At 66.5% G+C, this 109,700-nt stretch carries 114 protein-coding genes and 1 tRNA gene (1 of these 115 running past the window's edge); 56 read left to right on the top strand and 59 right to left on the bottom strand.

Annotated features, from left to right (window positions below; translation table 11 throughout):
- Positions 1–260 precede the first annotated feature (260 nt).
- The 3 genes from ACFQ24_RS16785 to ACFQ24_RS16795 form a co-directional block, all read right to left on the bottom strand.
- Complete coding sequence (locus tag ACFQ24_RS16785; RefSeq protein ID WP_066762075.1) at positions 261–815, bottom strand: (2Fe-2S)-binding protein; 555 nt, start codon at positions 813–815, stop codon at positions 261–263.
- Complete coding sequence (locus ACFQ24_RS16790; protein ID WP_380913293.1) at positions 812–1,297, bottom strand: DUF2721 domain-containing protein; 486 nt, start codon at positions 1,295–1,297, stop codon at positions 812–814. The genes ACFQ24_RS16785 and ACFQ24_RS16790 overlap by 4 nt, the downstream gene beginning before the upstream one ends.
- Before the next feature lie 124 nt (positions 1,298–1,421).
- Positions 1,422–2,633: an LL-diaminopimelate aminotransferase gene (locus ACFQ24_RS16795; protein ID WP_380913294.1), complete on the bottom strand. Its 1,212-nt coding sequence runs from the start codon at positions 2,631–2,633 to the stop codon at positions 1,422–1,424.
- Between the two features lie 141 nt (positions 2,634–2,774).
- On the opposite strand from ACFQ24_RS16795, the gene ACFQ24_RS16800 reads away from it, so the two are divergent.
- The 3 genes from ACFQ24_RS16800 (at position 2,775) to clpS (ending at position 5,936) form a co-directional block, all read left to right on the top strand.
- The gene (locus ACFQ24_RS16800) at positions 2,775–4,514 is read left to right on the top strand and encodes a PHA/PHB synthase family protein (protein WP_380913295.1); all 1,740 of its coding nucleotides are present in this window, start codon (positions 2,775–2,777) and stop codon (positions 4,512–4,514) included.
- A gap of 95 nt (positions 4,515–4,609) precedes the next feature.
- Positions 4,610–5,410: a phasin family protein gene (locus tag ACFQ24_RS16805; protein WP_380913296.1), complete on the top strand. Its 801-nt coding sequence runs from the start codon at positions 4,610–4,612 to the stop codon at positions 5,408–5,410.
- Positions 5,411–5,525: 115 nt separating this feature from the next.
- On the top strand, positions 5,526–5,936 hold the full coding sequence (gene clpS / locus ACFQ24_RS16810; protein ID WP_380913698.1) for an ATP-dependent Clp protease adapter ClpS: 411 nt from the start codon (positions 5,526–5,528) through the stop codon (positions 5,934–5,936).
- Between the two features lie 122 nt (positions 5,937–6,058).
- Here clpS and guaA read toward each other — a convergent pair whose 3' ends face one another.
- The 9 genes from guaA to ACFQ24_RS16855 form a co-directional block, all read right to left on the bottom strand.
- The gene (guaA, locus tag ACFQ24_RS16815; RefSeq protein ID WP_380913298.1) at positions 6,059–7,630 is read right to left on the bottom strand and encodes a glutamine-hydrolyzing GMP synthase; all 1,572 of its coding nucleotides are present in this window, start codon (positions 7,628–7,630) and stop codon (positions 6,059–6,061) included.
- Between the two features lie 41 nt (positions 7,631–7,671).
- Positions 7,672–8,922: a TCR/Tet family MFS transporter gene (locus ACFQ24_RS16820; RefSeq protein ID WP_380913300.1), complete on the bottom strand. Its 1,251-nt coding sequence runs from the start codon at positions 8,920–8,922 to the stop codon at positions 7,672–7,674.
- Positions 8,923–9,102: 180 nt separating this feature from the next.
- Positions 9,103–9,759: a hypothetical protein gene (locus tag ACFQ24_RS16825; RefSeq protein WP_380913302.1), complete on the bottom strand. Its 657-nt coding sequence runs from the start codon at positions 9,757–9,759 to the stop codon at positions 9,103–9,105.
- Between the two features lie 61 nt (positions 9,760–9,820).
- A complete protein-coding gene (locus ACFQ24_RS16830; RefSeq protein WP_380913303.1) occupies positions 9,821–12,019 on the bottom strand; it encodes a prolyl oligopeptidase family serine peptidase in 2,199 nt (732 codons plus the stop codon).
- Between the two features lie 104 nt (positions 12,020–12,123).
- Positions 12,124–12,549 carry a 50S ribosomal protein L17 gene (gene rplQ / locus ACFQ24_RS16835; protein WP_380913305.1) on the bottom strand — a complete coding sequence of 142 codons (426 nt, stop codon included), beginning with the start codon at positions 12,547–12,549 and terminating at the stop codon, positions 12,124–12,126.
- 211 nt (positions 12,550–12,760) lie between these two features.
- Positions 12,761–13,825, bottom strand: a complete 1,065-nt coding sequence (locus ACFQ24_RS16840; protein WP_380913307.1) for a DNA-directed RNA polymerase subunit alpha — start codon at positions 13,823–13,825, stop codon at positions 12,761–12,763.
- 120 nt (positions 13,826–13,945) lie between these two features.
- Positions 13,946–14,335, bottom strand: coding sequence for a 30S ribosomal protein S11 (gene rpsK, locus ACFQ24_RS16845; protein ID WP_004208752.1), 390 nt, complete (start codon positions 14,333–14,335; stop codon positions 13,946–13,948).
- 99 nt (positions 14,336–14,434) lie between these two features.
- Complete coding sequence (gene rpsM / locus ACFQ24_RS16850; RefSeq protein ID WP_007707977.1) at positions 14,435–14,803, bottom strand: 30S ribosomal protein S13; 369 nt, start codon at positions 14,801–14,803, stop codon at positions 14,435–14,437.
- Positions 14,804–15,039: 236 nt separating this feature from the next.
- Positions 15,040–15,486, bottom strand: a complete 447-nt coding sequence (locus ACFQ24_RS16855) for a pyridoxamine 5'-phosphate oxidase family protein (RefSeq protein ID WP_380913309.1) — start codon at positions 15,484–15,486, stop codon at positions 15,040–15,042.
- Between the two features lie 128 nt (positions 15,487–15,614).
- Between ACFQ24_RS16855 and ACFQ24_RS16860 the strand changes: the two genes are divergently transcribed.
- Positions 15,615–16,166 carry a 2'-5' RNA ligase family protein gene (locus ACFQ24_RS16860; protein WP_380913311.1) on the top strand — a complete coding sequence of 184 codons (552 nt, stop codon included), beginning with the start codon at positions 15,615–15,617 and terminating at the stop codon, positions 16,164–16,166.
- 4 nt (positions 16,167–16,170) lie between these two features.
- On the opposite strand, the gene ACFQ24_RS16865 is transcribed toward ACFQ24_RS16860, so the two are convergent.
- The 9 genes from ACFQ24_RS16865 to ACFQ24_RS16905 all read right to left on the bottom strand — a co-directional run bounded on the left by ACFQ24_RS16865 (position 16,171) and on the right by ACFQ24_RS16905 (position 24,796).
- Positions 16,171–16,473 (bottom strand): alkylphosphonate utilization protein, encoded by a 303-nt coding sequence (locus ACFQ24_RS16865; RefSeq protein WP_380913313.1) that lies wholly within the window; start codon positions 16,471–16,473, stop codon positions 16,171–16,173.
- Positions 16,474–16,484: 11 nt separating this feature from the next.
- Positions 16,485–17,132 carry a ribosome biogenesis GTP-binding protein YihA/YsxC gene (gene yihA, locus ACFQ24_RS16870; RefSeq protein ID WP_380913315.1) on the bottom strand — a complete coding sequence of 216 codons (648 nt, stop codon included), beginning with the start codon at positions 17,130–17,132 and terminating at the stop codon, positions 16,485–16,487.
- Between the two features lie 26 nt (positions 17,133–17,158).
- A complete protein-coding gene (gene yidC / locus ACFQ24_RS16875; protein WP_380913317.1) occupies positions 17,159–18,862 on the bottom strand; it encodes a membrane protein insertase YidC in 1,704 nt (567 codons plus the stop codon).
- 35 nt (positions 18,863–18,897) lie between these two features.
- Positions 18,898–19,110: a membrane protein insertion efficiency factor YidD gene (gene yidD, locus ACFQ24_RS16880; RefSeq protein ID WP_380913319.1), complete on the bottom strand. Its 213-nt coding sequence runs from the start codon at positions 19,108–19,110 to the stop codon at positions 18,898–18,900.
- Complete coding sequence (gene rnpA, locus ACFQ24_RS16885; RefSeq protein ID WP_380913700.1) at positions 19,107–19,514, bottom strand: ribonuclease P protein component; 408 nt, start codon at positions 19,512–19,514, stop codon at positions 19,107–19,109. The genes yidD and rnpA overlap by 4 nt, the downstream gene beginning before the upstream one ends.
- A gap of 35 nt (positions 19,515–19,549) precedes the next feature.
- Positions 19,550–19,684 (bottom strand): 50S ribosomal protein L34, encoded by a 135-nt coding sequence (gene rpmH / locus ACFQ24_RS16890; protein WP_066769487.1) that lies wholly within the window; start codon positions 19,682–19,684, stop codon positions 19,550–19,552.
- 137 nt (positions 19,685–19,821) lie between these two features.
- Positions 19,822–20,589 (bottom strand): DsbA family protein, encoded by a 768-nt coding sequence (locus ACFQ24_RS16895; protein ID WP_380913321.1) that lies wholly within the window; start codon positions 20,587–20,589, stop codon positions 19,822–19,824.
- Between the two features lie 2 nt (positions 20,590–20,591).
- Positions 20,592–21,941 (bottom strand): M48 family metalloprotease, encoded by a 1,350-nt coding sequence (locus ACFQ24_RS16900; RefSeq protein ID WP_380913323.1) that lies wholly within the window; start codon positions 21,939–21,941, stop codon positions 20,592–20,594.
- Between the two features lie 125 nt (positions 21,942–22,066).
- Complete coding sequence (locus ACFQ24_RS16905; protein ID WP_380913325.1) at positions 22,067–24,796, bottom strand: Rne/Rng family ribonuclease; 2,730 nt, start codon at positions 24,794–24,796, stop codon at positions 22,067–22,069.
- A 517-nt stretch (positions 24,797–25,313) separates the two neighbouring features.
- On the opposite strand from ACFQ24_RS16905, the gene ACFQ24_RS16910 reads away from it, so the two are divergent.
- The 5 genes from ACFQ24_RS16910 to ACFQ24_RS16930 all read left to right on the top strand — a co-directional run bounded on the left by ACFQ24_RS16910 (position 25,314) and on the right by ACFQ24_RS16930 (position 31,135).
- Positions 25,314–26,297, top strand: coding sequence for an N-acetylmuramoyl-L-alanine amidase family protein (locus tag ACFQ24_RS16910; protein WP_380913327.1), 984 nt, complete (start codon positions 25,314–25,316; stop codon positions 26,295–26,297).
- An 87-nt stretch (positions 26,298–26,384) separates the two neighbouring features.
- Positions 26,385–28,928: a penicillin-binding protein 1A gene (locus ACFQ24_RS16915; RefSeq protein WP_380913329.1), complete on the top strand. Its 2,544-nt coding sequence runs from the start codon at positions 26,385–26,387 to the stop codon at positions 28,926–28,928.
- A gap of 87 nt (positions 28,929–29,015) precedes the next feature.
- Positions 29,016–30,143, top strand: coding sequence for a peptide chain release factor 2 (prfB, locus tag ACFQ24_RS16920; RefSeq protein WP_380913331.1), 1,128 nt, complete (start codon positions 29,016–29,018; stop codon positions 30,141–30,143).
- Entirely contained in the window at positions 30,143–30,862 is a 720-nt protein-coding gene (locus tag ACFQ24_RS16925; protein ID WP_380913333.1) for a class I SAM-dependent methyltransferase, read from the top strand. The genes prfB and ACFQ24_RS16925 overlap by 1 nt, the downstream gene beginning before the upstream one ends.
- Before the next feature lie 9 nt (positions 30,863–30,871).
- Positions 30,872–31,135 carry a hypothetical protein gene (locus tag ACFQ24_RS16930; protein WP_380913335.1) on the top strand — a complete coding sequence of 88 codons (264 nt, stop codon included), beginning with the start codon at positions 30,872–30,874 and terminating at the stop codon, positions 31,133–31,135.
- Between the two features lie 59 nt (positions 31,136–31,194).
- Here ACFQ24_RS16930 and ACFQ24_RS16935 read toward each other — a convergent pair whose 3' ends face one another.
- A complete protein-coding gene (locus ACFQ24_RS16935; protein WP_380913337.1) occupies positions 31,195–31,470 on the bottom strand; it encodes a hypothetical protein in 276 nt (91 codons plus the stop codon).
- A 210-nt stretch (positions 31,471–31,680) separates the two neighbouring features.
- On the opposite strand from ACFQ24_RS16935, the gene ACFQ24_RS16940 reads away from it, so the two are divergent.
- Positions 31,681–33,990 (top strand): TonB-dependent receptor, encoded by a 2,310-nt coding sequence (locus ACFQ24_RS16940; protein WP_380913339.1) that lies wholly within the window; start codon positions 31,681–31,683, stop codon positions 33,988–33,990.
- A gap of 1 nt (position 33,991) precedes the next feature.
- Positions 33,992–35,338 (top strand): alkaline phosphatase family protein, encoded by a 1,347-nt coding sequence (locus tag ACFQ24_RS16945; RefSeq protein ID WP_380913341.1) that lies wholly within the window; start codon positions 33,992–33,994, stop codon positions 35,336–35,338.
- Between the two features lie 4 nt (positions 35,339–35,342).
- Here the strand turns inward: ACFQ24_RS16945 and ACFQ24_RS16950 are convergent, their stop codons facing one another.
- A complete protein-coding gene (locus ACFQ24_RS16950) occupies positions 35,343–36,038 on the bottom strand; it encodes an HAD family hydrolase (RefSeq protein ID WP_380913343.1) in 696 nt (231 codons plus the stop codon).
- 203 nt (positions 36,039–36,241) lie between these two features.
- On the opposite strand from ACFQ24_RS16950, the gene ACFQ24_RS16955 reads away from it, so the two are divergent.
- The 6 genes from ACFQ24_RS16955 to ACFQ24_RS16980 all read left to right on the top strand — a co-directional run bounded on the left by ACFQ24_RS16955 (position 36,242) and on the right by ACFQ24_RS16980 (position 40,326).
- Positions 36,242–36,412: a hypothetical protein gene (locus ACFQ24_RS16955; protein WP_380913345.1), complete on the top strand. Its 171-nt coding sequence runs from the start codon at positions 36,242–36,244 to the stop codon at positions 36,410–36,412.
- Positions 36,413–36,487: 75 nt separating this feature from the next.
- Positions 36,488–37,081, top strand: a complete 594-nt coding sequence (locus ACFQ24_RS16960) for a nitroreductase family protein (protein WP_380913347.1) — start codon at positions 36,488–36,490, stop codon at positions 37,079–37,081.
- A gap of 88 nt (positions 37,082–37,169) precedes the next feature.
- Positions 37,170–37,739: a PAS domain-containing protein gene (locus ACFQ24_RS16965; protein ID WP_380913349.1), complete on the top strand. Its 570-nt coding sequence runs from the start codon at positions 37,170–37,172 to the stop codon at positions 37,737–37,739.
- Positions 37,740–37,743: 4 nt separating this feature from the next.
- On the top strand, positions 37,744–38,418 hold the full coding sequence (locus ACFQ24_RS16970; RefSeq protein ID WP_380913351.1) for a DUF969 domain-containing protein: 675 nt from the start codon (positions 37,744–37,746) through the stop codon (positions 38,416–38,418).
- Positions 38,415–39,335 carry a DUF979 domain-containing protein gene (locus ACFQ24_RS16975; protein ID WP_380913353.1) on the top strand — a complete coding sequence of 307 codons (921 nt, stop codon included), beginning with the start codon at positions 38,415–38,417 and terminating at the stop codon, positions 39,333–39,335. Before ACFQ24_RS16970 ends, ACFQ24_RS16975 begins: the two co-directional genes overlap by 4 nt.
- 1 nt (position 39,336) lies before the next feature.
- Positions 39,337–40,326 (top strand): DUF2891 domain-containing protein, encoded by a 990-nt coding sequence (locus ACFQ24_RS16980; protein WP_380913354.1) that lies wholly within the window; start codon positions 39,337–39,339, stop codon positions 40,324–40,326.
- Between the two features lie 29 nt (positions 40,327–40,355).
- On the opposite strand, the gene dapD is transcribed toward ACFQ24_RS16980, so the two are convergent.
- The 4 genes from dapD to ACFQ24_RS17000 form a co-directional block, all read right to left on the bottom strand.
- Positions 40,356–41,195 carry a 2,3,4,5-tetrahydropyridine-2,6-dicarboxylate N-succinyltransferase gene (dapD, locus tag ACFQ24_RS16985; RefSeq protein WP_380913357.1) on the bottom strand — a complete coding sequence of 280 codons (840 nt, stop codon included), beginning with the start codon at positions 41,193–41,195 and terminating at the stop codon, positions 40,356–40,358.
- A gap of 2 nt (positions 41,196–41,197) precedes the next feature.
- Positions 41,198–41,863, bottom strand: coding sequence for a pyrimidine 5'-nucleotidase (locus tag ACFQ24_RS16990; protein WP_380913359.1), 666 nt, complete (start codon positions 41,861–41,863; stop codon positions 41,198–41,200).
- A 213-nt stretch (positions 41,864–42,076) separates the two neighbouring features.
- Positions 42,077–42,952, bottom strand: a complete 876-nt coding sequence (locus ACFQ24_RS16995) for an LOG family protein (protein ID WP_380913361.1) — start codon at positions 42,950–42,952, stop codon at positions 42,077–42,079.
- 110 nt (positions 42,953–43,062) lie between these two features.
- Complete coding sequence (locus ACFQ24_RS17000) at positions 43,063–43,755, bottom strand: extensin family protein (RefSeq protein WP_380913702.1); 693 nt, start codon at positions 43,753–43,755, stop codon at positions 43,063–43,065.
- A 158-nt stretch (positions 43,756–43,913) separates the two neighbouring features.
- Here ACFQ24_RS17000 and ACFQ24_RS17005 point away from each other — a divergent pair, with 158 nt between their 5' ends.
- The 3 genes from ACFQ24_RS17005 to ACFQ24_RS17015 all read left to right on the top strand — a co-directional run bounded on the left by ACFQ24_RS17005 (position 43,914) and on the right by ACFQ24_RS17015 (position 47,954).
- Positions 43,914–45,074, top strand: coding sequence for a phosphoserine transaminase (locus ACFQ24_RS17005; protein WP_380913363.1), 1,161 nt, complete (start codon positions 43,914–43,916; stop codon positions 45,072–45,074).
- Positions 45,075–45,194: 120 nt separating this feature from the next.
- Positions 45,195–46,775, top strand: a complete 1,581-nt coding sequence (gene serA / locus ACFQ24_RS17010; RefSeq protein ID WP_380913364.1) for a phosphoglycerate dehydrogenase — start codon at positions 45,195–45,197, stop codon at positions 46,773–46,775.
- A gap of 48 nt (positions 46,776–46,823) precedes the next feature.
- Entirely contained in the window at positions 46,824–47,954 is a 1,131-nt protein-coding gene (locus ACFQ24_RS17015) for an ATP phosphoribosyltransferase regulatory subunit (protein ID WP_380913366.1), read from the top strand.
- Here the strand turns inward: ACFQ24_RS17015 and ACFQ24_RS17020 are convergent.
- On the bottom strand, positions 47,948–48,844 hold the full coding sequence (locus tag ACFQ24_RS17020; RefSeq protein WP_380913368.1) for an alpha/beta hydrolase: 897 nt from the start codon (positions 48,842–48,844) through the stop codon (positions 47,948–47,950). The two genes, ACFQ24_RS17015 and ACFQ24_RS17020, sit on opposite strands and share 7 nt — an antisense overlap.
- A gap of 221 nt (positions 48,845–49,065) precedes the next feature.
- Between ACFQ24_RS17020 and ACFQ24_RS17025 the strand changes: the two genes are divergently transcribed.
- From ACFQ24_RS17025 to ACFQ24_RS17035, 3 genes are all read left to right on the top strand, one after another.
- Complete coding sequence (locus tag ACFQ24_RS17025; RefSeq protein WP_380913370.1) at positions 49,066–50,355, top strand: adenylosuccinate synthase; 1,290 nt, start codon at positions 49,066–49,068, stop codon at positions 50,353–50,355.
- A gap of 5 nt (positions 50,356–50,360) precedes the next feature.
- On the top strand, positions 50,361–50,543 hold the full coding sequence (locus tag ACFQ24_RS17030) for a hypothetical protein (protein ID WP_380913371.1): 183 nt from the start codon (positions 50,361–50,363) through the stop codon (positions 50,541–50,543).
- A gap of 94 nt (positions 50,544–50,637) precedes the next feature.
- Positions 50,638–51,522 carry a bestrophin family protein gene (locus ACFQ24_RS17035; RefSeq protein WP_380913373.1) on the top strand — a complete coding sequence of 295 codons (885 nt, stop codon included), beginning with the start codon at positions 50,638–50,640 and terminating at the stop codon, positions 51,520–51,522.
- A 25-nt stretch (positions 51,523–51,547) separates the two neighbouring features.
- Here ACFQ24_RS17035 and ACFQ24_RS17040 read toward each other — a convergent pair whose 3' ends face one another.
- Positions 51,548–52,879, bottom strand: a complete 1,332-nt coding sequence (locus tag ACFQ24_RS17040) for a dicarboxylate/amino acid:cation symporter (RefSeq protein WP_380913375.1) — start codon at positions 52,877–52,879, stop codon at positions 51,548–51,550.
- Positions 52,880–53,054: 175 nt separating this feature from the next.
- Positions 53,055–53,630 (bottom strand): pyridoxamine 5'-phosphate oxidase, encoded by a 576-nt coding sequence (gene pdxH, locus ACFQ24_RS17045; protein ID WP_380913377.1) that lies wholly within the window; start codon positions 53,628–53,630, stop codon positions 53,055–53,057.
- Positions 53,631–53,756: 126 nt separating this feature from the next.
- On the opposite strand from pdxH, the gene ACFQ24_RS17050 reads away from it, so the two are divergent.
- The 7 genes from ACFQ24_RS17050 (at position 53,757) to ACFQ24_RS17080 (ending at position 59,237) form a co-directional block, all read left to right on the top strand.
- A complete protein-coding gene (locus ACFQ24_RS17050; RefSeq protein ID WP_380913379.1) occupies positions 53,757–54,683 on the top strand; it encodes a DnaJ C-terminal domain-containing protein in 927 nt (308 codons plus the stop codon).
- Positions 54,684–54,700: 17 nt separating this feature from the next.
- Positions 54,701–55,666 (top strand): YihY/virulence factor BrkB family protein, encoded by a 966-nt coding sequence (locus ACFQ24_RS17055; RefSeq protein WP_380913381.1) that lies wholly within the window; start codon positions 54,701–54,703, stop codon positions 55,664–55,666.
- Positions 55,663–56,469 (top strand): enoyl-ACP reductase FabI, encoded by an 807-nt coding sequence (gene fabI / locus ACFQ24_RS17060; protein ID WP_380913383.1) that lies wholly within the window; start codon positions 55,663–55,665, stop codon positions 56,467–56,469. Before ACFQ24_RS17055 ends, fabI begins: the two co-directional genes overlap by 4 nt.
- A 6-nt stretch (positions 56,470–56,475) precedes the next feature.
- Positions 56,476–56,715 carry a DUF4160 domain-containing protein gene (locus tag ACFQ24_RS17065; RefSeq protein ID WP_380913385.1) on the top strand — a complete coding sequence of 80 codons (240 nt, stop codon included), beginning with the start codon at positions 56,476–56,478 and terminating at the stop codon, positions 56,713–56,715.
- The gene (locus ACFQ24_RS17070) at positions 56,708–57,061 is read left to right on the top strand and encodes a DUF2442 domain-containing protein (protein WP_380913387.1); all 354 of its coding nucleotides are present in this window, start codon (positions 56,708–56,710) and stop codon (positions 57,059–57,061) included. Before ACFQ24_RS17065 ends, ACFQ24_RS17070 begins: the two co-directional genes overlap by 8 nt.
- Positions 57,058–58,128 carry a chorismate synthase gene (aroC, locus tag ACFQ24_RS17075; protein WP_380913389.1) on the top strand — a complete coding sequence of 357 codons (1,071 nt, stop codon included), beginning with the start codon at positions 57,058–57,060 and terminating at the stop codon, positions 58,126–58,128. The genes ACFQ24_RS17070 and aroC overlap by 4 nt, the downstream gene beginning before the upstream one ends.
- Positions 58,129–58,436: 308 nt before the next feature.
- Entirely contained in the window at positions 58,437–59,237 is an 801-nt protein-coding gene (locus ACFQ24_RS17080; protein WP_380913391.1) for a PhzF family phenazine biosynthesis protein, read from the top strand.
- Here the strand turns inward: ACFQ24_RS17080 and ACFQ24_RS17085 are convergent.
- Positions 59,234–60,358: a serine hydrolase domain-containing protein gene (locus ACFQ24_RS17085; RefSeq protein WP_380913393.1), complete on the bottom strand. Its 1,125-nt coding sequence runs from the start codon at positions 60,356–60,358 to the stop codon at positions 59,234–59,236. The two genes, ACFQ24_RS17080 and ACFQ24_RS17085, sit on opposite strands and share 4 nt — an antisense overlap.
- 38 nt (positions 60,359–60,396) lie before the next feature.
- Here ACFQ24_RS17085 and ACFQ24_RS17090 point away from each other — a divergent pair, with 38 nt between their 5' ends.
- The 3 genes from ACFQ24_RS17090 to ACFQ24_RS17100 all read left to right on the top strand — a co-directional run bounded on the left by ACFQ24_RS17090 (position 60,397) and on the right by ACFQ24_RS17100 (position 63,138).
- The gene (locus ACFQ24_RS17090; RefSeq protein ID WP_380913395.1) at positions 60,397–60,717 is read left to right on the top strand and encodes a hypothetical protein; all 321 of its coding nucleotides are present in this window, start codon (positions 60,397–60,399) and stop codon (positions 60,715–60,717) included.
- A 157-nt stretch (positions 60,718–60,874) separates the two neighbouring features.
- Positions 60,875–62,647 (top strand): DNA helicase RecQ, encoded by a 1,773-nt coding sequence (gene recQ, locus ACFQ24_RS17095; RefSeq protein ID WP_380913397.1) that lies wholly within the window; start codon positions 60,875–60,877, stop codon positions 62,645–62,647.
- A 62-nt stretch (positions 62,648–62,709) separates the two neighbouring features.
- Positions 62,710–63,138 (top strand): TIGR01244 family sulfur transferase, encoded by a 429-nt coding sequence (locus ACFQ24_RS17100; RefSeq protein WP_380913399.1) that lies wholly within the window; start codon positions 62,710–62,712, stop codon positions 63,136–63,138.
- Between the two features lie 13 nt (positions 63,139–63,151).
- On the opposite strand, the gene ACFQ24_RS17105 is transcribed toward ACFQ24_RS17100, so the two are convergent.
- Positions 63,152–64,555, bottom strand: a complete 1,404-nt coding sequence (locus tag ACFQ24_RS17105; protein ID WP_380913401.1) for a helix-turn-helix domain-containing protein — start codon at positions 64,553–64,555, stop codon at positions 63,152–63,154.
- A 128-nt stretch (positions 64,556–64,683) separates the two neighbouring features.
- Here ACFQ24_RS17105 and ACFQ24_RS17110 point away from each other — a divergent pair, with 128 nt between their 5' ends.
- Positions 64,684–64,857: a hypothetical protein gene (locus ACFQ24_RS17110; RefSeq protein WP_380913403.1), complete on the top strand. Its 174-nt coding sequence runs from the start codon at positions 64,684–64,686 to the stop codon at positions 64,855–64,857.
- Positions 64,858–64,916: 59 nt separating this feature from the next.
- On the opposite strand, the gene ACFQ24_RS17115 is transcribed toward ACFQ24_RS17110, so the two are convergent.
- From ACFQ24_RS17115 to ACFQ24_RS17140, 6 genes are all read right to left on the bottom strand, one after another.
- Positions 64,917–65,915, bottom strand: a complete 999-nt coding sequence (locus ACFQ24_RS17115; RefSeq protein ID WP_380913405.1) for an inorganic phosphate transporter — start codon at positions 65,913–65,915, stop codon at positions 64,917–64,919.
- Positions 65,916–65,930: 15 nt separating this feature from the next.
- Positions 65,931–67,046: a DUF47 family protein gene (locus ACFQ24_RS17120; RefSeq protein WP_380913407.1), complete on the bottom strand. Its 1,116-nt coding sequence runs from the start codon at positions 67,044–67,046 to the stop codon at positions 65,931–65,933.
- 98 nt (positions 67,047–67,144) lie between these two features.
- Positions 67,145–69,280 carry a TonB-dependent receptor gene (locus tag ACFQ24_RS17125; protein WP_380913408.1) on the bottom strand — a complete coding sequence of 712 codons (2,136 nt, stop codon included), beginning with the start codon at positions 69,278–69,280 and terminating at the stop codon, positions 67,145–67,147.
- 234 nt (positions 69,281–69,514) lie between these two features.
- Positions 69,515–70,732, bottom strand: a complete 1,218-nt coding sequence (locus tag ACFQ24_RS17130; RefSeq protein ID WP_380913410.1) for an argininosuccinate synthase — start codon at positions 70,730–70,732, stop codon at positions 69,515–69,517.
- A gap of 144 nt (positions 70,733–70,876) precedes the next feature.
- Positions 70,877–71,875: a hypothetical protein gene (locus ACFQ24_RS17135; protein ID WP_380913412.1), complete on the bottom strand. Its 999-nt coding sequence runs from the start codon at positions 71,873–71,875 to the stop codon at positions 70,877–70,879.
- A 157-nt stretch (positions 71,876–72,032) separates the two neighbouring features.
- The gene (locus ACFQ24_RS17140) at positions 72,033–72,227 is read right to left on the bottom strand and encodes a DUF4169 family protein (RefSeq protein ID WP_380913414.1); all 195 of its coding nucleotides are present in this window, start codon (positions 72,225–72,227) and stop codon (positions 72,033–72,035) included.
- Positions 72,228–72,335: 108 nt separating this feature from the next.
- Between ACFQ24_RS17140 and ACFQ24_RS17145 the strand changes: the two genes are divergently transcribed.
- Positions 72,336–73,328 carry a LacI family DNA-binding transcriptional regulator gene (locus ACFQ24_RS17145; RefSeq protein WP_380913416.1) on the top strand — a complete coding sequence of 331 codons (993 nt, stop codon included), beginning with the start codon at positions 72,336–72,338 and terminating at the stop codon, positions 73,326–73,328.
- A gap of 6 nt (positions 73,329–73,334) precedes the next feature.
- On the opposite strand, the gene ACFQ24_RS17150 is transcribed toward ACFQ24_RS17145, so the two are convergent.
- Entirely contained in the window at positions 73,335–74,261 is a 927-nt protein-coding gene (locus tag ACFQ24_RS17150; RefSeq protein ID WP_380913704.1) for a LysR substrate-binding domain-containing protein, read from the bottom strand.
- A gap of 110 nt (positions 74,262–74,371) precedes the next feature.
- Between ACFQ24_RS17150 and ACFQ24_RS17155 the strand changes: the two genes are divergently transcribed.
- From ACFQ24_RS17155 to ACFQ24_RS17170, 4 genes are all read left to right on the top strand, one after another.
- Positions 74,372–74,445 (top strand) — tRNA-Gly (locus ACFQ24_RS17155).
- A 203-nt stretch (positions 74,446–74,648) separates the two neighbouring features.
- The gene (locus tag ACFQ24_RS17160) at positions 74,649–75,245 is read left to right on the top strand and encodes an EF-hand domain-containing protein (RefSeq protein ID WP_380913418.1); all 597 of its coding nucleotides are present in this window, start codon (positions 74,649–74,651) and stop codon (positions 75,243–75,245) included.
- A gap of 159 nt (positions 75,246–75,404) precedes the next feature.
- Positions 75,405–76,124 (top strand): response regulator, encoded by a 720-nt coding sequence (locus tag ACFQ24_RS17165; RefSeq protein ID WP_380913420.1) that lies wholly within the window; start codon positions 75,405–75,407, stop codon positions 76,122–76,124.
- 10 nt (positions 76,125–76,134) lie between these two features.
- The gene (locus tag ACFQ24_RS17170) at positions 76,135–77,514 is read left to right on the top strand and encodes an ATP-binding protein (RefSeq protein WP_380913422.1); all 1,380 of its coding nucleotides are present in this window, start codon (positions 76,135–76,137) and stop codon (positions 77,512–77,514) included.
- An 11-nt stretch (positions 77,515–77,525) separates the two neighbouring features.
- On the opposite strand, the gene ACFQ24_RS17175 is transcribed toward ACFQ24_RS17170, so the two are convergent.
- The 3 genes from ACFQ24_RS17175 to ACFQ24_RS17185 form a co-directional block, all read right to left on the bottom strand.
- Positions 77,526–78,896: a class II 3-deoxy-7-phosphoheptulonate synthase gene (locus ACFQ24_RS17175; RefSeq protein WP_380913424.1), complete on the bottom strand. Its 1,371-nt coding sequence runs from the start codon at positions 78,894–78,896 to the stop codon at positions 77,526–77,528.
- A gap of 128 nt (positions 78,897–79,024) precedes the next feature.
- Positions 79,025–79,378: a Rap1a/Tai family immunity protein gene (locus ACFQ24_RS17180; protein WP_380913426.1), complete on the bottom strand. Its 354-nt coding sequence runs from the start codon at positions 79,376–79,378 to the stop codon at positions 79,025–79,027.
- A 68-nt stretch (positions 79,379–79,446) separates the two neighbouring features.
- Complete coding sequence (locus tag ACFQ24_RS17185; protein WP_380913428.1) at positions 79,447–80,685, bottom strand: YceI family protein; 1,239 nt, start codon at positions 80,683–80,685, stop codon at positions 79,447–79,449.
- Positions 80,686–80,883: 198 nt separating this feature from the next.
- Between ACFQ24_RS17185 and ACFQ24_RS17190 the strand changes: the two genes are divergently transcribed.
- A complete protein-coding gene (locus ACFQ24_RS17190) occupies positions 80,884–81,321 on the top strand; it encodes an acyl-CoA thioesterase (protein WP_380913430.1) in 438 nt (145 codons plus the stop codon).
- 2 nt (positions 81,322–81,323) lie between these two features.
- On the opposite strand, the gene ACFQ24_RS17195 is transcribed toward ACFQ24_RS17190, so the two are convergent.
- The gene (locus ACFQ24_RS17195; protein ID WP_380913432.1) at positions 81,324–81,701 is read right to left on the bottom strand and encodes a DUF983 domain-containing protein; all 378 of its coding nucleotides are present in this window, start codon (positions 81,699–81,701) and stop codon (positions 81,324–81,326) included.
- Positions 81,702–81,794: 93 nt separating this feature from the next.
- Here ACFQ24_RS17195 and pabB point away from each other — a divergent pair, with 93 nt between their 5' ends.
- The 6 genes from pabB to ACFQ24_RS17225 all read left to right on the top strand — a co-directional run bounded on the left by pabB (position 81,795) and on the right by ACFQ24_RS17225 (position 87,010).
- A complete protein-coding gene (gene pabB / locus ACFQ24_RS17200) occupies positions 81,795–82,964 on the top strand; it encodes an aminodeoxychorismate synthase component I (protein ID WP_380913434.1) in 1,170 nt (389 codons plus the stop codon).
- A 31-nt stretch (positions 82,965–82,995) separates the two neighbouring features.
- Positions 82,996–83,619 carry an aminotransferase class IV gene (locus ACFQ24_RS17205; protein ID WP_380913436.1) on the top strand — a complete coding sequence of 208 codons (624 nt, stop codon included), beginning with the start codon at positions 82,996–82,998 and terminating at the stop codon, positions 83,617–83,619.
- Between the two features lie 126 nt (positions 83,620–83,745).
- Positions 83,746–84,948, top strand: a complete 1,203-nt coding sequence (locus tag ACFQ24_RS17210; RefSeq protein ID WP_380913438.1) for a pyridoxal phosphate-dependent aminotransferase — start codon at positions 83,746–83,748, stop codon at positions 84,946–84,948.
- Between the two features lie 303 nt (positions 84,949–85,251).
- Positions 85,252–85,404: a hypothetical protein gene (locus ACFQ24_RS17215; RefSeq protein WP_380913440.1), complete on the top strand. Its 153-nt coding sequence runs from the start codon at positions 85,252–85,254 to the stop codon at positions 85,402–85,404.
- Complete coding sequence (msrA, locus tag ACFQ24_RS17220) at positions 85,388–86,062, top strand: peptide-methionine (S)-S-oxide reductase MsrA (protein ID WP_380913442.1); 675 nt, start codon at positions 85,388–85,390, stop codon at positions 86,060–86,062. Before ACFQ24_RS17215 ends, msrA begins: the two co-directional genes overlap by 17 nt.
- A gap of 168 nt (positions 86,063–86,230) precedes the next feature.
- On the top strand, positions 86,231–87,010 hold the full coding sequence (locus tag ACFQ24_RS17225) for an SDR family oxidoreductase (protein WP_380913444.1): 780 nt from the start codon (positions 86,231–86,233) through the stop codon (positions 87,008–87,010).
- Positions 87,011–87,078: 68 nt separating this feature from the next.
- Here the strand turns inward: ACFQ24_RS17225 and infC are convergent, their stop codons facing one another.
- Positions 87,079–87,612: a translation initiation factor IF-3 gene (infC, locus tag ACFQ24_RS17230; RefSeq protein WP_380913446.1), complete on the bottom strand. Its 534-nt coding sequence runs from the start codon at positions 87,610–87,612 to the stop codon at positions 87,079–87,081.
- A 131-nt stretch (positions 87,613–87,743) separates the two neighbouring features.
- Positions 87,744–89,726, bottom strand: coding sequence for a threonine--tRNA ligase (thrS, locus tag ACFQ24_RS17235; RefSeq protein WP_380913706.1), 1,983 nt, complete (start codon positions 89,724–89,726; stop codon positions 87,744–87,746).
- Between the two features lie 178 nt (positions 89,727–89,904).
- Here thrS and ACFQ24_RS17240 point away from each other — a divergent pair, with 178 nt between their 5' ends.
- Positions 89,905–90,342, top strand: a complete 438-nt coding sequence (locus ACFQ24_RS17240; protein ID WP_380913448.1) for an ExbD/TolR family protein — start codon at positions 89,905–89,907, stop codon at positions 90,340–90,342.
- Between the two features lie 115 nt (positions 90,343–90,457).
- Positions 90,458–90,637 carry a hypothetical protein gene (locus ACFQ24_RS17245; RefSeq protein WP_380913450.1) on the top strand — a complete coding sequence of 60 codons (180 nt, stop codon included), beginning with the start codon at positions 90,458–90,460 and terminating at the stop codon, positions 90,635–90,637.
- 18 nt (positions 90,638–90,655) lie between these two features.
- Here the strand turns inward: ACFQ24_RS17245 and ACFQ24_RS17250 are convergent, their stop codons facing one another.
- The 8 genes from ACFQ24_RS17250 to ACFQ24_RS17285 are packed head-to-tail and all read right to left on the bottom strand — an operon-like array spanning position 90,656 to position 96,320.
- Positions 90,656–91,021, bottom strand: a complete 366-nt coding sequence (locus ACFQ24_RS17250) for a DsrE family protein (protein ID WP_380913453.1) — start codon at positions 91,019–91,021, stop codon at positions 90,656–90,658.
- Positions 91,009–91,773, bottom strand: a complete 765-nt coding sequence (locus ACFQ24_RS17255; protein ID WP_380913455.1) for a HesA/MoeB/ThiF family protein — start codon at positions 91,771–91,773, stop codon at positions 91,009–91,011. The genes ACFQ24_RS17250 and ACFQ24_RS17255 overlap by 13 nt, the downstream gene beginning before the upstream one ends.
- Positions 91,773–92,228, bottom strand: coding sequence for a dUTP diphosphatase (gene dut / locus ACFQ24_RS17260; protein WP_380913457.1), 456 nt, complete (start codon positions 92,226–92,228; stop codon positions 91,773–91,775). The genes ACFQ24_RS17255 and dut overlap by 1 nt, the downstream gene beginning before the upstream one ends.
- Positions 92,203–93,447, bottom strand: a complete 1,245-nt coding sequence (gene coaBC / locus ACFQ24_RS17265; protein ID WP_380913459.1) for a bifunctional phosphopantothenoylcysteine decarboxylase/phosphopantothenate--cysteine ligase CoaBC — start codon at positions 93,445–93,447, stop codon at positions 92,203–92,205. Before coaBC ends, dut begins: the two co-directional genes overlap by 26 nt.
- A complete protein-coding gene (locus ACFQ24_RS17270) occupies positions 93,444–93,785 on the bottom strand; it encodes a type II toxin-antitoxin system PemK/MazF family toxin (RefSeq protein ID WP_380913461.1) in 342 nt (113 codons plus the stop codon). The genes coaBC and ACFQ24_RS17270 overlap by 4 nt, the downstream gene beginning before the upstream one ends.
- Positions 93,782–94,006, bottom strand: a complete 225-nt coding sequence (locus ACFQ24_RS17275) for an AbrB/MazE/SpoVT family DNA-binding domain-containing protein (protein ID WP_380913463.1) — start codon at positions 94,004–94,006, stop codon at positions 93,782–93,784. The genes ACFQ24_RS17270 and ACFQ24_RS17275 overlap by 4 nt, the downstream gene beginning before the upstream one ends.
- A gap of 36 nt (positions 94,007–94,042) precedes the next feature.
- Entirely contained in the window at positions 94,043–95,581 is a 1,539-nt protein-coding gene (ubiB, locus tag ACFQ24_RS17280) for a 2-polyprenylphenol 6-hydroxylase (protein ID WP_380913465.1), read from the bottom strand.
- A gap of 7 nt (positions 95,582–95,588) precedes the next feature.
- On the bottom strand, positions 95,589–96,320 hold the full coding sequence (locus ACFQ24_RS17285; protein ID WP_380913467.1) for a class I SAM-dependent methyltransferase: 732 nt from the start codon (positions 96,318–96,320) through the stop codon (positions 95,589–95,591).
- 81 nt (positions 96,321–96,401) lie between these two features.
- Here ACFQ24_RS17285 and mutM point away from each other — a divergent pair, with 81 nt between their 5' ends.
- From mutM to ACFQ24_RS17305, 4 genes are all read left to right on the top strand, one after another.
- Positions 96,402–97,214: a bifunctional DNA-formamidopyrimidine glycosylase/DNA-(apurinic or apyrimidinic site) lyase gene (gene mutM / locus ACFQ24_RS17290; protein WP_380913469.1), complete on the top strand. Its 813-nt coding sequence runs from the start codon at positions 96,402–96,404 to the stop codon at positions 97,212–97,214.
- Positions 97,215–97,334: 120 nt separating this feature from the next.
- Positions 97,335–97,598 carry a 30S ribosomal protein S20 gene (gene rpsT / locus ACFQ24_RS17295; protein WP_380913471.1) on the top strand — a complete coding sequence of 88 codons (264 nt, stop codon included), beginning with the start codon at positions 97,335–97,337 and terminating at the stop codon, positions 97,596–97,598.
- Positions 97,599–98,022: 424 nt separating this feature from the next.
- Positions 98,023–99,429, top strand: coding sequence for a chromosomal replication initiator protein DnaA (gene dnaA / locus ACFQ24_RS17300; RefSeq protein WP_380913473.1), 1,407 nt, complete (start codon positions 98,023–98,025; stop codon positions 99,427–99,429).
- 44 nt (positions 99,430–99,473) lie between these two features.
- Entirely contained in the window at positions 99,474–100,076 is a 603-nt protein-coding gene (locus tag ACFQ24_RS17305; RefSeq protein WP_380913475.1) for a peptidylprolyl isomerase, read from the top strand.
- Here ACFQ24_RS17305 and ACFQ24_RS17310 read toward each other — a convergent pair.
- From ACFQ24_RS17310 to secB, 6 genes are all read right to left on the bottom strand, one after another.
- Positions 100,045–101,295, bottom strand: a complete 1,251-nt coding sequence (locus tag ACFQ24_RS17310; protein WP_380913477.1) for a dicarboxylate/amino acid:cation symporter — start codon at positions 101,293–101,295, stop codon at positions 100,045–100,047. The two genes, ACFQ24_RS17305 and ACFQ24_RS17310, sit on opposite strands and share 32 nt — an antisense overlap.
- 286 nt (positions 101,296–101,581) lie before the next feature.
- Positions 101,582–101,809, bottom strand: coding sequence for a hypothetical protein (locus ACFQ24_RS17315; RefSeq protein WP_380913479.1), 228 nt, complete (start codon positions 101,807–101,809; stop codon positions 101,582–101,584).
- A 331-nt stretch (positions 101,810–102,140) separates the two neighbouring features.
- Positions 102,141–102,809, bottom strand: a complete 669-nt coding sequence (locus ACFQ24_RS17320; protein WP_380913481.1) for a DUF4136 domain-containing protein — start codon at positions 102,807–102,809, stop codon at positions 102,141–102,143.
- 165 nt (positions 102,810–102,974) lie between these two features.
- Positions 102,975–103,979 (bottom strand): tryptophan--tRNA ligase, encoded by a 1,005-nt coding sequence (gene trpS, locus ACFQ24_RS17325; protein WP_380913482.1) that lies wholly within the window; start codon positions 103,977–103,979, stop codon positions 102,975–102,977.
- 16 nt (positions 103,980–103,995) lie between these two features.
- The gene (murJ, locus tag ACFQ24_RS17330) at positions 103,996–105,573 is read right to left on the bottom strand and encodes a murein biosynthesis integral membrane protein MurJ (protein WP_380913484.1); all 1,578 of its coding nucleotides are present in this window, start codon (positions 105,571–105,573) and stop codon (positions 103,996–103,998) included.
- A gap of 112 nt (positions 105,574–105,685) precedes the next feature.
- The gene (gene secB / locus ACFQ24_RS17335) at positions 105,686–106,186 is read right to left on the bottom strand and encodes a protein-export chaperone SecB (RefSeq protein ID WP_380913486.1); all 501 of its coding nucleotides are present in this window, start codon (positions 106,184–106,186) and stop codon (positions 105,686–105,688) included.
- Positions 106,187–106,375: 189 nt separating this feature from the next.
- Here secB and ACFQ24_RS17340 point away from each other — a divergent pair, with 189 nt between their 5' ends.
- The 4 genes from ACFQ24_RS17340 to ACFQ24_RS17355 all read left to right on the top strand — a co-directional run.
- Positions 106,376–107,029: a Tim44/TimA family putative adaptor protein gene (locus ACFQ24_RS17340; RefSeq protein ID WP_380913488.1), complete on the top strand. Its 654-nt coding sequence runs from the start codon at positions 106,376–106,378 to the stop codon at positions 107,027–107,029.
- Between the two features lie 11 nt (positions 107,030–107,040).
- A complete protein-coding gene (locus ACFQ24_RS17345; RefSeq protein WP_380913490.1) occupies positions 107,041–108,291 on the top strand; it encodes a murein transglycosylase A in 1,251 nt (416 codons plus the stop codon).
- A gap of 4 nt (positions 108,292–108,295) precedes the next feature.
- Entirely contained in the window at positions 108,296–108,838 is a 543-nt protein-coding gene (locus ACFQ24_RS17350) for a Smr/MutS family protein (protein ID WP_380913492.1), read from the top strand.
- A gap of 104 nt (positions 108,839–108,942) precedes the next feature.
- On the top strand, positions 108,943–109,700 hold the beginning of the coding sequence (locus ACFQ24_RS17355) for a putative bifunctional diguanylate cyclase/phosphodiesterase (protein WP_380913494.1). The gene runs 928 nt beyond the window's last position; the window shows 758 of its 1,686 coding nt (coding positions 1–758); its start codon is at positions 108,943–108,945; its stop codon lies beyond the right edge, outside the window.

Below are 109,700 nucleotides of genomic sequence, written 5' to 3' on the forward strand. Positions count from 1 at the left end.
CGGCGCCAGAACCATCGATGCCCTATGGCACGCCATCGGCAACATCTGTGACCTCTATACCCCAGAAGAATGCTGGAACTTCATCAAAGCAGCTGGATATGCGTCAGATTAAAGGCTCGATGCTCTAAAATACCAAAATCTGCGGGACATATGCGAAGTTAAGCCCGTGCGATCCTACAGCGATGACGGTGATGATGGGAATGACGGTCCGTCTCGCTTCGCCCGCCGATTGCAGCAGCGTCTTGGAACAGAAATGTTGGTTACCGCTTCGGCTGATCCGCCGGTCGGCCCAATGCAGGCACGGTGCGGGCGGCGTCCTGCGGCGAAATGCCGGGCGGCGGCGCGGCGGCGACCTGCTCCTCCCCGCGCATGATCCGGCCCGCCCGCCGGATCGCGCCGCGCAGCCGGGGATAGATGCCGCAGCGGCAGATGTTGGTGATCGCGGCGTCGATCTGTTCGTCGCTGGGATCGTTGGTCCGGCGCAGCAGCACGGACGCAGCCATGATCATGCCGGGGATGCAGTAGCCGCATTGCGACACATTGTCCGCTGCGAACGCCTGTTGCAGGGGATGGCCGCGATCGGGCGACAAAGCCTCGATCGTCGTCACGAAACGGCCTTCGGTCTTGCCGATCGTCACTTGGCAAGACCGCACCGCTTCCCCGTCGATGTCCACCGTGCACGCGCCGCAATCGCCGGTGCCGCATCCATATTTGGTGCCGGTCAGGTTGGACGCGTCGCGCAAGGCCCAGAGCAGCGGCGTGTCGGGGTCCATGCGATACTGCACGGGCCGGTCGTTGACGGTGAACTTGGTCATGCCGCCACGCTGTCCTCTTCCGCCTCCACCTTGTGGTAAAGCACTTCGTTGCGGATGTGGATGGTGCGCGAGGCCAGCCGGATTTCCTGGATGAAGGTGGCGAAGGCCGCAGCCTGCAACAGCATGGCGAGGCTGAAGAGAATGGCGACCGGCGTGCCCAGATGGGCGTTCAGCAGATTGCCGGCGAACAGCAGGATGACGACCAGACAGACCGCGCAGGCGGACGCGACCGACAGGAAAATCGAGGCGTTGACGACGCTCATGCGCCGGTCGAGCACGCGGATCTCCGCGACCATCCGGTCATGCTCCTTGCCCCGGGTGCTCAGTACCAGCTCTTCAACCACCCGCGCACGGTCGATGATCCGCGCCAGCCGGCTGACGCAGACATTGAGGAACGCGCCGATGCCCGCAAGCAGGAACACCGGCGCAAGCGCCAGCTGGATGGTCTGCGCGACCTGGCTGACCTGGGGGAGAGGGATCATGGTCATGGCTATGCGGCGACGTTTGCCTCTGCTGTTCCCCGGCGCAGGCCGGGGTCCAGTTCATACGCTGGATCTGGACCCCGGCCTGCGCCTGGGAACACAAGGCCAGACCAAGTCCGACAAATCAAGCCGCGCCCTTGGATGACGGCGTGTTGACGCCCATGGATTTCAGATATTGCTTGATGTTGCGCGCAGCCTGCCGCAGCCGCTGCTCATTTTCGACCATGGCGATGCGCACATAGCCTTCGCCATCTTCGCCATAGCCGACGCCCGGCGCGACCGCGACCTTGGCGTGGGTGAGGAGCTGCTTGGAAAATTCCAGGCTGCCCATATCCTTGAGCGCAGGCGGCAGCGGCGCCCAGCAGAACATGGAGGCCCGCGCCGCCGGGATGTCCCAGCCGGCCCGGCCAAAGCTCTCCACCAGCACGTCGCGGCGCTTGTGGTAGAGCTGGCGGTTCTTCTCGACGATATCCTGCGGCCCGTTGAGCGCGGCGCAGGCCGCCGCCTGAATGGGCGTGAACGCGCCATAGTCGAGGTAGGACTTCACCCGCGTCATCGCCGCGATCAGCTTGCGGTTGCCCACCGCAAAGCCCATGCGCCAGCCGGCCATGGAATAGGTTTTGGAGAGCGAGGTGAACTCGATCGCCACATCCTTGGCGCCCGGCACCTGCAGGATCGAGGGCGTCGGATTGCCGTCGTAATAAAGCTCGGAATAGGCAAGGTCGCTCAGCACCCAGACCTTGTTCTCCTTCGCCCAGGCGACCAGCCGCTCGTAGAAGGCGAGATCCACCGTTTCGGCCGTTGGGTTGGACGGATAATTCACGACCAGGATCGACGGGCGCGGCACGGTGAAGGCCATGGCGCGGTCCAGCGAGCGGAAATAATTCTCGTCCGGCGTTGTCGGCACCGACCGGATTGTCGCGCCCGCGATGATGAAGCCGAAGGTATGGATCGGATAGCTGGGGTTGGGGGCCAGCACCACGTCGCCCGGCTCGGTGATCGCGGTGGCGAGGCTGGCGAGCCCCTCCTTCGACCCCATGGTCACGACGACTTCAGTGTCCGGGTCGATGTCCACGCCGAAGCGGCGGCCATAATAACTGGCCTGCGCCTTGCGCAGCCCCGGAATGCCGCGCGACTGGGAATAGCCGTGCGCGCTCGGCTTCTGCGCCACTTCGATCAGCTTCTGGATGACATGGTCGGGCGGCGGCAGGTCGGGATTGCCCATGCCGAGATCGATAATGTCCTCTCCCGCGGCACGGGCGGCTGCGCGCATCGCATTGACTTCAGCGATGACGTAAGGCGGCAGGCGCTTCATGCGGTAGAATTCTTCGGACATTATTGGGGCTTTCCTGAAAGCTCTCTGTAGGGAATAGTGCGTGGCCCGCCCTTGGCGTGTCACAATCTGGCTATAACCCGCCATCCGGTGACGCGCCAGCGAAAGCGGCGACCGCGTGATGCCAGGAGAAGGAAGGTGGCCATGGATCAATCGAACGTCATGGAACCGCATCTCCCCACGCTAGAACAAATGCAGCAATGGACGCAGGTGATCGGCCGCGCGCAGCAGTTGATGTTGGAGCAGGCGGCCGGGATGACGGGACAGGCACCCCCCTTCGATCCCGAGATCGTCGCCCGCATCCAGACGGGCTTTGCCGATGAAGGACTGGCCCTCTGGCAGCGGTTTCTCGATTCCGGCGGACTGCTGCGCGATACGCCGGAGCCGGCCCCGCCCGGCAGTCCGGCGGCGCGGAAGGACCGGCGCTTTTCCGACCCGGCATGGACGGAGCATCCATTCTACGACCTTGTCCGCCAAAGCTATCTGCTGCTCTCGGATTATCTGACGAAAATGGCCGACGCGGTCGACGGCGTCGATCCGAAGGAGAAAGCCCGGCTGCGCTTCGCCACCGCCGGCCTGCTGGACGCCCTTTCGCCGTCCAACTTCCCGCTCACCAATCCGCAGGTGGTGCAGAAGACGATCGAGAGCGGCGGCGAGAATCTGGTGCGCGGCCTCAAGCACATGCTGGCCGACATGGAGAAGGGCCAGCTGACGCATACCGACGGCACCGCCTTCGAACTCGGCCGCAACATCGCCGCGACGCCGGGAAAGGTGATCCACGAAACGCCGCTCTACCAGCTGATCCATTATGCGCCGTCGACCGATACGGTGCTGGAAACGCCGCTCCTCATCTTCCCGCCCTGGATCAACCGCTTCTACATCCTCGACCTTTCGCCGGAAAAGAGCTTCGTCAAATGGGCGGTGGATCAAGGCCTCAGCGTCTTCCTCGTCTCTTGGAAATCGGCCGACGCATCGATGAAGGACATGGTCTGGGACGATTATATCCTTGGTGGCCAGATCGACGCGATCGATACCGTCCGCGACCTGCTGGGCGTCGAAAGCGTCCACACGATCGGATATTGCGTGGCGGGCACCACGCTTGCCGCGACGCTGGCACTGCTGGCGGCGCGCGGAGAAGCGGACAAGGTGGCAAGCGCGACCTTCTTCACCGCGCAGGTCGATTTCAGCAAGGCAGGGGATCTCGCCCTGTTCGTCGACGACGAGCAGATGAAGCTGGTCGATCAGCTTTCGGCCGGGGGCTTCCTGGACGGACGCTACATGGCCGCGACCTTCAACCTGCTGCGCGGTCGTGACCTCATCTGGAACTATGTGGTCAACAATTATCTGTTGGGGCAGGATTATCCGCCCTTCGACCTGCTCCACTGGAACGGCGACACCACTAACCTGCCGGCGCGCTGGCACCGGGATTATCTGACGCAGCTGTATCGCGACAATCTGCTGGTCGTGCCCGGCGCGATCAGCGTCGCGGGCACGCCCATCGACCTCACGCGCGTGACGACGCCCGCCTATGTCCAGGCGGGGCGGGAGGATCATATCGCGCCGCTGGAAAGCGTCTGGAAATTGACCGAACATTTTGCGGGGCCGATCCGATTCCTTTTGGCGGGTTCGGGCCATATCGCAGGCGTGGTGAATCCGCCTTCGGCCATGAAATATCAATATTGGACCTGCGACGCCAAGCAGGCGACCATCGATGATTTCCTGGCTCATGCGACGGAAACAAAAGGTAGCTGGTGGCCTGACTGGCGCGCCTGGATCGGCGGAATCGACGAGAAAAGCGTGGCGGTGACAGGCGCACGAATCCCCGGCGGGGGCAAGCGAAAAGCGATCGAGGACGCCCCTGGACGCTACGTGAAGCAGCGCTGACCGGCCGGATATTGCCATTTTGTTGCAGTGCACAATAGCGCTTGCAATGACTTAGATTCTTCTGTATTGTGCAGTGCAGCAAACGGAGGAAGGTCATGGCCGTAACCCCGAAGACACCGCGGAAGAGCGCCCGTCCCAAGACCGGGTCGAGCACTATGTCGGCAAGCGAAGCGCTGAAGGCGGCGGAGGCCGCTATCGGCGCAACACCTCAACCGGCGAAGCCCACCCGCAAGCCGTCCGCGCCACGGGTCAAGCGTCCGGAGCCGGTCGCCCCGACCACCCCCGATCCCGTTGCCGTGGTGGCCGCCACCACAGCTGTCGATGCCGCGCCGGAGCCCGTTCCGGACATGGCGCCGACGCCCCTGACAGAGAGCCTGACCAAGGCCGAAGCTGAAGTGACAGCGCCGCTGCCCGCCATAGAAGGAACCACCATGATGAACGACGTTATCGAAACCGGAAAGAAGTTCGCGGAAGACGCCAAGGCGAAGATGGAAACCGCCTATGCCGACTTCAACGAGAAGACCAAGGCCCAAGTCGAGAAGTCGACCAAGGCCATCGAAGAGCTGAGCGACCTTGCCAAGGGCAATGTCGAGGCGCTGGTCGAATCGGGCAAGATCGCCGCCAAGGCGATCGAGACGCTGGGCCAGGAAGCCGTCGATTACAGCCGCAAGAGCTTCGAGAAGGCCACCGCTTCGTTCAAGACCTTCTCGACCGTCAAGACCCCGACCGAATTCTTCCAGCTGCAGAGCCAGCTGCTCTCCAGCAGCTTCGACGAATTCACCAAGGAAGCGGCGAAGAACAGCGAGGCGCTGATCAAGATGGCAGGCGAAGTCGCCCAACCGATCACCGCGCGCGTGACGCTGGTCACCGACAAGGTCAAGTCCCTGGCGGCCTGAGCCTGCCGGACTTTCGACTTCGAGCAAAGGGGCGTTCCTTCCAGCGAAGGAGCGCCCCTTTTCCATGGGTCAAACTGAGGCAGCGCGCGGCGAACCGGGGTTCCGCCCCCTTGCCATGGCGAACCGAATCGCCATATTCTCCCTCATCATGGATAACAGCATCAGCGTATCTTCATGGTCCGTCAGCATGGCGGACCGGGATCAGGACGATCAGGGCGAAGGTCCCGGCGGGCCCAATGTCGGCATCGCCACCCGCACCCGCACCCGCACGAAAAAGCCGTCGCTCTACAAGGTGCTGATGCTGAACGACGACTATACGCCCATGGAGTTCGTCGTCCATGTTCTCCAGAGCTTCTTCCGCATGGACATGGAGGAAGCGACGCGCGTGATGCTCCACGTGCACCAGCGCGGCGTCGGCGTCTGCGGCATCTTCAGCTACGAAGTCGCGGAGACGAAGGTGAATCAGGTGATGGACTTCGCCCGCCAGAATCAGCACCCGCTGCAATGCACGCTGGAGAAGGCGTAGGCCTTCATTGTCTGGTCAGGGCGTAGCGTCTGAGATCGGCGCTCGCACCGTCAGCGAAGTATCCGAGACTGGCTCAATTTTCCGATATTCTGGGGTAGTGGCCGCACCGCCTTGCGGCCGGTTCATTCCCACTCGATCGTGCCGGGGGGCTTGCTCGTATAGTCGTAGACGACGCGGTTGATGCCCTTGACCTCGTTGATGATGCGGGTCGCGACGCGGCTCAGGAATGCGGCGTCGAAGGGGTAGATGTCCGCGGTCATTCCGTCGGTCGAGGTGACCGCGCGCACCGCGCACACATTGTCATAGGTGCGGTAGTCGCCCATCACGCCCACGGTCCGCACCGGCAGCAGCACGGCGAACGCCTGCCAGATCGCGTCATACAGGCCGGCGCTGCGGATTTCCTCCAGATAGATGGCGTCGGCCTTGCGCAGGATGTCGCAGCGTTCCTTGGTCACTTCGCCCGGGATGCGGATGGCAAGGCCGGGGCCGGGGAAGGGGTGGCGGCCGACGAAAATGTCGGGCAGGCCCAGTTCCTTGCCGAGCACCCGAACTTCATCCTTGAACAGTTCGCGCAGGGGTTCGACCAGCTTCATGTTCATCCGTTCGGGAAGGCCGCCGACATTATGGTGCGACTTGATCGTCACCGAAGGGCCGCCGGTGAAGCTGACGCTTTCGATCACGTCGGGGTAGAGCGTGCCTTGCGCCAGGAAGTCGGCGCCGCCAATCTTCGCCGCTTCCTCCTCGAACACGGCGATGAATTCGCCGCCGATGAACTTGCGCTTCTTTTCCGGGTCGGTAAGGCCCGCGAGGCCCCCCAGGAACCGGTCCTCGGCATTTACGTGAACCAGTTTGATGCCATAATGTTCGCGGAACAGGCTCACCACCTGCTCCGCTTCGCCCAGCCGCATCAGGCCGTGATCGACGAACACGCAGGTCAGCTGTTCGCCGATCGCCTCGTGGATCAGCACCGCGGCGACCGCGCTGTCGACGCCGCCGGACAGGCCGCAGATCACGCGCCCGTTGCCAACCTGCTCCCGGATCTCGGCGATCTTGACCTGCCGGAACTCCGCCATCGTCCAGTCGCCGGCGAGGCCGCAGACGTGGCGGACGAAATTGGCGATCAGCTTGCCGCCGTCAGGCGTATGGACGACTTCGGGATGGAATTGCGTGCCGTAGAACTTCCGCTCCTCGTCGGCGATGACCGCGAAAGGCGCGCCGTCCGACACGGCGACGATCTTGAAGCCGGGCGCGAACTTCGTGACCTTGTCGCCGTGGCTCATCCAGACCTGATGCCGCTCGCCAACCTCCCACAGGCCGTCGAACAGCGCGCAGGGTTCCGTCACGGTCAGGAAGGCGCGGCCGAACTCGCCGCCTTCGCCGGTCTCATGACCGGGCCGCACTTCGCCGCCCAGCTGGTGGCTCATCACCTGCTGGCCGTAGCAGATGCCGAGGATCGGCACGCCAGCGTCGAACAGCGCCTGCGGGGCGCGGGGGCTGCCTTCCTCCGGCACGCCGGCGGGCGAGCCGGAAAGGATGATGCCCTTGGGCTTCAGTCGCTCAAACGCCTCGGCGGCGGCGGTGAAAGGCGCGATCTCGGAATAGACGCCCGCTTCGCGCACGCGCCGGGCGATGAGCTGGGTCACCTGGCTGCCGAAATCCACGATGAGGATATTATCCTGAAGGGGCAGCGTCATGGGAATCGCCTTTGGCTTGGATGGAAGGGATTCGCGCCCGGTTAGTCGCCCGCCCCCGATATGTCCAGTTGCGGCGTCGCCCCGCTCTCTGCGCGCCAGCCGATCAGCGCCGCGCCTCCCAGGATCGCCGCCGCGATCAGGAAGGCGCTGCCGATGAAGGGGAGGGTGGGATGCGCGCCCACGGATAGGGAATAGACGGTGCCGAAGAAGAGTGGGGAGGCGATGCCGGCGATCGCGCCGACGCTGTTGTTCGCCCCCTGAAGCTGGCCTTGTTCCGATTCGCTGACATGGCGGGTCATCAGCGCCTGGATGGTCGGCATGGCGAGCCCCCAGAGCGCGTTGGGGAACATGGCGGCGACGAACAGGCCCTGGCTCGGGGCAAGGCCCATCGACGCCACGCCGATCGCGCCGAAGGAGAGGCCGATCACCATCGTCGTGCGGTCACCCAGCCGCTTGACCACTGGCCCGGTGAGCAGGCCCTGCACGCCCATGTCCATGATGCCGACCAGCGCCAGCAGCGCGCCGACCTGCCACGCGCCCCAGCCATAACGGTCCCCGGCATAGAGCACGAAGACGGCGGAGAAGAGGTGATGGGCGAAATAGAGCAGGAAGTTCACCACCGCGAGACTGGACAGTTCGGGATGGGAGCGCAGCAGGCGGAGCGCGCCGAACGGATTGGCTCGCGTCCAGCTGAACCCCATCCGCTTGTCCGGAGCGAGCGATTCGGGCAGCACGAAAAGGCCGTAGAGGAAGGCGAGGCCCGACAGCGCCGCCGCCGCCCAGAAGGGAGCGCGCAGGGAGACTTCCCCCAGCACGCCGCCGATCAGCGGGCCGGCGACGAAGCCCGCGCTGAACGCCGCGCCGATCAGGCCATAGCCCTTTGCTCTGCCTTCCGGCGGGGTGATGTCGGCCATATAGGCGAAGGCGGAGGTGAAGCTGGACGAGGTCACGCCCGCGAGGATGCGGCCAAGGGCCAGCCACCAGAGATTGGGGGCGAGCGCCATCAGCACATAATCGAGCGCAAGGCCGGCGACCGACACGAGGATGACCGGACGCCGGCCGTAGCGGTCCGAGAGCGATCCGATGACGGGTGAGCAGAGAAACTGCATCCCGGCCCAGAGCGCGACGAACAGGCCGTTCCACATGCCGGCCGACGCGCTGGAGCCCGACAGGGTTTCGATCAGCTGGGGCAGTACCGGGATGACGATGCCCATCGACATGACGTCGAGCAGCGCCGTCACCAGGATGAAGGCGATCGCGGCGGTGCGGCGGGGGTGCGGCGAGGCGGACATGGGAAAGGAGCTAGCCTGCGGGGCGGCGGAAGGAAAGGATCTAGCCCTGCTTTCCGAAGTTCACACCGACGTTGCCCGGAAAAGCGCCGAATCCGGCACGAAGCGTCCTCAAAGCGCCGCGGACGCCTCACCGAAGCGCTCGCGAAGCCTTCCCGACGCGTCCCATCCTATCGGCCCGCGTCAGCGGGAGGCGACGTCGCGGCTCAGATAGACCTGGGCGACGCGGCCGTCCTTCATCGCGCAGGTGAAGCGATGGGTGGTTCCGCCGGTCGCGCGATAGCTGGTGCGGCTTTCCACTTCGCCGTCGATATTATAGGCGCCCGAGCCTGTGGGGCGAGGAGTGTCGATATGGCGCACCTCGGCATAGCCGGCCTGCTGGCGCTGCGCCTCGTCCCGCGCCGCGAGCGCGCAGGCGTCCGTCAGCGCGTCGTCGCGGCCATTGGCGTCCGCGATGTCGGAAAAGTCTGCGTCGTCGCGCGCCGGGCCTTCGTCATGCGAAGGCGGGTTGCTCTGCACGTCCGCACCATAATCGGTGCCGTCGCGCGGCGGCGGCGCATTATCATCATAGGAGCGGTCGTTCCCCTGCGCTTGCTGCGCCTTCTTGTCCTTCGCCATGGAGGAGGCGGCGATGGCGACCGCGCCAACGAGCGCCGCGACGCCGATCGCGTCGCCCACGCCGAAACCGTCGCCGCGGCGATGATGCCGATCCCAGCCACCACGGCCCCAGCCGCCGCCATAGCCATAGCGGGGCTGTGCCTGCGCCGCGCCGATGCTGCCCATCAACAGACCCGCGCCTACCAGCGCTCCGGTCATCCAGCGTGCCTTGGTCCCGATCATGCGCGTTCCTCCTGCGTCGGCCGTCTGTAGCGCCGCCGGGCTGTCCGGCGGCTGAACGGCGTCAGTCGGGCCTCGCCCCGATGGCAAGGCCGGTGAAGCGCGCGGCGAACGCGTAGCTGTCGGCCATTTCCTCGATCAGCTTGTCGATGGGCTTGCCGGTGCCATGGCCCGCCCGCGTTTCCACCCGCAGCAGCCGGGGCCTGGCGCCAAGGTCCACGGCCTGGAGCGCGGCGGCATATTTGAAGCTGTGCGCCGGTACGACCCGGTCGTCCGTGTCCGCCGTGGTGACGAGGATCGCGGGATAATCCTTGCCCGCCAAAATATTGTGATAAGGCGAATAGGCGTAGAGGAGGGGGAAGTCGCGGGCGTTGTCGGGCGATCCATAATCGTCCACCCAGTAGCGGCCCGCGGTGAAGCGGTCGAAGCGCAGCATGTCCATCACGCCCACCGCCGGCAACGCCGCCTGGAACAGGTCGGGCCGCTGGTTCACCACCGCGCCGACCAGCAGCCCGCCATTGGAGCGCCCCTCGATCGCCAGCCCGTCGCGTGGGGTGAAGCCATTGGCCTTCAGCCACTCGCCCGCCGCGATGAAATCGTCGAACACATTCTGCTTGTTCGCGCCGCGCCCCGCCTCATGCCAGGCCTTGCCGAACTCGCCGCCGCCGCGCAGATTGGCGATGGCATAGACGCCCCCCTGTTCCAGCCACGCCATGCGCGTTGCCGAATAGCCGGGCGTCAGGCTGATATTGAAGCCGCCATAGCCATAGAGAATGGTCGGCGCGGCGATGGCGCGGTCGGCCAGGGTCTTCTTGCGCAGGATGGTGATGGGGATCATCGTCCCGTCCTTCGAAGGGTAGGCGCGCTGCTCCACCCCGTAATTGTCCGGGTCGAAGGGCAGGTCGGGTTCGGCGAAGAGCTGGCTCTGCCGGGTCGCGGTGTCGAAGCGGTAGATGCTGGCGGGCGTGACGAAGCCGGAAAAGCTGAAGAAGGTTTCGGGATCGCCGTCGCGTCCGGCAAATCCTGCCGCCGTACCATAACCGGGCAGCGGCACGTCGCCGACCTTGCGCCCGTCCAGTTCCACCAGTTCCGCGACCGTCTGCGCATCGCTCATATAGGCCAGGATCAGGCGATTGCCGACGAGCGATCCGCCGGCAAGCGTCTCCCTGCGCTCGGCGATCAGCGGCCTCGGGCGGCGGCGCGGGCGGGCCGCATCCAGCGTCACTACGCGCAGGCGCGGCGCTTGGAAGTCGGTGATGAAATAGAGGGTGGTGCCGCGGCTGCCGATCAGCCGCCAGTCGTTCGTCGGCCCCCTGACCAGCAGCCGGGGGCGAACCGCGCCGCCGGTGAGTTCGGCGACATGGACTTCGCGGCGGGGGTCGATCCCTTCGAAACTGTTGATGATGAGCCAGCGGCCATCGCTGGTCACCTGCGCCTGGTGGCTGAGCCCCGGTCGGTCGGGCGTGGCGTAGATCAGCTGGTCCTGCGACTGGGGCGTGCCGATGCGGTGATAGTAAAGCTGCTGGTCGCGGTTGGCGGAGCGATAGGCTTCGCCTTCCTCGGGCGCGGGGAAGCGGGAATAGAAGAAGCCTTCGCTGCGGCCATCCCAGGCGATCTGGGAGAATTTGACCCAGCGCAGTTCGTCGTCGAGCATGTGCCCGCTTTCGACGTCCATCAGCCGCAGCGTGCGCCAGTCGCTGCCAGCTTCCTGCACCGCATAGGCGAGGCGGCGGCCATCGGGGGAGGGCGCCCATTCCGCCAGCGCCAGTCCCCCGTCCTTCGCCCAGTCGTTGGGATCGAGCAGCAGGCGCTGGCCGCCGTCCAGCCCGTCGCGGACATAGAGCGGCGTCTGGTTCTGAAGCCCCTTGTTATAGCCGTAGAAATAGCGCCCGCCCGCCTTCCGGGGCAGCGTGTAGCGGCCATGCGACAGCAGCGCCCGCATCCGCGCCTTGAGCGCGTCGCGGCCGGGCAGCGCATCGACATAGCGGCGGGTGAGCGCATTTTCCCGCGCCACCCAATCGGCCACCGCCGGGTCGGCGCGCAGATCGTTTTCCAGCCAGCGATAGGGATCGGCGACCTTCACGCCGAAATGATCCTCCACCAGATCCTGCCGGGGCGTGGCGGGATAGGCGAGCGCCGCCTTGCGGTCTCCGCCCGCGTCGATGGCCGCATTGTCCGGCGCGGCAAGGGCGCTGGCAGGGCCGGAAAGGGGGAGACAACAGGCCACTGCCAGCAGCAGCGGCAGGAACGGGGCGGCGCGCATCCTCTTGTCTTTTTAACTCTTGTCAAAAGCGAACAGGCCGCAGCTCTAATGAGCCGCGGCCTGTCGGTAAAGCGTCCAGTCCCGTAAGACGGGACCGGTTCGGATCAGGCGTCTTCCAGCTCGTCCGCGTCGGCGCCCTGGACCGGACCGCTGTCCTGACCCTTGGCATCGACGTCGCGATCGACCAGTTCGATGATCGCGATCGGCGCGGCGTCCGACGCGCGGAAGCCCGCCTTGATGACGCGGGTATAGCCGCCGTCGCGGTCCTTGTAGCGCTCGGCCAGGACGTCGAACAGCTTGGTCAGCTGCGCGTCGTCCTGCAGGCGCGACTGGGCCAGGCGACGGTTGGACAGGCCACCCTTCTTGGCGAGGGTGATCAGCTTTTCGACGTAGGGACGCAGTTCCTTCGCCTTGGCGGTGCCGGTCAGGATCTGCTCATGCTTGATGAGCGAGGCCGCCAGGTTGCGGAGCAGGGCGGTGCGATGACCGGCGCTGCGCTGGAGCTTACGATGACCAACCTTGTGACGCATATCTCTTTCCTTCGTTCGTTAAGGGGCCGTGTGAGGTACCCCAGACCAGGCGACCGTTGGAGGTCGTCGCCCATTCACCTTCTTCCCGAACCGCGACGGACCGGCATGGGAGTATATCCCATGCCGTCAGTCGATGCGAAGCACCGCTGGCCGCTCGTTCGCGTTCGCGTTGCGAACCGCCGCGCTGCTGCGCTGCGCCGCTCGCTCCGACTTAGCCCAGCAGCTCCTGTTCGAGCTTCTTGGCCATTTCCTCGATATTTTCCGGCGGCCAGCCGGGGATGTCCATTCCTAAGCGCAGGCCCATGGACGACAGCACTTCCTTGATTTCGTTCAGCGACTTGCGGCCGAAATTGGGGGTGCGCAGCATCTCGGCCTCGGTCTTCTGGACCAGATCGCCGATATAGATGATGTTGTCGTTCTTGAGGCAGTTGGCCGAGCGGACCGACAGTTCCAGTTCGTCCACCTTCTTGAGCAGGTAGCGGTTGATCTGGTTGGTGTCGCTTTCGCCTTCCGACGACGCGGCGGCCGCGGCATGAGTGGCCGAAGGGCCGGCGGCGGGCAGCGCGTCCTCGAAATGAACGAACAGCTGGAGCTGGTCCTGCAGGATGCGCGCGGCATAGGCGACCGCGTCTTCCGGCGTGACGGTGCCATCGGTCTCGACGGTCAGCGACAGCTTGTCATAGTCCAGTTCCTGGCCGACGCGGGTGTTGTCCACCTTGTAGGCGACCTGGCGCACCGGCGAGTAGAGCGCATCGACCGGGATGAGGCCGATCGGCGCATCGGCCGGGCGGTTGGCGACGGCGGGCACATAGCCCTTGCCGACGTCGGCGGTCAGTTCCATGTTGAGCGTCGCGCCCTGGTCCAGGTGGCAGATCACCAGGTCCGGGTTCATCACTTCGATGTCGCCCACGACGCTGATGTCGCCGGCCTTCACCACGGCGGGGCCGGTGGCGGAAAGCTGAAGCCGCTTGGGGCCTTCGCCTTCCATCTTCAGCGCGACCTGCTTGATGTTGAGGACGATGTCGGTCACGTCCTCGCGCACGCCGGCGAGCGACGAGAATTCATGCAGGACGTTCTCGATCTTGATCGAGGTGACCGCCGCGCCCTGAAGCGAGGACAGAAGAACCCGGCGCAGCGCGTTGCCGAGCGTCAGGCCGAAGCCGCGCTCCAGCGGCTCGGCGACGAAGGTGGCCTTGCGCCGACCGTCGCCCGAAGCCTTGATCTCGAGGCTGTTGGGCTTCTTCAATTCCTGCCAGTTCTTCATGTTGACAGTCATGTATTTCCCCTGGGGATGGGCCGGAACGCTTGTATATCCTGCACCCGACAGGACGTTCCGGCGATGCAAACGGGCAAAGGGGCGACGCGTCCGCCGCCCCGAAACACGCGCTGCGCGTCGTTAGACGCGGCGGCGCTTGGACGGACGGACGCCGTTGTGCGGGATCGGCGTCACGTCGCGGATGGAGGTGATGTGGAAGCCCACGGCCTGCAGCGCGCGCAGGGCCGATTCGCGGCCCGAACCCGGGCCCTTCACTTCGACTTCCAGGGTGCGCACGCCATGTTCGGCGGCCTTGCGGCCGGCGTCTTCCGCGCACACCTGCGCGGCATAGGGGGTCGACTTGCGGCTGCCCTTGAAGCCCATCATGCCGGCCGAGGACCAGCTGATCGCATTGCCCTGGGCGTCGGTGATGGTCACCATCGTGTTGTTGAAGCTGGCGTTGACGTGCGCGACGCCGGCCGAGATGTTCTTGCGCTCGCGCCGCTTGATGCGCTGGGGTTCGCGTGCCATTTTGCTCTATCCTACTGAAATCTTGTGATGCTGGAGGCCGCGCCCAAGGAGGGCTGCCTCCGGCGGAGAAGAAGACGAAACAGTCCCCCGGACTGTTTCTTACTTCTTCTTGCCGGCGATCGGCTTCGCCTTGCCCTTGCGGGTGCGCGCATTGGTATGGGTGCGCTGGCCGCGGACCGGCAGGCCCTTGCGATGACGCAGGCCGCGATAGCAGGCCAGGTCCATCAGGCGCTTGATGTTCATCGCGGTCTCGCGACGCAGGTCGCCCTCGACGGTCAGGTCGGCGTCGATGGCTTCGCGGATCTGCAGGACTTCGGCGTCCGACAGGTCCTGAACGCGGCGGCTGTGGTCGATGCCCAGCTTGTCAGCGAGATCGACGGCGGTCTTGCGGCCGATGCCGTGAATGTAGGTGAGCGCGATGATCACGCGCTTGTTGGTCGGGATGTTGACACCCGCGATACGTGCCATGGTAATCTTTTCTCCTGCTCCACAGGGCGGACGGGCCACCCTATCTCAAAGCGTCAGGACCGGGCTTCCTTGGCATGGAAAAACGGCCAAATTCATGTCCCCCAGGACGCAAAAAAGACGGCCGGTGCAGGAAGCACCGCCGCTCGCCAGCGTCTTGGGGAGGGCCGCCAATAGCGAGTCGGCGGAAATGTGTCAATCGCCCTGCGGCGGCCCGTCGGCAGGAGCAGGAGGATGCGTCAGTGCATCACGTCGATCTCCAGTTCGCCTTCGTCCTGTCCGTCCCAATAATGGGCGCGTTCGGCATGGACGTGGATCATCACGAGGCCCGGCGTGTCGGCACCCTGATCGAACCAGGCCTCCAGGTCCGGGTTCCAATGATCGTCGAACCGGCTGCGGTCGCGGATCAGATCGGCCCGGCCTTCCAGCGCGATGAACAGCGGCCGCTGACCGAACAGGCCGCTCTTGCCGTGGAAGGACAGGCTGACGCGGGGGTCGCGCTCTATGTCGCGCACCATCAGCGTGTCTTCGGTCGTGAAATAGAAGGAGTCGCCGCCATGGGCGACATCATGGTTGTTGCTCATCGGCCGGGCGCCGATATGCCCGTCCTCCGTGTGCGTGGACAGCATCGCAAAGTCGATCTGCTGCATCTTTTCCGCCAGGCTGGCGAGGGTGTGCTGCGTCATGCGTCTCTCCTTTCCACTATCTGTCCCTAACGCAGGATAGGGCGAGTCGGGTTCCGTCCAAGAGGATTCGACAGGGGAAGGAGAAGAACATATCATGAACATATCCCGTCGAGTCGGAGCATGCCGCCATGCACAATCGCCTTCAGCCCCTCTACCGGGCCTTCTACGCTATCAAGCCGCCGGAGCGGATCGCACGGCAGATCGATCATTTCGCCGACACGCTTGATCCGATAGCCGATCGCGTTCCTGCGGAGCATCAGCATGTCACGCTTGGCATCACCACGGACGCGCCGGTCTATCCCTATGAGCTTATCAAGGCTCTGCGGCGGGCCGGTGTCGGCATTCGGGCCGAGCCGTTCGATCTGACGCTCGACCGGCTCAGCATCGGCGGGCGATCGGCGGCGTTGCGGCCCGCGCGGGCAGTTCCGGGCCTCAGCGCGCTGCGGCAGGAAATCGTCCGCGCGATGCAGGTGGCTGGGGCGACGGCGCGGCCCGGCTGGACCTTCAGCCCGCACCAGACGCTCTTCTACCGCGACGGCCGCCCGGATCAGCGCGCGGTGCCGGGCTTTGGCTGGCGGGTTGAGGAAGTGGTGCTGATCTGCAGCCATGTCGGGCGGACAAGGCACGAGATCGTGGGGCGATGGCCGCTGATCGGCGCCGCCCAATATCGGCTGCTGTGAAGGGTCAGCGCTTGCGGACGAATTCCGCGCGTAGCACCAGTCCCTTGATGCCGTCATAGCGGCAATCGATTTCCTGAGGATCGCCGGTCAGGCGGATCGCCTTGATGAGCGTGCCGCGCTTCAACGTCTGGTTCGCGCCCTTTACGGTCAGATCCTTGATCAGGGTCACCTGATCGCCGTCGGTCAGCAGATTGCCAACCGCGTCCCGCACCTCGACCATGCCGGCGGATTCGGTGCGCGAGGCGGCCTCCGCCGCGCTGATCCATTCGCCGCTGGCTTCGTCATAGACATAGTCGTCGTCGGCCATCGTCTGCCCCCTCAGCCCTGCGTCACGCTTTGCAGTACGGCGGCGCGCAGTTCGGGGAGGCCCATGCCCTTTTCGCTCGACGTGGCGATGATGTCGGGATGGGCGGCGGGGCGCTTGCGGATGGCGTCGGCGGTGGCGGCGGTGACGGCGGCAAGCTCGCTCGCCTTGATCTTGTCGGTCTTTGTGAGGACGATGCGGTAGCTCACCGCAGCGGCGTCCAGCATGTCGAGCATGTCGTTATCGACATCCTTGATGCCGTGGCGGCTGTCGATCAGCACCAGCGTCCGTTTGAGCGCCGCGCGCCCGCGCAGATAGTCGTTCACCAGGAAGCGCCACTTCTTCACCATGTCGCGCGGCGCCTTCGCATAGCCATAGCCCGGCATGTCGACGAGGCGGAAGCGCAGCGGATCGCCCACATCGAAGAAGTTGAGTTCCTGCGTGCGGCCCGGCGTGTTGGACGTGCGGGCGAGGCCGTTGCGGTTGGTGAGCGCGTTCAGCAGCGAGCTTTTGCCCACATTGGATCGCCCGGCGAACGCCACTTCGTTCACCGCCATGTCGGGCAGGAATTTGAGGTCCGGCGCGGACTTGAGGAAGGCGATGTGCCCGGCAAAGAGCCTGCGCGCTTCCTCGATGAGGTCGGGGTCGGGTTGGTCGGTCACTCAAAAATCCGATCGGAGGGCCTGGGCTACTTCGCCGTCGCCGTCGTGTTCAGCACGGGATGGCGGCGGTAAAGCCACCATTGCTGCGCCATCGACAGGCAGTTGTTGGTGATCCAGTAGACCAGCAGGCCCGCCGCGAAGGGCGCCATGATGAACATCATCATCCACGGCATGATCGAAAAGACCTGCTGCTGCATCGGGTCCATCTGCGCCGGGTTGAGCTTGAACTGGAAATACATGGAGATGCCGAGCAGCAGCGCCAGCACGCCGATCGCCAGGAAGGACGGGGGCGTGAAGGGCAGCAGGCCGAAGAGATTGAGGATATGCAGGGGATCGGGCGCGGACAGATCCTTGATCCACAGCACGAACGGCTGGTGCCGCATCTCGATCGTCAGCTGCAGCACCTTGTACAGGGCGAAGAAGATCGGGATCTGGATGAAGATGGGCAGGCAGCCGGCGAGCGGGTTCACCTTCTCCGCCTTGTACAGCTCCATCATTTTGACCTGCAACTGCTGCTTGTCGTCCTTATATTTCTCCTGCAGCGCCTTCATCTTGGGCTGCACCGCGCGCATCGCCGCCATGCTGGCGAACTGGCGCTGGGCGACGGGGAACATCAGCGCGCGGACCACGAAGGTCAGGCAGATGATGGCGACGCCGAAATTGCCGATATGTTCGAACAGCCAGTGGAGCAGCGCGAAGATCGGCTTTTCGAACCAGTAGAACCAGCCCCAGTCGATCGCCCGGTCGAACAGCGGAACGCCCGCATCCTGATAGGCTTCGAGCGTCTTCACTTCCTTGGCGCCCACGAACAGGCGCAATGTCTGCGTCGCGGCCTTGCCCGGCGCGACCATCGTCTGTGCGAGGGCGGCGTCGGCCTGATATTGCGTGCCCGCGCCCTTGCGGAACTGGCCCGCGAAATCGGCGTCGGCGGCAGGGACGAGGGCGGAGAGCCAATATTTGTCGGTGAAGCCGATCCAGCCGCCCTTGGACTGGAAGCTCTGGGTCGATGGCCCCTTGTCCAGATCCTTGTAGTTTACGTCATAATTGGCCGCGCCGTTGAACACGCCCATCGGCCCGACATGGATGGTCCAAGTGTCGGGATCCTTGGGAACGCCGAGGCGGCTGATATAACCATAGGGCTTCACCCCGACCGCGCCCCTGCCGCTGTTGGACAGCTTCTGCGCGGCGGTGATCATGTAATTCTGATCGACCGTCAGGCGAATCTCGAATAGCTGGCCCGCGCCGTTGTTCCAGCTCAGGGTGACAGGGCTGGTGGGCGTCAATTCCTTGCCGCTGGCGGTCCAGACCGTATCCTTGTTCGGGGTCTTCAATCCTTCGCCCTGCCAGCCGAAGCCGGCGAAATAGGCGTCCTGCGTGCCCGAGGGGCTGTAGAGGCGGACGTCGGGCGAATCCTTGGCAATGGTTTCCTTATAGGTCGGCAGCACGATGTCGTCGATGCGCGCGCCCTTGAGGTTGATCGAGCCGGCCAGCTTGGGCGTGCGGATGGGGATGCGCGGGCTTTCCCGCAGCACCGCCGTGCGGTCGCGGATCACGACCGGGCCGTCGGCCGCATCGGTGCCGGGCGCAGCGACGGGCGTCGTCTTGCCGCCCTCGATCTTCGTCGCGGGCGGATTGGCCGCCGGGAAAACATAGCGCGACACATAGGGCCAGCCGAACAGGATCGCCGCGGTCAGCAGCACCGCCAGGATGATATTCTTCTTGTCGTCCACGTCTGTTCGGCTCCGCCGTCTGGTGATCTTGTCTGTCAGGGAACCGGATCGTAGCCCGAACCGCCCCATGGGTGGCATCGCATTAGCCGCTTGAACCCCAGCCAGCTACCCTTGATCGCGCCATATTTGCGCACCGCCCCAATTGCATATTCCGAACAGGATGGCGCGTAGCGGCAGGTGGGGGGCAGGATGCGCGAGGGACCGAGCTGCCAGCCGCGCGCGAGCAGGATGAGGAGGCGGCCGATCACGGCCTGGGCCCGACAGGGGTTTGGGGTGCCCTGGGTCCGCGTCCGCGGCCATGATGGGGCCGTGCGTCGCGCGGCGGACCCGGCTCGCGGCTCATGACCTTGCCGAGCGCCTTGGCAAGTTCGGCCCGCAACTGGGAAAAGTCGCGCTCGATCCCGCCATCGCGGCCGATCAGCACATGGTCCGCTCCGGCGATGCCGTGAACGGGCAGCAATTCGCGGGCCAGGACGCGAAAACGGCGCTTCATCCGATTGCGGATGACAGCGCCGCCAACTTTCTTGGTCACGGTGATGCCGTATCGCATCGCCGGATCGCCGTCGCCGCGCTCACGCACCAGCAAGACGAAGCCCGGCATGGGGGCGCGGCGTCCGCGATTCGCCGCCAGAAAATCTGCGCGCCGGACCATCATGGCCGGCGCGGCAGGCTTTTCCAGAGATGGAATCAGGCGCTCAGGCTCTTGCGGCCGCGCGCGCGGCGGGCGCGAATCACGTTGCGGCCGCCGGGCGTCGCCATGCGGGCGCGGAAACCGTGACGGCGCTTCCGAACCAGATTGCTCGGCTGAAAGGTGCGCTTCATCGTTCATTCCTCAAGACAAATAACAAGAATCGGGCGTGACGAAAAAGGGCCGCTTGTGCAGCGGCCGCTTGGGTCAGGGGGCGTCCGATAGGGAAAGGGCCGGGGGAAGTCAATGGGCGAGCGGCCCGATCCCCACTCTACTTGCCCCGCGCCGCCGCCACGCCTTCCTTGAGCGCGTCATAGCCGACCGCGCCGTTCAGCACCTGATCGCCGATGACGAAGGTGGGCGTGCCGCTCGCCTGCAATTTCTGCGCGAGCGCGATGTTGGACGCGATTTCGGCGTCATATTTGTTCGATGCGATCGCGGCTTCCGCCTCGGACTTTGTGATGCCGGCGCGTGCGGCGGCGGCGACGATGGTGTCGCGCGTCACCTTGCCCGCGCCATAGAGCGCTTTGTGGTAAGCCATATATTGGCCGCGTTCGGCGGCGAGCAGCGACACCTTGGCCGCCTCGCCGCTTTCGTCCGACAGGATCGGCAGTTCGCGATAGACGATCTTCACCTTCGCGTCGGAGCCGACCAGCTTCGCCAGGTCGGGCAGCGAGGCGCGGCAATAGCCGCAGGCATAGTCGAAAAATTCGACCACGGTAACGTCGGCGTTCGGCGCGCCTTCCCATGCGCCTGCATAGGGCTTCTCGATCGCGCTGCGGCTGCTCTCGATCGTGCTCGACATCCGCTTGGCCTGCAGCTTCTCGACCGCCTGCGGGATGATTTCGGGATGCTCCAATATATAGTCGTGAACGATCTTCTCGATCGCGGCCTTGTCGGTTGGACTCACGGCGGCGGGCGCCTGTACGGCGAGGGCGGCGCCGGCGGCGGCCGCGAGGAAGGCGAAACCGCCAAGGGTCATCTGCATGGTCCTGTTGGAAAGGGCGGCGCGAAAGCTCGGCCGGTTGTCATCGGTCATCTTTATCGTTTCTTCCGCTGCTGCTCGATCGCAGCGCGCGAGACCATGGCGATATCCTGCGCCCGCAGATAGTCAACCGTGCCGGGCTTCAATCCCTGCATCGCCGCGTCCGCGCTGCGCAGCGCCATCTGGTCCTGCCCGATCATCGAATAGCGTTCCGCCGTGGCGAGCGCCGCGCGGGGCGTGTCGCCGCGCCGCTCATAGACGACACCCAGCTGATACCAGGCGAAGGGATTTTCCCGGTCGCGCTGGACCGCGAGGCGCAGCACCTGTTCGGCTTCGGCGAAGTTCGCCTCATCCTCGCTGGCGATGAGGGCGTGGGCGAGCAGGGTGGAAATGAGCGGCTGGTTGGTGAGCTTCACCGCCTCGCGCAGCGGCGCGATCGCCTCCACCGGCTTGCCGCTCTCCAGCAGGATCTGGCCCTTCAACTCCAGGAAATAGGGATCGTGGGGCAGTGCGGCGAGGAGCGCGTCCGCCTCCGCCAGCGCGCGGTCGGGGTAGGCGCTCTTGTGCCAGGCATAGGCGCGCGCATAATGGGCGGGGATCGACTGGTCGCTTTCGGGATATCTTTGTAATGTTTGGGGCGGCTCCGACGCGAAGCCGATCAGCTTCGCCTTGATCCGCTCGAACCGCTTTTCCAGATAGGGGTCGGGGGGCCGGTTCCACGCCGGATCGGGCTCATAGACCTCGCGCAGCACCTGGATGCGCTCGCCCGACAGGGGGTGGGTGCGGCCGTAGCTGTTGTCCTGCGGGATGGCGAGGCGATATTCCTGGTTCTGCAGCTTCTTGAAGAATTCCAGGCTTCCCCGGCCGCTGATGCCGGCGGTGTGGAGATAGCGCGCGCCCGCCAAGTCGGCGGAGCTTTCCTGCGCGCGGGAGAAGGCGAGGAACTTGCTCATCGCCGCCTGCTGGCCAAGTCCCATGAGGCCCATGCCCGCCTCGCCCGCGCCGCCCGCGATCGCCGCCGCGCCGAGAACGAGGCTCAGCAGGGTAATGCCGGTCGCTTCCTTGATCCCTTCGCCCGAGCGGATGACATGCCCGCCCTCGATATGGCCCAGTTCGTGCGCGACGACGCCCTGCAACTGGTTCACATTGTCGGCCTGCGCGATCAGGCCGCTATGCACCCACACATATTGGCCGCCCGCGACGAAGGCGTTGATCTCCGGATCGTTGATGACCAGCACCTGCACATTGCGCGGCTCCATGCCGGCGGCCTTCACCAGCGGACCCGACATATCGGCCATGAAGGCCTCGGTCTCCGCATCGCGCAGGATCTGCTGAGCGAGGGCGGGACGGGCCATCAGCGCCAGCGAGGCCAGCGTGAGGGCGAGAAACTGCAACAGGCGAGCCATCGGGCGAAAGCCATGCCTGCACGCAACTGAACCTGCCGTGAAGGCGGCAGAAACGAAAGGCGCCGCTGCGCGCCGGATCGAACCGGACATGCAGCGGCGCCTGATCATCGCGAGAGTAGCCCGGCTTACTGGCCGAAGGTGCGCTGCCACCAGCCGCGACGCGGGGCTCCGTCGGCCGTCTCGGCTTCGGCGTTGGCGGGGATGTCGTCGTTGACCGCGACATCCGCATTGGCCTGCGGCGCGGGTTCGGCGGACGCGTCTTCCGGCGCGGCCGCGGTGACGGCGTCGGTGCCCTCTACCTCGCTGGCGACGGCCTTCTTGCGGCGCGCGCGCTTGGGCTTGGCGGGGACTTCGGCTTCGGCAGCCGGTTCCGGCGCAGCTTCTGCGACCTGCGCTACCGGCTCCGCATCCGTTCCCTCGGTTTCGGCCGTTGCCTTCTTGCGTCGGCTGCGCTTGGGCTTTGCGGGCGCTTCCTCGGCGGCCGGCGCGGCGGGCGTCGGCTCAGTCACCACTTCTGCCACGACCTCAGTCGGCGCTTCGGCGGCTTCCGCAACCGGGGCCGCGTCCGCCTTGCCCTTGCGGGCACGGGGGCGACGACGGGTCTTGGGCGCGCCCTCGGCGGGGGCTTCCGCTGCGTCATCGACGGGAGCAGCCTCCACCGCTTCGGCGACAGGCTCGGACGGTTCGGCGTCCGTAGCTTCGCCCTGCGCGGTCACGGCATCCTCGCCGCCTTCGCCACCTTCGCGACGGCGACGGCCACCGCGACGGCCACGCCGGCCGCGACGACGCGCGCCGCCTTCTTCCTCGTCCTTGGCTTCGGCCATGGTTTCGACAGCGGTTTCCTCGGCGTCTTCGTCCGCTTCGGCCTCTTCGCCAGCCTCGTCCGTTTCAGCGGACTCGGTCGTTTCATCGGCGCGGTTCTCGTCGCGCTGGCCGCCGCGACGGCGGCGACGACGGCGGCGACGGCGGCCGCCTTCGCGCTCCTCGCCCTGCTCGCCACGCTCCTCGCGCGCGGTTTCGGCCTCGGCCACCTCGGCTTCTTCTTCCTCTTCCTCCTCCTCGATCAGGTCGAGATCATCCTCTTCGACCGGGAGGGGGGTGTAGTCGACGACGCGCTCGGGCCGGGGGCCGCTCGCTTCCACCGACATGCGCGCGCCCTCGATCTCGCCATCGGGCAGGATTTCGATGCGCACGCCATAGCGCTGCTCGATCTCGTCGAGTTCGCGGCGCTTGTTGTTGAGGACGTAGAAGGCCGCTTCCTGGCTGGCGCGCAGCGTGATGATGCTGCCGCGACCCCGCGCCGCCTCTTCCTCCAGCATGCGCAGTGCGCCGAGGCCGGCCGACGATGCGGTGCGGACGAGGCCGGTGCCTTCGCAATGCGGGCACTGGCGGGTCGAGGCTTCCAGCACGCCGGTGCGCAGCCGCTGCCGGCTCATTTCCATGAGGCCGAAGCCGGAGATGCGGCCGACCTGGATGCGGGCGCGATCGTCCTTCAGCGCCTCCTTCATCGCCTTCTCGACCTTACGGATGTTGGAGTTCATCTCCATGTCGATGAAGTCGATGACGACGAGGCCGGCCATGTCGCGCAGTCGGAGCTGACGGGCAATCTCGCGCGCGGCTTCCAAATTGGTGGCGACGGCGGTCTGCTCGATGCCATGTTCGCGCGTGGAGCGGCCCGAGTTGATGTCGATCGACACCAGCGCCTCGGTCGGGTTGATGACGAGATAGCCGCCTGACTTCAGCTGCACGACCGGATTGTACATCGCTGCCAGCTGGTCCTCCACGCTCGCGCGCTGGAACAGGGAAATGGGGTCGGCATATTGCTTCACCCGGCGCACATGGCTGGGCATCAGCAGCTTCATGAAGTCGCGCGCGGCGCGATAGCCCTCCGCGCCCTCCACGATCACTTCCTCGATATCCTTGTTGTAGATATCGCGGATCGCGCGCTTGATGAGGTCGCTGTCATTGTGGATCAGCGCCGGCGCGTCGGACTTCAGCGTCTTTTCTCGGATTTCGTCCCACAGGCGGGCGAGATAGTCGAAGTCGCGCTTGATTTCCGGCTTGGTGCGCTGGAGCCCGGCGGTGCGGACGATGCAGCCCATGGAAGAGGGCAGCGCCATTTCCGCGATGATCGACTTCAAGCGCTTGCGGTCCGCCGCGTTGCTGATCTTCCGGCTGATGCCGCCGCCATGCGACGTGTTGGGCATCAGCACGCAATAGCGACCGGCGAGGCTGAGATAGGTGGTCAGCGCCGCGCCCTTGTTGCCGCGCTCTTCCTTGACGACCTGGACCAGCAGCACCTGGCGGCGCTTGATCACGTCCTGGATCTTGTAGCGGCGGCGCAGCGCCATGCGCTTGCGGCGCAGTTCGTCCGCGGCCTCGTCGCCGCCGCGTCCGCCCTTGCGGCGGCCGGCCTTCTGCGGGGCGTCGCCCTCGGCACTCTCTTCCGCGGCTTCCTCATCGTCATGATGATGGGTGGCTTCGACGACTTCGACGCCGTCCTCGCCATGATGATCCTCGTCATCATCGTCGTCATAATCGGCGCGCAGCGCGGCCTCTTCCTCGGCATGCGCGCGTTCCTCGCGCAGCAGCGCCTCGCGGTCCTCGCGCGGGATCTGGTAATAGTCGGGATGGATTTCGCTGAAGGCCAGGAAGCCGTGGCGGTTGCCGCCATAATCGACGAACGCCGCCTGCAGCGACGGTTCGACCCTGGTTACCTTGGCGAGATAGATATTGCCCTTGAGCTGCTTGTGCTCGGCCGATTCGAAGTCGAACTCCTCGATCCGGTTACCTTTGACGACCGCGACCCGGGTCTCTTCCCGGTGGCGCGCATCGATCAGCATACGCATTGTCATTTATGAGTCTCCGGCGTGATCGGGCTGCGGCGCTGGGCCGCGCCGTCACGCGATAGTGAAGGGACGGCCGCGCGCGCGCCGAGGGGCGCTGGGCTTGCGGGATCGTCCGGTTTGAAAGGAAAAGTGTCGTGTCTGCTGCGTCGGCAGGGCCGGACCATGCGCCGAGCCTCTCCATCCACGCCGCTGCGCCCGGAACCGGGGCAAGCGTGGAATGGAATTCATGCCTCATGCAGCGTCAACCTGTTTGCAGCACCGGGACGGACAGGATCCTGTAAAGTCCGCCGATGCTCGTCTCATCGCCCTGATCGGTCCGCTGTCCATGACGCAAACCTTGCAGGAATATGAATGGGTAGCAGCCAAATGAAGGCGGAGCAACGTCTGGCTGAAATATAATGTCTCGCCCGACCTATTGCACGAAGATGGTGAAGCAGGCGTTAACCGTGCCGATTTACGTGCTTCAAAGCCACGATGCTTAATTCCGAATTCAGCGTAGGGACGTCGGGGGCCGATCATCGTCATGAAATTTGGCTGGACGGCCTCTTGTCGTGCAATGCACAAGCGGCGGATGGTGCAGAGCTTGACCCTGATCGGCGCGATCGTCGCGGCGGCGTCCGGCAGTACGGGCGGCATCGCAGCTCTCGACCTGCGCGATCATCGCGCGGCGGTGCGGTTCGACGGCGCGGCGGACATGGCGGCGCGGCCGAGGAAGCGGCTCCATTCGATCAGCGTCCCCATACCCGCGCCCGCGCGCGGGCTGGTTCTGCCGCCGGTCGAGGGTGCGCAGGACGGGGCGCGGCCGCTGGTGGTGATCGACGCGGGCCATGGCGGGCATGATCCGGGCGCGATCAACAAGGAGAATGGCCGGCGCGAAAAGGATGTGACGCTGGCGATCACGCAGGCGATCCGCGACCAGCTGGTGAAGGATGGCCGCGTGCGTGTTGCCCTGACGCGCGACGACGACAAATTCCTGGTGCTGCAGGAACGCTATGGCATCGCCCGCAAGCTGGGCGCGGACCTTTTCATTTCCGTCCATGCCGATGCGGCGGACGATGCGCAAGCGCATGGCGCGACCGTCTATACCCTGTCCGAAACCGCGTCGGACCGGGAAGCGGCGCGGCTGGCGGCGCGTGAGAACAGGGCCGACATCATCAACGGCGTCAATCTGGGCGGGCAATCGGGCGACGTGTCGTCGATCCTGATCGACCTGACCCAGCGCGAATCGATGAACATCTCCGCCAGCTTCGCCCGGCTGCTCCAGCGCGAAGCCGGTCCCTATGTCCCGTTCCGCAGCGCGGGCCATCGCTTCGCATCGCTGGTGGTGCTCAAAGCCCCGGACATGCCGTCCGTGCTGTTCGAGACGGGCTATCTCAGCAATGCGGCGGACAGCGCCTTCCTGTCCTCGCGGGAGGGGCAGGGGCGCATTGCCCGCGGCGTCGCCCGCGCGATCGAGGTGCATTTCGCCCGCAGATTGGCGATGCGAGACGGTGGGGCCGGCGGTTGACGCGCGGGCGACGCCGCGCCGCCGGCGCGACGGGCCGTCGAAAGCCCACTGGCCTTGGCCGCATTTTGACCCTAGAGCCTCTTCCCCATGGAAGAGGCCCGTTCCGAAACTCCGCAATCGTCCATTGCCTATCGCCTGCGCCGCGATGCTGGAGGCCTGCTCGGCCGCCTGCGCCCGCTCATGCAGCGGCGGCTGTTCCGCTGGGCGGCGATCCTGCTGGGCGGGTTTCTCGCGGCGCTGCTCCTCTTCTGGCTGATCTTCGCGCGCGGGCTGCCCGACGCTGCCACGCTGCTGGAATATGAGCCGCCGCTGCCGACCATCGTGCGCGACATCAACGGCCAGCCGGCGCATAGCTACGCTCGCGAGCGCCGGGTGCAATTGCAATATAGCGACTATCCGCCGCTGCTGATCCGCGCCTATCTGGCGGCGGAGGACAAGACCTTCTTCGAACATCATGGCGTGGACATCCCCGGCTTTGCGGGCGCGGTGGTCGACTATGCCAGCAAGCTGGGATCGGGCCAGCGGGCGCGTGGCGGCTCCACCATCACGCAGCAGGTCGCCAAGAACCTGCTGATCGGCGATGAATATTCGCCCACCCGCAAGGTCAAGGAGATGATCCTGGCCTGGCGCATGGAAAATGTGCTGTCGAAGCAGCAGATCCTCGAACTCTATCTCAACCAGATATTCCTCGGCCGCAACGCCTATGGCGTGCAGGCGGCGGCGCGCGCCTATTTCGACAAGGATGTCGCGGACCTCAAGCTGCACGAGATGGCCTATCTCGCCATCCTGCCCAAGGGACCGGCCAATTACCGGCCCGAAAGCCCGACCGGCCATGAGCGCGCCCTCGACCGGCGCAACTGGGCGCTGGGGGAGATGGAGAAGAATGGCTGGATCACGGCCGCGCAGCGGGCGGAGGCACAGGCGCAGCCGCTGGGCACGGTCGCCGCGCACGGCTCCAGCTTCGATGCGCGCGCGGGCGGCTATTATATGGAGGAGGTGCGCCGTCGCCTCATCCAGCTGTTCGGGGAAAAGGCGGCGGACGGCCCCAACAGCGTTTATGCCGGTGGCCTGTGGGTGCGCAGTCCCTATGATCCGGTGGTGCAGCAACGCACGCAGGATGCGCTGCGCGGCGGGCTGCTACGGTTCGACGGCGGGCGCGGCTGGTCCGGCCCGGTCGGCCATATCAACGCCGGCAATGACTGGGAGCGGGAACTGGCCGCCAGCTATATCAGCGTCGATTATGCGGAGTGGCGGGTGGCCGCGGTCATCAGCCGCTCGTCCGGTGCGGCGCAGATCGGCTTTGCCGACGGCAGCACCGGCGTCCTGCCGGCGGACGCCGCGCAGATGCCCTATCGCCGCACCGGCGGCCCGGCCTTTTCGGCGCTGAAGGACGGCGACCTGATCGTGGTCACGCGCAACGGATCGTCCTGGGCGCTGCGCAACGTGCCCGAAGTGTCGGGCGGCATGCTGGTGGAGGAAGTCCATTCCGGCCGCATCCGTGCGATGCAGGGCGGGTTCGATTCGCGCCTCTCTTCCTACAACCGCGCGACCCAGGCGCTGCGCCAGCCGGGCTCCACCATCAAGCCGTTCGTCTATGCCTCCGCACTGGACAACGGCATGACTCCTGCCTCGATCATCGTCGACGGGCCGCTGTGCGTCTACCAGGGCGCGGGGCTGGGGCAGAAATGCTTCCGCAACTTCTCCGGCGGAAGCGCGGGGCCGCAGACGATGCGCTGGGGCGTCGAACAGTCGCGCAACCTGATGACGGTGCGCGCCGCCAGCCAGACCGGCATGGACCGGGTGGTGCGGACGATCAAGAATATGGGGATCGGCGACTATCAGCCCTATCTCTCCTTCGCGCTGGGCGCGGGCGAGACGACGGTCGAGCGGATGGTGAACGCCTATGCGACGCTGGCCAACCAGGGCAAGCAACAGCCGTCCAAGGTGATGGATTATGTGCAAGACCGGCGCGGCAAGGTGATCTGGCCGCAGCGCTGGCGGCCGTGCGAGGGCTGCAACCTGCCCAACTGGGACGGCAAGCCTATGCCGCGCTTCGGCTTCGAGGGCCGCCAAGTGCTCAATCCCATGACCGCCTATCAGGTCGTCCACATCACCGAAGGCGTGGTCCAGCGCGGCACGGCGACGATCCTCAACGACCTCAATCGCCCTCTGTTCGGCAAGACCGGCACCACCAACGGGCCGACCAATGTGTGGTTCGTGGGCGGATCGCCCGATCTCGTCGCGGGCGTCTATATCGGCTACGACCAGCCGCGCAGCCTGGGCGGCTGGGCGCAGGGCGGGCGGGTCGCCGCGCCGATCTGGAAGGCGGCGATGGCCCCGGTGCTGGAAGCCATGCCCAAGACGCCCTTCGTCGCGCCGGCGGGCATCCGCATGGTCACGATCGACCGCCGGTCGGGCAAGCGCGTCTATGGCGCATGGCCGGGCACCGACCTCAAACCCGCCGTCATCTGGGAAGCGTTCAAGCCCGAAACCGAGCCGCGCCGCTCCATCCGCAAGGAAGAAGCCGAAGCACAGGCCAAGGCAGCCGACGCCCGCGCCGCCTCCGCCATATCGCGCGGCCGCCAGCGCAACGACGCCGACTTCCTGGAAGGCCAGGGCGGGATCTATTGAGGCTGTGCCCTTCCCAAATCCGCCGCCCTCGGATAGGGGCAGGCGCTTGATGCGTTAGACACGCCGACTGATTTTCGGAGACCAGACATGCGCGCCGAAGCGCAGCAATATATCGACCGTATCGACGCCGCGCTGGCGCTGCTTCGCCAGTCGCTCGACTGGGACCGGGCGCTGCGGCGGCTGGACGAGCTGAATGCGCGCGTCGAAGACCCGACGCTCTGGGACAATGCCAAACAGGCGCAGGAGGTGATGCGCGAGCGGACCCGGCTGGACAGCGCGATCGGGGCGACGCGCGCGATCGACGCGGAAAAGAGCGACACCGCCGAACTCATCGAAATGGCCGAGGCCGAGGGCGACGAGGCCATGGTCGACGAAGCCGTCGCGTCCCTGAAGGCGCTGGCCGAACGCGCGGACGAGGACAAGATCAAGGCGCTGCTGGCGGGCGAGGCGGACAGCTACGACACCTATCTCGAAATTCACGCAGGCGCTGGCGGGACCGAAAGCCAGGATTGGGCGGAGATGCTGAGCCGCATGTATCGCCGCTGGGCTGAACGGCGTGGCTACAAGGTGGAACTGGTCGACTATCAGGCGGGGGATCAGGCGGGGATCAAGTCCGCGACCTTCCTGTTCAAGGGCGAGAACGCCTATGGCTATGCCAAGACGGAAAGCGGCGTCCATCGCCTGGTCCGCATCAGCCCCTATGACAGCAGCGCGCGGCGGCACACCAGCTTCTCGTCCGTCTGGGTTTATCCGGTGATCGACGACGATATCGACATCGAGATCAAGGAAAGCGATCTCAAGATCGACACCTATCGCGCGTCGGGCGCGGGCGGGCAGCACGTCAACACGACCGATTCCGCGGTCCGCATCACCCACGTCCCTTCGGGCATCATCGTGGCGTCGCAGAATGACCGGTCGCAGCACAAGAACCGGGCGACCGCGATGAACATGCTGAAAGCCCGTCTTTACGAAGCGGAACTGCGCAAGCGGGAGGAAGCGGCTTCATCCGACTATCAGGCCAAGACGGAGATCGGCTGGGGCCACCAGATTCGCTCCTATGTGCTCCAGCCCTATCAGCTGGTGAAGGATCTTCGCACCGGCGTTACGTCGACCTCGCCCGACGATGTGCTGGACGGCGCGCTCGATCCCTTCATGGCCGCCGCCTTGTCGCAGAAGGTCACGGGCGAAAAGGTCGTCGTGGAGGATGTCGACTGATGATCCGCGCGGTGCTGGCGGGGGCGCTTGTCCTGCTGGCCGCCTGCGACCAGTTGGGGGATACGACCACCAGTGAGCGGCCTGCTGCGGCGCGGGACTTTCCGCGCGCCGACCGGCCGGTCGCGCCGATCGTGTCGACCCGCTGGTCCAGCGAGGAGGCGCGCGATCGCGTCAACGAAGCCGACGACATCATGGACCGCGCCGGCATCCGCCCCGGCATGACGGTGGCGGACATCGGCGCGGGCGAGGGCTATTATACCGTGCGGCTCGCGAAGCGCGTGGGCAAGACTGGGCGTGTGCTGGCCGAGGACATCATGCCGGAGGTGATAGAGGCGCTGTCCCGCCGCATCACGCGCGAGAAATGGGACAATGTCAGCGTGAAGCTGGGCGCGCCGGAAGACCCGAAGCTGCCGGCGAACAGTTTCGACCGCATAATGATGGTCCATATGTATCATGAGATCGCCGAGCCCTATGCGTTCCTCTGGCACCTTTCCCCCGCGCTGAAGAAGGATGGCGAGCTGATCGTGGTGGACGCCGACCGGCCGACCGACCGGCATGGCACGCCGCCCCGGCTGCTGGCCTGCGAACTGGCGGCGATGGGGTTCCGCATGGAACAGCTGGTGCCCAAGCCCACGGCGGGGGGCTATCTCGCGCGGTTCCGCCGCATCGCCGCGCGGCCCGATCCGGCGAGCATCATTCCCTGCGCCTTTCGGGGATAGGAGTAGCCCATGCAGTTCGACGATCAGCTCCGCCGCTATTTCGGCAGCGCCGACCTTGACGCCCTGACGCCCGACGCGCTGGTTGCGGGCATGGAGCGGATGCGCGTGGACCTTGGGCTGGAAAAGGACCGTGGGCGGCGGTTCGCGCTCTGGTCGCTGCTGTTCCTGCTGGGCGACGCGCCGGACCTGGATGCGACGTTCGAGGATGCCGCCGACCGCGACGCCGCGCGCGATTTCATGGAGCTGGCGGAAAAGGGCGGGCAATCCTCATAGGCGGACGAGTTGCCAGCGGGCGCCCCTTCCGACCTGCCCGATCCCTGCCCATAGGGGCGTCAGGCGGCGCGCGGCGATCGGGCGGGTGCGCGCGGGGGGGCGGGATCATCCGCCATCGTGGCGATGCCGCGCCACCATTCCTCCACCTGCGGCGTCAGCACCGCCAGGCTTCCGTGGCGCGGCTCGGCATGCCAGCGGCCCTGACGCCGAACGAAGCGCCATTGCGCGTTGCAGTCGAGCGGCACATGATCGAACCGGCCGGTCGCGTGATCGGCGCGCAGTTCGCTGGGCATGTCGCGCAGGCCGCCGTCCGGGAATTCCACGCTGATCGTCATTGGCCGCTCCATCCTTTTTAAGATGGGTGAACGCGCCGCAAAGGATTGAGTTCATTACGCTTTCATGACATGGGCCGCGTGGGCAGCTCCGATTGTGTGACACGCCTGTCATGCAAGTGACATCGGCACGTCAACCAACCCACATTGCACTGCAACATCCCCCGGATATCCGCCCCGCGACAACAAAGTCCGACTTGGGGGACAATCATCATGCGTATTTCCACTGCCCTGCTGCTGGCGTCGACCGCCTGCGTTTCGCTGCCCGCCTTCGCGCAGGATGCCGCGCCGGCCGATGCCGCCGCCGACGCTGCTCCCGATGCGGGTGCGGAGATCGTCGTCTTCGGCCGGGGCGAAACGCGGCAGGTGCAGGAATTGCAGGGCAAGGAGATCACCGTCCTCACCCCCGGCACCAATCCGCTGAAGGCCATCGAGAAGCTGCCCAGCGTCAACTTCCAGTCCGCCGACCCATTCGGCAATTATGAATGGTCGCAGCGCGTCACCATCCGCAGCTTCAACCAGAACCAGCTCGGCTTCACCTTCGACGGCATTCCGCTGGGCGATATGAGCTATGGCAACCATAACGGCCTGCACATCACCCGCGCGATCAGCAGCGAGAATATCGGCAGCGTGCGCGTCAGCCAGGGCGCGGGATCGCTCGGCACCCAGTCGACCGGCAACCTGGGCGGCACGGTGGAAACCTTTTCCATGGACCCGACCGGCGAGCTGGGCGCGCAGTTCAACGGCACCTATGGCAGCGACGACACGATCCGCGGCTTCGCCCGCCTGACCTTCGGCACGAAGGAGGGCGTGCGCGGCTATGTGTCCTACGGCTATGGCTCGACCGACAAGTGGAAGGGGCAGGGCGTCCAGGACCAGCATATGGGCAACGCCAAGCTCGTGATCCCGGTGGGCGAAGCGAAGATCGACGGCTGGCTCAGCTATTCCGACCGGCGCGAGCAGGATTATCAGGACATGTCGATGTCCATGATCCGCCGCCTCGGCTGGGACTGGGACAACAGCTATCCCGACTATGCCCGCGCCATCGACTATGCCAGCCGCCTCAACGACGCGGACCGGGTGAGCAACAGCGGCGGATCGCCCTTCCCGGACGGCCTGTACGACTATAGCGGCGCGCGCGTCGCGACGGGGCAGGTCTATCCCGGCAACGTCACCAGCGCCGACGACGCCTATTATGACGCGTCGGGCCTGCGCAAGGACTGGCTTGGCGCGATGGGCCTGACGACGCCGATCGGCGAGGCCGCGACCTTCAGGATCAAGGGCTATTATCACAACAACAAGGGCATGGGCCTGTGGGCCACCCCCTATGTCCCCAGCCCCAACGGCGTTCCCATGTCGGTGCGCACGACCGAATATCAGATGGATCGTTATGGCGTGTTCGGCAGCCTGGACTATGTCATCGGCATCCAGACGCTGAACGTCGGCGCATGGTATGAGAATAACAAGTTCGACCAGGCGCGCCGCTTCTACGCCTTCGCCAGCCGCACCGAGCCGGGCCTGAGCTTCCGCGACTATCCCAAGAACCCGTTCTTCACCCAGTGGGCGTTCGATTTCACCACCGACACCTTCCAATATCATGTGCAGGACAAGATCGATCTGGGCATGGTGACGCTGAACCTGGGCTGGAAGGGCTTCAAGGTCACGAACAAGGCGGAGGCGGTCGTCTCGTCGACCTTCCCGCAAGGCAAGATCGACGCGACCGACTGGTTCCAGCCGAGCGCCGGCTTCGTGGTGGAGTTGAGCCCGGAAGCGGAAGTCTACGGCGGTTTCAGCCAGTCGACCCGCGCCTTCGCCTCCGCGACCACGACCGGACCCTTCTCCACCAACCAGGCGGGGTTCGACGCCATTCGCGACACTCTGAAGCCTGAAACCTCCGACACGTTCGAAGGTGGCCTGCGCGTCCACACCCCCGTGTTCAACGGCACGCTCGGCGCCTATCTGGTCAACTTCAAGAACCGCCTGCTCGCGGTTCAGGTGGGATCGGCGATCCAGGGCAATCCGTCCGCGCTTCAGAATGTCGGCGACGTGCGCTCCGTCGGCATCGAGGCGGCGGGCGATGTGAAGCTCGGCAGCGGCTGGGGCCTCTATGGCTCCTACACCTACACCGACGCCACCTATCGCGACGATGTGCGCGACGGCAACGGCGCGCTGGTGGCGGCCATCGACGGCAAGACCGTGGTGGACGCGCCCAAGCATATGGCGCGCGGCGAACTCTATCTGGATGACGGCCAGCGCTTCGCTCGCATCGGCGTCAACTATATGTCGAAGCGCTATTACAGCTACACCAACGATGTGTCGGTGCCGGGCCGGGTGATCGTGGACGCGTCGATCGGCTACCGCTTCAGCGAAGTGTTCGAGATCCAGCTGAACGCCACCAACCTGTTCGACAAGCGCTATATCGGCACGATCGGATCGGGCGGCTTCGGCAACAGCGGCGACGCGCAGACGCTGCTGGTCGGTGCGCCGCAGCAGTTCTTCGCCACGCTGAAGGCCGGTTTCTGACATGAAAGGCAAGGTCGCGCTGATCCCGCTCCTCCTCGCCGCATTGGCCCCTGTGGCGGCGCAGGCGGAGCCTCTGCTCCTCATCTCCATCGACGGGCTGCGCCCCGGCGACGTGATCGAGGCGAAGCAGCGCGGCCTTGCCCTCCCCAACCTCACGCGCTTCCTGAACGAAGGCGCGCATGCGTCGGGCGTCATCGGCGTCGCGCCGACGCTCACCTATCCCAGCCACACGACGCTGATGACCGGCGTGTCGCCCGCGCGCCACGGCATCGTCGCCAACAACAGCTTCGATCCCACCGGCATCAACCAGGGCGGCTGGTACTGGTATGCGCAGGACATTCGCGTGCCGACGCTGTGGGAAGCGGCGAGCAAGGCGGGCCTCACTACCGGCAACGTCCACTGGCCCGTCAGCGTTGCCGCGAAGGGTGTGCGCTGGAACCTGCCGCAGATCTGGCGCACGGGTCACCCCGACGACGCCAAGCTGCTCGACGCGCTGGCGACGCCGGGCCTCAAGGCCGAATTGGAGGCGGCCGCCGGCCAGCCCTACGCCATGGGCATCGACGAAAGCCTGTCGGGCGACCAGAACAGGGGCCGCTTCGCCACCGCGCTGATCGCCGCGCACCGGCCGGATTTCCTGACGGTTTACCTCACCGCGCTCGACCATGAACAGCATGGCTCCGGCCCTGACACCCGCCAGGCGAAGGCGGTGCTGGAGAAGATCGACGCCATCGTAGGTGATCTGATGGCCGCGGAGCGCAAGGCGCACCCTGATGCCGCCATCGCGCTGGTGAGCGACCATGGCTTCGAGGCGACCCAGACCGGCCTCAACCTCTTTCGCGCCTTCATCGACGAAGGGCTGATTACGCTGGACAAGGACGGCAAGGTCGCATCCTGGCAGGCGATGCCCTGGATCATGGGCGGATCGGCGGCGATCATGCTGGCGCGTCCCGACGACACGGCTGTCGCGGCGAAGGCGAAGGCGCTGCTCGACCGGCTGGCCGCCGATCCGGCGAACGGCATCGCGGGGGTGCTGGACAAGGCCGGCATCGCGAGGGTTGGCGCCAATCCGCAGGCGGCCTTCCTGGTGAACCTGCGCCCCGGCTTCGTCACCGACATCTTCCGGGGCGCGTCTGACCCCCTGGTCGCCCCGACGCTGGTCAAGGGCATGCACGGCTATCTGCCGGGGCCGGCGCATCTCGACGCGACCTTCATGGTCATGGGGCCGCGCATCGCGAAGGGCCGCGACCTCGGCCGGATCGACATGCGTGCGGTTGCGCCGACGCTGGCGAAGATCATGGGCGCGGGGCTGCCCGACGCGGAAGGGAAGGCGATCGACCTGCGGCCCTGAGGCCTTAGGGCAGGGACTCGAGCCAGCCCGGCAAGTCCGCCAGCCGCTCCAGCAGCGTGAAGCGCGGGTGATCGTCCGGCACCGCCGCCATTTCATGGCTCCACGCGCCTTCCTGCGGGATATAGGCGGCCCACGCCCCGGCCGACAACGCAGGATGGATGTCGGACCGCAGCGAATCGCCCGCCATCACCGCCTCCTGCGGTGCGACGCCGTAGCGGGCGAAGATGCGGGTGAAGGTGTCGGCGGTCTTGTCGCTCACGATCTCGATACCGCCGAACAGGTCGCCAAGGCCTGACGCGGCGAGCTTGCTTTCCTGGTGCAGCAGGTCGCCCTTCGTCACCAGCACCAGCCGGCCGACATCGCTCAACGCCTCCAGCGTCGCCTGCACATCGTCGAACAGCTCGACCGGATGGGCGAGCAGGGTGCGCCCCGCCGCCAATATGTCGGCCACCAAGGACGTGGGCAGATGGTCGCCCGCCAGTTCGACCGCGGTTTCGACCATCGAGAGGGTGAACCCCTTGGCGCCATAACCGTAGAGCGCAAGATTGCGCGTCTCGCACTCCACCAGCCGCTCGCGCGTCACATCGGCGTCGGCAAAGGGGCGCAGCATCGCCACCAGCGCCTCCTCCGTCGCGTTGAAATGGCGCATATTGTGCCAGAGCGTATCGTCGGCATCGAGGCAGATGAGCTTGACGGTCATGGGTCTTTCACCAGGCATTTTCCGCGTCTGTCGCGGCGCGGATCGCCTTCTGCATCGCGCCGCTTTCGCCTGCAAGGGGTGACGACCGCGCCTGTATCTCCATTGGCGCGGCCAAGTTTTTTCCCACCCGTTCCAAATATTGCTTGGGCGCGGATTCTCTATAGCATCCGTAGATAAGCCGCTCGAGTCGGTCTGGAGGGATCATGCAGGACAGTCAGGATCAGCGCGGTTTGTTCGATCGCTGGCGCACGCGCCTCGCGCAGGCGCTGCTGCGCGAACCCAGCATCGTCCTGATCGACCGCGACGCGGATGTGATCCCGGACACCAGCGCGGCGAACGAGGAACCCGCCCCCGCATGGCAAAAGATGCACTGACATCTTCGCATCGGCGTCTCCCATCCCTATGTCTCCCTTGTCAGACCACCCTTCCGACTTCTGCAAGGAGACAGCATGGCGACCAGCCTTCGTACCGTCACGCGCCCCGTGGAGCCGCTCTTCCTCGACCGCTGGTCGCCCCGCGCGTTCGATTCCTCGGCGGTCCCGCAGGAGGATCTCGACACGATTTTCGACGCGGCGCGCTGGGCGCCGTCCGCCTTCAACTATCAGCCCTGGCGCTTCCTCTATGCCCATCGCGACGGCGCGGATTGGCAGCGGTTCCTGGACGTGCTGCTGCCCTTCAACCAGGCGTGGGTGAAGAATGCCGGCGTCATCCTGTTCGTCCTGTCGGACACGCTGATGGCCGCGCCGGGATCGGAGGATTACAAGCCGTCCCACAGCCATAGTTTCGATGCGGGCGCGGCCTGGGCGCTGTTGGCGCTTCAGGCGACGCGGCTTGGCTACCATACTCACGGCATGACGGGCGTCGATTTCGACAAGGCGCGCGCCGAGCTGGGCGTGCCCGACCGGTTCCGGATCGAGGCGGCGGTCGCGATCGGGCGGCAGGGCGACAAGGCGATCCTGCCCGAATCGCTGCAGGCGCGAGAGGTGCCGAGCGACCGCAAGCCGATCGAGCAATTCGCCTTTGCCGGGAATTTCCCCGCCTGAAGCCGGCGCTTGCGGGTTGATTCTTTATTGGGCAACATGAACGAAGGCGCCGCAGCCGCGGCGCCCTTGTTTCTACGGCGGCAGGTTCATGTCCCTTTCCGAAATGATCGCCGGCAGCGCCGTGGCCGCCGTGCTGACCAACCCGCGCCTGCCCGACAATCCCATCGTCGAATGCAATGACGCCTTCCTGACCTTGACGGGCTATGCGCGGGACGAGATCGTCGGGCGCAACTGCCGCTTCCTGGCTGGCGACGCCGCGGGTGCGGAGCAAAAAGACGCGATCCGCGCTGCCATTCGGGAGCGCCGCCCGCTGCTCATCGAGCTGCGCAACTACCGCAAGGACGGCACCGCGTTCCGCAACGCGCTGATGATCGCGCCGATCTTCGGCATGGACGGGACGGTCGATTATTTCCTGGGCTCGCAGATGGCCGTGGAGGAGGGGCGCGACAACGATGCGGCCCGGCGGATCGCCGCACTCACCGACCGGCAGCGCACAGTGCTGATGGCGATGTCGGAAGGGCGGCTGAACAAGCAGATCGCCTACGACCTTGGGCTCACCGAGCGGACGGTCAAGATGCATCGCGCCGCCATGTTGAAGGCGCTGGGCGTGCGCACGGCGGCGGAGGCGATCCGGCTGGCGATCGAGGCGGGGCACTGACGGCGTGGTCCTGCTTGGGATCGCCGTCATCGTCGCGGGCTTCCTGCTGCGCTTCCATCCTCTGCTGGTCATCCTCTGCGCCGGACTCGTCACCGGTCTCGCCGCCGGACTTGATCCGCTGGCGGTGCTGGCCGCGCTGGGCAAGGCATTCAACGAGGCGCGCTATGTCAGCATCATCTGGATCGTGCTGCCGGTCGTCGGCCTGCTGGAGGCGTATGGGTTGCAGGAGCGGGCGCGCGGGCTGATCGCCCGGATGCGCGGCGCGACCGCCGGGCGGTTCCTGACCTTCTACCTGCTGCTGCGGCAGATGCTGGCGGCGGTGGGCCTGACATCGGTCGCAGGGCACCCGCAGACGGTACGGCCGCTGGTCGCGCCGATTGCCGAAGCCGCGGCGGAGCGGCAATCGGGCGGGCTGGACCCGGCCGAACGCGAGGAGGTGCGCGCCTGGGCTGCCGCCACCGACAATGTCGGCCTCTTCTTCGGGGAGGACATCTTCCTCGCCATCGGATCGATCCTGCTCATCAAGGGGCTGATGGAGCAATATGGCATCGAGCTTGAGCCGTTCCAGCTGTCGGTCTGGGCGATCCCGACCGCCATCGCCGCCTTCCTGATCCACGGTTTTCGCCTGTGGCGGCTCGATCGGCGGCTCGCGCGGCGCAAGAGCGAAGCGCGCTCATGATCACGCTTCACTGGGTCTATGCTCTAGCGGGTGCGATCTTCGCTGCCTTCGCGCTGCTGGGCTTGCGCGACCGGCCGGTGAACGCCGCCTTCTGGGGCCTGCTGGCGGTCAGCATGTGGGCGGGCGACGCGCTGGGCGACATGGGCAACGGCCTGCTGGTGCTGGGCCTGGTAGGTCTGGGCGCATCGGGCCGGATGCGCCGGGGCGAGGGCGATGTGCCACCCGAAGTGCGACAGGCACGGGCCGATGCTCACGGCAACCGGCTGTTCGTCGTCGCGCTCATCATTCCGGCGACCGCGCTGATCGGCACCTTTGCCTTCAAGGCCGTGCCGGACTGGTTCGAGGCGAAGCAGGCGACGTTGATCGCGCTGGCGCTGGGCGTGCTGGTCGCCTGGCTCGCCGGAAGCCTGTGGCTGCGCGCCCGTCCGGGGGTGGCGCTGGAGCAGGGGAGGCGGCTGATCGACAGCGTGGGATGGGCGGCAGTCCTGCCGCAGATGCTCGCCGCGCTGGGCGCGGTCTTCGCCTTGTCAGGCGTCGGCGACGCGGTGGGCGGCGTGGTGCAGCAGGCGATCCCGCAGGGCAGCCTGTTCGGCGCCGTCGTCGCCTATGGCCTTGGCATGGCGCTCTTCACCATCGTCATGGGCAATGCCTTCGCCGCCTTCCCGGTGATGACGGCGGCGATCGGCGTGCCGATCCTGATCCGGGGCTTCCATGGCGATCCGGCCATCGTCTGCGCCATCGGGATGCTGGCGGGCTTCTGCGGCACGCTGCTGACGCCGATGGCGGCCAATTTCAACCTCGTCCCAGCCGCGCTGCTGGACCTCAGCGACAAGCATGGCGTCATCCGGCGGCAGGTCGGCACCGCGCTGCCGCTGCTTGGCGTCAACATCCTCCTCATCTACTGGCTGGCTTTCTGACATGACCGACCTGACGCAGCCGCTCGCCGAAAAATTCGCGGCCCTCACCCTGTCGCATCTTGGCCGCGAATATCCGTTCAAGATGGATCTGGTGCTGAACGGGCCGGAGGATGCGCTGCCGCCGCGCGCGCACCATCCCATCTTCCACGGCAGCTTCGACTGGCACAGCTGCGCCCATGGCTGGTGGCAGGTGATGCGGCTGATGCGGCTCTTTCCCGACATGGCCCAGGCGCCCGACATTCGCGCGCGCGCCAACGCGATGCTGACGCCGGACAAGGTGGCGGGGGAGCGCGCCTATCTCGCCCGGCCGATGAGCGCGGGGTTCGAGCGGCCCTATGGCTGGGCGTGGCTGCTGGCGCTGCACGATGAACTGGCGCGGCACGACGCCCCCTGGGCCGCCGCGCTTGAGCCGCTGGCGCAGGATTTCGCCGCCCGCTTCCATGCCTTCCTGCCGAAGCTGACTTATCCGCTGCGGGTCGGCACCCATTACAATATCGCCTTCGCGCTGACGCTGGCGCTGGAATGGGCAGACGGGCGGGACGCCGCGCTCGTGGCGCTGATCCGGGATCGGGCGCTCGGCTGGTTTGGCGCGGATCGCGCCTGCCAGGCGTGGGAGCCGGGCGGCGACGAGTTCCTGTCGCCCGCGCTGTGCGAAGCGCTGCTGATGAGCCGCCTGCTCGGGTCCACGGACTTTGCGGCTTGGTTCCACGCCTTCCTGCCGGATTTGATGGCGGGCACTCCTGCAACGCTCTTCACGCCCGCCACCGTGTCAGACCGCAGCGACGGCAAGATCGCGCATCTCGACGGCCTCAACCTCAGCCGCGCCTGGTGCTGGCGGGGCATCGCAGGGGTGCTGGGGGAGGGCGATCCGGTCAGCGCGTTGGCGCAGGACGCGGCACGCCGGCATATCGCCGCCAGCCTGCCCCATGTGGCGGGCGACTATATGGGCGAACATTGGCTCGCCACCTTCGCCCTGCTGGCGCTGGAGTGAGGGGAGGGGCTGGCCCTCCCCCCGCGTCATCAGTCGCGCAGCAGTTCGTTGATGCCCGTCTTGGACCGGGTCTGCGCGTCCACCCGCTTCACGATCACCGCGCAATAGAGGCTGGGGCCGGGCGTGCCGTCGGGCAGCGGCTTGCCGGGCAGCGATCCGGGCACGACCACCGAATAGGGCGGCACTTCGCCCATGAACACCTCGCCGGTAGCGCGATCGATGATCTTGGTCGACTGGCCGATGAAGACGCCCATCGACAGCACCGAACCCTTGCCGACGCGCACGCCTTCGACGACTTCGGACCGCGCGCCGATGAAGCAATCATCCTCGATGATCACCGGATCGGCCTGCAACGGCTCCAGCACGCCGCCGATGCCGACGCCGCCCGACAGGTGGACATTCTTGCCGATCTGCGCGCAGCTGCCCACCGTCACCCAAGTGTCGACCATCGTGCCTTCGTCCACGAACGCGCCGATGTTGACGAAGCTGGGCATCAGGATGACGTTCTTCGCGATGTGCGATCCCGCGCGGGCGAAGCTGCCCGGCACGGCGCGGAAGCCCGCAGCGCGGAAGGCGGCCTCGTCCCAGCCTGCGAACTTGCTCGGCACCTTGTCCCACCAATGACCCGCGCCCGGGCCATTGTCGATCATGACATTGTCGTTGAGGCGGAAGGACAGCAGCACCGCCTTCTTCGCCCATTGATTGACCTGCCAGCCTTCGCCCGTAGGCTCCGCGACGCGCAGTTCGCCGCTGTCGAGCAGGGCCAGCGCCTTGTCCACCGCCTGACGCACCTCGCCCTGCGTCTGGAGGGTGATGTTGGCCCGGTCCTCCCAGGCGGCGTCGATGGTGGCGATAAGGTCTTGGCTCATGGTCATTCCCCCAGGATTTGGGCCAGAAACGGCGTCAGATGGTCGGTTTCGAAATCGATGAAATCGGGATGATGGTCGTGCCCGCCGGCTTCGGAGCCGTTGTTGACCCAGATGGTCGTCATGCCGATCGCCTTGGCTGGGCGAAGGTTGCGGGCCATGTCCTCGAAAAAGGCGGCGCGCCCCGGATCGACGGCATGGACGCGGCACAGCTCGGCATAGCCCGACGGGTCGGGCTTGGGCACATATTGGCAGGCATGGATGTCGTGGATCAGCTCGAATGCGCCTGACAGGCCCAGCTTCTCCAGCACCCGTCCGGCATAGGCCGCGTCGCCATTGGTGAAGATCAGCTTGCGGCCGGGCAGTTCGTCGATGGCGGCATTGAGCGCGGGATCGACCTCCAGCCGGTCCATCGAAATGTCGTGGACATAGTCGAGGAAGGCGCGCGGCTCGATGCCGTGATGGTGCATCAGCCCCGACAGGGTGGTGCCATGTTCGATGAAGTAGCGCTTCTGCGTCTGGCGCGCGACGACAGGATCACAGCCCAGCAGGCCCTGGATGAACTCGCCCATCTTCACGTCGATCAGTGCGAACAGGTCCGCCTTCGCCGGATAGAGCGTGTTGTCCAGATCGAAGATCCAGCTGTCGATATGGGCCATGTCCGCGCGCATGGCCGCGCCCTAGTCCGCCAAGGGGGAGAGGGCAAGTCGGGCTTTTCCCTTCTCCCCTCGGGGGAGAAGGACAGGAAGCCTTATGAGCGGAGCGAATTAGGCGGAGCGGGAAGAGGGGGGCGAGTGCGTCAATCCCCCTCTCCCAGCTGCGACTGGCTTCGCTTCGCTCGGCAAGTCTCGCTACCTCTCCCCCAAGGGGCGAGGGAATTTGGGTCAGCAGCCCGGCGCTTCGCCGTCCTCGTAGAAGCGCTGGACCGCGGCCCAGCCTTCCTCCGCCGTCTCGACCCAGGTCAGCAGGTTGAGGTCGGTGGGAGAGATGACGCCTTCGTCCGCCAGCGCCTCGAAATCGACGACCCGGCTCCAGAAGTCGCGGCCGTAGAGCAGGATGGGGATCGGCTTCATCTTGCCGGTCTGGATCAGGGTCAGCAGCTCGAACATCTCGTCGAACGTGCCGAAACCGCCGGGAAAGACCGCCAGCGCGCGGGCGCGCAGCAGGAAATGCATCTTGCGCAGCGCGAAATAGTGGAACTGGAAGCTCAGCTCCGGGGTCACGAAGCGGTTGGGCGCCTGCTCGTGCGGCAGGACGATGTTCATGCCGATCGTCGTCTGGCCGACATCCTGCGCGCCGCGATTGGCCGCCTCCATGATCGACGGGCCTCCGCCCGAACAGACGACGAAGTGGCGGCATCCTTCCGCCGTCACCGGATATTGCGCGGCGATCCGGGCGAGCTTGCGCGCTTCCTCATAATAGACCGCCTTGCGGCCCAGATTTTCGGCGATCCGCTTCTGTTCGGGCGTCTGCGCCGCGTCGATGCGCGCCTGCACCTGATCGGGTTCGGGGATGCGCGCCGACCCGTAAAAGACGAAGGTGGATTCGATCCGCGCCTCGTCCATCAGCAATTGCGGTTTCAGCAGTTCCAGCTGGAAGCGAACCGGGCGCAGATCCTCGCGCAGCAGGAATTCGGTGTCCTGAAAGGCGAGACGATAGGCTGCGCTTTGCGTCTGCGGGGTGTCGATCTGCTTTCTGGCGTCGACGGCCTCTTCTCGGGCCGGGCGGAACTTGCGTTCTTCAATCTCTTTTTTCGTCATTCGCGTCCACTTAATGCGCGGCCGCGACAAAACCAAGGCCGGCCATGAGGCTTAACGCAGAACGGATATCAGGAAGTTAGCGGCAAAAACCTCCACGTCCTTGTTTCCGCTCAGCGGCAAAACCCTCCACGCCCGCCCATGTCGAAATGGAAATGGTCGTGATGGGCGGCGTTATAGTCGGGGCTCAGCACCGTGCTGAACCGCTTGCAGGCGCTGGCGTGGACCAGGGCCAGGAATTGCCGCGTCTGCCGGTCGCCGGTCCATCCATCCTGCACGGTGATCCGCCGCCCGTCGGACAGGACGAAGGCGCTGACGTCGATCGCGTTGCTGTGCGCATGTTCGGACAGCTTGCCGCTGCCCGCGATCGGGCGACAATTATAGGTGCCGAACGTTTCGATCCGCTCGATTTCCGCGCCCAGCACCAGCCGCGCGGCGGGTTGCACGCCATAGCGTGCCCAGGCGGCGAAATTGGCGGCGAGCCCGCAGGTCATCGCGCCCAGATTGGTCGCTGGCACGCCGATGTCGATCAGCTTCACGCTGCCGACCGCGCTGCATCCGCCGCCGAATTGCCGGTCGGGCAGGGGGGTGAAGGCGACGGCCTGCGACTGCAATCGGGCGAAGCATTGCCGCGTTTCCATGGCCGGTTGGGCGGGCGGACGCAGCGCGGGCGCGCGGGCCGCGGGTGCGCGCGCGACGCGGCCACCGGGCACCAGCCCGCCGCTGCACGCGCTCAGGGCCAGCGCCAGCCCCACGGCGAGGCCGGCCTGCACGGCCAGCCTTGTCCTCGTCGCCCACTCGCTCATGCGCGTCACCATAGCGCAAATCTTTTTTCCGAAGGTTAACAGCATGTTCGGTTCGTCCCATTTTCCGGCTGGTCTTGACAGTCGTTCCGAAATCTCTAGGGCGGCCGACGGGCCACGCGGTCCCAACGCCGCGCAGCTCTCTGCAAGGAGATGCATACATGACTGATTTGACTGCCGTTGACGCCACCATTGCGCCCGCGCAAAAGCCGGCGACCCGTCCGGCCCGCCCCTATTTCTCGTCCGGTCCCTGCGCCAAGCCTCCCGGCTGGAGCGCCGACAAGCTGAGCGCCGAATCTCTGGGCCGCTCGCACCGCGCCAAGATCGGCAAGACCCGTCTCGCCTACTGCATCGACCTGATGCGCGAATTGCTGAACCTGCCCGACACGCACCGCATCGGCATCGTGCCGGGCAGCGACACCGGCGCGTTCGAAATGGCGATGTGGACGATGCTGGGCGCGCGCCCGGTGACGACGCTCGCCTGGGAAAGCTTCGGCGAAGGCTGGGTGACGGACGCCGCCAAGCAATTGAAGCTCGACCCCACCGTCATCCGCGCCGACTACGGCCAGCTACCGGACCTGATGCAGGTGGATTTCAGCAACGACGTGCTGTTCACCTGGAACGGCACCACGTCGGGCGTGCGCGTGCCGAACGCCGACTGGATTCCGGCGGACCGCGAAGGGCTGACCTTCGCGGACGCGACCAGCGCGGTCTTCGCCTATGAGATCGACTGGACCAAGATCGACGTCGCCACCTTCTCCTGGCAGAAGGTGCTGGGCGGCGAGGGCGGCCATGGCGTGCTGATCCTCGGCCCCCGCGCGGTCGAGCGGCTGGAAACCTACACGCCCGCATGGCCGCTGCCCAAGGTGTTCCGCCTGATGGCGAAGGGGAAGCTCGCCGAAGGCGTGTTCAAGGGCGAGACGATCAATACCCCTTCCATGCTGGCGGTCGAGGACGCGATCTTCGCGCTGGAATGGGGCAAGTCGCTGGGTGGTCTCTCCGGCCTCATCGCCCGTTCCGACGCCAATGCCGCAGCGCTCGACAAGATCGTGGCGGACCGCGACTGGCTCGGCCATCTCGCCGCCGATCCGGCCTCGCGGTCCAAGACCAGCGTCTGCCTCACCGTCGAGGGTGCTGACGAAGCCTTCATCAAGGCGTTCGCCGCCCTCCTCGAAAAGGAAGGCGCGGCCTATGACGTCGCGGGCTATCGCGACGCACCGGCCGGCCTGCGCATATGGTGCGGCGCGACGGTGGAGACCGCCGACATCGAGGCGCTCGGACCGTGGCTCGACTGGGCCTACGCCCAGACCAAGGCGGCCTGACTTTTAATCGTCGTCATTCCCGCGAAGGCGGGAATCCATCTCCTACCCCATCCTGCTGTGCGACGTCGGGAGATGGATCCCCGCCGTCGCGGGGATGACAGGGAAGCAAGGAATCGAAAAATGCCCAAAGTCCTCATTTCCGACAAAATGGACCCCCGCGCTGCCGCCATCTTCCGCGAACGCGGCGTGGAGGTCGATGAAATCACCGGCAAGACCCCGGACGAACTCAAAGCCATCATCGGCCAGTATGACGGCCTCGCCATCCGGTCCTCGACCAAGGTCACGAAGGATATTCTCGACCACGCGACCAACCTCAAGGTCATCGGCCGTGCCGGCATCGGCGTCGACAATGTCGACATCCCCGCCGCCTCAGCCAAGGGCGTGATCGTCATGAACACGCCGTTCGGCAACTCCATCACCACCGCCGAACATGCTATCGCGCTGATGTTCGCTCTCGCGCGCCAGCTTCCCGAAGCCAACGCCCAGACGCAGCAGGGCCTGTGGCCCAAGAACGGCTTCATGGGCGTCGAAGTCACCGGCAAGACGCTGGGCCTGATCGGCGCGGGCAATATCGGGTCGATCGTCGCTGCCCGAGCGCTCGGCCTCAAGATGAAAGTCGTCGCCTTCGACCCGTTCCTGACGCCCGAGCGCGCGGTGGAGATGGGCGTGGAGAAGGCCGATCTCGACACGCTGCTCGCCAAGGCCGACTTCATCACCCTGCACACGCCGCTGACCGACCAGACGCGCAATATCCTCAGCCGCGAAAACCTTGCCAAGACCAAGAAGGGCGTGCGCATCATCAACTGCGCGCGCGGCGGCTTGATCGACGAGGCGGCGCTCAAGGACGCGCTCGATTCGGGTCAGGTCGCGGGCGCGGCGCTCGACGTGTTCCAGACCGAACCGGCCAAGGAATCGCCGCTGTTCGGTACGCCCAACTTCATCTGCACCCCGCATCTGGGCGCTTCGACCGACGAGGCGCAGGTCAATGTGGCGCTTCAGGTCGCCGAGCAGCTCAGCGACTATCTGCTCGACGGCGGCATCACCAACGCGCTCAACGTCCCCTCGCTCAGCGCCGAGGAAGCGCCCAAGCTCAAGCCCTATATGGCCCTTGCCGAAAAGCTGGGGTCGCTCGTCGGCCAGCTTGAAGGCGATGCCATCTCCGGCGTCGCGGTCGAAGTGGAGGGCCATGCCGCCGAACTCAACCAGAAGCCGATCACGGCGGCGGTGCTTGCGGGGCTGATGCGCGTCTATTCCGACACGGTGAACATGGTGAACGCGCCCTTCCTGGCGAAGGAACGCGGCCTCGACGTGCGCGAAGTGCGCCATGATCGCGAGGGCGATTACCAGACGCTGGTGCGTGTCACAGTCACCACCGAAAATGGCGACAAGTCGGTCGCGGGCACGCTGTTCGGCCACGCACAGCCGCGCCTCGTCGACCTGTTCGGCATCAAGGTGGAGGCCGATCTCGACGGCCACATGCTCTACATCGTCAACCAGGACGCGCCCGGCTTCATCGGTCGCCTGGGTTCGACGCTGGGCGAGGCGTCGGTCAACATCGGCACCTTCCACCTCGGCCGCCGCAACCAGGGGGGGGAGGCTGTGCTGCTGCTGTCGGTCGACGGCACCGTCACCGAACCGCTGCGCTGGGAAATCTGCAACCTCGCCGGCGTGAAGCAGGTCAAGCTGCTAAGGTTCGCCTGATCCGTCTATGGGCTGGCCTTGCGCGCACAAGATGCTAAGGGCCAGCCCATGAGCACCATCCCGCCCGGCCTTCTTCCCGAAGGATTGTCCGACCGCCTGCCGCCGCAGGCCGAAGCCTCCGCGCGGCTGACGCGCCGCGTGCTGGATGCGGTGGCCGCGCATGGCTATGAACGGGTCATGCCGCCGCTTGCGGAGTTCGAGGACACGCTGACCCAGCGTCTCAAATCGATGCGCGCGCAGGATCTGGTCCGCGCGGTCGACCCGGTGTCGCAGCGCACGCTCGCCTTTCGTCCCGACATGACGGCGCAGGTGGGCCGTATCGCCGCCACCCGCCTCGCCGCCGCGCCACGACCGCTGCGCCTCTCCTACGCCGGGCCGGTGATCCGCCAGAAGGCGAGCCAACTCCGCCCGGAGCGCGAGAAGCTGCAAATCGGCGCGGAACTGATCGGCAGCGACAGCAGCGCCGCCGCCGTGGAGATAGTCAATGTCGCGATCGAAGCGCTGCAGGCGGCGGGCGTTACCGGCATCACCGTCGATTTCACGCTGCCAGACCTTGTCGACATGCTCGCCGCCGGGCCGCTGCCGCTTGGCGCGCAGGATGTGGAGGCAGTGCGCAGCGGGCTGGACGCCAAGGATGCCGGCGCGCTCGCCGCGATCGGCCCGGCGGCGGCCGCCTACTTCCCGCTCATCCAGGCGACCGGCCCCTTCCACGCCGCGATGGAACGGCTGGAGGCGTTCAGCGCCCGCGTCGGCGGCGCGATCGACAGCCGCATCGCGGGGCTGCGCGCCATCGCCAAGCCCATCGGCTGGGACATCACGCTGACGCTCGATCCGACCGAGCGGCATGGCTTCGAATTCCAGAACTGGTTCGGCTTCTCCATCTTCGCCGAAGGCTTCATCGGCGAGATCGGCCGGGGCGGCAGCTATGCCATCGCCCGCGCGGATGGCGCGGACGAGCCTGCCATGGGCTTCTCCCTCTATCCCGATCCTCTGATCGACGCGGGCTTCGGCGGGGAAAGCGCCAGGCGGCTGTTCCTGCCGATGGGGCATGATGCGGAACGGGCGGCGGCGCTGCGGGCCGAAGGCTGGGCGACGATCGCCGCGCTTTGCGAAGGCGAGGATGGCGCGGCCCAGCGCTGCTCGCACTGGTTGGATGGCGCACAGGTTCGCGCCTACTGAGTGAAGACCCGCTTCAGCCACGCGTCGACGATGGCCGTTCCTGCGTAATCCGGGTCGCCCATCGACCGGTTGATCTGCATATGGCCGCGCAGCCCGCGTCCCTCCAGCGCGTGAACCTCCACAGGCGTGCCCCCCGCCCTGAGCGCGGCGGCCAGCCCTTCGGACTGCGCCGTGCCGTCCGCCCGGTCGACATGCAGGATCAGAAAGGCCGGCGCATTGGGCCTGGCCGCTTGCAGCGTTGGCGACAGCGCCCTTTGCCGCGCCGGATCGGTGCCGAACGCCTGCTCATAAGTGCCTGCCATGAAACGGCCGCCCTCCTGCATCTGCCGGGGCACGTCATAGGCCGCGCCGTCCAGCGGGATGACGCCTCTGACCGCGTCGGGCGAAAGGCCAGCCTTGGCGAAATAGCGCATGTCGGTGCCGACCAGCGCCGCCAGATGCGCACCCGCGCTATGGCCCATCAGCACGATCCGGTCGGGATCGAAACCCAGCGTCCCGGCCTTGCCGCGCAGGAAGGCGACCGCATCGGCCACATCCTGCGCCTGGTCCTCGACCGTGGCCGCCGGGACCAGCCGGTAATTTATCGACGCGAAGGCATAGCCAAGGCCCGTATAATGATCGACCTTGGCCGCGCCCGTTGCATTGTCCTTGCTGCCGCGCTTCCAACCGCCGCCATGGACGAAGACGAGGAGCGGCGGTTTCGCGCCCTTGCCGCGCCAGTAATCCAGCGTTTGAAGCGTGTCCGCGCCATAGGCGAAGGTCTGCGCGCCTGCGGGGGACTGCTGCCCCTTCGTCATGCGCGCCGCCCATCGTTCGCGCAGGGTCTGGGCATCTGCGCCGCCCGCCATCAGCAGGGCGGGGATCAGCAGCAGGGAAAATCGTCCGCGCATCGGCTCCTCCACGTCACCGGCAGGATCGCCGATCCGCAAGCCCGCGTGAAGCCGCCAACCTGTATCAAAGTGTAAGGCCTCTGCCGCCTTGACGCGCCGGACACAGGCGTCTAACCCGCGCCCCGCATCCGGACGCGTATCGCGTCCCCTCATCCCACCGGCATGTCGAGTCCCGTCGAAGGGCATGGCCGGTCACCGTGGCGGGCGGAAGGACTTTATCCATGGCAAATGTGACCGTGATCGGCGCCCAGTGGGGTGACGAGGGCAAGGGCAAGATCGTCGACTGGCTGTCGGAGCGCGCCGATGTCGTCGCCCGTTTCCAGGGCGGGCACAATGCCGGCCACACGCTGGTCGTGGGCGAGAAGGTCTACAAGCTCTCGCTGCTGCCGTCGGGCATCGTGCGCGGCACATTGAGCGTCATCGGCAATGGCGTGGTGCTCGACCCCTGGCACTTCCGCGATGAGGTCGCCAAGCTGAAGGGGCAGGGGGTAGAGATCACCCCCGACAATCTCCAGATCGCGGAAACCTGCCCGTTGATCCTGCCCTTCCACCGCGACCTGGACGGCCTGCGCGAGGATGCGTCGGGCGCGGGCAAGATCGGCACCACCCGGCGCGGCATCGGCCCGGCTTACGAAGACAAGGTCGGCCGCCGCGCGATCCGTGTCTGCGACCTCGCCCATCTGGACGATCTCGGCCCCCAGCTCGACCGCCTGACCGCTCATCATGACGCGCTGCGCGCCGGCTTCGGCGAGCCGCCGATCGACCGCGAAGCGCTGATGGCGGAGCTGACCGACATCGCAGGCTTCATCCTGCCCTTCGTCAAGCCCGTCTGGCTGACGCTCAACAAGGCGAAGGCGCAGGGCAAGCGCATCCTGTTCGAAGGGGCGCAGGGCACGCTGCTCGACATCGACCACGGCACTTATCCGTTCGTCACCTCCTCCAACACGGTGGCGGGCACGGCGGCGAGCGGCACCGGCCTTGGCCCCAGCGGCGCGGGTTTCGTCCTTGGCATCACCAAAGCCTATACCACCCGCGTCGGCTCCGGCCCGTTCCCGACCGAGCAGGAAAACGAGATCGGCCAGCGGCTGGGCGAGCGCGGGCATGAATTCGGCACCGTCACCGGCCGCAAGCGCCGCTGCGGCTGGTTCGACGCAGTGCTGGTGCGACAGTCGGTCGCCGTATCGGGCGTCACCGGCATCGCGCTGACCAAGCTCGACGTGCTGGACGGGTTCGACGAGCTGAAAATCTGCGTCGGCTATCAGATCGGCGACACGCGCTACGATTATCTGCCCGCCCATGCGCAGGATCAGGCGAAGGCGCAGCCCATCTACGAGACGATCGGCGGCTGGAGCGAAACCACCGCCGGCGCGCGCAGCTGGGCGGACCTGCCGGCGCAGGCGATCAAATATATTCGCCGGATCGAGGAGCTGATCGACTGCCCGGTCACGCTCGTATCCACCAGCCCGGAGCGCGAGGACACGATCCTGGTGCGTGATCCCTTCGCCGACTGATCGCCATGGCCGGAGAAAAATTCGAGCGGCACAAGCAGCCCTGGACCCAGGACGAGATCCAGAAGCTGCACACGCTGGCGAAGAAGGGCATGGCGCTGAAAGCCATCGCCAAGGCGCTCACCCGCAGCGAGGAATCGGTGAAGGCGCGCGCCAAGCAGGATGGGCTGTCGATCGCGAAGCTCCGATAGGAAATAGCGCATGTTATTTTTTGTTGCGGCGCAGCAATAACGGAGAAAAGCGGGCAGTAGAGACGTTGCGTTCGCCGTTTTTCCGGAGAAGCTCATGATCGTCGATCCCGTTCCCAGTTTCCGCCGCATCGCGTCCGAGGTCTGGAAGCCGTTGACCGCGCTGTTCGTCTGGGACTGCGCGGTGACCATCACTTACTATCTGCTGCCCTTCAAGGCGCCCTCGCTGCCGCTCACCATCTTCGGGTCCGCGCTTGCGCTGTTCCTGGGGTTCCGGTCCAACTCCGCCTATCAGCGCTGGTGGGAGGGGCGGACGCTGTGGGGCGCGATGATCAACGCGTCGCGCAGCCTGTCGCGCGCCACCCGCAACTTCCTGCCCGATCCCGACGCGCGCGATTTGAAGCGGGAAATCGTCAAGCGCCAGATCGCCTATGTGAACGCGCTGCGTTGCCAGCTTCGCCGCCGGCCGATCGGCGAGGATGTCACGCGATTCCTGCTGGAGGAGGACAAGGGCAAGGCGCTGGCGCGCACCAATCCCGCCAACGGATTGCTGGACAGCACCGGCCGCCGCATCGACATCGCCCGGCAGAAGGGCTGGATCGACACCATCCAGCAGGCGCAGATGGAAGCGGTGCTGGTCGACATCGCCAATGCGCAGGGCGGCATGGAGCGGCTGAAGAACACGCCGCTGCCCGTGCAATATCGCTATCTGCCCACCATCTTCACGCACGTCTTCTGCGTCGCGCTGCCGATCGGGCTGGTCGAATCGCTGGGCTTCGCCACGCCGCTGGGATCGACGGTGGCGGGCCTCATGTTCATGGCGGTGCTGCGGATCGGCGACGACCTGACCGACCCCTTCGCCAACACCGTCCACGACAATCCGCTGACCGCGATGTGCCGCACGATCGAGATCGACTTGCTCCAGTCGATCGGCGATCCCGCGCCCGAGCCATTGGCTCCGGTAAATGGGGTACTGTGGTAGCCCATTTACAAGAAGGGAGACCGGATCAACCCTTCCGTTCGTCATCCACCATGTCGGACGCGAGTTCCAGACCGCGCCGCCCATCGGCCGGCGTGTGCGCTGGGGCCTTGGGATGGGGAATGTCCACATCCTCCTCGACCTCCAGCATGCCTTCCCACTTGGTGATGACGGACGTGGCGATGGCGTTGCCCAGCACGTTGGTGGCGGTGCGACCCATATCCATGAAATGGTCCACCGCCAGGACGAAGGCCACGCCCTCCACCGGCAGGTCGAACTGGCCCAGCGTCGCGGCGACCACCACCAGCGACGCGCGCGGCACGGCGGCAATGCCCTTGCTGGTGACCATCAGGACCAGGAGGATGGTGATCTGCGTCGCGATCGGCAGGTCGATGCCATAGGCCTGCGCGATGAAGATGGTGGCGAAGGTCGAATACATCATCGACCCGTCGAGGTTGAAACTGTAGCCCAGCGGCAGCACGAAGCTGTAGATACGACGCGGCACGCCAAACCGGTCCAGCTGTTCCAGCATCTTGGGATAGGCGGCTTCGGACGAGGCGGTGGAGAAGGCGATGAGCAGCGGCTCGCGCACATAGCGCACCAGCTTAAGCATGCGACGCCCAAGGAAAATCGACCCCGCCGCGAACAGCAGCGCCCACAGGCACATGAGCGCGATGTAGAATTCGCCGACCAGCGCGCCATAGGTCTTGAGCACGCCCAGCCCCTGCACCGTGACGGAGGAGGCAAGCGCGCCGAACACCGCGAAGGGGGCGACGCGCATGACATAGCCCGTCACCTGCAACATCAGTTCGACCATCGCTTCGATCACGGTGACGATCGGCTTGCCCTTGTCGCCGATGGCGGTGAGCGCCACGCCGACGAACAGCGAGAAGACGACGATCTGGAGGATCGAATTTTCCGCCATCGCGCCGACCATGGACGTCGGGAAGACGTGCAGGATGAAGTCGCGGAAGTTGAGCGCCTGCGTGTCGACGCCGCTTTCCGCGCCGGAGCGGACCAGGTTCAGCCCTTCGCCGGGCGCGAAGAAATTGACGAAGATGAGGCCCAGCGTCAGCGAGATGAGGCTGGCGATGATGAACCAGGCGAGCGCGCGCCCGCCGATCCGGCCCAGCGCCGCGCTGTCGCCCATATGCGCGATGCCGGCCACCAGCGTGGAAAATACCAGCGGCGCGATGATCATCTTGATGAGGTGGAGGAAGATGTCCGCCAGCAGGTGGAAATAGCCCGCGACATCCTTGGCCAGCGCTTCGTCGCCGCCGACCCAGAGATTGGCTACGAAGCCGGTGACAACCCCCAGAACCATGCCAAGGAGGATGAAGGCCGTCAGTCTGTTTCGCATCAAATCCCTCTGCGGCCGCCCATGTGCGGCCCTCATCTATTTAACATCTGTTTGGCCGACACCTAACAGGCGGCCGACCCACCCGCAATCGGACACCCGCTGCAGGGGGAAAGACGAAGCAGGGGCTGCTTTCCGCCCCGCAAAAATGATTGCCGATCGATCGCCGCAGCCCCTTTCAGGGGTAAAGCAGCCCTTCGCGCCAGGCCGCGCCGTCGCGCTCGAACAGCCGGCGCTCGTGCAGCCGGTGCTCGCGATCCTGCCAGAATTCGATGCGCGCGGGCGTCACCCGAAAGCCCGACCAATGCGGTGGACGAGGGACCGGGCCGCCCTCGAACCGGGCGCTGACCTCCGCGAAGCGATCCATGAAGACATCGCGCGAGGGCAGCGGCCGCGACTGGTCGGAGGCCCAGGCGCCCAGCTGGCTGTCGCGGCTGCGCGTCGCGTAATAGGCATCGGCGGTGGCGTCGTCCACCGGCCCGACAACCCCCTCGATCCGAACCTGCCGCCGCAGCGATTTCCAATGGAACAGCAGCGCGGCATGGGGGTTTTCCAGCAGCTCGGCGGCCTTGCGCCCCTCGAAATTGGTGTAGAAGACGAACCCGTCCGGGCCGTGGCCCTTCAGCAGCACCATGCGCACCGAAGGCCGTCCGCGCGCGTCGGCGGTGGCGAGCGCCATGGCGTTGCTGTCGTTGATCTCGGTCTCGCGCGCCTGCGCGAACCATTCGTGGAACAGGGCGAAGGGATCGGTCATGCGCCGCCTTCTAGGGGAAGGGGGCGGGGCTGTCGATAAGCGGTGCGGCGGCGTTCCGTCTTGAATAGCGGCCCGGCATCGTCCACATAGTCGCCAAGTGATGCTTTTGTGCAACAGGTAGAGTGAATGGCCGATCCCTATTCCACTTTGGGCGTAGCCCGCGGCGCCAGCGAGGCGGAAATCAAGTCCGCCTATCGCAAGCTGGCCAAGGAGCTTCATCCCGACCGGAACAAGGACAATCCCAAGGCGGCGGAGAAATTCTCGGCCGTCACCAACGCCTATGACCTGCTGTCGGACAAGGACAAGCGCGCCCGGTTCGACCGGGGCGAAATCGACGGCGACGGCAATCCGACCGCGCCTTTCGGCTTCGGCGGTGGGGGCGGCGCGGGCGGTGGCTTTCGCGGCCAGCCGGGCGGCGGCTTCGACGCGGGCGGCGCGGACTTCGGCGATATTTTCGAAGGGCTGTTCGGCGGCGCGGGCCGACGGGCGGGCGGCGGCGGTTTCGGCGGCGGCTTTGGCCGTCAGGCGCCGCAAAAGGGCGCGAATGTGGCCTATCGACTTGCCGTGCAGTTCGTAGACGCCGCCACCCTCAGCCCTCAGCGGATCACGCTTCAGGACGGGAAGACGATCGACCTCAAACTTCCTGCCGGCGTCGAAACCGGCACCCAGATGCGCCTCACCGGCAAGGGCCAGCCGGGGCCAGGCGGCGCGGGCGACGCCATTGTCACCATCGAGGTCAAGCCGCATCCCTTCTTCACGCGGGACGGCGACAATGTGCTGCTCGACCTCCCGATCACGCTCGACGAGGCGGTGAAGGGCGGCAAGGTCAAGGTGCCGACCGTCGATGGCCCGGTCATGCTGGGCGTGCCCGCCGGAACCTCATCCGGCAAGACGCTGCGCCTGCGCGGCAAGGGCTTTACGGGCAAGGACGGCGCGCGGGGCGACCAGCTCGTCACGCTCCAGATCGACGTGCCGGCGGATGATCCCGCGATCCGCTCGCTGGTCGAAAGCTGGCAGGATAGCCGGGCGGTGCGCGCCCATCTGGGCGTCTGATGCGTTAGGGCCGGCGAATGCCGATGCCGTCTCCCCTCTCGCCCGAACAGCGCCGCCGCATGGCGCAGGATGCGCGGTCACGCTGGCATCGCCAGATCGACCGCGTCCGTCCGGGCTCGCATTTCTTCGAGGTGCTGAAACGGGTCGCGGTCGGCACCTACAGCGACGGTTTCATCCACGCCGGCAATCTTGCCTATCTGTCGCTGATGACGCTCTTCCCCTTCTTCATCGTCGCGGCGGCGGTGGCGAGCATCTTCGGCCGGACGCAGGACGGGGTGCAGGCGGTGAACGCCTTCCTCCTTACCGTGCCGCGCGGCGTGGCCGACGTCATACGCCAGCCGATCAGCGATGTGCTGACTGCGCGCAGCGGCCCGCTGCTCTGGCTTGGTGGGCTCGTCGGCCTGTGGACCGTGGGCAGTCTCATCGAGACCGTCCGCGACATATTGCGCCGCGCCTATGGCACGAAGAGCACGAAGCCCTTCTGGCGCTATCGGCTGGGCGCGATCGGCATCACGCTCGCCAGCGTGTTCGCGGTGATGTTCGCCTTCTCGATGCAGGTCGTCATCACCGGCGTGGATCAGTTCCTTCACCAGATCCTGCCCTGGGCTGACGAGGCGATCACGCTGGTCGCCTCGGCGAAGCTGGTGCCGATGGCAATCCTGTGCATCGCAATGTGGTCTCTGTTCGTCGCGCTGACGCCCACTGCCTACAAGGACGCCCGCTTTCCCAAATGGCCCGGCGCGGTCGCGACGTCGCTGTGGTGGTACGCCACCACGCTGCTGCTGCCGCCCACCTTGTCCCTGCTGGGCGGCTATGGGCGGACCTATGGCAGTCTGGCCGGGGTCATGATCACGCTCATTTTTTTCTTTCTCGTCGGGCTTGGCGTGGTAATTGGCGCGGAATTGAACGCGGCGCTGGCGGAATTCCCCGAAGAGGACGACGCCGAAGCGAGAGAAGATCAGGGAAACGGAACGACGATATGACAGGCTTGATGGCAGGAAAGCGGGGCCTCATCATGGGGCTGGCCAACGACAAGTCGCTGGCCTGGGGCATCGCCAAGCAACTGCACGCACAAGGCGCCGAACTCGCCTTCTCCTACCAGGGCGAGGCGCTGGGCAAGCGGGTGAAGCCGCTGGCCGAGCAACTAGGGTCGGATTTCCTGATCGACTGCGACGTCACCGACATGGCCAAGCTGGACGCTGCCTTCGCAGAGATTGAGAGCCGCTGGGGCCGGCTCGACTTCCTGGTCCACGCCATCGGCTTTTCCGACAAGAATGAGCTGCGCGGCCTCTATGTCGACACCAGCCTCGACAATTTCCTGCTGACCATGAACGTGTCGGCCTACAGCTTCGTCGCGGTGACGAAGCGCGCCCGCGCGCTGATGCCCGAAGGCGGCAGCATCCTGACGCTGTCCTACTATGGCGCGGAAAAAGTCATCCCCCATTACAACGTCATGGGCGTCGCCAAGGCGGCTCTCGAAACCAGCGTCAAATATCTGGCGATGGACCTTGGCCCGGAAAATATCCGCGTCAACGCCATTTCCGCTGGTCCCATCAAGACGCTGGCGGCGAGCGGCATCGGAGATTTCCGTTACATTCTCAAATGGAACGAGCTGAATTCGCCGCTGCGCCGGAACGTCACCATCGACGATGTGGGCGGCGCGGGTCTCTATCTGCTGTCGGACCTGTCGTCCGGCGTCACCGGCGAAATCCACCATGTGGACGCTGGTTACAACGTCATCGGCATGAAGGCCGAGGACGCGCCGGATATTGCACTGGATAGGTAGGGATCGGTGCCGACCGTCCTGCGCGAGGGCAATCTGCGCATCGTCATCTACACCGATGACCACCCTCCGCCCCTTGTCCATGTCTTTTGCGACGGTGAGACGAAGATCGCGCTGTTTGGGCCGCAGAACATGGCAGAAGTCGTGCGGATCTTAGGGGCGGACCGGCGTGAGAGTCGACGGGCGCTGCAAATCGTGCGAGAAAAGCGGGATTATCTGCTCGAGAAGTGGAACCGCATTCATGGGTGAACTGACCCAGGCCCAGTTTGAAGACGCTGTCAGGCGAGGCGCGCATGATCTTGCGATCAAGCCGCGCGCCCGCGCCGCGCGCTATGACCGGGACAGCGGTCGCATCGTCATCGACCTCGTCAGTGGAGCCACCTTCTCCTTCCCTGCCAACCTGGCGCAAGGTCTCGAACAGGCGAGCGCTGAACAACTGGAGGCGGTGGAAGTTGCCGGTGCGGGCTTCGGTCTGCATTGGGAGGAACTGGACGCCGATCTGACCGTCGAAGGTCTGTTGGCTGGTCGTTTCGGCAGCGCGCGCTATATGGCAGATCGATTCGGACAAGATTGGGATAGTGAAGCCGCGGAATGAGTTTCAACACCTTCGGTCGCGTCTTCCGCTTTTCCACCTGGGGTGAAAGCCATGGTCCCGCCATCGGGGCCGTGGTGGACGGCTGCCCACCGGGGCTGCCGCTGAGCGAAGACGACATCCAGCCCTGGCTGGACCTGCGCAAGCCCGGCACGTCCAAATTCACGACCCAGCGGCGCGAGCCCGACGAAGTGCGCATCCTCTCGGGCGTGTTCGAGGGGCGGACGACCGGCACGCCGATCAGCCTGATGATCGAGAATACCGACCAGCGGTCGAAGGATTATTCGGAGGTCGCCAAGGCCTATCGCCCCGGCCATGCCGACTATGCCTATGACGCCAAATATGGTTTCCGCGACTATCGCGGCGGCGGGCGGTCTTCGGCGCGCGAGACGGCCAGCCGGGTTGCGGCGGGCGCTGTGGCGCGGCTCGTTATCCCCGAAGTCGACATCTTCGCCTATGTGAGCGAGATCGGCGGCGACGCGGTCGACTATGCCAACTTCGATCCGTCGCAGATCGGGGAGAACCCCTTCTTCTGCCCGGACGCAGAGGCCGCGAAGCGCTGGGAGGCATTGGTCGACGCGGCCCGCCTCGACGGCTCCTCGCTGGGGGCTGTCGTGGAGTGCGTGGCGTCGGGCGTGCCGGCCGGCTGGGGCGCGCCGCTCTATGCCAAGCTCGACAGCGAACTGGCGAGCGCGATGATGAGCATCAATGCGGTCAAGGGCGTGGAAATCGGCGACGGCTTCGCGGCGGCGCGCCTGCGTGGCGAGCAAAACGCCGATCCGATGCGACCCGGTAATGATGGTCCGATCTTCCTCGCCAACCATGCCGGCGGGATCGCGGGCGGCATCTCGACCGGGCAGCCGGTGAAGGTCCGCGTCGCCTTCAAGCCGACCAGCTCCATCCTGATCCCGGTCGAAACGGTGACTCGGGAAGGAGAAGCATCCGACATCATCACCAGGGGGCGGCACGACCCGTGCGTCGGCATTCGCGGCGTGCCGGTGGTCGAAGCGATGATGGCGCTGGTGCTGGCCGACCAGAAGCTGCTGCACCGCGCGCAATGCGGGGGCTGACACGCCGAACCGACGCGCGGGCGCGGTAAAAGCGCGAGACGACTCGGGCGCGTTACGCTAAGATGACATTCATCGCCCGCGGGTGGGCGAGCGGCAGAGCGTAAGCCTGGGGAGCGTCAGCATGCAACGCATGGTTTGACGGTCAAAGCGTCCCCTGACAGCCGCGACACGAGCCGGCCATCTCGCATGGCCGGCTCATTTCGTTTGGGCCGATGGCGGAATAAGGCAGGCCATTGGCTGGCGCGCGGCCCTGTCGCCGGCGCGAGAGGGCGGGCATCTCCGCTGCAGACGCCAACAGGATATGCCCGATGACCAGCCCGCACGCGACCTCCCTTCCCTTCACGCAGGTCGACGCCTTCGCCGACGCCCCCTTCGCCGGCAACCCTGCCGCCGTCATGCCGCTCGACGCGTGGCTGGACGATGCCACGCTTCAGGCGATCGCGGCGGAAAACAACCTGTCCGAAACCGCCTTTACCGTGCCCACGCCCGACGATCCGGAGGCCGACTATGCCCTGCGCTGGTTCACGCCGACGGTGGAGGTGAAGCTGTGCGGCCATGCGACGCTGGCGAGCGCGCATGTGTTGATGGTGGGGGACGCGGTGCGGTTTCGTACGCGCCATGCCGGCGTGCTGACGGTCCGCCGCGATGGAGAGGGCTATGCCATGTCGCTTCCGGCGTGGACGATGGAGGAGAGGCCGCTGCCCCACCTGGCGGCGGGGCTGGGCGGCGCGCCTGTCGCCTCCTTCTGGCGCGACGGCGGCTACGCCTTCTTTCTCTTCCCCGACGAAGCGGCGATCCGCGCGCTCGATCCCGACTTCGCCACGCTGAAGGGGCATGGCGACGTGATGCTGATCGCGACCGCGCCGGGCGACGACAGCGACTTTGTCAGCCGCGTCTTCGTGCCCGGCGGCGGGGTGGACGAAGACCCGGTGTGCGGCTCCGCCCATTGCCTGATGACGCCTTTCTGGGCGGAGCGGCTGGGACGTACGTCGCTGCGTGCGCATCAGGTTTCGGCGCGGGGCGGGCGGATCGGTTGCCTGCTGGACGGGGATCGTGTGGTGCTCACCGGACCGTGCCGCACCGTGATAGAGGGGCGGTTCTTCCTCTAACCGGGGAACAGGCCCACCAGCTTCGCCAGCGCCGTGCGCACCGCACGGCGCTGCTCCTTCTCAGGCGACATGCCGATCCGCACGACCGTCAGCCGCTGCGACGGGGATACCAGAATATATTGCCCGTTATGCCCGACGCAGCCGAACAGGCTCTGCGGCGCCTGTCCCGGCATCAGCGCGCTTTCCGCGCTCTCGCGATTGAGCCAGATGTGCAGGCCATAGGCCGCGTTGCGGCGTGACGGCGTGGTCATCAGGTCGATCCATTTTTCCGGCAGGATCTGATGGCCGGTCGGCCCTTTGCCCCGGCGGCGCAGCAGTTCGCCGAACCGGCCATAATCGCGCGCGGTCATGTGCAGGATGCTGCCGCCGATCATCGTGCCCGCCGCGTCATATTCGGGCGTCAGGCTGGGCAGCTTGCCCGGCGCCTTCAAGCGCCCGTCGATGAAGGTCTGCATCGCCCGCCGCCGCGTGTCCGGATCGGTGCTGTTGGTCAGCATCCGGGTCATGAGGTCGGACAGGATCATGGTGCTGGCGGTCGAATAGACGAATGCGCTGCCCGGCGCGTGGGCCAGCGGCTTGGCCTTGGCATAGCCGGCCATGTCCGGCGCGCCGTCCATGAACAGCATCCGCACCGTGTCGCCCTCCGTCACTGGCTCGCCATCCTCCATATGGTCGAGGCCCGACGTCATGGTCAGCAACTGGCGCAGGGTGATGGCGCCGCGCGGGTCGCCGGGCTGCCGCCAGGCATCGACCGGAACCGGCGCGTCCAGCGCCAGCCGCCCGTCCGCGACCATCAGCCCCACCAGCACCGCCGTCACGCTCTTCGCCATGGACCAGGACATGAGCTTCGTGTCGGGGCCGAAGCCCGGCGCGTAGCGTTCCGCCACGATCTCCCCGTCGCGCATCACCAGCAGCGCGCGGGTCTGCCCCATCGCGTCATCCTCGAACAACGGATCGATCGCGCCGCGCAGCGCGCTCTCGCTCACCACCGCATCGTCCGCCACGCGGTAAAGCGGCACCGGCTCCTGCTGCGCGCGCACCGCCAGCGTGCCTGCCGCGACGGTCGCGATCAGGGCCGCGCCGATACCAAGGCGCTTTACGATTCGGCTGTCGATCTGCATAAGCCGGCGGCTTGTATAGCATAGCAGGAAACAGCGCCATGACGGCGAAACGCAAATGGTGGATCGGCGGGGGGCTGCTCGCCCTCATCCTGTTCGGGCTGCTCGCCTGCGCGGGACCGACGCTCAACGCGCGCGCGAAGCTGGGCACCGCCTATGGCGCGCGGATCGCCTGCTCCTGCCGCTATGTCGAAGGGCGAGAGATGGCGAGCTGCGCCGGCGACAAGGAACCGGGCATGGCGCTCGTGCGGTTGAAGGACTTGCCCGAAGAGCGCGCCGTCCGCGCCAGCGTCCCCCTGCTCGCCAGCCGCACCGCGCGGTTCAAGCCCGGCTGGGGCTGCCTGCTGGACCCGGCGGATTGACCTTGTGACACATCATGCCGACGCAGGGCGAGACGAGGCACGTGACTCGACTCGCCATCTCAGGCAATGACGCGCCGACGCGGCCTGCGACCCCAGCCTGCGCTGGCGTGACGACTGGGGCTGGCCCCACAGCGTGCCGCCCGCTAAGGCCCGCTCCATGCCGCGCGACATCCCTACGCTTCTCCACGACATATTCGGTTTCACCCGCTTCCGGGGCGTGCAGGAAGAGGTGGTCGGGCGCGTCATCGCGGGCCGGCCGACGCTCGCCATCATGCCGACGGGCGCCGGCAAGTCGCTCTGCTACCAGTTGCCCGCCGTCGCGCTCGACGGCTGCTGCGTCGTCGTCTCGCCGCTCATCGCGCTGATGCATGACCAGTTGCGCGCGGCGCAGGCGGTGGGCATCCGTGCCGCCAGCCTCACCAGCGTCGACGCCGACTGGCGCGAGACGCAGGACCGGTTGCGCAATGGCGACCTCGACCTTCTCTATGTCGCGCCGGAGCGGGCGAGCGGGGAGGGGTTCCGCAGCCTGCTCCGCTCCGCGAAGATCGCGCTCTTCGCCATCGACGAAGCGCATTGCGTATCCGAATGGGGACATGATTTCCGCCCCGACTACCGCCTGCTGCGGCCGCTGCTCGACGAATTTCCCGCCGTCCCCCGGCTGGCGCTCACCGCCACGGCCGACGCGCATACCCGCGCCGACATCCTGGTCCAGCTCGGCATCCCCGAAGACGGCCTCATCATCTCGGGTTTCAACCGGCCCAATATCCGCTACGCCGTGCACCCGCGCGACGGTCTTACCCGCCAGCTTGCCGACCTGCTCGTCGAGGAAAAGGGTCCGGGCGTCGTCTATGCCCAGACTCGCGCCGCGACCGAAAAGCTGGCCGAAACGCTGGGCCGTGCGGGCCGCCCGGTGCGCGCCTATCATGCCGGCATGGACCCGGCCCAGCGCGCCGCCAACCAGGCCGCCTTCATCGCCAGCGAGGATATGGTGATGGTCGCCACCGTCGCCTTCGGCATGGGGATCGACAAGCCCGACGTGCGGTTCGTTGCCCATGCGGGCCTGCCCAAGTCGATCGAGGGCTATTATCAGGAATCGGGCCGCGGGGGCCGCGACGGCGAACCGGCGGTCGCGCATCTCTTCTGGGGCGCGGAGGATTTCGCCCGCGCGCGGATGCGCATCGCGGAACTGGAACCCGCGCGCCAGCAGGGCGAACGCGCGCGGATAGCGGCATTGGGGGCGCTGGTCGAAACGGCGACCTGCCGCCGCGCTATCCTGCTGCGCCATTTCGGGGAAAACCCGCCGCCGACCTGCGGCAATTGCGACAATTGCCTCAATCCGCCCGCCAGCGCCGACGCGACCGAGACGGCGCGCAAATATCTCTCCGCCGTCTATCGCACCGGCCAGAGCTTCGGTGCGGGCCATATCGAAGCGGTGCTGACCGGCGCGCCGAACGACAAGGTGCGCGAGCGCGGGCATGATAAAATCTCCGTCCACGGCATCGTCATGGGCGATGAAGCCGCATTGCTGCGCCCGGTGCAACGCGCCCTGCTGGTGCGCGACGCGCTGGAGACGACCGAGCATGGCGGGCTGATGCTCGGTCCCAATGCCCGGCCGATCCTGCGCGGGGAGGAGGAGGTGCGCATCCTCTTGCCCCCCAAGCGCGAGCGGCGCGGGCGGAATGCGCGCAAGGGCGCGGACGCCAATCCGGTCGGTGATCCGCTGTTCGACGCCCTGCGCGCCTGCCGCCGCGAACTGGCGCAGGACCAGGGCGTGCCGCCCTATGTCATCTTCCACGATTCGACCCTGCGCGAAATGGCCGAGCAGCGCCCCTCCTCGATCCGTGAAATGAGCCATATCAGCGGCATCGGCCAGAAGAAGCTGGACGCCTATGGCGATGCCTTCCTGGCGGCGATCCGCCCGTTTCTCTGACGCAAATCGCTTGAAACCGTCGCCCCGCCGTCGCATGGCTCATGCCGAAAAAGGAGAAGCCGATGTTCCGCAAGCTCACCGACCATGTTCTCGTGTCCCCGCAGATCAGCGTCGAACAGGTGGCCGAAGCGAAGGCGCAGGGGGTGACGATCATCGTCAACAACCGTCCCGATGACGAGGAGCCGGGCCAGACCAACGGCGACGCGATCGAGGTGGCGGCGAAGGAAGCCGGCATTGCCTATGTCGCCGTGCCGGTGTCGCATGGCGGCTTTTCGCCCTGGCAGCTCGACGGCATGGCGCAGGCGCTGGAGCAGGCGGAAGGCGGGAAGATGCTCGCTTATTGCCGGTCGGGCACGCGCAGTACCCTGCTCTGGGCGCTGACCCGCGCGCGCGCCGGCGATCACCCTGACGTGCTGGCGGCGCAGGCGGCTGCGGCCGGATATGACATCAGCCCGGTGCGGCAGGTGATGGATACGCTGAAGCCGCAATAGCCGGAGGCCCGCCTTAAACCCGCCGGAACGGGAAGGGCGCGGCGGTCCGTTCATAGCTGTGCAGGTCCAGCGCGCGCGTGACCGGCGGCAGCGCGCGGTCGGGGCAGTCGCGCCGCTCGCACAAGGAGCAGGTCGGCCCGATGCCGGTGGCCTCGTCGCGCTCCACGTCGATGTCGTCGGCATGGACGATCCGCGCGGCATGCTTCGCCTCGCATCCCAGCGCGATCACCGATCCGGCACGCGCGGCTCCGCGCGGCAGGCCGATGCTCAGTGTCAGGAAGCGCCGGCCGTCCAGCGTCTCGATCAACTGCCGGCGCATCTCACCCGCGCCATGCGGTGCGTGCGCGTCCCAGCGCGGGCAGGTGCCGCCATAGCGCGCGAAGGGATAGGCCTCGCCATCGAACCGCTTGGACAGGATGCCCGCCCGGTCTAGCTTGACGAGGAAGAAGGGGATGCCCCGCGCCCCGGTGCGGTGCAGGCTGGTCAGCCGGTGCGCCACCTGCTCCGCCGACGCGCCGAACCGGTCGATCAGCAAGGGGATGTCGTACCGGCTCTGCTCGGCCGCCTGCCGGAACCGGTCATAGGGCATGACGAGGGCGGCGGCGGCATGGTTGGTCAGCGCGATCTGGATCAGGCGGCGGCTGTCCTCGTCCGGTGGCGCGGCGCGCGTGGCCTGCGCGGCGATCGCGTCGGCCAGTTCCTGCGCGCAGAGATGATAGGCGAGCGCGAACAGTCGCCCCGATGCGGAGAGCCGCTCGCTCAGCATCAGCCGCCGTCGGTGCATGTCGTAATGGCGCAGCGATCCGGCCATGATATCCGCCCGCATCACCTGCACCGCCATGCCGTGCCGGTCCTTCAGCCGCTGACGCAGCGCCGCTTGCAGCATGGCCGGGTCTTCGGGCAGATCCGTCGCGATCGCTTCGGCCGCCGCGTCGATGTCGGCGAAATGGTTGCCCGCCTTGGCGATCGTTTCGCGCAGCCAGTCGAGCGGCGCGACCAGCAGGGGTTGCGCGCTTCCCGCGACGGCGTCCCCCGGAATGCGGCGCAGGTCGGTCAGCGCGCGGTAGAAGCGGGCGATGGCCTCACCCACGCCGGGATAATTTTCCGCGACGTCCAGCACCTCGTCGCGCGCAATGCCGATGTCGCGGACCAGCGGGTCGGACAGGATTTCGCTGAGGTCGCCCGCGCTGCCGTCCGCCGGGCTGGCGGTGAAGTCGCGAATGTCTATGTCATAAGTGTTGGCGAGGCGCAGCAGCATCTGGGCGGTTAGCGGCCGCTGGTTGCGTTCCAGATGGTTGAGATAACCGGGCGACACGCCCAGTTCCTCCGCCATGCGCGTCTGGTTGAGGCCGAGTTCGCGCCGCAGCACGCGGAGCCTGGGGCCAAGATAAAGCTTGCGATCCGTCACGTCTGCCATTTGGTCATAATGTCATGAAGTGACATAATGACCAAATCAAATCATGACCGCGCCGCACTCATCGCCCTTTCGCATCGCGTCCAGCTGTCTACATCCTTGTCTCAGCACGAAGCAGGAAGGACCAAGCCATGACCACCGACACGATCCAGCGCCCCGAGCCAGCCCGGTCGCGGGCTGTCTTCTCGCAGGAGGATTTCGGCCTCATCCGCACCGCCATCGCCCATTATCTGCGCGAGGTGCAGGATCAGCCCGAATCCGTCAAATATGCCAATCTCTATCATCGCCTCGGCCGCGTGGCCTGACGATCCATAGTTAAGATAGGGAAGGGCGCGGCGGGCAACCGACCGCGCCCTATTCTCTGTCAGAAGAGCCGCGTCAGCCCGTAGAAGAGCGCGCCGATCGCGGCGGCGGCGGGCAGGGTAACGACCCAGGCGACGATGATGCTCGACGCGACGTTCCAGCGCACGGCCGACAGGCGGCGGGACGCGCCCACGCCCACGATCGCGCCGGTTATGGTGTGGGTGGTGGATACGGGCACCCCCAGATGCGTCGCCAGGAACAGCGTGATCGCCCCGCCCGTTTCCGCGCAGAAGCCCTGCGCCGGGGTCAGCCGCGTGATCTTCGATCCCATCGTGTGGACGATCTTCCACCCGCCCAGCAACGTGCCCAGCCCCATCGCCGCCTGGCAGCTGATGACGATCCAGAAGGGCACATGGAACTCGCCGCCCAGCATCCCCTGCGAATAAAGCAGCACCGCGATGATGCCCATCGTCTTCTGCGCGTCGTTGCCGCCATGGCCCAGCGAGTAGAGGGAGGCCGAGACCAGCTGGAGCTTGCGGAACACCCGGTCCGCGCCCTGCGGCGTAAAGCGGCGAAACAGCCAGCTGATGACCAGCACCAGCATCAGCGCCAGCAACAGGCCGATGGCGGGCGACACCACGATGGCCGCGCTGGTCATGAACACGCCGTTCCACACGACTGCCGATAGTCCCGCCTTCGATATGCCCGCGCCCAGCAGCCCGCCCACCAGCGCATGGCTGGACGAGGAGGGGATGCCCAGGCCCCAGGTGATGAGGTTCCAGCTGATCGCGCCCATCAGCGCGCCGAAGATCACCTGCGGGTCGATGATGGCCGCATCTACGATGCCCTTGCCCACCGTCGTCGCGACATGCAGGCCGAAGAAGAGGAAGGCGATGAAGTTGAAGAAGGCGGCCCAGGCGACGGCATATTGGGGCTTCAGCACCCGCGTCGACACGATGGTCGCGATCGAGTTCGCCGCATCATGCAGCCCGTTCAGGAAATCGAAGGCCAGCGCGACCGCGATCAGCGCGACCAGCAGGGGGAAAGCGATGGGGTCCATGAGGCTGGCGCGCGATCAGGCGTGGTCGATGACCAGGCCGGAAATCTCGTTGGCGACATCCTCGAAGCGGTCGGTCACCTTCTCCAGATGGCTGTAGATTTCGTTTCCGACGATGAAGTCCATGGGGTTGCCGGCGCGCGCCTTTGCATAGAGTGCCTTCAGCCCGGCCTCGTGCAGCAGGTCGGCATGGCCTTCCAGCTTCACCAGCCGCTCGGTCAGTTCATGCAGCCGGGTCGCGTTGAGGTTCAGCGATCGCAGCAGCGGCATCGCCTCCACCGTGATGCGCGCGCATTCCACGATCAGCGCGCTCATATCCTGCATCTGCGCCGGGAACTCCGTCGCCTCGAACAGGGCGATGGCCTTGGCCGTCTGGTTCATCTGGTCGATTGCGTCGTCCATCACGCCGATGAGGCCGGTGATGGCGCTGCGGTCGAACGGCGTCACGAAGATGCGGCGCACGTCCTGCAACACCTCGCGGATGATGTCGTCTGCGCGATGTTCCTCGTCGGAAATCGTCTTGATGTGCGCGGCCATGTCCGGCCCGCCCTTCAGCAGTTGCGCCAGCGCATCGGCGCCGGCGACCAGCGTCGCGGCATGATCCTCGAACTGCTCGAAGAATCGCCCCTGCTTGGGCATCAGCGCATGAAACCAGCGCAGCATTCCGGTCCTTTCCCTTTGCCATTCGCGGATCGCCAGCAGCGACCGGATGAACCAGCCCGGGTCCGCGGGCGGTTCCCGGAAGCCCGCGATGATGGACTGGAGGTCGGGCTCGTCCACCGCCTTGGCCGCATCGGCCACGGAAAACCAGCGCAGCTCCCTTTGTCCCTGCTCGGGCCATTGCGTCAGGTGGCGGGTGACTGCAAGCGGAAAAACCTCGACCGTCGCCTCGCGCGCTCCGCCGCTCCGCCGCCTCTTGTCGTACCGATAGCGGCCGAGTGGCGCCGGGCAGGCGACGCCGTGGATACCCGCCTCCTCGAACGCCTCCAGCTCGGCGGCGCGATGGCCGGCCAGCCCCTTGATGCGATTGCCCTTCGGGATCACCCAGCGCCGAGTGTCGCGCGACGTGATGAGCAATATCTGCATCGATCCGTCGGGAGCGGTGGTATAGGGCAGGGCAGCGATCTGGCGCATGGACCGATTGTAACCATAATGTCACAATCCGCAATGACCTCGGCCGATAATCTAGGCTATAGGCCGGGGGGGGCGCCGCCGCCCCGGCCCTCATATGATCAGAGCGAGAAGCGTGCCGTCACCCTTATGTCGCGCCCGGCCAGCGGCGCATAATCCTTGAGGAAGCTCGCATGACGCCGCGCTTCCACGTCGAAGATGTTGTTGGCCGACAGCATCAGCGTGGTGCGGTCGTTGCCCGGCAGCGGCTTGAAGGAGATCGACGCGTTGACCATCGTGTAGCCGTCGGTGGGCGTTTCGAAGTCGGTCACGCGATCCTGGTCGAACACATGCTCGACCTCCGCCCGCGCGGACAGGCGCGTGCCCTGCGCTTCCAGCCCGCCCAGCAGGCGCAGCGGCGGGATGCGCGGCGCGGGGCCGCTGCCCTTGATGGTCGCGCGCACATAGTCGGCGACGCCATCGACGTTGATCTTCGTCTCGCCGATCCGGGCCAGCGTGACCGACCCTTCCGCCTCGAACCCGTAATAGCGCGCGTCCGCCTGGGAAAAGGCGTAGCAGGGGAATTCCAGTTCCGCGCCGCCATTCACGCCCTGGCACACGCTGTCTGCGACGATGCTTTCGTAGATATAGCCGCTGAACCAGTTGTGATAGGCCGCCAGGCTGACGCTATAGCCCTCGCCCGATCCGCGCAGCGTGCCTTCCACGCCCCAGCTCTTTTCCTTGCTGAAGTCGGGATTCCCAAGTTCGAAGGCCTGCGTCCCGGCATGGTTGCCGCGCGCGAACAGTTCCTCCGCCGACGGCGCGCGTTCGCTGCGCGACAGGTTGAGGCCCACGCGCCAGCCCGGCACGATCGCCTGGCTGATCCCCAATGAACCCGAATAGGCATCGAAGCTGCGGCTGCGCCCATCGAAAAACAGGCTGTCGTCGGCATCGGCTTTCAGGTCGGTATGCTCGTAGCGCGCGCCCGCCTCCAGCCGGGTCGCGCCCAGGTCCAGCGACTGGAGCGTGAACAGGCCGATCTGGTCCGTGGTATTCTTGGGCAGGAACTTCTCCTCGCCGATTACCTGGAACCGGCGGGTGAAGAACTGCGTGCCGAACGCGCCGTCCCATCCGCCGCGCTTGGACTGCACGAACTCCAGCCGGCTTTCCATCGACTGGTTGAGGAAGGTCGTGCCGACCGCGCCGTCTTCCTCGATTTCCTGATGCTGATAATCGGCCCAGCCCGCGCGCAGGCGGATGCTGTCGAGGAAGCCGCCATTCACCGCCACTTCGCCGCGCAGATCGGCGCGGTCCTGCTTCATGCGCAGCCGCACCTGCTCGGCCTCGCCATCGGGATCCAGCGAGTAGCGGATCGGCACGCCGTAGAAATTGTCTGTGTGGGCAAAGGAGATGCCGAGGTTGCCGCCATCATCGATATAGGCCGCGCCCCCGGCCACTTCCCACACGCGCCCGGCGCTGTTGGGCAGCTTGCCGCGCAGGTTCGCCAGATCGCTGATGTCTGGATCGGCGCTGGCGGCCGCCTGTGCGCGCAGTGCGGGGGAAAGGATATAATTGCCCGTGTCCAGGTTGCCGGTCTTGGCGTAGCTGCCGTCCAGATGGACCACGAATTTCTCGGCGAGCGGAACCTCGATCTCGCCAGCGCCGCTGCGCTCGTTCGCGGCCGATCCGTAGTTGCCCAGCGCGTCGATATGGACCGCCTCGTCCGGCACACGGCGCGGGATGCGGCTGTCGATCACGTTGACGACGCCGCCGATGGCCGATGATCCATAGAGCAGCGCCGATGGGCCGCGCAGGATCTCGATGCGGTCGGCGGTCAGCGGGTTGATCGCGACCGCATGATCGACCGAGGTATTGGAAACGTCGAAACTGCCGATGCCGTCGGTCAGGATGCGCACCCGCTCGCCCTGGAAGCCGCGCAGGATGGGACGCGACGCATTGGGGCCGAAGGAGGTGGCGGACACGCCCGGCTGGCGCGCCAGCGTCTCGCCGATGCTGGGGCGCAGGTCGCGGGTCAACTCCTCACCGGCCAGGACAGACGTGCCCGACAGGATGTCCCCCTGCCGGCGGGGGATCAGCGCGGTGACGACGATGTCGACCTGCGGGTCATGATAGGCGCCGGCCTGACCAGCATCTTCGGGCGCGGCCTGCTGGGCGCGGGCGGCGACGGGCAGGGCGAGGGGGGCGGCGGACAGGGCAATCAGCGCGCAGCCGGCGCGCAACTTGAGGGTAGGGGACATGAAAGGCGACCATCCTTCGTGACTCAGGAAGATGAGACCCTGTATCAGGATGATATATTATCACAAGATCGTTTCGCCGCATTTCTGATGCAGTGCGGCAAAAAGGTCATAGTGCGCGCGCGGCCCGATCATCATGACGGACGAGCGCGCGCAGCCCGCCATTCGGCCGCATCAGCATGGGCCGCGCCGAGCGAATATGGTCGCCGCTGTTGAAAGGATGACGGCCTCTTGGGCTCAGCGATCGCGCCGGCCGAGCAAGCGCAGCCGCAGGGCATTGAGCTTGATGAAGCCCGCCGCGTCGCGCTGGTCGTAGGCGCCTGCGTCATCCTCGAATGTCACGACCTTCTCGCTATAGAGCGAGTAAGGCGACTTGCGGCCGACGACATAGACGCCGCCCTTGTACAGCTTCAGGCGGACGGTGCCGGTCACCTTCTCCTGGCTGTGGTCGATCGCCGCCTGCAGCATCTCGCGCTCGGGTGAGAACCAGAAGCCGTTATAGATCAGCTCGGCATAGCGGGGCGCGAGTTCGTCCTTGAGGTGCGCCGCGCCGCGATCCAGCGTCAGTTGCTCGATGCCGCGATGGGCGAGATGATAGATGGTGCCGCCCGGCGTCTCGTACATGCCGCGCGACTTCATGCCGACGAAGCGGTTCTCGACCAGGTCGAGCCGGCCGATGCCATGCTTGCGGCCATAATCGTTGAGCGTTTCGAGCAGGGTCGCGGGGCTCATGCCCACGCCGTTGATCGCAACGCCATCGCCGCGCTCGAAATCGATGGTGATATATTCGGGCGCGCCGGGCGCATCCTCCGGGTTCACCGTGCGCGAATAGACGAAGTCCGGGGTCTCTTCCCACGGATCTTCCAGCACTTTCCCCTCGGACGAGGTGTGCAGCATGTTGGCGTCGGTCGAGAAGGGCGCTTCGCCGCGCTTGTCGCGCGGGATCGGGATCTGATGCTGCTCGGCGAACTCGATCAGCTTGGTGCGGCTGGTCAAATCCCATTCGCGCCACGGCGCGATCACCTTGATGTCGGGGGCGAGGCCGTAATAGCCCAGCTCGAAGCGGACCTGGTCATTGCCCTTGCCGGTCGCGCCATGGCTCACGGCGTCCGCGCCGACCTGCCGCGCGATCTCGATCTGCCGCTTGGCGATCAGCGGACGGGCGATCGAGGTGCCGAGCAGATAAAGGCCTTCATAAAGCGCGTTCGAGCGCATCATCGGGAAGACATAATCCCGCACGAACTCCTCGCGCAGGTCGTCGATGAAGATATGCTCCTGCCGCACGCCCATCAGCTCCGCCTTGGCGCGGGCCGGCTCCAGCTCCTCGCCCTGGCCCAGGTCGGCGGTGAAGGTCACGACTTCGCACTGATAGGTCTGCTGCAGCCATTTCAGGATCACGCTGGTGTCGAGGCCGCCCGAAAAGGCGAGGACGATGCGGTTGATCTTGTCTGACATGGCGGGGGCGACTCTCTTCGAAAAACGGGCGCGATAGGACCGGCGCGCCGGTAACAGGCACGCGTCGAAAGCGCAACAAGCCGCATGGAGAAAGGGACGAGAGGCTGGCGAGCCTCCCGTCCCTCTCCTTCGATCAGAACAGCATCAGCGGGTGCGGGGCTTGAGGAAGCCCGGCGACGACGCGCCCTGCCCGCCGAAGCGGTAGACGGTCTGGCTGCGGTCCACCGGCGCGGAAGCGACAGGCTCCGCGTGGGTGGTCTGCGGCGCGGCCATGGGCGTTGCGGCCGCTTCCCGCTGCGCGATCAACTGGCGCGCACGACGCAGCCGCTTGGCGCGGGTGAGGAAGGGATTTTCGGCGCTCGGCGGCGCGGCCACCATGGCGTCGAGGTCGGCGTCGCCATGAGAATAGGCGACAGGGGTGGTGCGCGCCGGGCGTGCGACGGCGACGGCAGGGGCCGCAGCAGCGAACGATGGCATCGGCTCCGCTGCGACGGCCGGTTCATCATAAACCGCATCGACATCGTCACGGCGGCGACGGCGGGCGAGGGCGGCGCCGGCAATGCCGATCAGCAGCAACGCGCCGCCGCCGATGCCCCAGAGCATCGCATCATTGTTCGCGGCCGGGGCAGGGGTGGCGGTGGCGGGGGAGGACGCCGGGGGCTCAGCCGCAGCAACGGCGGGAGCAGCCGGACCTGCTTCCGCAGGAGCCTTCGTTACAGCAGGAGCAGGCGCAGCGGATCGGGTTGACGGTTCGGCGGCAGGGCGCGGGGCGGCGGTGCGCCGGGCACTGGTGCGGCGGGCAGGAGCAGCAGCAGGCGTCGATTCCGCGTCGGAGGCCGCGCGCGCGGCGGCAATGCGTTCCTCGACCGGCGGGGTCGATTGGACGACCGGCTCACTCGGCTTGAATTCGATCGTCGGTGCCGCGCCAGTCGTAGCCTGGCTGACCGCTGCCGGAGCAGCCGCAGCCGGGGTGGTGGGCGCGTTCGCCACGGGCGGCGGCACGACGGGCGTCGGCGTCGGCGCGGCGGCGGTCGGCGCGGTGGGCGGCAGCGCCTCCTGCGCGAATAGAGGGGTTGCGGTCAGGGCCAGAACAGCGGCAATCGCGGCCCTGGCGGGGCGGGGGGTGCGAATATTTCCAGTCATAGCGGAAGTACAACAATCATCCCGCTGATTCACCGTCAGCGCGATCCACGAATCGCGACGAGATGCGATAAATGATCGGTGAGCCGATCAAGATGAACAGCGGTTCATCTCATAAGATGAACTATAGATTTACCGCCATCACATTCCTGAACAACGCTTAATCTTCAGCCTTGTCTTGCTTCGTGATCTTCGCGCCTTCCAGCAATGCGGCACGCCGTTCTTCTTCCGTCGCATCCATTTGACGCTGGGCTTTGGTCCGGCCGAAGCGCGCGCGATTGACTTCAGCCTGGCTGGCCTTGTCGGCGCGTGCTTTCGCCTTGCGCGCCTGCCGCAGGTTGACGACGTTGCTCATGATCGCTTCCTTCCGATCAGGGCGATAAACTTTTCGCTGCCATCTTGCCAAGCCATGTACGGTGCCGCCATTGTCGGCCATCCGTCCCGCAGCCCCGCGCGAAAGTTCATGACCAGCATCCACGACGTCGCCGCCCTGGCTCAAGTTTCGATCAAGACGGTGTCCCGCGTCGTCAACAAGGCGCCCAATGTCAGCGACGAGCTGCGCCAGCGGGTAAAGCTCGCGATCGAGCAACTCGGCTACCGTCCCAATCAGTCGGCGCGCCGGCTGGCGGGCGGGCGGTCCTTCATGATCGCCTTTCTCTACAACAATCCCGCGCCCGGCTATGTCAGCCGCATCCAGATCGGCGCGGCATGGCGCTGTCGCGAACTGGGCTACCACCTGGTGGTGGAGCCGATCTCGCTGGGCGGGGAGGAGCGGTTCGAGGTGCTCGAACGGCTGGTGGCGGCGTTGCGGCCCGACGGCGTGCTGCTGGTGCCGCCGCTGTCGGACGATCCGGGGCTGCTGCAACGACTGGCGGATATGGGGTTGCCCTGCGCGCGGATCGCCGGGTCGGAAGAAGGCGCGGGGTTCAACATCCACACGCCCGAACATGCGGCGGGCCGCACGATGGCCGATCATCTGATCGGGCTGGGCCACCGCCGCATCGGCGTCATCACCCCGCCGCCAACCCACACGGCGGCGCTGCGCCGGGTGACCGGCTTTCGCGAAGGGATGGCAGCGGCCGGATTGGCGGAGGACGCGGGGCTGTTCGTGGAAGGCCGGTTCGACTTCGCATCGGGCGTGGAGGCAGGCGAGGCGCTGCTCAAGCGCAGCGATCCACCCACCGCCATTTTCGCGACCAACGACGAAATGGCGCTGGGCGTGCTGACGCTGGCGCATCGCGTGGGGCTGCGCGTGCCGGAGGAGCTGTCGGTGACGGGATTCGACGACACGACCGCCAGCCTGACCTCCTGGCCGCCGCTCACCACCATGCGCCAGCCGCTGGAGGATATGGGCCGGACGGTGATCGACGCGCTGGCGGACGGGCTGAAGCAAACGCCGCCGCTGCAATTCACGCTGGTCCGGCGCGGCAGCAGCGGCCCTGCGCCGGGGCGCTGAGGCGCTTTACAGAAACAGGAATTCGGCGAGCGCGCCCACTGCCGGCTTGTCGGCCGCGCCCGGCCCGACCGCCTGCCGCACGTCTATCGCGGGCAGCGGCATGTCGAGCGCGAGCCGCTTTATGCCCTCCATCCGCCCCAGGTCGCGCGCCAGCGGGCCGAAGGCCGCGAAACAGCCCGCCCCGTCCCGCAGCGCCGCCAATATGTCCGCCATATTGTCGCTCTCCAGCGCCGGCGCGGCCATCTGCGCCCGTCCCTGCGCCAGCGCCGCATCGACGACCCGCCGCATGCCGCCGCCTTGCTCGAAGGCGATCATCGGCGTCACCGACAGCGCGGCGCGGCTGACGCTGTCTGTTCGCGCAAGGGGATGGGACGCGCCGACATAGAGGTTGAGCGGTTCCGACCAGCCATAGCGCGACGGCAAGCCCTCAGGATCACCCAGCGCGTAGAAATAGGCGATGTCGGCGCGCCCTGCGGCCAGAATGGCGGCCGCGTCCCGCGCATCATGGACATGCAGGTCGAGCGCGATCGCGACATCCTCATTCGCCGCTTCGAAGGCGGACAGCGATTCCTGAAGCCGGCCGAACACCGGCGCCGGCGCGGCCAGCAGGATGGTGGGGCTCGCTGGCTCCGACAGGCGGGACGGCTTCGAGAGGGGGGGCGGGTCCGCGTCTGGTGCGGGATCGACGGCGGCCGCATCCTGATCCTGCGCGATCTGCAGCATCGCCTGTGCCGTCTTGCGCCCCGCCGGCGTCAGGCGCGCGGCGGTCGTCGGTTCCTCGAACAGGCGATAGCCCAGCCGCAGTTCCAGCGCGGCGATGTCCGCCAGCAATTGCCCGACGCCGATGCCAAGGTCCGCCGCACAGCGCGAAGCGTCGCCCGCCGCCACCATCTGCGCGAAAATGTCCAGCTGGCGCAGCGAAGGGCTATCCATATGCGACTGATAGAGGATTTGGGCGAAAGGGGTAAGGGCGTTCTTCACCCCGGCCACGCAATGGCGGTTGACGAGCGCCCCCCGATGATGGCAGGGCGCGTTGCTGCCGGGCGGGTATAGCTCAATGGTAGAGCACTAGCCTTCCAAGCTTGTGATGCGGGTTCGATCCCCGCTACCCGCTCCAGCCTTTTCCGACATCGATCGCACGGCCGCCTGTCGCAGGCCACTCTCCCGGCCCGGCCGTCCCACCGCAACCGTGTCCCCTTTGATACAATTCGCGACATATCCGTGCCCGGCCTGACAAAGTTGCGGGACATTCCGTCTTCATAAGCGGCTTCAAGGACGGCGCACCGCCGTTCGCGACGACCCCTCACGAAGGACACAGACATGCTTCGCAAATTCATGTTCACGGTCGCGGCCGGATCGCTGTTCGTCGGCGGCCTTGCGGCGACCCATCTCGCTTATGCCCAGCCTGGCCCGGAAGGCGGCCCGCGCGGTCGTGGCGGCATCATGGCGCTGGCCGATGCCGACAAGGACGGCAAGATCAGCAAGGCGGAAATGACCGCCGCCGCTGAAGCCCGCTTCACGCGCATGGACGTTGACAAGGACGGCCAGATCACGCCCAAGGATCGCGATCTCAAGCGCGCCGAGCGCCTCGACACGCGTTTCGCCGCGCTCGACACCGACCATAATGGCCAGATCAGCAAGGCCGAGTTCGCCGCCGGGCATCAGGCGCGGGCCGACAAGCGCGCCGAGCGGGGCGGGCCGGACGGCAAGCGCCGGGGCGGCCGGCGCCATCGCGGCCCGGACGGCTTCGGCCCGATGGGCGGAGCGGGCAAGGACGGCACCGTGACCAGGGCGCAGTTCCTCGCCAGCGCGACCGAGCGGTTCGACCGGCTCGACGCGAACAAGGACGGTTTCGTCAACCCCGACGAGATGAAGGCGGCGCGCCAGGCTATGCGCGCTCAGTGGCGCGCGCGTTAGGCGAGCCAGGACTGAACTCATGTCCGGCGCGGCGGCGACGCGGGGCTCACCCCCTGTGCCTCCCCCTGGCCCCGCCTGCCGCCCGCCGAACCGGAAGGGCGAAGCTGCCCCCTTGGCTTCGCCCTTCCCACCCTCTCGAAGCCATGACAGACAGGCGTGATGAGCGAACGACCCCATCTTCTGCTCGTCGATGACGAGCGTTCCATCCGCGAGCCGCTGGCGCATTATCTGTCGCGCAACGGCTTTCGCGTCACCGCTGTCGAAAGCGCGGCGGAAGCGCGGCTGCGCCTGAACGCCAACGCGATCGACCTTGTCATCCTCGACATCATGATGCCGGGCGAGGACGGCCTGTCGCTGTGCCGCCATATCCGGGAGACGAGCGAGATTCCCGTCATCCTGCTGACCGCCAGGTCAGAGGAGACGGATCGCATCGTCGGCCTTGAGATGGGCGCGGACGATTATGTGCTGAAACCCTTTTCGCCGCGCGAGCTGGTCGCCCGCATCAAGGTGATCTTCCGCCGCGTCGCCACCGGCGGGCAGCGCGTCACAGCGCCGGACGGGGCGACCTACGCCTTTGCCGGCTGGCTGCTCAAGACGCAGGAGCGGACGCTGATCGACGCGGAGGGGGTGTCGCTGCCGCTGTCCACCGCCGAATATAATCTGATGCTCGCCTTCGCCACGCGCCCCAATCAGGTGCTGAGCCGCGACCAGCTGCTCGACATCACCCAGGGGCGGGAGGCTAACGCCTTCGACCGCGCGATCGACAACCAGATCAGCCGCCTGCGCAAGAAGATCGAGCCGGACCCGAAAGCCCCAACCCTCATCAAGACCGTCTGGGGCGGCGGCTACACGCTGTCCGCCGACGTGCGTAAGCTGTGAGGCGGCCATCGTGAAGACGCTGCGTTTCCTGCAGCAAAGCCTGGTCGGCCAGATCATCCTTCTGGTCGCGGTGGGCCTGTTCGTTGCGCAGGCGATCAATTTCACGCTGCTGCTGCGCGAACGCAACCGGGTGGTGCTGACCGGCCAGACCGCGCCCGCCGTCTACCGCATCATCAATGCGCTCGATGCCCGCGCGGACCGGGGGCCGGGGCAGGATGACGCACGGCCGCAGAGGCGGGAGCGGCGCGACTGGCGCGCCGTGCGCTTTGCCGAAGGCCGCCCGGCGCTGCCCGGCAAGCCGCGCCCCGACATCGAGCGGCGCGCGGCCGACATGTTCTCCGACATCGGCGTCACCGTCCGTTCCATCGCCGCGGCGGAGGATGACAGGCCCCTGCCGATGCGCCGCTGGGAACGGATACGCATGCGCGCCACCGGGGACCAGGCGCAGGGTCGCCCGGCCACGCTGCTCACGCTGGCGGTCGAATATGAACCCGGCCGCTGGGTCGTCGCGCAGGCGCGCGGCGGCGACCGCGCGCCGCGCTTCCTCCCCTGGCTGATCGGCCAGACGCTGATCCTCTACATCATCGTGCTCGCGCCGCTCGTCTGGATCGGGCGACGGATGGCCCGGCCGATGCGCCAACTCACCGGCTCGGCCCAGCAGTTCGCCCGCACCGGATCGGCCGATCCGGTGGACGAGCGCGGCCCCGGCGACGTGCGCGACCTGACCATGGCGTTCAACGCCATGCGCGCCCGCATCATCGCGATGCTGGATGAAAAGGACAGGATGCTGGGCGCGATCGGCCACGACCTGCGCACCCCGCTCGCCTCGTTGCGCGTCCGCGCGGAATCAGTGGAGGATGAAGGCGAGCGTGCCCGCATGTCGCAGACCATCGAGGAAATGAACCGGATGCTGGAGGACATCCTCTCATTGGCCCGCGCGGGCCGCAGCACGGAAAGCGTGCAGAAGGTCGATCTTTCCTCGCTGGCCGACGCGGTGGTGGAGGATTTCCTCGAACTCGGATCGCCGGTCGACATGGCCGACAGCGACCGGGCGGTGGCCTTCGTGCGGCCGCAGCAGATCCGTCGCGCGCTACGCAACCTCATCGAAAACGCCATCGTCTACGGCGCGCGCGCCCATGTATCGGTCAGCCGGGAGGGCGGCGCGGTCCGCATCGCCGTCGCGGACGATGGCCCCGGCATCGCGGAGGACCGGATGGCCGAAATGCTCGAACCCTTCACCCGCCTGGAAGGGTCGCGCAACCGGGAGACGGGCGGGGCGGGCCTGGGCCTCGCCCTCGTCCGCGCGATCATGGCGGAACATCAGGGCGAGCTTCGGCTCGCCAACCGCCCCGAAGGGGGGCTGGAGGCGAGCCTGATCCTGCCTGCGTGAAGGAAAGAACGTCAGGCCGCGGCCCGGCGCTCCTTCAGCTCCTCGTTCAGCATTTCCGCGAGCAGGAACGCCAGCTCCAGCGACTGCGCCGCGTTGAGACGCGGGTCGCAATGGGTGTGATAGCGGTCCGCCAGCCCCTCGTCGGTGATCGCGATCGCGCCGCCGGTGCATTCGGTGACATTCTGCCCGGTCATTTCCGCATGGATGCCGCCGCCGAAGCTGCCTTCCGCCCGATGCACGGCGAAGAAGCCGCGCACTTCGGCCAGAATGCGGTCGAACGGACGCGTCTTGTATCCGTTCGCAGCCTTAATGACGTTGCCGTGCATCGGATCGCACGACCACACCACCGGATGCCCTTCGCGCAGCACCGCGCGGACGAGCTTTGGCAGCCCCGCCTCGATCTTGTCATGGCCGTAACGGGTGATGAGCGTGATCCGCCCCGCCTCCCGCGCCGGATTGAGCACGTCGAGCAGACGGATGAGCGCCTCCGGTTCCAGCGAAGGACCGCACTTCATGCCGATGGGATTGCCGATGCCGCGCAGATATTCGACATGGGCGCTGCCCTCGAACCGGGTCCGGTCGCCGATCCACAGCATGTGTGCGCTGGTGTCGTACCAGTCGCCGGTCAGCGAATCCTGCCGGGTGAGCGCCTGCTCGAACGGCAGCAGCAGCGCTTCGTGGCTGGTGTAGAAGCTCGTCCCGCCAAGCTGCGGCACGCTGTCCGCGTCGAGGCCGCAGGCGCGCATGAAGTCAAGCGCCTGGCCGATCTGGTCTGCCATCGCCTCGAACTTCGCGGCCCAGGGCGAGCGCCCCATGAAATCGAGCATCCAGCCATGCACCCGGTCGAGGCTGGCATAGCCGCCCGTCGAAAAGGCCCGCAGCAGGTTGAGCGTCGCCGCCGACTGGTTATAGGCGCGGATCATCCGCTCCGGGTCCGGCTCGCGCGCTTCCGCGGTAAAGGCGATGTCGTTCACATTATCGCCGCGATAGCTCGGCAGTTCGACGCCGCCGATCGTCTCGGTATCGGCCGATCGGGGCTTGGCGAACTGGCCCGCCATGCGGCCGACCTTCACCACCGGCAGCTTCGACGCGAAGGTCAGCACCACCGCCATCTGCAGCAGCACGCGGAACGTGTCGCGAATGTTGTTCGGGTGGAACTCGGCAAAGCTCTCGGCGCAGTCGCCGCCCTGCAGCAGAAAGGCTTCGCCCGCCGCGACCTTCGCCAGATCGGCCTTCAGATGCCGTGCCTCGCCTGCAAAGACGAGCGGCGGAAACTGGCTGAGCTGGCTCTCCACCGAGGCGAGCGCCTCCGCGTCCCTGTAGAAGGGCATCTGGATGCCCTTATGGCTGCGCCAGCTTTCCGGCGTCCACTTCGCCGCCACGTCGAGTCTCCTTCACATCGTAAAAATAGGGGGCGCACCTACGCTCTTGAGGGGCGCAAGGCAAGTTTGTAGCGGTCCCGCCAGCCCTTTGCGCAATGATTTGTCCCGATCAGCCTGATCGGACGGCTCTATTTCTCGCAGGGCCATCGCTCGTTGAGCGCGACGCTGACCAGCACCGACGCCGGGCCTTTGCGCTGGTCGGGCCAGCGTTCCAGATAGGCGACGGCGGTGTGGCGGGCCTCGTCCGCCGTCATGCGGTCGGGCCAGCATACCGGACGGGCGCGGCCGATGAACATGTCCTTGCGGATGCCGTCCACCACGCCGACTATATAGGCGGTGCAGGCCAGGTCATAGGCGGCCGCCTTGTTGCGGCATTTGGCGAGCAGCGTGGTGCCCGTTTCGAACATGAACGCCTGGGCCGGCGCCGGGGTTGGCAGGAGCGCCATTGCGGATGCCGCCACGGCCATGACGGGAAGGCGCATGTCGATGATCCTCTTATCCGTAAAAAAGCCGTGACTTAGATAGCGCCGGATGAACCCCGTCTGTCCAGTCAGGGTTTCCGCCTGGCGGTGAAGGCGAACGTGACCGCCACCTGGGGGGCAAGCCCCGCGCTGCTGTCGCCATTGCCGACGCCGAACGCCGCGCGCGCCACGGTCGCGCTGCCCGATACCTTGCGGGTCGCGTCCGCGCCCGACAGGGTGAAGCGGATCGTCTGCGGCTTCGACACGCCCTTCAGCGTCAGGGTGCCGTTCGCCCGATAGCGGCCGGGGCCGGTCGCCTCCGCGCCCTTCGCCGCGAACGTCGCGGTGGGATGCGCCGCCGTGCCGAAAAATTCGTCGCCGGGCAGCATCCCGTCCTTGTACGCATCGCCGACGCTGGCCGACGCCATGTCGATCGTCACCGCGATATCCGCGCTTTCGGGATGATCCGGGTCCATGACGATCTTCGCGGTCCATTTGGAGAAGCTGCCGCTGATGGTCTCGCCGTCATTGCCGACGGAAAAGCCGATGCGGCCGCCCGGCTGCACGATCCACGCGGGCGGCGGACCGGCGGGTTCCTCCTTCGCGGGTTCGCTTGCATTGTCGGCGGCATTGTCGGCTGGCTCGACGGCGGCCACATTCACTACGTCCGTCTCAGCCTCCGCTGCCGCGCCATTGTCCGGCACGGCCGGCGCAGCAGCGGCCGGCGCGGCCTTGCCCGATGGCAGGATCGCGCGCCCCGTCACGAACCCGACCAGCATCAGCGCCGGCAGCAGCAGGATCAGCGCCGCCGAACGCGCCGGGATCATCCGCCAGATCAAGCCATCGCGCATCAGCACATGATGCCGCAGCGCGCCCGCGACATGCAGCAGGAACAGCGCGACCCCGATCCAGGCGATCAGGCCGTGGCCGTTCTCCGCCCATTCATGCGCGCCTGCGGGAAGCGGCAGGTGGGGCAGGGGCAGCACGCCGAACAGCAAGGTCGGCACCTTCACCCTGGCGGTCGACACCAGCGCCCAACCGGTCAGCGGCGCACCCAGCATGAAGGCATAGAGGCCGACATGCACGGCGTTCGCCAGCGCACCCTGCCATCCGTCCTCGCTCTTGGGCGGACGCGGCTTCGTCATCCGCACGACGATGCGCACCAGCGTCAGCAGCAGGATCGCGATGCCCACCGACTTGTGCCATTGATAGAGGTGGAAGCCGCGCGCGCCCAGATCCTCCAGCCCCCATCCGACCGCCAGCTGGAAGGCGAGCAGGGCGGCGATGATCCAGTGCAGGGCAATGGCGGTGCGGCTGTAACGGTGCATGGGCGGTCGTCCCGGATCGTGGCGTGGGCGAAACTATGTCGGGATTTCAGCCAAGTCCAGTTGCGCGGCGCGAAACGGAGTGTTGCGGCGGGCGGACTTCTGTGTCCAAATGGCCGCACCCCCGCGATTTTTTGCGGCACGATTGCATCGGCGCACAGGCTGCGTAAGAGCGATGCAGCAATTTACAGGAGACAGGACATGGCCAAACCCGAATCCTGGCGGCTGCAACCCGAAGCCTATCGCTTCGTCACCAGCATCGATACCCGGTTCCAGGATCTGGACACGATGGGCCATATCAACAATGTCGCGATTTCCAGCATGTTCGAAACCGCGCGCATTCGCTTCCACCACCATCTCGGGCGGCATCCGCAGGAACAGGGCGTCCGCTGGCTGGTCGCCAATGTGACGCTCAACTTCATCGAGGAAGCGCACTTCCCCTATCCGTTCGAGATTCACTGCGCGATCGGTCATATCGGCCGGACCAGCTGGACGATCAGTTCGGCCGGCTTCCAGAAGGGAGTCTGCGTGGCGACTGCCGACACGACCGTCGTCACCCATGGCGCGGAGGGCCGCCGCCTGATCGACGATACGCTGCGCGAGGCGATGGAGCTCAATTTCCTGCGCAAGCCCGAATAGGGTCAGGAAAAGCCCGCCATCCGCCGGCTCCATTGCAGGGCGATGACGCCGCCCTTCACCGGCTGGATCATCGCCGCCGCCAGCAGCACTGCCAGCATGGGCCAGATCGCCGCCTGCCAGCCGAGCGGGATCGCAAAGGCCGCATTCACCTCGATCATCAGCGGCACCAGCATGTGGCCCAACAGCAGAATGACGATATAGGCGGGGAAATCATCCGCCTGATGAAGGTCGAGGCGCAGCCCGCAATGGGGGCATGTCGGCGCGGTCTTCAGGAAGCGCGCGAACATCCGCCCCTCGCCGCAGGCGGGGCATCGACCGCGCAGCCCCCTTGTCACGGCGGCGGCAACGGGCCGGTCAGGCGGGGCGGATCGCTCGGTCATCCAGCCTGCGCTAGGCCGCGGGCAGGGGACGCGCAACCGTCGATTGTCCCTGCCGCCCCTTTTCCGGTTTCCAAAGCCTGTTAAGGAAGCGCCATGCGCCTGCCGGGTCCAGCCGAAATCTTCTGCCTGTTCGACGATGCGCGCGCCCGCGCTGCGCCTGCACGCCTGTACCGCGATCCGGTCGAACTGATCGCCGCCACGCGGATGGAGGATGTCCAGCCCGCGCTCGACCGGGTGGCCGATGCGCGCGAAGCGGGCCTGCATGTGGCAGGCTATCTCTCCTATGAGGCCGGCCTCGCGCTGGAGGAAAGGCTCGCCCCCATCGCCCACCGGCGGCAGGCGGACGGCGGCGCGCCGCTCCTGTGGTTCGGCCTGTTCGAAGGGGTGCGCCTGATCCCACCCGAAGCGCTCGTCGCCATGCTGGCCGATCCGGCGGGCGTGCGCGTGGGGCCGGTCGCGCCGCTGGTCGACGCCGCCGCCTACCAGGCCGCCTTCGCCCGCGTGCAGGATTATATCCGCGCCGGCGACATCTATCAGGTGAACCTGACCTTCCCCTGCGACGTGCCCCTATCGGGCGATCCCCTCGCGATCTACGCCGCGCTGCGGCCGCGCGCGGCGGCGGGCTATGGCGGGGTCATCGAAACCGGCGCGCACAGCCTGCTCTCCTTCTCCCCCGAACTGTTCTTCACGCAGGTACGCGGCCAGCTGACCGCCCGGCCCATGAAGGGGACGGCGGTCCGCGCCGCCGACGCCGGGCAGGACGCGGCACTGGCCGATACGCTGCAAGGCGATGCCAAGCAGCGCGCGGAAAATCTGATGATCGTCGACCTGCTGCGCAACGACCTGTCGCGCGTGTCCCGCGCGGGCAGCGTGATCGTGCCCGACCTGTTCAAGGTCGAAACCTATCCCACGGTCCATCAACTGGTATCGACGGTGCGTGCCCGCATCCTGCCCGGCCTCTCGCCGGTCGACGTGCTGCGCGTGCTCTTTCCCTGCGGCTCCATCACCGGCGCACCCAAGGTGAGGGCGATGGAGATCATCGACGCGGTCGAACCCCATGCGCGCGGACCCTATACCGGGACGATGGGCTGGATCGATCCGGAAGGCGACGCCGCCTTCAATGTTGCCATTCGCACCATTTGCGTCGAAGAAGGGGCGGACACGGGGCGCCTGGGTCTTGGCTCGGGCATCGTGGCGGACTCGGATGGGGCGGCGGAATGGGCGGAATGCCTGGCCAAGGCCCGCTTTCTGTCGCTGGACTGACATGGGGTGCGCTGGGGCGCGAAGAGGTTTGATGGCACTGGCTGACGGACGGTTCGATCTGCTGGAAACCATGGCCTTCGATCCGCTGGACGGGATCAGGCTGCTGGATTTGCATCTGGCGCGCATCAGCCGCAGCGCGGAGGCGCTGGGCTTCAGCTTCGATCGGCACGGCGTGCGCAACGAGCTTCAGGCCGCCACCTTCCGATTGCGCGACCGCAGCCGGGTGCGCCTTCTCGCCTCGCGGACCGGCGCGGTAGCGATCGAGGTGCGCGAACATCGCACCTGGCCTCAGGCGATCGTGCCGGTGGCGGTGGTGCGCCGGAACGCCTCTGCCGACGATCCGCGCCTGCGCCACAAAACCACCGACCGCAGCGTCTATCGCGATGCGCTGCGCCGGGGCGGCACCTATGAAGTGCTGCTGAAGGACGACGAGGGCTTCCTGACCGAAGGCTGTTTCTCGACCCTGTTCGTCGAGCGCGGCGACAAGCTGGTGACGCCGCCTCTGTCGCGCGGCGCGCTGCCGGGCATATTGCGCCAAAGCCTGATCGACATGGGGGAGGCGGTGGAGGGCGACCTGCGCCTGCCCGATCTGGAGGGCGGCTTCTTCATCGGCAACGCCGCGCGCGGCATGGTCGCGGCGACATTGGCGCGATAGCGCCGCTATGTGCCGCTAAAGCCAATAAGCGCCAAGCGGACGGTTGCCCCTCTCGCCGTTGCGCACTAAGGCGCTCCGCGTCCGCTTATGTTGCGGAATTGGGGATTCTTTAGAAAGAAATTTGCCATGAGCCAGACTTCCGCTGCCCTCAGCCGTATCCAGCCGTCCGCCACGCTCGCCATGAGCGCCCGCGTGAACGCGCTCAAAGCCGAGGGCGTGGATGTGATCGGCCTGTCGGCGGGCGAACCCGATTTCGACACGCCCGACTTCGTCAAGGAAGCCGGCATCGCCGCGATCCGCAACAACCTGACCCGCTATACCGATGTCGATGGCACCGCCGACGTCAAGGAAGCCGTCGCCTTCAAGTTCAAGCGCGACAACGGCCTCGTCTACAAGCGCAGCCAGATCAGCGTGAATTCGGGCGGCAAGCACACCCTGTTCAACGCCTTGGTGGCCACAATCGACGCCGGCGACGAAGTCATCATCCCAGCGCCCTATTGGGTCAGCTATCCCGACATCGTGAACTTCGCGGGCGGAACGCCCGTCTTCATCGAAGGGCCGGCGAGCCAGGGCTACAAGATCACGCCCGCGCAACTCGACGCCGCGATCACGCCGCGTACCAAGTGGGTGATGCTGAACTCGCCCTCCAACCCCTCGGGCGCGGCCTATTCCGCCGATGAATTGAAGGCGCTGGCCGAGGTGCTGCTGCGCCATCCGCATGTGCTGGTGATGACCGACGATATGTATGAACATGTCTGGTATGCGCCTACGCCCTTCGCCACCATCGCGCAGGTGTGCCCGGAGCTGTACGACCGCACGCTGACGGTCAACGGCTGTTCCAAGGCCTTCTCGATGACCGGCTGGCGCATCGGCTTCGCGGGCGGCCCCGAATGGATCATCAAGGCGATGGGCAAGCTCCAGTCGCAATCCACCAGCAATCCCTGCTCGATCAGCCAGGCGGCCGCCGTCGCCGCGCTCACCGGCCCGCAGGATTTCCTGGAGGATCGCAACGCCACCTTCAAGAAGCGCCGCGACATGGTCGTCGCTATGCTGAACGACGCGCCGGGCCTCGACTGCCCGACGCCGGAGGGTGCCTTCTATGTCTATCCCGATGCCGGCGGCGTCATCGGTAAGACGACGCCCAAGGGCGCGGTGATCGATAGTGACGAGGCGCTGATCGGCTATTTCCTGGACGAGGCGAAGGTGGCGGCGGTGCATGGCGCGGCGTTCGGCCTCTCGCCCGCTTTCCGCATCAGCTATGCAACCTCCGACGAGGTGCTGAAAAAGGCATGCACCCGCATCCAGGAAGCCTGCGCCGCGCTGAAATAAGGCTGCACCAGGCGAGGCGGTGCTGCGCCTTCGCGGGCGCACACTGCGTTTTTCCTTGGAAAATGGTCATTCGATGCAAAAGGGAAACGGTGTTTTTCGCGCCGCGCCGTCTTGCGATCGACGCGACAGGCTCTATATGCCGGTTGCGAAGAGAAACTGATTAAAAGGTTCCGCTACGTTCGTCGCCCCGACGATGACTTTGGTCGAAAGCTGCTGCCGCAGCGCTGGCCGTTCAGACAGGGGCAAGGCGCACGAGCGTAGCCGGGGCCGGCACGACCGGCCGAACGAATGAAAGGCGTTGCCATGAAGGCGTTTCTGAAATCCGATCTGTTCCTGCGCTTCCTGGGCGGGTTCGCGATTGGCGCCGTGGCGATGTTCGCGCTCGCGCCCAGCGATCCGCCGATGTTCGGCACCACCGCCGTCGCCGCGACGTCGACTCATGGCAAGGCGCTCTAGCCTCCGCCTGACGTTGCTGGCCGCGGCGCTCGTCGCCGCGACCCCGGCCTGCGCCGAACGGGCCGTGCAGGCGCCCGTCCCTGCCTTGGACGCCACGCCCACCCAAAAACTGGAGACCGCCGTCTTTGCGGGCGGCTGCTATTGGGGCGTGGATGGCGTCTTTTCGCATGTGAAGGGCGTCCATCTCGTCGTTTCCGGCTTCTCCGGCGGTCCCAGGGGCCAGCGCGTAGACTATGAAACGGTGAGCGAGGGCGACACCGGCTTTGCCGAGTCCGTCCGCGTCACCTACGATCCCGCGCAGGTCAGCTACGGCACGTTGCTGCGCGTATTCTTCTCCGTCATCGCCGATCCCACGACGCTCAACTATCAAGGGCCGGACCACGGCACCCAATATCGCAGCGCGCTCTTCCCGCTGAACGCGCAGCAGGACAAGGCGGCCCGCGCCTACCTCGCCCAGCTCGGCAAGAGCGGCCTGTGGCGCGATCCCATCGTGACCCGCGTCGAACCCTTCACCGGTTTCCAGAGCGCGGCGCAGGACCATCAGGACTTCATGCGCAAAAACCCGCGCCACCCCTACATCCTGCGCTGGGACGCCCCCAAACTGGCCGCATTCAAGACGATGTATCCGGCGCTGTACCGGGAAAAGCCGTCGGCCTGATAGGCGGCCTATCTGATCCCGACCTGTTGACGGCTGCTGCCGCTTCGGGAAAGATGACCGCCGATCAGAAGGAGTCCATCGAAATGATCCAGCGCAACCGCTGAGCGCGGAAAAGGCTTTCGCGGTGGCGTTGCGCCGCCTTTGGCCGGATCGGATTTCGAGGATTTTATGCAAAGATTGAAAGGGCAGCTCTGCGTCGTGACCGGCGCGGCACGAGGGATCGGGCGCGCCATTGCGGCGCGGTTCTTGGAGGAAGGCGCCCACGTCATCCTGACCGACAAGGATGAGGCGACCGGGCGACAGACCGCGCGCGAGATGGACGCGCGCTTCATACGGCTGGACGTGCGGGACGAAGCGGATTGGAGCCAACTAGCAGATGCCGCGCCTGCCATCGACGTGATGGTGAACAATGCCGGGGTGACCGGGTTCGAGGGCGGACCGGTTGCGCACGACCCGCTCCACGCGACCCTGGCGGATTGGCGCGCGGTTCACGCGGTCAATCTCGACGGCACGTTCCTCGGATGCCGCTATGCGATCGGGGCGATGAGGGGACGAGGGATCGGCTCCATCATCAATATCTCGTCGCGGTCGGGACTGGTAGGTATTCCGCTGGCGGCGGCCTATGCCTCGTCCAAGGCGGCGATACGCAACCACAGCAAGAGCGTTGCGCTCTACTGTGCGCAGCAGGGCTGGCGCATCCGGTGCAACTCCATTCATCCCGCCGCGATCCTGACGCCGATGTGGGAGCCGATGCTGGGCGAAGGGCCGGAACGCGCGGCGCGGATGGCGGCGTTGGTGGCGGACACGCCGCTGCGCCGCTTCGGCACGGTCGAGGAAGTCGCGGCGATTGCGGCGCTGCTGGCGGCGGACGAGTCCGCCTATATAACCGGGGCGGAATTCAGCATCGACGGCGGGCTTCTGGCCGGATCTGCGGCAAGTCCAGGCTAAGGCCGAACGCAAAAAGGGCGGCGTCTGCAAACAGACGCCGCCCTTTTTGCACCGTGCCGATCCGCCGATTATTTCGGCGAAAGCACCATCAGCATTTGTCGGCCTTCCATGCGGGGATAGGCTTCGACCTTGGCGATCTCGCCGACATTTTCCGCCACGCGCTGGAGCAACTGCATGCCGAGCTGCTGGTGGCTGAGTTCGCGGCCGCGGAACCGCAGGGTGATCTTCACCTTGTCGCCTTCGCCGATGAAATCATGCACCTTCTTCATCTTCGTATCATAATCATGATCGTCGATGTTCGGACGCATCTTGATCTCCTTGATCTCCTGCGTCCTCTGGGTCTTGCGCGCAAGGTTGGCCTTCTTCTGCGCCTCATATTTATACTTGCCGATGTCCAGGAATTTGCAGACCGGCGGATCGGCATTGGGCGACACTTCTACCAGGTCGAGTCCCACATCGGCGGCGCGCTCGATCGCCTCCTGCGTATACATCACACCCAGATTTTCGCCTTCGTCATCGATCACGCGCACCTTGGGCACGTTGATGAACTCATTATAGCGGGGGCCGGACTTCGGCGGCGGCGCCAGCGGGCGGCGCATCATCGGGGGACGTATAGCTCTATCTCCTGTGGTCGTTTCGGAAAACGGACGGCTCTTAGCGGCTTTTGGGAAAAGCCGAAAGGGGCGCGTGGTCCCGCCATAGCGGAATCACGCGCCCTTGCGGCATTTCTGCCTCACTGCATATCGGGTGCCTGCGCCTTTTTTGCAAGCCGCTCGATCACGTCCGAGACGGAAATTATGGACTGCCCGTCCTTGCCCAGCTCCCGCAGCGCCACCGTGCCCTCGTCTGCCTCGCGCCGGCCGACGACCAGCAGGTTGGGCACCTTGGCCAGGCTGTGTTCGCGCACCTTGTAGTTGATCTTCTCGTTGCGCGTGTCGGTTTCTGCGCGGATGCCGGCGGCGCGCAGCTTCTCCGTCACCTCGCGGGCATACTCGTCGGCGTCCGACACGATGGTCGCCACCACCGCCTGCACCGGCGCCAGCCAGAGCGGGAAGCGGCCGGCATAATGTTCGATCAATATGCCGATGAACCGCTCATAGCTGCCGAAGATCGCACGGTGCAGCATGACCGGGCGATGCCGCTCGCCATCCTCGCCCACATAGCTGGCGTCGAGACGCTCGGGCAGCACGCGGTCGGACTGGATCGTGCCGACCTGCCATGTCCGGCCGATCGCGTCGGTCAGGTGCCATTCCAGCTTCGGCGCGTAGAAAGCGCCTTCGCCCGGCAGTTCCTCCCAGCCATAGTCGGGCGTGTTGAGCCCCGCCGCCGCCACCGCGTCGCGCAGCTCGTTCTCCGCCTTGTCCCACATCTCGTCGCTGCCGAAGCGCTTGTCCGGGCGCAGGGCCAGCTTGATCGAGTAAGTGAAGCCGAAATCCTTGTAGATGCGGTCGGCCAGCGCGCAGAAGGCGCGGACTTCCTCGACGATCTGGTCTTCGCGGCAAAAGATGTGCGCGTCGTCCTGCGTGAACTGGCGCACGCGCATCAGGCCGTGCAGCGCGCCATGCGGCTCGTTGCGGTGGCAGCAGCCATTCTCGTAGAAGCGCAGCGGCAGGTCGCGATAGCTCTTGATCCCCTGGCGGAAGATCAGGACGTGCGCCGGGCAGTTCATGGGCTTGAGCGCCATCCACTGCGCATCGTCCGACACCAGCGGCCCTTCATCCTCGACGTTCGGCACTTCATCGGGAATGACGAACATATTCTCGCGATATTTGCCCCAATGGCCGGACTGCTCCCACTGGCGCGCGTCCATCACCTGCGGCGTCTTGACCTCGCGATAGCCGGCTTCGTCGATCGCCCGGCGCATATAGGCCTCCAGCGCGCGCCAGATGACATAGCCCTTGGGATGCCAGAAGACGCTGCCATGCGCTTCCTGCTGCAGGTGGAACAGGTCCATCTCCGCGCCCAGTTTGCGATGGTCGCGCTTCGCCGCCTCTTCCAGCCGCATGAGGTGCGCGTCCAGCTGCTTCTTATTGAGCCAGCCGGTGCCGTAGATGCGCGACAGCATCGCATTCTTCTGGTCGCCGCGCCAATAGGCGCCCGACACGCGGGTCAACTTGAACCCCTGCGGATCGAGCTTGCCGGTCGAGGCAAGGTGCGGCCCCCGGCACATATCGTACCAGCCGTCGCCGCTATGATAGACGGTCAGCTCCTCGCCCGCGGGAAGTTCCGCCGCCCATTGCGCCTTGAACGTTTCGCCCGCGGCTTCCCATTGCGCGATCAGCGTGTCGCGGTCGATCACCTCGCGCTTCAACGGCTTGTCGGCGGCGATGATCTCGCGCATCTTCGCCTCGATCGCGGGCAGGTCTTCCTCGGTGAAAGGACGATCCTTGGGCGCGAAGTCGTAGTAGAAGCCATCCTCGGTCGCGGGACCGAAGGTGATCTGCGTGCCGGGGAACAACGCCTGCACCGCCTCGGCCAGGATATGCGCGAAGTCATGCCGCGCCAGTTCCAGCGCGTCGGCCTCGTCCTTCGCCGTCACCAGCGCCAGTTGCGCGTCGGCCTCCAGCGGCCGGCCGATGTCGCGCAGCTCGCCATCGACGCGCGCGGCGATCGCGGCTTTCGCCAGCCCCGGTCCGATCGCCGCCGCGATGTCCGCCGGCGTAGTGCCGGGCGCGACTTCGCGCACGGAACCGTCGGGCAGGGTGATCTTGAGCATGGCGGACACGGGAAGGGTCTTTCTTTATGGAAAATGCTTAAAAAGCGCGGCCACACAGGACCGCGCCTTTCCCTTAGATGGGCGGTCCGTCCTGTCAATAGAAGCCCTCTTGCCAGTACCGCGCGAAAGGCGCATCAATAATGTGCTGATATATCATATTCAGCGACAGGAGGGACGTATGGCTTTGAGCTTTGCAACACCCCGTGGCGCGGAAGGTGACACGCCCATGAGCGACATGAACACCACCCCGCTGATCGACGTGATGCTGGTGCTGCTGATCATGTTCATCATCACCATTCCGATCCAGACCCACAGCGTCGCCATCGACCTGCCGCAGGCAAGACCCGACCGGACCCTGCCGCACCCCGACCCCGTCAAGAACAAGGTGACGATCGACGCGTCCGGCATCATCCGCTGGAACGGGGCGGCGGTGGATCGCCTGACGCTCCGCCGCTACCTCGCCGCGTCGCTGCGCCTGCCGGTGGAACCGGAGCTTCAATTCCAGCCCGATGCCGCGGCGCGCTACGTCATCGTGGACGAAGTGCTCGCCGACATCCGCCGGTCCGGGGTCGAAAATCTCGGCTTCGTGGGCAATGAGCGCTACGCCGCCTTCTAACCGGCTGGCGGCTATGCCCGTTATCGGGATGGGTATTGCCGCCCGGTCCCGTCCAGCGGATTGAACCGCCGGTCCCCAAAGGGTAAAGCAGGCCCATGCGGGGACAGGGGCTGACATGAAACCAATGCGCTATGCGCTGGTGGCGCTGTTCTTCTATGCCGCTCTCTGGGGCGCGGCCCATGTCGGGATGCTGCCCGGCCTGCATTCCGGCGCGGCGGAGGGCCTGGTCGTCACGGCGGCGGAGAAGGCCGACCGCTTTCGCGCGCTCTGCCGCTACCTGCCGGTCATCCGCTGATCGCTTGTCCCCCTGGCCTCAGGCCAGCAGCAGCCGGGCGTCGTCGCTCGCCTCCTGAAGGACCGACAGCGGTCCTCCCACCACAACGCCGGGCGGCAGGTCGGCCGCCGTCATGCCGGACAGGGCCAGCCCGCTCTGACAGGCGACCGGTCTGACGCCAAGCGCCTCCGCTTCGCCGAGCAGGGTTGCGAGGTCGGGCAGGCCGGCGGCGCGATGCCGCGCGTCTTCCGGGGCTTCGACAGGCGGGCGCAACAGCGAAACCGCGTCCAGTTGCAGGAACAGCGTCACCCCTCCGCCCAGCGCCGCCTGCGCCGCCGCCAGAGTCAATGCCGCGCGCAGCCTTTCGCCATCGGCCGTGCCGACGATCAGGATCAGGGGGCGCACAGTTCCACCGCGCAGGCTGGGCAGGCCGGGTCTTTGGCGACGTCGATGGTGCGGAAGCGCATGGACAGGAGATCGGCGATCAGCAGCCGTCCCGCCATGTCCGCGCCGAACGGCACCAGCGCCCGGATGACCTCCAGCGCGGCGAGGCTGCCGATCGCGCCGGTCAGCGCCCCGATCACGCCCGTCTCCGCGCAGTTGCGTTCAGGCGCATCATCCGGCGCGCCGACCAGGCAGCGATAGCAGGGCTTGTCCGCTTCCCATCCGCGATAGGTGGACAGCTGGCCCTCGAACGGCCCGACCGCCGCCGAGACCAGCGGGATGCGCAGCGTCTGGGCTGCGTCCGCCACCGCCAGCCGGGTCGCGAAATTGTCGCACCCGTCCAGGATCACGTCCGCGTCGCGCAGGATCAGCGCCGCGTTGCCGGCATCGATCCGGGCGTTGATGGGGATCAGCTTCACGTCCGGGTTCAGCCGCGCCACCGCCGCCATTGCCGCTTCCGCCTTGGGCGCGCCAACGTCGCCGGTGCCGAACAACACCTGCCGCTGGAGGTTGGACAGCGCCACCATGTCGTCGTCGATCACCCGGATCGTGCCGATGCCCGCCGCCGCCAGGTAGAGGATCGCCGGACTGCCGATCCCCCCTGCGCCGATCACCGCGACATCGGCCGACGACAGCCGCGCCTGCCCAGCGCCGCCAATCTCCTTCAGCACGATATGGCGGGCATAGCGCTCCAACTGGTCGTCGGTCAGCATTACACTCCTGTCGATCCGAACCCGCCCGTTCCCCGCGCGGTGTCGTCCAGACTATCGACTTCCGTGAAGCTGGCAAGCTGCACCGGGGCGACCACCAGCTGCGCGACCCGGTCGCCCCGCGCGATGGCGAAAGGCTGGTCGCCCAGGTTGATGAGGATGATCTTCAATTCGCCGCGATAGTCCGCGTCGATGGTGCCCGGCGTATTGGGCAGGCTGATGCCATGTTTGAGGGCAAGGCCCGACCGGGGGCGCACCTGCACCTCATAGCCTTCGGGAATCGCCAGCGCGAAGCCGGTGGCGACGGCATGGCGCGCGCGCGGTTCCAGCACCAGTTCCTCGGCCGACACCACGTCCATGCCCGCCGCATGCGCCGTGGCATAGGCGGGCAGGGGAAGCCCCTCGCCATGGGGCAGGCGCTTGATCTGGATGTCAATCGGGCTGAGCGGAGAGGGCATCGGCAACCTTTTGGATTAGTGCATTAGCAACTTGATGCTTGAACATGGGAGGCCATCGGTCGATTCCGGCGGCGCTGACGATCTGGACAGTATTGCTATCCCCGCCCATCACATCTCCCGACACGTCGTTGGCGACGATCCAGTCCGCCCCCTTCTTCGCCAGCTTCGCCAGCGCATGGTCGGCCACCGCCTGCGTTTCCGCCGCGAAGCCTATGAGCAGGCGCGGACGCTGCGCATGATGGCCCAGCGTCGCCAATATGTCTGGATTTTCGGTGAGGGCGAGCGGGGCGGGCTGGCCGGACCCATCCTTCTTGATCTTCTGGTCGGCGGTGTCGGCGGCGCGCCAGTCGGCAACGGCCGCGACCATGATCGCCGCGTCGGCGGGCAGCGCCGCCTCGACCGCCGCCAGCATCTCGCGCGCGGTCTCCACGTCCACCCGGTCGACGCCGGCGGGCGTGGGCAGTTGCACCGGCCCCGCCACCAGCGTCACCCGGGCGCCGGCCCGCGCGGCGGCGGCGGCAATGGCGAAGCCCTGCTTGCCCGAAGAGCGATTGGCGATGTAGCGCACCGGATCGATCGGCTCATGCGTCGGCCCGGCGGTGACCAGGATATGCTTTCCGTCCAATGGCAGCGTATCGCCCTCGAAATCCGGCTGGCCCATCAGCGGATCGACAGGCAACGGCAGCGCCAGCAACCGCTCGATCTCGACCACGATCTCCTCCGGCTCGGGCAGGCGGCCCTTGCCATATTCGCCGCAGGCCATCGCCCCGCTCGCTGGTTCCATGATGTGGACGCCGTCGCCGCGCAGCGTTTCGAGGTTCCGCTGCGTGGCGCGGTGATGCCACATGCGCACGTTCATCGCCGGCACCGCCAGCACCGGCTTGTCGGTCGCCAGCAGCAGCGTCGTCGCCAGATCGTCCGCGATGCCATTCGCCATCCGCGCCAGGATGTTGGCGGTCGCGGGCGCGACCACGACCAGGTCCGCCTGGCGGCTGAGCTGGATATGGCCGATCTCCCGCTCTTCCTTCAGGTCGAACATGTCGCCATAGACATGGTCCTCGGTCAGGACGCCCAGGCTCAAAGGCGTGACGAACTGCTTCGCGCTCTCGGTCAGCACCGCGCGTACCGCAATGCCGCGCCGCCTGAGCAGGCGGACAAGCTCCAACGCCTTGTACGCCGCGATGCCGCCGGACACGATGAGGAGGACGCGCTTGGTCATAGCGCCAGCAACCGCCGCAAACCGGATGCCAGCGCCGCGCGGTCCGCCGTCTGGAGCCGCCCGACCGGCGTCAGTTCGCTCGTTTCCACGGTGTAGAGCTTCATCCTGATCTTGCACGGCTTGCGCAGCCCTGCCTCCTCATAACGGCTGATCGCCATGTCGCCATGCCATGCAGGCGCGTCACCGCGCGTGATCATGGCAACCACCGCGACGCCGGTCGCCCGGTTTGCCTCCTGCGATGACAGGATGACGACGGGCCGTTTGCGACCGCCCTCCCGCTCGATGAAGGGGACATGGACGATCGCCACGTCATGTGGTGACAAGGAACCGGCGCTCATAATTCCGCCCAATAGGCGTCCTCCTGCGGATCGTCCCATTCGGGCATCTGGGCTTGGAGGAAACGCGACCATTCGATTTCCGACCGATCGACCTTCATCAGCACGGCACGCCCGTCCTCCAGCGCGAAGGACACTTCATCGCCTGCCTTGAGACCAAGCGCTTGCCGCACATCGCGCGGGATCGTCACCTGATGCTTGATCGTCAGCTTGCCGCTCTTCATGGGTATTACGTAATACCGTATTACTTCGGTCGCAAGTCAGAGCATTTGCGACAACCACATCGCGCCAGCCCCGGCCGCCGCCGCCAGCACCGCCACCAGCGCATAGCGCCATCCGCCGCCTACCCGGATCAGCCTCACCTCGCTCAGCGGCGGGGGCGGGGGCGCGCCGCCTTTTTCGGGGAATGCGTCCTCGATCCGGCGGATGAGGCCGGGCAACCGTTGCAGCGTGCGCCAGTTCTCGATCAGCGTGTCGGCTGCCTTCGCCTCCGGCCCCAGCTCGGTGCGCAGCCATTCGCGCACATAGGGGCCGCTCGTCTCCCACAGGTTGATGTCGGGGTCGAGCGCGGTCGCCACGCCCTCCACCATCACCATCGTCTTTTGCAGCAGCAGCAGGTGCGGCTGCGTCTGCATGTCGAAATCGCGGGTGATGGCGAACAGCCCGTCCAGCATCCCGCCGACCGACAATTCGCGCACCGGCTTGCCGCGCATCGGCTCGCCCACGGCGCGCAGGGCGGTGGCGAACTCCGCGACATTGTGATGGGCGGGCACATATTGCGCCTCGAAATGAATCTCTGCCACGCGGCGGTAATTGCCGGTGATGAGGCCGTAGAGAATCTCCGCCAGCCACATGCGCGCGCGCCGGTCGATCCGGCCCATGATGCCGAAGTCGATGGCGACGATGTCGCCGCTCGCCGTCACGAACAGATTGCCCTGGTGCATGTCGGCATGGAAGAAGCCTTCCGCGATCGCCTGCCGCAGGAAGGCGTTGACGAGCCGGGCCGCCAGATCCTTCACATCATGGCCCGCCGCGATCAGCGCGGCGCGATCGGCGATCTTGATGCCGTCGATCCACTCCATCGTCATGACCCGGCCGGTTGTGCGGTCCCAGTCGATCTCAGGGATGCGATAGCCCGGCATCGCCTCCATCGCCTCGGCCAGTTCGGACGCGGAGGCGGCTTCCCGCCGCAGGTCCAGCTCGCGCGCGGTCCAGCGCTTCATGTTGGCGATGACCAGACGCGGCCGCAGGCGGGCGATCTCGCCGCCCAGTTGCTCGACATGGGCGGCGGCCCATTCATAGGTCAGGATGTCGCGGTTGAACTGCTCGATCACGCCGGGGCGGATGACCTTGACCGCAACGTCGCGCCCATCGGTGGTGAGCGCCCGATGCACCTGCGCGATGGAGGCGGCGCCGACCGGCACCTCATCGAAGCGGGCGTAGAGCGCTTCCAAGGGGCGACCGAAACTCTGCTCGATTTCAGCGCGGATCGTCTCGAACGGGACAGGGGGCAGAGCATCCTGAAGGCGCAACAGGTCCGCTGCCGCGTCCTCCCCGACCAAATCGGGCCGAGTCGCCAATGTCTGGCCCAGCTTGATCGCGGCCGGCCCGATCGCCTGAAACGCATCGGCATAGCGCGGCTGGGCGGGCACCCGCGCGCCGAAGCGCGCGAGGCGCACCAGCCGCCGCACCGGCGCGGGCGTCAACGGATCGCGCTCGATCCCCCGCAGCGCGCCATGTCGCGCGAGCGTCCGCCCCCATTTCAGGAGCCGCCAAATATGGGTCACATGGCTGGTCATGCCTGCGTCAGATCTTCCAGCCGCTGTGGATCGCGACAAGCCCGCCCAGAATCGGCTCCACCTTCGTGGCCGTGAAGCCCGCCTCGCGGATCATGCCCTCGAACTTTGGCATCGGCGGGAAGCGGCGGATCGATTCGATCAGGTAGCGGTAGCTCTCCGCATCATTGGCGAACAGCTTGCCCAGCTGCGGCACCAGCTTGTGCGAATAGACGTCATAGACGTCCGAAAATCCCGGCCATGTCGTCGTCGAAAATTCCAGGCAGAAGAAACGGCCGCCGAACTTCAGCACGCGGTGGGCCTCGCGCAGCGCCTTGTCGATATGGGTGACGTTCCGGATGCCGAAGGCGATGGTGTAGGCGTCGAAGCTGCGGTCGCCGAAGCTCAGCTCTTCGGCATTCTGCTCGGACCAGATGAGGCCATCATAGCCCTTCTTCTGCGCCCGCTCGACGCCGACCGCCAGCATTTCGGGGTTGATGTCCGACACCGTCACCTGCGCGCCATGGCGGTGCATGCGGAACGCGATGTCGCCGGTGCCGCCCGCCATGTCCAGGATCTGCTCGCCGGCCCGCGGCTTCACCCGGCGCACGAACTGATCCTTCCACAGCCGATGCGCGCCGCCCGACATGGCGTCGTTCATCAGGTCGTACTTGCCCGCCACATTGGAGAAGACCGCGCGGACCATGCCCGCCTTTTCGGCGGCATCGACGTCGCGATAGCCGAAGGATGCTGTTTCGCTCATGCAAAGCCCTCTAGACACAGATTGATCGCCGTTCCAGCCAAGAAGCTGGTTATTCCCCCGCGCCCTGCCTAGATGCGGATCATGCCCGAACTTCCCGAAGTCGAAACAACGGTCGCTGGCCTTCGATCCGTGCTGGAGGGGCGCGCGCTTTTGCGGGTGGAGCCGCGCCGCGCCGACCTTCGCTTCCCCATTCCGGTGGACCTGCGCCAGCGGCTGACCGGCGCGACCGTCACCGGCCTCTCCCGCCGCGCCAAATATGGTCTGATCGAAACCGATCGCGGCGACATGATGATCTTCCACCTCGGCATGTCGGGCCGCTGGCGGATCGACCCGGCCGAGATCGGCGCGCACGACCATCTGCTGATCGAGACCCGCGAAGGCCGGCTGCTGAGCCTCAACGATCCGCGCCGATTCGGATCGGTCGATCTGGTCCGCGCCGATGCCTGGTCTCAGTACAGCCCCTTCACGCGGATGGGTCCGGAGCCGCTCGGCCCGGATTTCGATGCGGACCGGCTCGCCGCCGCGCTGGCGGGCAAGGCGACGTCGATCAAGGCGGCGCTGCTCGACCAGCGGATCGTGGCGGGCCTTGGCAATATCTATGTCTGCGAAGCGCTCAACATGGCCGGCATCGCGCCCACGCGTGCGGCGGGGAAGATCGGCCGCGCGCGGCTCGTCCTTCTGGTGGAGGCGATTCGCTCCGTGCTCACCGCTGCGATCACCGCGGGGGGCTCTACCCTGCGCGATTATGCGCGGCCGGACGGAGAGCTGGGCTATTTCTCGAAACAATGGCGCGTCTACGGGCGAGAGGGCGAGTCATGCCCTTGCGGCGGCGTGGTGCGGCGGCGGATCGACGGCGGCCGATCCACCTTCTACTGCGCGAAATGCCAGAAATAGCGCCGCCCCGCCCCGTTGACGGGTGGGGCTTTCCCCTGTAAGGGGCGCACCTTCACGAGGCTGATCGGCGAATCCCGACGGGCCTCTTGCCCAAAGATTTGACGAGAACCGAGGAAAAGAATGGCCAATACGCCGCAAGCCAAGAAGCGCATCCGTCGCAACGAGCGTCGCGCCGCGATCAATGGCGCCCGCATCAGCCGGATCCGCACCCTGGTGAAGAAGGTGGAAGCCGCCATCACCGCTGGTGACAAGGCCGCCGCCACCACGGCGCTGCAGTCCGTCCAGCCCGAACTCGCCCGTGGCGTTGCCCGCGGCGTGCTGCACAAGAACACCGCCGCACGCAAGTTCGGCCGCCTGACCAAGGCCGTCAGCGCACTCGCCTGACCCCTTACCAAGGCTTGAACCTGAAAAGCCCGCTTCGGTCTGCCGAAGCGGGCTTTTTCGCCGTGCATTAACATGGATGTCATTTTTGGACAGTGACGCATTTCCCGCGATTCGACGCGCTGCAGCATGGTTGATGCCATGTAATGCATTGAAAAGTCACGGTAAAAATAAGTACTCCCGATTTTCGGCGCTTATCCGCGTCAACGTCTTTATTTCATTTTTTTGAACCGACTTGGCCTTGATCCGGGGCTGCGGCCCTGTCTATTTTTGAAATCCGGCCGCTGTCGAATCACTGATTGCTGGCCGTCATGACAGATTTTTCAGCGCATGTGCTCGGAAAGGCGGGGGCTTTTCTGACTGGGTTCGTGCGTCCAATCACGCCGCCCCTTTTTTGCGGGCGCACCGGGTGGGAACAGGGATAAAGATGAAGGACGGGGTGCGCGTTGTGGCTTGGCAGGATGGACAGACGATTCGGGCGGACGACGCCCTTGAATCGGCCTGGGCCGCGATCCGTGCCGGCCTGCGCCGCGATATCGGCGCCCGGATGTTCGACCAGTGGCTGAAGCCCGTGCGGCTCGGCGACTATTGCCCCGAATCGCAGACGCTGGACCTGCTCGTCGCGAGCGACTTCAGCGCCAATTTCGTGTCCGGCCAGTTCGGCGACCGCCTGCGCATGGCGTGGCGCGCGGCCGGCGCTTCGGTGCGGGAAGTCCGGGTGCGCCGCGCGCCCGATGCGGCCGGCCCGCGCCTGCTGGAAGTGGTGCATGTCGAGCCGGCCGCGCCCGCACCCGCCGCCGTCGCCGCGCCCGCCTCCAATTTCCAGCCGCGCCACGGCTTTGCCGATTTCGTCATGGGCGACACCAACCGGCTCGCCTGTTCGGCGGCGCAGGCGATGGCGGGGGAGGCCACGCCGCGCTTCAGCCCGCTCTTCATCCATGGCGGCACGGGCCAGGGCAAGACGCACCTGCTGCACGCCATCGCCGCCGAATTTTCAGCTCATTCGCCGCAGGAGCCCGTGCTCTACATGTCGGCGGAGCGCTTCATGATGGAATTCGTGAACGCCATGCGCGCCAACGACACGATGGCGTTCAAGGCGCGGTTGCGGGCGGCGCGGCTGCTGCTGATCGATGACATCCAGTTCATCTCTGGCAAGGGATCGACGCAGGAGGAATTCCTGCACACCGTCAACGACCTGATCGACTCGGGCGCGCGCATCGTCGTCACCGCCGACCGCGCGCCGCAGCTGCTCGAATCGATCGACGCGCGCATCCTCTCGCGGCTGGCGGGCGGCCTCGTCGCCGACATCCAGCCTGCCGGGCTCGACCTGCGGCTCGCCATCCTCGAATCGAAGCGTCTGGTGGCGGGCGACCCGCCGGTGCCCGACGCCGTCATCGATTTTCTCGCCCGCTCGATCCGCTCGAACGTGCGCGAACTGGAAGGGGCCTTCAACAAGCTGGTCGCCTACGGGCAGCTGACCGGCCGCTCCATCGACCTCGATTTCGCGCAGCAGATGCTGGCGGACGCGGTGCGCGCCAATACGCGTCGCATCACCGTGGACGAAATTCAGAAGGCCTGCGCCGCCCATTACAAGATCGATCCGGCGGAAATGCGCTCAAAGCGCCGCGCCCGCGCCGTCGCCCGCCCGCGCCAGGTCGCCATGTATCTCGCCAAGAAGATGACGCCGCGTTCGCTGCCCGAAATCGGCCGCATCTTCGGCGGGCGCGATCACAGCACGGTCATCCACGCCGTGCGCACCATCGAACAGCTGCGCGAAAGCAATCCCGACATCGACGCCGATGTGCGCGCGCTGCTGCGCCAGCTGGAAGGCTGACGGACGGGCTGGCGTCCGGGGCGGGAGCGGCTAGGCTAGGGGCCATGATTCGCGCCGCCTTGCTCCTGCTGCTCGCCTTCCTGACCGTCCCGCACGTCGCTGCCCAGACCGCGCCGCCAGCGCCCGGCGACGTCCGCGTCGCGCTGGACACCGACAAGGGCCGCATCGTCATCGCCGTCCACGCCGGCAAGGCGCCCGTCACGGCGGGCAATTTCCTCAAATATGTCGATCAGAAGCGGCTCGACGGCACCGCCTTCTATCGCGGCGTCGGCGCGCCCGATTATGGCTTCGTGCAGGGCGGGGCGCAGAACGACCCCAAGCGCATCCTGCCGCCGATCGCGCATGAACCCACGAGCCAGACCGGCCTCACCCATGATGACGGCGCGCTGTCCATGGCCCGCTATGCGCCGGGCAGCGCCACCGGCGACTTCTTCATCGTGCTGGGCAAGATGCCGGCGATGGACGCGCAACCGCAAGCGCCCGGCGACAATCAGGGCTTCGCCGTCTTCGCCCATGTGGTGGAGGGGATGGACGTGGTGAAGGCGATCCTCGCCGATCCCAAGTCGCCCACCAAGGGGGAGGGCGTGATGAAGGGCCAGATGCTGGAAACGCCGGTCAGGATCCTGACGGCGCGCCGGATTCCCTGACCGCGCCCTGATCGATGATCCGCGCCGTCGCCATGTCGGCGGTCACGTTGCCCACGGTGCGGAAGATGTCGGGCACCGTCTCCACCGCCAGCAGCAGCGGCAACGCCTCGACCGGCACGCCCATCGCCAGGCAGATGGGGCCGGTTGTCGTGAAGAAGGTGATCTGGCTCGGCAGGCCCACCGCGGCCAGGCTGACGATCGCCGCCACCACCACGCCCAGCACCAGCTGCGTCGGCCCGAGCGGCACCCCGTTCATCCCCGCCACATAGATGGCCACGCCCAGATTCGCGGTCGGGCTGGTGATGCGGAACAGCGATATGGCGAGCGGCAGCACGATGCTGCGCGTCGTCGCCCGCACCCCTAACCCGCCGTCGCAAGCCTGGATCATCGCCGGCAGTGAGGCGATGGAGCTTTGCGTCGAAAAGGCGATGGCCTGCGCGGGCAGGGCGGCGCGGGCGAATCGCCCCGGCGCGATTCGCCCCGCGATCATCGCCAGCGGATAGACGAGCAGCGTCACCAGCAGGCACAGCAGCACGATGAAGCCGATATAGTGAAGCAGCGCGCCCGCCGTGGCGAGGCCCGACCGCGCGCACGCCACCAGCGCCAGCGCGAAAACGCCGACGGGCGCGATCCACAGCACCCAGCCGACAACCACCAGCAGCGCGTCGGCCAACGCCTCGAAAAAGCCGGTCAGCATCGCCCGCCGCTCCGCCGCGATGCGCGTCACCGCAAAGCCGAACACCAGCGCGAACAGCACCACCGCCACCACCTGACCCTCGCTCGCCGCCTTGATCGGGTTGACGGGGATGAAGCCCAGCAGCCATTCGGCGGACGGCCGCACATCCGGCACCTCGCTCACCGGCCCAGCGCCCGCCAGCGCGCCCACCGCGCTCGCCGGCACCGGCCAGACATGCAGCATCAGCGGCCCGGCGATCGCCGCCACGGCCGCGGACAGGATCAGCAGCACCGCGAACAGGCCGATGGCGCGCCCGGCCGTCCCGTTGCTCCGCGCGGTCGCCGCCGCCTGCGCGATTCCCATCACCAGCAGCGCGAAGATCAGCGGGATCAGCGGCATCTGCAATCCGCCCAGCCACGCCTTGCCGATCGGCTGCGCAACCGCGACCGTCTCCGCCTCGATCCCGCCACCCCATTCCGCCAGCCCGATCCCGCACCCCAGCCCCAATACCAGCGCGATCAGGATGCGGACGGTCAGGGACATGGGGCGCATTCTCCGGAAGCGGCAGGGCAGGCGGCAGGCTACCGGGCATGCGAGGCGCAGGATAGGGGGGATGGGTGGGTTTGGGTAGAAGGCGGACGATCACCCCCGCCCCGTCATGCCAGCGCAAGCTGGCATCTCGTCATTCTCTTCGACGCCGAACGAAAGTGAGATCCCGGCCTCCGCTGGAATGACGGAGGTGGGGTGGATTGAGGACTGTCGGCTTTAGGGAATCGCAAAAGCGGTAAGCTGCCGTGTCCAATTTGGATCATGCAAGCTGCTAGCACCTTCAACGCTCCAGGAGTAGCTTGGCCGCGCCGACCGTACCGGCAGCAAAGAAGATGCTAACGCCCACCCAGATTGCCAGTGTAACGGCGAATGAAGCAGGATGTTGATCCAAAGATACGGTAGCGTCGGAGTGACGGCTGAACTCTGAAATCGACCCTGAAATTATTCCATCGACCGCTATCCATGCCGAAAACGCGAACATCGCCAATGAGAACAGCGACACGGTCAACCACTTGATCCGGTAGGAAACTGGAGTGTGGCTTCGAAACTTCGGACTGTCTTTCATAATGGGTCGATAGAGGTTTCAAGTTAAAATAGTGTACGTCGTTATGTCGGCTAAAGGCGTCGCCACTAACTCGGCCAATGCCCTAGTTTGGGTCGCTAGCAGCCACTCCTACGTCATGCCGGGCTCGACCCGGCGTCCCGCTTCCCTGCGCATCGGCAAAAGCGGCATCCCGCCTCACGCCAGCGAACACTTGCCTCCTCCCGCACCCCCACAGCAAAAGGCCCGGCGTTCACGCGAACGCCGGGCCTTTTGCCGCTTTACAGACGTTGAGCGCTCAGCCCTTCTTCTCGGGCGGCAGGGTGATCTTCACGCTTTCCCCGTTCTGCCCCGGGAAGTTGGTGAACATCGCGTCGATCAGGTTCGGCACCAGATAGGTCAGCTTGTTGGACAGCGACTGGGCCTGCGCCTTGCCTTCGAACAGGCGGCGATTGTCCGCCGCGCGGTCGATCTTCATGCTGAGGTCGCTGGTATAGACGGTGTAGCTGCTGACATCGCCATAGCCTGCGCCGCCGAACAGCCACGGATCATAGAAGCCATAGCCCCACGGCCGGCCCCAATAGCCGCGACGGCCCCAGCCCGGACCCCAGCCAGGGCCCCAACCGCCGCCCCATCCGGCGCCGGCAAAGCCCGTCGAGCGCACCTTCTCGCGGCCCGTATCCACATCATAGGCGACGCGGACGATCAGGTCCGCGCGCGCCGGATCGCTGGCCTGCACATAGCCGGTCTGGCTCAGCCGCTGGCCGACCAGTTCGGCATAGTGCGAGAACTCCAGACCGCCCGACAGGCGCGGATCGTCGGCGACGATGGTATAGCTTTGCCCGGCGGGGGCGGGGAGCTGCTGAAAACGGGCGACATCGGCCTTGAAGCCGGTCGCACATCCCGACAGCGACACCAGCGCCAAAGCGGGCGCCGCGATCAGGCCGAACTTCTTGAAACGGGTCATCTTCTCACGTCCTGTGTCCAGGCGATGCGCCTGTTGATCTTCTGCGCCCTGCCATAGCAAAACGCAACTGAACATCGTTTGAACGCTCGAACCAATCCTATGGGCGCAAAACCATGTCCGGTCGCCCATGGGACGGCGCGGAGGACGAAAACCCGTCCCTCTGCCCTAACGCATCAATCCCATCGCGTCGTAAGCCGCGCGCAGCGTCGGCTCGGCCGCCGCCGCCGCCTTGGCCGCGCCCTTGTCCAGGATCGCGTCCAGCGCCGCGTCGTCGGTGCGCAGCTCCAGGAAGCGCTCGCGGATCGGGCGCAGCGTCTCGACCAGCACTTCGCCCAGCGCCGGCTTGAACGCGCCAAAGCCCTTGCCCGCGAACTCCGCGCACACCGCGTCGGCCGTCCTGCCGGACAGGGTGGCGAAGATGCCGACCAGATTGCCTGCCTCCGGCCGCCCGGCCAGCCCCTCGGCGCTTTCGGGCAGCGGCTCGGGGTCGGTCTTGGCCTTCTTCACCTTGGTCATGATGGCGTCGTCATCGTCGGTCAGGTTGATGCGGCTCATGTCGCTGGGGTCGGACTTGGACATCTTGGCCGTGCCGTCGCGGAAGGACATGATCCGCGCCGATTCCTTCGGAATGATCGGGTCGGGCAGGGTGAACAGCTCCACGCCGAAATCGCTGTTGAACTTCGCCGCGATGTCGCGCGCCAGCTCCAGATGCTGCTTCTGGTCCTCGCCCACCGGCACATGGGTCGCGTTGTAGACCAGGATGTCGGCCGCCTGCAGCACCGGATAGACGAACAGGCCGACGGACGCCCCCTCGCGGTCCTTGCCTGCCTTGTCCTTGAACTGGGTCATGCGGTTCAGCCAGCCGATCCGCGCCGTCCCATTGAGCAGCCAGCAAAGCTCGGCATGGGCGGGCACCCGCGCCTGGTTGAACAGCACGCTGCGATCCGGATCGATCCCGGCAGCGACCAGCGCCGCAGCCATGTCGCGCACGTTGCGGATGCGCGCCTCGCGCCCTTCATGCACCGTCACCGAATGCATGTCGGCAAGGAAGAAGAAGCATTGCGCATCGCCGGTCATCTCGTCCTGCATCCGCACCCAGTTGCGGATCGCGCCCAGGTAATTGCCAAGGTGCAGGTTGCCGGTCGGCTGGATGCCGGAAAGGACGCGCATGGGGATATCCGTTGGTTCAGGAGGTTGCGGACTTGCGGCGCATCAGCGCCTTGATGTCGGACAGGCGGTACGCGCCCACCGCGACACTGGCCAGCCCGTACAGCGCGACGCCCGCGCCGACAAGCAGGGACAGCGCCACATAGCGCTGCAGCATCGCGCCGCTGAGCCAGGGATCGAGCAGATGCTCCCCCGCCAGCAGCGCACCGCCCATGATGACCGCAGCGATCGCCAGCCGGGGCAGGCGGCGGCGCAGCCTCGCGTCGGCATGGAAATGCCCCCGCTTCACCAGCGTGCGATACAGCATCGCCACATTGAGGGTGGAGGAAAGGGCGGTGGCGAGCGGCGGCCCGATATGCCCCAGGGTCGGGATCATCGCCATGTTGCCCGCGATGTTGATCAGGATCGACAGCATCGCGTAGCGCACCGGCGTCTTCGTATCGCCGCGCGCATAATAGCCCGGCGTCAGCACCTTCACGAGCACATAGGAAGGCAGGCCGATGGAAAAAGCCGACAGCGCCCATCCGCACCGCAGCGCGTCCTCGGCGGTGAAGCGGCCATATTGGAACAACCCCCGCACGATCGGCTCGGCCACAGTCAGGAAGGCGACGGTCGCGGGCAGCGTCAGGAACAGGGCGAGTTCGATCCCGCGGTTCTGCGTCTCCATCGCCTCGGCCTCCTGCCCTTTCGAGAGCATCCGCGACACGGTGGGCAGCAGGATGGTGCCAAGCCCGATGCCAATGAGGCCCAGCGGCAACTGGTTCAGCCGGTCGGCATAATAGATATAGGTGATGGAGCCGGACGCCAGCAGCCAGCCCGACAGGGCGGTGGAGATGAGCAGGTTGATCTGCGACGCGCCCGCGCCGGCAGCCGCCGGCACGATCAGGCGCAGAAGCTGCTTCACGTCCGCGTCCAGTCGTGGCCGTCGCAGCTTGAGCGACACGCCCGCGCTGCGGCAGGCGAGCATCAGCCAGATGAGTTGCAGCGCGCCGCCCACCGTCACCGATATCGCCTGCACCCGCGCCGTTTCATATTCGTCCGCGCCGTGGAACAGCCACAGCCCAGCGATCATGCTGAGGTTGAGCAGGATCGGCGCGGCGGCATTGACCCAGAATTTGTCGAGCGAATTCAAGATGCCGCCTAGCAGCGAGGCGAGGGAGATCAGCGCCAGATAGGGGATGGTGATGCGCGACAGCATCACCGCGAAGGCAAATTGCTCCGCCGTCGGGTTCTGCCGCGAAAAGCCGCCCGAGAGCGCCCAGGTGAGCGGCCAGGCGGCGGCGATCAGCAGGATGGTGAAGAGGATGAGGACCGGCAGCAGCACGGCCAGCGCGCGCTGCGCGAAATCATAACCGGCCGGCAATCCGCCGTCGCCCGCCGCCTTCTTGTTGAAGAGAGGGATGAAGGCGGCGGAAAAGGCCCCCTCCGCAAAGAGCGCGCGGAACATGTTGGGCAGGCGGAAGGCGACGCCGTTGAACGCGTCCGACGCGAACCCTGCCCCGACATAGCGCGCCGCCAGCGAATCGCGCACCAGCGCCAGGATGCGGCTTGCCAGCGTCAGCCCGCCGACCGATCCAAGGGCGCGGACAAGTTTCATCTGCAAACCTCGCAACCCGTTCGCCCTGCGCTTGTCGAAGGGCTTTTCTTCCGAACAAGGAAGAGGGCTTCGACAGGCTCAGCCCGAACGGGAAGGAGGGGCATGAAAGCGCTCAGGCGTGGCCGGCCGGCTCGCCCGCGGTCGCCTGCATCTGCTCGGCCTGCTGCAGGTACAGCCCGCCGAAATCGATCGGCTCCAGCACCAGCGGCGGGAATCCGCCGTCGCGGATCGCGTCGGCCAGCACGCGGCGGGCGAAGGGGAAGGTCAGGCGCGGCGCTTCGGCCAGCATGAAGGGCTGGACCTGATCCTCGGGCACGTTGCGCATCCCGAACAGCGCGGAATAGACCAGCTCGACGGCGAAGGCGGTGCCCTGCGGTGCGGTCGCCTTGACCTCGATCTTCAGCGACACTTCCAGCACGTCGTCGGCCACGCGATCGGCGCCGATGTTGAACTGGACGTCGATCTGCGGCTGGTCCTGCCACTGGTAGACGGCGGGCGCGTTCGGATTCTCGAAGGACAAGTCCTTCACATATTGGCTGATCAGCGCGATCTGGGGGGCGGTGTCCGCGCCATTACCGATGCTGGTGGTGATGTGGTCCGTATCCTCGGCCATGCTCGTCCTTGACTTTCCCTGTTGGGGGCGGCGTTCGCCCCGGCCATTGCTGACCCGCGCGCTTAGCAGGGGCCTGTGCCGGGGGCAATGGCCGCGCCGCGCGGCCCGGGGCAAGCCGCTATTTGAAGTTGCGCGGAAACATGCCTATGTTGGCGGGAACATCGTCCCGAACAAAGGGTATAGCCTTCCGTGTACGTGATCGTCATCCTCGCCATGATCGCCGGCTTCCTGGCGCTGCGGCTCTATTCCGTGCTCGGCAAGCGCACGGGGCATGAGCAGGAGCCCGCGCCGCGCGCGGCTGACGAGCGCCCGAAGGTGACGGTGCTGCAACCGGGGCCTGTGGCCCAGCAGGGCAGCGACTCGGTGCGCCTCGCTGAAGGGTTGATCGCGCCGGGCGCGGAAAGCGGCGTCCGCGCGCTGATCGCCGCCGACCGCAGCTTCGACGTGCCGCAGTTCGTGGAAGGCGCGAAGAGCGCCTATCGCATGGTGCTGGAGGCCTTCTGGCGCGGCGACCGCGACGAACTGGCCTGGTTGTGCGATCCCGAAGTGCAGGCGTCGTTCGAGGAAGCGATCGCCGCACGCGAGGCGGAGGGCCATGTGCTCGACAACCGCCTCGTCCGCATCGAAAAGGCGCAGATCGTCGAAGCGCGCATGGACGGCCGCATTGCAGAGGTCGCGCTGCGGTTCGAGGCGGACATCGCCGCCGTCACCCGCGACAAGGACGGCAATGTCGTCGCCGGTTCGCTGACCGATGCGGTCGGCACACGCGACATCTGGACCTTCACCCGCGACATCCGCAGCGCGGACCCCAACTGGAAGCTCAGCGAAACCGACGAAGCCTGAGAGGCGCGGCCGTGACGCGCCTTCCGTCGATTGCCTCGCCGGTCGCGGCGCTGCTTCTGTCCGCCTGCGCGGGCGGCGTCATTCCGCCCTCGGCGGGCGGTCCCGCACCCGCCCGGCCTTCGCCTTCCGCTCAGGCGACGCGTCCGGTTCCTGCCACGCCCCGTCCGGCGCTGCCGGTCGACCTTCCGGCGCAACCCGCAGCCGACACCAGCACGGCCGCCGGCCTCGGCGTCACGCGCGGCCCCGACATCGCCAGCCTCATCCCTTCGGGCGAGCGCTCCCGCCTCGCGCTTCAGGCCTTCCGCCTGTCCTGCCCCACGCTCATGCGCCGCACCGACGGCAGCGGCCTGACGCGCGGATCGGACTGGAACAATGCCTGCGCCGCCGCGTCCAGCTGGCCCGAAGCGTCCGCCGCCGAATTCTTCTCCCGCTATTTCGAAGCGGTGCAGGTGGGCGACGGCAAGGCGTTCGTCACCGGCTATTACGAGCCGGAAATCGCCGGGTCGCGCACCCGCCAGCCCGGCTATGACGTCCCCATCTACAAGCGCCCCTCCGACCTGATCGACGTCGATCTCGGCCAGTTCAGCGACAGCCTGAAAGGCCGCTCGATCCGCGGCAAGGTGCAGGGCACCAAATTCATCCCCTATGACGATCGCGCGCAGATCGTCAGCGGCTCGCTCGCCGGCCGCGGCCTCGAACTCGCCTGGGCGGCGGATCCGGTCGAATTCTTCTTCCTTCAGGTGCAGGGGTCGGGGCGGCTGCGGCTGCCCGACGGCGGCGTCATGCGCATCGGCTATGACGGGCAGAACGGTCGCGACTATACCGGCATTGGCAAGCTGATGAAGGATCGCGGCCTGATCCAGGCCGGATCGATGCAGGACATAATGCAATATCTGCGCGCCAACCCGGTCGAGGGCGCGGGAATCATGAACGAGAATAAGAGCTTCGTCTTCTTCCGCGAGCTGACCGGCGCCGGCCCCATCGGCGCGCTCGGCATCGCCGTCACGCCCGAAGCCACCGTCGCCGCCGACCCCAAATTCGTGCCCTTGGGCGCGCCGATCCTCCTCTCGCTCGACCGGGCCGAACCAAACGGCGTCTGGATTGCGCAGGACACCGGCGGCGCGATCAAGGGCGCCAACCGCTTCGACAGCTTCTGGGGCGCGGGCGATCGCGCGCGCGGCATTGCCGGCGGCATGTCGGGCCGGGGCAGCGCGCTCATCCTGCTGCCGATCGGATCGACGGCGCGCCTCACCGGGCGCTGAGGCCATGGCCCGGCGGCGCCTGTCCCCGGACGAACAGGCGCTCTGGAGCGCGCTGACCCGCTCCGTCCGCCCGATCCGCCCCGGCCAGCGCCAGCCGCCGGCTCCGTTGCCGACCACTCCGGATTCATCCGTTCCGGTTTCTGCTGCACCTGCGATAAAATCGCCCCCGCGCACCCAAGCAATGCCGCCCCCGCGCGTCCCTGCGGCCGTGCTCGACAGCGGCTGGGAACGCCGCATCCGCAGCGGCGCGATCATCCCGGACATGAGCATCGACCTGCACGGCCACAGCCTGGCCGCCGCCCACGGTCGCTTGGATCAGGCGATTGCCGCAGCGCTGGCGCGGGATGCGCGCGTCCTGCTGGTGGTCACGGGCAAGCCGCGCGCCGCTCCGGCCTCCGGCGCATCCCGCCGCGGCGCGATCCGGGCCGAAATCGGCCATTGGCTGGACGTCAGCCCCCATGCCGACCGCATCGCCAGCGTCCGCATCGCCCATCCCCGTCATGGCGGCGACGGGGCACTCTACCTGATTTTGCGTCGCAAAAAATAAGGGCGTTTCGGCCCGCCGCGATGATCCTTTTTTAACCACTGTCCATCATCATCGGTCGATCGGGCGCTCAATGGCGGGCGCCGATCTTTCTTATCAGGAGGCAGATGCAGGGCGTGACGTTGACGAGCCGCGCCACCGCCTTTGCCTGCGCCGCGGGCGCGCTGGTGTTCATCCTGTCACTGGTGCTGGGCTATACGCCGGGCCAGCAGGATGACTTGGCGCAGGTCGGCCGCGCACTGATCATCGCCATCCTGTGCGGCACGCTCAGCTGGGCGTCGGCCCGCCGCGCCATCACGGCCGCCGCGAAGGCCATCGATGCGGCGACCGAACGGTTGCTGTCCGCCGCTCATGGCGACCTGCAATCGGGCGTCGCGCGGGAAATCGGGCATGAACTGCCCGACCTCTCGGTCGCGATGCAGAGCCTGTTCAGCCAGGTCCGCACCAATCTCGACCATGTGCAGAATCTCGCCCTGTTCGACCAGATCACCGGCCTCGCCAACCGCATCAGCTTCTGCCGGCAGGTCGAGCGGCTGCTCGCCGAGCATGAAGGCGGCGAAGGCCTGCCCACCCTGTTCTTCATCGATCTGGACGGGTTCAAGGCCGTCAACGACACGCTGGGCCATGCCGCCGGCGACCAGCTCCTCTCCCGCGTGGGCGGCCGCTTGCGCGAAGTGGTAATGGCGCAGGTCAGCAATGGCGAGGGCGACGCCGTGATCGGCCGCCTGGCCGGCGACGAATTCACGCTCTTCTTCCCCGCCCTCAACGGCCTCGCCGTGGCGCAGCGGATAGCGCGCGCGGTCCAGTTCGCGCTCGGCGAACGGTTCGATCTCGGCAGCCAGCATGTCGAGCTGGGCGCGTCGAT

The sequence above is a fragment of the Sphingobium olei genome, assembly GCF_042678845.1.
GTDB classification, from domain to species: domain Bacteria; phylum Pseudomonadota; class Alphaproteobacteria; order Sphingomonadales; family Sphingomonadaceae; genus Sphingobium; species Sphingobium olei.

Bases quoted from the DNA above. Each gene is read 5' to 3' on its own strand.
- ACFQ24_RS16785 (WP_066762075.1), bottom strand. From the start codon at position 815: ATGACCAAGTTCACCGTCAACGACCGGCCCGTGCAGTATCGCATGGAC.
- ACFQ24_RS16790 (WP_380913293.1), bottom strand. From the start codon at position 1,297: ATGATCCCTCTCCCCCAGGTCAGCCAGGTCGCGCAGACCATCCAGCTG.
- ACFQ24_RS16795 (WP_380913294.1), bottom strand. From the start codon at position 2,633: ATGTCCGAAGAATTCTACCGCATGAAGCGCCTGCCGCCTTACGTCATC.
- ACFQ24_RS16800 (WP_380913295.1), top strand. From the start codon at position 2,775: ATGGATCAATCGAACGTCATGGAACCGCATCTCCCCACGCTAGAACAA.
- ACFQ24_RS16805 (WP_380913296.1), top strand. From the start codon at position 4,610: ATGGCCGTAACCCCGAAGACACCGCGGAAGAGCGCCCGTCCCAAGACC.
- clpS (WP_380913698.1), top strand. From the start codon at position 5,526: ATGGCGAACCGAATCGCCATATTCTCCCTCATCATGGATAACAGCATC.
- guaA (WP_380913298.1), bottom strand. From the start codon at position 7,630: ATGACGCTGCCCCTTCAGGATAATATCCTCATCGTGGATTTCGGCAGC.
- ACFQ24_RS16820 (WP_380913300.1), bottom strand. From the start codon at position 8,922: ATGTCCGCCTCGCCGCACCCCCGCCGCACCGCCGCGATCGCCTTCATC.
- ACFQ24_RS16825 (WP_380913302.1), bottom strand. From the start codon at position 9,759: ATGATCGGGACCAAGGCACGCTGGATGACCGGAGCGCTGGTAGGCGCG.
- ACFQ24_RS16830 (WP_380913303.1), bottom strand. From the start codon at position 12,019: ATGCGCGCCGCCCCGTTCCTGCCGCTGCTGCTGGCAGTGGCCTGTTGT.
- rplQ (WP_380913305.1), bottom strand. From the start codon at position 12,549: ATGCGTCACAAGGTTGGTCATCGTAAGCTCCAGCGCAGCGCCGGTCAT.
- ACFQ24_RS16840 (WP_380913307.1), bottom strand. From the start codon at position 13,825: ATGACTGTCAACATGAAGAACTGGCAGGAATTGAAGAAGCCCAACAGC.
- rpsK (WP_004208752.1), bottom strand. From the start codon at position 14,335: ATGGCACGCGAACCCCAGCGCATCAAGCGGCGCGAGCGCAAGAACATC.
- rpsM (WP_007707977.1), bottom strand. From the start codon at position 14,803: ATGGCACGTATCGCGGGTGTCAACATCCCGACCAACAAGCGCGTGATC.
- ACFQ24_RS16855 (WP_380913309.1), bottom strand. From the start codon at position 15,486: ATGACGCAGCACACCCTCGCCAGCCTGGCGGAAAAGATGCAGCAGATC.
- ACFQ24_RS16860 (WP_380913311.1), top strand. From the start codon at position 15,615: ATGCACAATCGCCTTCAGCCCCTCTACCGGGCCTTCTACGCTATCAAG.
- ACFQ24_RS16865 (WP_380913313.1), bottom strand. From the start codon at position 16,473: ATGGCCGACGACGACTATGTCTATGACGAAGCCAGCGGCGAATGGATC.
- rnpA (WP_380913700.1), bottom strand. From the start codon at position 19,514: ATGGTCCGGCGCGCAGATTTTCTGGCGGCGAATCGCGGACGCCGCGCC.
- rpmH (WP_066769487.1), bottom strand. From the start codon at position 19,684: ATGAAGCGCACCTTTCAGCCGAGCAATCTGGTTCGGAAGCGCCGTCAC.
- ACFQ24_RS16895 (WP_380913321.1), bottom strand. From the start codon at position 20,589: ATGACCGATGACAACCGGCCGAGCTTTCGCGCCGCCCTTTCCAACAGG.
- ACFQ24_RS16900 (WP_380913323.1), bottom strand. From the start codon at position 21,941: ATGGCTCGCCTGTTGCAGTTTCTCGCCCTCACGCTGGCCTCGCTGGCG.
- ACFQ24_RS16905 (WP_380913325.1), bottom strand. From the start codon at position 24,796: ATGACAATGCGTATGCTGATCGATGCGCGCCACCGGGAAGAGACCCGG.
- ACFQ24_RS16910 (WP_380913327.1), top strand. From the start codon at position 25,314: ATGAAATTTGGCTGGACGGCCTCTTGTCGTGCAATGCACAAGCGGCGG.
- ACFQ24_RS16915 (WP_380913329.1), top strand. From the start codon at position 26,385: ATGGAAGAGGCCCGTTCCGAAACTCCGCAATCGTCCATTGCCTATCGC.
- prfB (WP_380913331.1), top strand. From the start codon at position 29,016: ATGCGCGCCGAAGCGCAGCAATATATCGACCGTATCGACGCCGCGCTG.
- ACFQ24_RS16925 (WP_380913333.1), top strand. From the start codon at position 30,143: ATGATCCGCGCGGTGCTGGCGGGGGCGCTTGTCCTGCTGGCCGCCTGC.
- ACFQ24_RS16930 (WP_380913335.1), top strand. From the start codon at position 30,872: ATGCAGTTCGACGATCAGCTCCGCCGCTATTTCGGCAGCGCCGACCTT.
- ACFQ24_RS16935 (WP_380913337.1), bottom strand. From the start codon at position 31,470: ATGACGATCAGCGTGGAATTCCCGGACGGCGGCCTGCGCGACATGCCC.
- ACFQ24_RS16940 (WP_380913339.1), top strand. From the start codon at position 31,681: ATGCGTATTTCCACTGCCCTGCTGCTGGCGTCGACCGCCTGCGTTTCG.
- ACFQ24_RS16945 (WP_380913341.1), top strand. From the start codon at position 33,992: ATGAAAGGCAAGGTCGCGCTGATCCCGCTCCTCCTCGCCGCATTGGCC.
- ACFQ24_RS16950 (WP_380913343.1), bottom strand. From the start codon at position 36,038: ATGACCGTCAAGCTCATCTGCCTCGATGCCGACGATACGCTCTGGCAC.
- ACFQ24_RS16955 (WP_380913345.1), top strand. From the start codon at position 36,242: ATGCAGGACAGTCAGGATCAGCGCGGTTTGTTCGATCGCTGGCGCACG.
- ACFQ24_RS16960 (WP_380913347.1), top strand. From the start codon at position 36,488: ATGGCGACCAGCCTTCGTACCGTCACGCGCCCCGTGGAGCCGCTCTTC.
- ACFQ24_RS16965 (WP_380913349.1), top strand. From the start codon at position 37,170: ATGTCCCTTTCCGAAATGATCGCCGGCAGCGCCGTGGCCGCCGTGCTG.
- ACFQ24_RS16975 (WP_380913353.1), top strand. From the start codon at position 38,415: ATGATCACGCTTCACTGGGTCTATGCTCTAGCGGGTGCGATCTTCGCT.
- ACFQ24_RS16980 (WP_380913354.1), top strand. From the start codon at position 39,337: ATGACCGACCTGACGCAGCCGCTCGCCGAAAAATTCGCGGCCCTCACC.
- dapD (WP_380913357.1), bottom strand. From the start codon at position 41,195: ATGAGCCAAGACCTTATCGCCACCATCGACGCCGCCTGGGAGGACCGG.
- ACFQ24_RS16990 (WP_380913359.1), bottom strand. From the start codon at position 41,863: ATGCGCGCGGACATGGCCCATATCGACAGCTGGATCTTCGATCTGGAC.
- ACFQ24_RS16995 (WP_380913361.1), bottom strand. From the start codon at position 42,952: ATGACGAAAAAAGAGATTGAAGAACGCAAGTTCCGCCCGGCCCGAGAA.
- ACFQ24_RS17000 (WP_380913702.1), bottom strand. From the start codon at position 43,755: ATGAGCGAGTGGGCGACGAGGACAAGGCTGGCCGTGCAGGCCGGCCTC.
- ACFQ24_RS17005 (WP_380913363.1), top strand. From the start codon at position 43,914: ATGACTGATTTGACTGCCGTTGACGCCACCATTGCGCCCGCGCAAAAG.
- serA (WP_380913364.1), top strand. From the start codon at position 45,195: ATGCCCAAAGTCCTCATTTCCGACAAAATGGACCCCCGCGCTGCCGCC.
- ACFQ24_RS17015 (WP_380913366.1), top strand. From the start codon at position 46,824: ATGAGCACCATCCCGCCCGGCCTTCTTCCCGAAGGATTGTCCGACCGC.
- ACFQ24_RS17020 (WP_380913368.1), bottom strand. From the start codon at position 48,844: ATGCGCGGACGATTTTCCCTGCTGCTGATCCCCGCCCTGCTGATGGCG.
- ACFQ24_RS17025 (WP_380913370.1), top strand. From the start codon at position 49,066: ATGGCAAATGTGACCGTGATCGGCGCCCAGTGGGGTGACGAGGGCAAG.
- ACFQ24_RS17030 (WP_380913371.1), top strand. From the start codon at position 50,361: ATGGCCGGAGAAAAATTCGAGCGGCACAAGCAGCCCTGGACCCAGGAC.
- ACFQ24_RS17035 (WP_380913373.1), top strand. From the start codon at position 50,638: ATGATCGTCGATCCCGTTCCCAGTTTCCGCCGCATCGCGTCCGAGGTC.
- ACFQ24_RS17040 (WP_380913375.1), bottom strand. From the start codon at position 52,879: ATGCGAAACAGACTGACGGCCTTCATCCTCCTTGGCATGGTTCTGGGG.
- pdxH (WP_380913377.1), bottom strand. From the start codon at position 53,630: ATGACCGATCCCTTCGCCCTGTTCCACGAATGGTTCGCGCAGGCGCGC.
- ACFQ24_RS17050 (WP_380913379.1), top strand. From the start codon at position 53,757: ATGGCCGATCCCTATTCCACTTTGGGCGTAGCCCGCGGCGCCAGCGAG.
- ACFQ24_RS17055 (WP_380913381.1), top strand. From the start codon at position 54,701: ATGCCGATGCCGTCTCCCCTCTCGCCCGAACAGCGCCGCCGCATGGCG.
- fabI (WP_380913383.1), top strand. From the start codon at position 55,663: ATGACAGGCTTGATGGCAGGAAAGCGGGGCCTCATCATGGGGCTGGCC.
- ACFQ24_RS17070 (WP_380913387.1), top strand. From the start codon at position 56,708: ATGGGTGAACTGACCCAGGCCCAGTTTGAAGACGCTGTCAGGCGAGGC.
- aroC (WP_380913389.1), top strand. From the start codon at position 57,058: ATGAGTTTCAACACCTTCGGTCGCGTCTTCCGCTTTTCCACCTGGGGT.
- ACFQ24_RS17080 (WP_380913391.1), top strand. From the start codon at position 58,437: ATGACCAGCCCGCACGCGACCTCCCTTCCCTTCACGCAGGTCGACGCC.
- ACFQ24_RS17085 (WP_380913393.1), bottom strand. From the start codon at position 60,358: ATGCAGATCGACAGCCGAATCGTAAAGCGCCTTGGTATCGGCGCGGCC.
- ACFQ24_RS17090 (WP_380913395.1), top strand. From the start codon at position 60,397: ATGACGGCGAAACGCAAATGGTGGATCGGCGGGGGGCTGCTCGCCCTC.
- recQ (WP_380913397.1), top strand. From the start codon at position 60,875: ATGCCGCGCGACATCCCTACGCTTCTCCACGACATATTCGGTTTCACC.
- ACFQ24_RS17100 (WP_380913399.1), top strand. From the start codon at position 62,710: ATGTTCCGCAAGCTCACCGACCATGTTCTCGTGTCCCCGCAGATCAGC.
- ACFQ24_RS17105 (WP_380913401.1), bottom strand. From the start codon at position 64,555: ATGGCAGACGTGACGGATCGCAAGCTTTATCTTGGCCCCAGGCTCCGC.
- ACFQ24_RS17110 (WP_380913403.1), top strand. From the start codon at position 64,684: ATGACCACCGACACGATCCAGCGCCCCGAGCCAGCCCGGTCGCGGGCT.
- ACFQ24_RS17115 (WP_380913405.1), bottom strand. From the start codon at position 65,915: ATGGACCCCATCGCTTTCCCCCTGCTGGTCGCGCTGATCGCGGTCGCG.
- ACFQ24_RS17120 (WP_380913407.1), bottom strand. From the start codon at position 67,046: ATGCGCCAGATCGCTGCCCTGCCCTATACCACCGCTCCCGACGGATCG.
- ACFQ24_RS17125 (WP_380913408.1), bottom strand. From the start codon at position 69,280: ATGTCCCCTACCCTCAAGTTGCGCGCCGGCTGCGCGCTGATTGCCCTG.
- ACFQ24_RS17130 (WP_380913410.1), bottom strand. From the start codon at position 70,732: ATGTCAGACAAGATCAACCGCATCGTCCTCGCCTTTTCGGGCGGCCTC.
- ACFQ24_RS17135 (WP_380913412.1), bottom strand. From the start codon at position 71,875: ATGACTGGAAATATTCGCACCCCCCGCCCCGCCAGGGCCGCGATTGCC.
- ACFQ24_RS17140 (WP_380913414.1), bottom strand. From the start codon at position 72,227: ATGAGCAACGTCGTCAACCTGCGGCAGGCGCGCAAGGCGAAAGCACGC.
- ACFQ24_RS17145 (WP_380913416.1), top strand. From the start codon at position 72,336: ATGACCAGCATCCACGACGTCGCCGCCCTGGCTCAAGTTTCGATCAAG.
- ACFQ24_RS17150 (WP_380913704.1), bottom strand. From the start codon at position 74,261: ATGGATAGCCCTTCGCTGCGCCAGCTGGACATTTTCGCGCAGATGGTG.
- ACFQ24_RS17160 (WP_380913418.1), top strand. From the start codon at position 74,649: ATGCTTCGCAAATTCATGTTCACGGTCGCGGCCGGATCGCTGTTCGTC.
- ACFQ24_RS17165 (WP_380913420.1), top strand. From the start codon at position 75,405: ATGAGCGAACGACCCCATCTTCTGCTCGTCGATGACGAGCGTTCCATC.
- ACFQ24_RS17180 (WP_380913426.1), bottom strand. From the start codon at position 79,378: ATGCGCCTTCCCGTCATGGCCGTGGCGGCATCCGCAATGGCGCTCCTG.
- ACFQ24_RS17185 (WP_380913428.1), bottom strand. From the start codon at position 80,685: ATGCACCGTTACAGCCGCACCGCCATTGCCCTGCACTGGATCATCGCC.
- ACFQ24_RS17190 (WP_380913430.1), top strand. From the start codon at position 80,884: ATGGCCAAACCCGAATCCTGGCGGCTGCAACCCGAAGCCTATCGCTTC.
- ACFQ24_RS17195 (WP_380913432.1), bottom strand. From the start codon at position 81,701: ATGACCGAGCGATCCGCCCCGCCTGACCGGCCCGTTGCCGCCGCCGTG.
- pabB (WP_380913434.1), top strand. From the start codon at position 81,795: ATGCGCCTGCCGGGTCCAGCCGAAATCTTCTGCCTGTTCGACGATGCG.
- ACFQ24_RS17205 (WP_380913436.1), top strand. From the start codon at position 82,996: ATGGCACTGGCTGACGGACGGTTCGATCTGCTGGAAACCATGGCCTTC.
- ACFQ24_RS17210 (WP_380913438.1), top strand. From the start codon at position 83,746: ATGAGCCAGACTTCCGCTGCCCTCAGCCGTATCCAGCCGTCCGCCACG.
- ACFQ24_RS17215 (WP_380913440.1), top strand. From the start codon at position 85,252: ATGAAGGCGTTTCTGAAATCCGATCTGTTCCTGCGCTTCCTGGGCGGG.
- msrA (WP_380913442.1), top strand. From the start codon at position 85,388: ATGGCAAGGCGCTCTAGCCTCCGCCTGACGTTGCTGGCCGCGGCGCTC.
- ACFQ24_RS17225 (WP_380913444.1), top strand. From the start codon at position 86,231: ATGCAAAGATTGAAAGGGCAGCTCTGCGTCGTGACCGGCGCGGCACGA.
- infC (WP_380913446.1), bottom strand. From the start codon at position 87,612: ATGATGCGCCGCCCGCTGGCGCCGCCGCCGAAGTCCGGCCCCCGCTAT.
- thrS (WP_380913706.1), bottom strand. From the start codon at position 89,726: ATGCTCAAGATCACCCTGCCCGACGGTTCCGTGCGCGAAGTCGCGCCC.
- ACFQ24_RS17240 (WP_380913448.1), top strand. From the start codon at position 89,905: ATGGCTTTGAGCTTTGCAACACCCCGTGGCGCGGAAGGTGACACGCCC.
- ACFQ24_RS17245 (WP_380913450.1), top strand. From the start codon at position 90,458: ATGAAACCAATGCGCTATGCGCTGGTGGCGCTGTTCTTCTATGCCGCT.
- ACFQ24_RS17255 (WP_380913455.1), bottom strand. From the start codon at position 91,773: ATGCTGACCGACGACCAGTTGGAGCGCTATGCCCGCCATATCGTGCTG.
- dut (WP_380913457.1), bottom strand. From the start codon at position 92,228: ATGCCCTCTCCGCTCAGCCCGATTGACATCCAGATCAAGCGCCTGCCC.
- coaBC (WP_380913459.1), bottom strand. From the start codon at position 93,447: ATGACCAAGCGCGTCCTCCTCATCGTGTCCGGCGGCATCGCGGCGTAC.
- ACFQ24_RS17270 (WP_380913461.1), bottom strand. From the start codon at position 93,785: ATGAGCGCCGGTTCCTTGTCACCACATGACGTGGCGATCGTCCATGTC.
- ACFQ24_RS17275 (WP_380913463.1), bottom strand. From the start codon at position 94,006: ATGAAGAGCGGCAAGCTGACGATCAAGCATCAGGTGACGATCCCGCGC.
- ubiB (WP_380913465.1), bottom strand. From the start codon at position 95,581: ATGACCAGCCATGTGACCCATATTTGGCGGCTCCTGAAATGGGGGCGG.
- ACFQ24_RS17285 (WP_380913467.1), bottom strand. From the start codon at position 96,320: ATGAGCGAAACAGCATCCTTCGGCTATCGCGACGTCGATGCCGCCGAA.
- mutM (WP_380913469.1), top strand. From the start codon at position 96,402: ATGCCCGAACTTCCCGAAGTCGAAACAACGGTCGCTGGCCTTCGATCC.
- rpsT (WP_380913471.1), top strand. From the start codon at position 97,335: ATGGCCAATACGCCGCAAGCCAAGAAGCGCATCCGTCGCAACGAGCGT.
- dnaA (WP_380913473.1), top strand. From the start codon at position 98,023: ATGAAGGACGGGGTGCGCGTTGTGGCTTGGCAGGATGGACAGACGATT.
- ACFQ24_RS17305 (WP_380913475.1), top strand. From the start codon at position 99,474: ATGATTCGCGCCGCCTTGCTCCTGCTGCTCGCCTTCCTGACCGTCCCG.
- ACFQ24_RS17310 (WP_380913477.1), bottom strand. From the start codon at position 101,295: ATGTCCCTGACCGTCCGCATCCTGATCGCGCTGGTATTGGGGCTGGGG.
- ACFQ24_RS17320 (WP_380913481.1), bottom strand. From the start codon at position 102,809: ATGACCCGTTTCAAGAAGTTCGGCCTGATCGCGGCGCCCGCTTTGGCG.
- trpS (WP_380913482.1), bottom strand. From the start codon at position 103,979: ATGCGCGTCCTTTCCGGCATCCAGCCGACCGGCAACCTGCACCTTGGC.
- murJ (WP_380913484.1), bottom strand. From the start codon at position 105,573: ATGAAACTTGTCCGCGCCCTTGGATCGGTCGGCGGGCTGACGCTGGCA.
- secB (WP_380913486.1), bottom strand. From the start codon at position 106,186: ATGGCCGAGGATACGGACCACATCACCACCAGCATCGGTAATGGCGCG.
- ACFQ24_RS17350 (WP_380913492.1), top strand. From the start codon at position 108,296: ATGGCCCGGCGGCGCCTGTCCCCGGACGAACAGGCGCTCTGGAGCGCG.